Here is a 115,343-nt window from a genome sequence, read left to right as displayed (position 1 = left end):
ACATTTTAGCAGAAATTAGATTCTATGGACGAGAAGCTCAGTCGGTATAAGCTGCAAATAAGCATTTTCTTAAAACAACAACCTGCTTGGTGGATGCAGTATCTCAATCGTTGTATTGACGATCAAATCACAGTCAATGCGGGTTATTTGGCTTATGTAACCTTATTATCAATCGTGCCTTTAGTGGCGGTTGGTGTGGCTATTTTTTCTGCTTTCCCAGGATTTGAAAGCACGTTAGTAACTATAGAAAACTTCTTGTTTACTAACCTTGTGCCGACCTCTACAGATGTAATTAAAGAGCATATCAGCGCTTTTGCCGGTAATGCGAATAAAATGACTGCCGTTGGTGTGGGTTTTTTAGCGGCGGTATCTTTGTTACTTATTCGCAATGTCGATGCTACATTAAATCGAATTTGGCGTATTAAGAAAAAGCGTCCAATGATGATTTCGTTTGCCGTTTATTGGATGGTGCTTAGTCTAGGCCCTGTATTATTAGGGGCTAGCATTGGTGTTACTTCATACATCGTGTCGTTAGTGTCGTTTGCCGATCAAGGTATCCCCGGCTTTAGCGGCTTTTTATTGAAATTATTACCTTACATAATTTCAATGATTGGCTTCATTATGCTCTATACTTTAGTTCCTAACACACGAGTTCCATTTAGAGCGGCAATTCCGGGCGCTTTGTTTGCAGCTATGTTGTTTGAGCTGACAAAAAAAGGCTTTGCTTTGTACATCAGCCACTTCCCATCATACGAAGTTATTTATGGGGCGTTGGCGACAATCCCTATTTTATTTGTATGGGTGTATTTGTCGTGGATTGTCGTATTACTCGGTGCAGAATTTACTGTATGTATCAGCCCTGAGAATATCGAGGACACGCCAGATATAGAGGTTTAAATTCACTGCACCTAAGGAGAGCGAGGTGCAGTTACATCCACAATATGTTGCCAACCGCGATTACCATTTGAGTGTTGGCGATGGTCATCAAATCCATGTGCAAGAATATGGTGCGTCTACAGGGATTACTGTGGTGTTATGCCATGGCGGTCCTGGTGCGGGTCTATGCCCTGAAAATTGCCGCTTTTTCGACTTAGAACGTTTTCGAGTGATCATGTTCAGTCAGCGCGGTTGCGGTCACTCAACACCCCATGATAGTTCAACCAATACCACCTCAGAATTAGTTGCCGATCTCGAGTATTTACGCCAACAACTGGGTATTGAAAAGTGGCTGGTGTGTGGTGAGTCATGGGGTGCGACTTTGGCACTTGTCTATGCTATTCATCACCAAAAGCATGTTGCAGGGCTTATTTTACGGGCTAGCTTTTTAGCTTGTAACAGTGACTTCGAGTGGCTTTACACAACAAAAGGAGCCGGCGCGCATTTTTACCCTGAGTGCTTTAATGAGTTTGCACATGATTACACTGATTGGCGTGCCTTACTCGACTTTTATCAGCAGCAACTAAACAGTGACGATCAAATTAAAGCCAGTAAATTTGCCAAGTTATGGTGTCATTGGGAGCAGGTGCTATGTCATGGCGAGCCTTTGACAAACTGGAGTTTACAGGAGCCCCATGTCGGGTTAAATCAAGCAAAGTTAATGGTGCATTACTTTCGTCATCGCTGTTTCATTGAAGAAGGCTTTATCGCAGAAAATGCACATTTACTGACTCATTTACCGATTTGGTTTATTCATGGCCGCGCCGATTTGATCTGTCGATATAGTGCCGTACAGCAGCTTGCTGAACAGTTAAATGCACAATTATTGATTTTAGATGGCATTGGGCACAGCAGCGATAATCAGGTATATTTGGCGGCAATGCGACGTGCCGCAGATTTAATGTATATCAAGTTATCGAGGGATCAATGCAAGGCTTAATTCAAAGAGTAAAACAAGCAAAAGTAGAAGTGGCAGGCGAAGTAGTTGGTGAAATTTCACAAGGTATTTTGCTGCTATTAGGTGTTGAAAAACAGGACACCGAGCAAAGCGCCCAGAAGCTTTTACACAAAGTCAGCAATTACCGCATTTTTACCGATGAACAAGGAAAGATGAACTTAAGTTTGAACGATATCAAAGGTGAGCTTTTAGTGGTTTCGCAGTTTACCTTAGCAGCCGACACCAAAAAGGGCATGCGCCCAAGCTTTTCAAGTGCTGGCACGCCAGAACAAGCCAATACGCTCTATGAGTATTTTATTGCAGAGGCTAAAAAAGCAGGCTTAACAGTGGCTACAGGGCAATTTGGTGCTGATATGCAAGTAAGCCTATGTAACGATGGTCCCGTTACTTTTAATTTATCTGTGTAATAGACAGCTACTTTTTGATCATCACGATATGATTCACGTAGTCGGGGATTTTTACAATGCTTGGGCGCTTGCCAAACTCGGTGATTAGCAGGTGCTCAAGTTGCTTTAGTTGCGATGGGTGATTGGACAAAAAATTAATGAACAACAAGCCATCTTTTGCCATCGCTGCTCTTAGTTTGGTGTAAAACAGGTGCTTGTATAAAAATAATGGTGCATCTACCTCACTGAATAAATCTAAGATGATCCAATTGTATTCGTTGTTTTGCTCTAATACTTGCTGCGCATCAAAACAGTGCAGGTTACTGGCATGGTCGCCACCAAAGTAACGTTTATAGCAGTGAATTATGTCGGGGTTTTTATCAACCGATGTCAGTTGGCTATCAGGGTAGGTGTGCTGTAAGTAGTTACGAATAGCACCACCACCTAGGCCTAATTCTAAAATCTTTTTCGGTTCCTCTAAGTCTTGCCAAAGCTTTGCAAGGTATTGTAAATGAGGGAAAAGTAATCTGGCAGGTCGGCGTTTTTCAATGACCGATTGCAGGGTTTCGTTGATCAGTAACCAGCGTAATTGGTTAAGTTGCCTAACTTGAATACTGTAATTGCCTTGTTTATGCCAATAAATGAGCTGCCCTAATCGGTGACAGTCCTCAATAAAACTATGTTTTACTGCGCCACTGGGTTCAAGAAAATGTTCCATATTTCGGGCCTTTAGCGTGTTATTATAATAATTAGACAATTATTTCAGCATAGACCAGTAAGCATAAAGTGCAATTGTGCATTAGTTTTTACAGCCATGAATAATAATTTAGGCTGGGTCACCAAAGTATTATTCCAACTTGATAGAAGATCGCGTATCGTAATTCGCATTGCAAAGGCCACGACAGAAAAACAACAGACCCGTGGCTGAATTATCACAGGAGTTTTTATGTTTAAAGTGACCACCCCGCAAAGCAGCGAAGATTGGCAAGCATACTATTCATTACGTTGGCAGGTTTTAAGAGCACCCTGGGGCGAGCCGCGCGGTTCTGAACAAGATGACTTAGAGCAAGACGCAGAGCACCGCTTTATCAAAAATAATGATGGCGAAGTATTAGGCGTAGCTCGCCTGCATTTTAATAATCATCAGCAAGCGCAAGTTCGTTATATGGCGGTTGCTGAAGGTAATCGTAACCAGCATATTGGTAGCCGTTTATTACATGAATTAGAAAAAATCGCATGGACTCAAGATGCAGATGAACTGGTATTGTTTGCTCGTGAGCGAGCCCTTGATTTCTATAAGCGTCATGGCTACGAATTAAAAGAAAAAGCACACCTTGCCTATGACGATGTACAGCATTGGAAAATGGTAAAACAAAAACCCTCTGAGCCGGGTTGGTTCCGTCATCCAAACTGGACACAAGTACTACAAAACACGTGGCGTGAGTCGATCCCTATCAGCGATGCAATGGGAATTAAAGTAGAAAGCTATACCGATTGGCAGTTTACTACGCGCGCTGATCTAGATGCGAACTTAAATCTTCATAACACTATGTTTGCCGGCTCGATTTATAGTTTAGCGACCTTAACAGGCTGGGGCGCAACTTACCTAGCGCTTAAAGAAGCTGGCCTTGAAGGGAATATCGTGTTAGCAGATGCCAACATTAAATACCTTAAACCACTGAATAACGATCCTCGCGGGAGTGTTGAGTTGGCTGGCTGTAAAGGCAAGTTGGCGGAGCTAGAGGACAATGGCAAAGCAAGCTACCATGTGCCAGTGAATGTATACGATGGTGATGTGCTAGTAGCAGAATTTGAAGGTCACTTCATCGTTAAAAAATAACGAATATTCAGAGCGAGCTAACTAAAGCTCGCTCTTTAAGTTAAAGCAAGTCAGTTAACAGAATACCCACACCAAAACGTTCAATATCGGCGTTGTAATCAATTAAGCTCTCACCATAACCATTAAAGTATTGTGCATAACCACGTAATCTGCCCCAAAGAGGGAAAGACCAGTCTAGTTGGATTGCGCCGCGGTTATCTGAATTTAAGTTATTACGGGTCATAAAGCTAAACTCATGCTCGCTGTAACGGTATGCACCCGAGAATTCAAAGTAACCCATGTATTTGTAGATATCAGGGTTGTCATCACCTTTAGCTTCTAGTTCATCGTCTTTTTTGTCTTCAGGAATGCGGTACCAAGGCTTAAAGCTAAATACAAAGCCATCTTTTTCCCATAAGAAGTCAGCATAGATACGGTTCCACGAACGTGAATTAGGCTGGCTGCGGCCATTAGATTGATGTGAAGCACCAATTGCAATCGCCATTTCATCGCCCCAAAGCACATGCTCAGGATCAAGGTAGTTCACCCAGAAGATCTCTGGTTCGTAGTTTGTTTCACGAAACGGCGATGAAATATCTTTATTGTAAAATTGCCAAAACGATTGCATGGTAAATGCAAAAAATACGCCCTGATCTTTATCAGAGAAGTCTTCGAAGATTGGCACTTTAATTGATAGTTGATATTTTACTTCCAGGTTATCAAGTGGCTCGCCATCAGTTTGCTCAGCAAGGTCTTTTAGGCCGTCAAAAGGGCGCTCATTCGGATTAGATACGTAAGAAAGCGGTAAAATATAGTTACGCTTATGTGGGGTGATCACATTACGGTTTTTCTTGCTCACTTCTTCACGCGCTTTACGTTTGTCTAAAGCGGTGAGCTTTTTGCTTTCATCTAAATCAGAGCACTTTTTACGAAGTTCTTCGAGTGTTTGCTTGCCGTCACCGCCAATAGCTTCGTTCAAAATACACTGCTTTACGAGTTCTAGAGCATCATCTTGTTCGTTAGTTTGTGGTTGTTCAGTTTGAGCAAATACAGGTACAGAAAATAAGCCAGCGGCTGCCAGCCAAATGCGCCATCCCATTGCAGTTCCCTTTCAGTAGACTTGTAAGTAGGTATAATTATAACGATTTTTACATAAGTAACCGTGAACTTGTACTGAATTGTTGAAATTTTAGGTAAATAGAGAGCCCCAAGCTAAGCTTGGAGCCCTGCTGTAACGGCCTAAGAGCATAAGCCGTTGACTCTCACGCAATGAGAAGGGATGAGCTTATAGCTCAAATACGTTGGTAAAAAACTTATAAAGTTCGGTACCTTGATTCACGCTTGCTGAAGCAAAATGCAAAATAGCAATGGCGTCTTTATCAAAACTTAATGTTTGTAGCGGCTGCTCAGAAAGGTAGCGCTCCATTCTTAAAATATGGGCGATAGGCTCACCAGCTTTAATATGGCCGCCCAGTGGGGCAAGGTATTCAACCATGCCACCCATAGGGGCATAGTAAGCTACATAATCTTCAAGCATGCAGGCATAGCGTGTCATCGCTTTTGGATGATACGCAGCATCAACTAATACCTCTTTTTGATTGAGGTAACTTAAAATGCTATTTGCATCTTCAAGTGCCGCACTTAAATCGATTTTTTCTTGGCTACCTAGCTCAACGGTGAATGCTTCTACTTGAACAGCAAATTCACGGCCTTGTTTGCCAAGCTCTTCAGACAGTGACCACCATGGACAGAAACTCGCTTCATCCATCGCGCCATCAAAATCACTTGGGATCAATAACACATGTTCGATGTTGAAGTAGCTCGCGCTGTCTTTGGCGTATTCAGGGCAATATAAGTGCTGACTTGAGATAGGCCCAGTGTGAAGGTCTAAAACAATATCTGCCTGATGGGCAAGCTTTTGCAAGTTAAGGGCAATACGCTTACCCGTTGTTAGGCTGTAATCAGGGCCCGTTAATTGACTATCGATGTCAGCAACGAGTGCCTGTTTAAACGCCGCTTTAAGGGTCGCATCATCACAGTCTTTATGCTGTTCAGCAACCTGTGACGGTAATGCTTTATTAAAGCGGTACATGCGGTTCCAGTTGGTGCCCGTAATTGGATCGAAGCGACCTAAAGTAAACTCACCTGATTTTTGATTGCAACCAATAGGGTTGGCATAAGGCACTAGGGTAATATCGCCACGCAGCTTGAGTGATTTTAGCTGCTCAAGCAATTGATAAATTACTGCATTACCTTGTACTTCAGCGCCGTGCATATTGGCTTGTATATACACGTTTGGGCCTGTGCCATCCCCTTTTAAGCGATACACTGGGATTGTCAGAGGTAGGCCGTTGGCAATCTCGCCAACCACAATATTCTCTTGGCTGATTAATTCTTTACTCATGGCGATTACCTTAAATAATAGCTGGCATCTTCAGCGCTACGAATGCACTCAATATTGCCTTGTTCAAGGATGTATTCAGCGGCTAATTCGTGGCATAAAAAGTACGGCATACTTTCGGTAAAGCCATACGCGCCACATTGGCTGAATACCAACCAGTCTTGCTCATTTAAATCGCTCGCTAATTGGTGCTCACCTAAGCAATCAAGGGCGGTGCAAAGCGGGCCGTATAAAGTCATTGCCGCAGGCTCAGCCGTCGATTCGCGAAGTAAGGCCGCAGGGAAATCTTGGCTTGTCACAGCTGGGCGAAGTAAATGGTTAATACCGCCTGATAAAATCACCTGCTGTTGATTGTAATTTACTTTACGCTCAACCACTGGCGTTGCGTAATGGCCGCATTCGCCCACCGCATAGCGGCCAAGTTCCATCCAAAGCTCTTTGACACCGGCATCTGCTTTAATGCTAGCCAAAGTCTCAATAAGTGCAGACCAATCGAGTCGGTTAGCATCTTGAGTATAAGGAATGCCTAAGCCACCCCCTAAGTCGAGAATATTAAGGTTAATGTTTAATGAGCGTGCTAGCTGTTGCAGTGGCGCAATCATCGCGCGCCATAGCTCGGCGAGCTTGTCAGTGCTCAGCATATTGCCCCATTGGAAAATATGCAGACCATCAAAGCTAAGAGCAGGGTAATCACTTGCAGTGAGTGCTTGCCACTCATCGCAGCCCAAACCAAAAGGAGTAAGACTATCGCCGCCAAGTGGATTCTTTTCGCTGTCTGGCCAACGAAGTTGAACACGCAATAGAACTTGCAGCTGACAATTTGCTTTTGTTGCTTGTTCGTTTAACCAGCGCACTTGGTTAATGCTCTCGGCGACAAAAGTACGTACGCCGCGAGCAATAAAATGTGAAATTTGTTTAGGGCTCTTTGCAGGCCCAGTGTTGAGCACGCGCTCGCTATCGATGCCTTGGGCAAGTACTTGCTCAAGTTCACCTTTACTTGCAACATCAAAGTTAAATCCTGCGCTGTCTAAACATTGAATAATGCGAGACAACGGGTTGGCCTTAACGGCATACCAAAGTTTCACATCGGTTTGCGCAGTCAGTTGATTTAAATGTGCAGTTAATTTATCTAAATCATAGATAAAAAATGGCGTATCAAGATGCGCTGAAACTTGCTCAACCGCTTGCTTGATATGCGTGCTCAAAAAGCTCATTAACGTAAAACCTCTTCTAACAGTAATGATGCATCGCTTTGTTCATCACGGTATTTCACGATCAATGCACACGACATGCTAAGACCTTGTTCACGAGCCCATGCATTTGAAGCTGGGCGAGAGCCTGGGATCACAATCGCGTTTTCTGGGATGGCTTCACCTTTGTCTAGCTGGCGCTCATTAACGCAATCGTAAACAGGAATGGTTGCCGATAAACGTACACCCGGCGCAAGTACAGCACCTTTTTTCACAACCACACCTTCAACAATAACGCAGCCTGCACCGATGAATGCGTCATCTTCAATAACCACAGGGCTGGCACCAATTGGCTCAAGCACACCACCTAATTGTACTGCTGCACTTAGATGAACATTTTTACCCACTTGTGCGCATGAACCGACTAATGCGTGGCTGTCGACCATCGTGCCTTCGTCGATGAACGCGCCAATATTTACATATGCTGGTGGCATGATAATGGTGCCTTTAGCAACGTGTGCGCCACGACGAACACTGCTACCACCTGGTACCATACGCACGCCAGCATCGGCTGCAAAGCCTTGTGGAGCTAAGTTGTGCTTATCAACAAAACCACCCGGGAACTCAGTGTTTGTGCCATTTTTAAAGGCTTCTAAAATGCCTTGTTTAACTTCAACATTGGCGTGCCAGTTGCCGTTCTCGTCTTGTGTTGCCGCGCGAACTGCGCCTGTTTCTAAGTTGTTTAATAATTCTAACCAGCTCATGATAAAACCTGTTTTTAGTTCCAAGATAAAATTGTGTTGTTTGCGTGGGTGATGCTGTCTGTTTGCTCAAGCTCTAAATGCGTAAGCGGCGGACGTAAATGCGGGGTATTTATTTTACCTTGCAGGTGCATCAGTACTTTTACGGGGATTGGATTTGCCACAGCGAATAAACTTTGAATCGCTTGCGACCAATCGGTGAATAGATTTGGGTATTGACCACTTAAACTGCGTTTAACAAACTCATGGGTTTGACTCGGCCAAGCATTCGCGGCAACCGAAACTAAACCTTTTGCTCCAGCTTGAGCAAAATACGGCATAAGAGCATCATCGCCACTAAATATGGCCAGTGTTGGCGATGCCGTTCTAAAGCCTTCAAATTTGCTAATGTCGCCACTGGCTTCTTTTAAAGCCCAAAGATTTTTGTGGTCAGCAAGGTTTTTGATCACCTGCGGTGAAATCTCAACTGCACTGCGTCCAGGTACGTTATACAGCATACAAGGGTGGTTACTTGCGTTTAGTAGGCTTTCAAACCAATGCGTTTGGCCAACAACCCCAGGTTTTGCATACAGAGGTGAACCCAATAGATAGCCATGAATAGGTAGTTGGTTGCAGTATTCAACCCAAGCAACTTGTTGTTTGAGGTTCATGCCGCCCACAGCAACCATGAGTGGTACACTCGGTGCTAATTGGCAAACATGCTCAACGATGGCTTGTTGCTCTTTGAGTGAAAGCGCCAGTCCTTCACCGGTACTGCCAAGCAATAAAATGCCGTTATTTGCATCTTGTTGCTCTGCGACCAGTTGTTCAAGGGCCGTGTAATCGACCTCGCCAGATTCAGAAAATGGCGTGACAAGCGCTGTCCATAATGGATAGTCGTTTAAATCAAAATTGTTGATCATCTCTCACGAACTTATAAGGTATTCGAAGAGTTTATGCGGGAACATTTGAATGGAGCCGCATGTCGTCGTTCGAACAAGGTATAATTCGAAGAGCGAATGGGCTTAAAATAATAAAGACGCGACGGCCTTATTATACTAAGACCAGAAGCTCTCCACCAAACTAATCAATAGCACTTTGCTATTGTTGGTGACAGTCGCTGGGATTCAGCCCAGTCGCCCGAAATAAGCACCTCACAAACGGTGTTACTTCTCGGCGTTAATTCCCCTCACGTATGATCAACAGAGTCTGTGCTCTTCCCATACGCTACCTGAATAACGCACCTCTTCCAGCCCTTTATGCTCGCTTTAAAGGTTAAAGCCAACATACTTAAATAGGGTATTTGCAGCGATTAAAGCATTTTAGCCGTCTAGGTGTCAAGGCGAGGAATTTGTTTTTTAGTGACCGAATTTGCAACATGGTTACGTATAACCGTGTTTTTACGTACACTTAGCGCTAACCAAATCAATTGGAAAAATGATGGAAAAATTTAACGATATTTATCAACGAGCCGTATCTCGAAAGGGCAGTGAAGAAATGCTGCAAGCACTGTTATCAAACCCGCTCGACGATGCTGATATTGCTAAAATGCATGACGATTTATGGTTAGAAGAGTTCACGCGTAAAGTCTTTCAAAGCGGTTTTTATTGGTCTGTTATCAATAATAAATGGGCTGGTTTTCGTGATGTGTTTTGGGATTTCAGTGTAGAAAAATTGTTGATGATGCCGCCAGATATGCTCGAGCAAAAAGCCAGTGATGAGCGAATTGTTCGTAATTTTAAAAAAGTACAAACGATCCCAGAAAATGCGTACATGATCCACGAAGTTGCTGAGAAGCATGGCAGCTTTAGCCAATTTATTGCAGATTGGCCTACTGACAATATTATTGGTTTGTGGGCTTATCTTAAAAAGCATGGTGCGCGTTTAGGGGGAAATACTGGCCCATACGCTTTACGAGCGCTTGGTAAAGATACTTTTTTACTTTCTCGGGATGTAGAAGCCTATTTGCGTGCCCATGAGTTGATAGATGGCGGCTTACAAACTAAAAAGTCACTGCAAGCAGCGCAAGATTTTTTCAACGAATTACAACAGCAAAGCGGTTACAGCCTGCAGGCACTAAGCCAACTAGTGGCCTATGGTGTAGGCGATAATCGTGTGGGTGTCGCAACACGTTAAGGACAGTTATGAAACTGCAAACTCGATACACAGATATTAGTGAACTACTTGCTATCAAGGATATGCCGAGCGCCGTTGCCGAGCCGCAATTACTGCTATTTAATGACAAGCTAGCTGATAATTTCGCAATTAAACACGACAGCGAATTTTTAGCTAAATTGCTATCTGGTTCAACGATAGATAACGACGTTGCGCCGGTTGCTCTTGGTTACTCAGGTCATCAATTTGGTCATTTTTCACCGAGTCTTGGTGATGGTAGAGCGCATTTACTTGGTGCTATTGCAGATAAAGATGGCACATTGTGGGACTTGCAGCTAAAAGGCGCTGGAGCAACAGTGTTCTCGCGCGGTGGTGATGGTCGCTGTGCCATTGGTCCAGCTGTTCGAGAGTACATTATGAGTGAGGCACTTCATGCGCTTGGCATCGCAACTACGCGCTGTTTAGCTGTGGTTACAACTGGCGAAACGGTATATCGTCAGCCACCACGCCCGGGGGCAGTTGTTACTCGCCTAGCTAAAAGTCACATCCGTGTTGGTTCATTTCAATACTTAGCTACACAAGGTGATATAGAAGGGCTAGAGAAGCTCGTTGATTACGCAATTAATTGTCATTTTCCAGACATTAGCAGTACGGGTGAGCAGCGTTATATTGAGTTTTTAACTGCTGTACTCGATAAGCAAATAGAGCTGGTTATCAGTTGGATGCGAATTGGCTTTATACACGGTGTGATGAACACAGATAATACCTTGATTAGTGGTGAAACCATTGACTATGGCCCTTGTGCGATGATGAATCAGTTTGACCTAGACACGGTATTTAGTTCGATTGACCATCAAGGGCGTTATGCATTTGGAAATCAACCGAATATTGCTAATTGGAATATTGCACGCTTGGCTGAAAGCTTAATTCCGTTATTTGCTGATCAAGAGAGTGCCGTCGAACAACTCTCACCGGTTGTAAATGGCTTTGCAGCTAAATTTAATGATGCATTTAATACTATGTGGCAGCAGAAATTAGGATTAGCAGGTCAGCACGAAGGCGATCATGCTTTAGTTTCAGAGTTGCTAGGTTTAATGAAGCAACATCAGCTCGATTATACTAATACTTTCAATGCTCTGACTGAATCTTTACTTGCGGATTTTGCAATTCCAACTAGTTTAAAAGAGTGGCATAAAAAGTGGAACGTGAGGACTTCGTCTAAAAGTTATGAAACTATGCGCGCTGTTAATCCTGCAGTCATTCCACGTAATCATACTATTGAAATGATCCTAGCGGAATACGAAGCATCGGGAGAAAGTTCATTAAAAGACGCCTTTTTAGAAGCATTTAACGATCCATATGTTTACGATGAGCGTCAATTTGAATGGCTTCAGGCCCCAAAAGATTATGATAAAAATTATCAAACTTTTTGTGGGACCTAGTCATTTAAATTAACTAGGAAAATTCCTATTTATTGAATTTAACTGTATGCTGATTGAGCGCTCTAATAGGCGGTGGTATTATAGATTTTAGGCTAATCTATTGCTTTAAAAGATGATCTCATACGGTATTCGAAGCTGGTTTGGTCATACATTTAATCGCTTATCTACGAAATTAGGCTAGGCTATTATTAGTACCTTAATAGTTATGGATTAATTAATAAGTTGAATGTCAATGCAAAGTAACTAATCGTTTTTTGTGTTGTTAAAGTTTTGATTACTCAAAAAATACGAGCTCTTACGAGCTTTATTATGAAAATGGGAAGGAAACAATGAAACTGAAATCACTGACTATAGCTTTGGCACTTGCTGCAACTAGTGCTTCAACATTTGCTGCTGAGAAACAAGGTTTTTATATCGGCGCATTTGGCGATTACTATGATAATTCATGGGAAAATGTTCGCGATTACGCACCAGGCGGCCTTGATGTTGATGATTCAACAGGCTGGGGTTTAGAGCTGGGTTATCGCTTTAGCGATTACTGGAGTGCTCGCTTAGAATATGCTGATATGGATTTTGACTGGACCGCTGAACTAAACGATGGCACATCGATGAGCGGTTCTGAAAGTGGTAAGCGTTACGGTATTGATGGTTTATATCACTTCGGTGGTGGCCCATTTTACGGTATTTTTGGTTTGAAAAACCTTGATGCTGTTGATGAGGATTTAATGTTTGCAAACGTTGGTGCTGGCTACCAACACTACTTCACAGATAACTTTGCTTTCAATGCCGAAACTTCTTTGTACCAAGGCCTTGATCGTGGTTACACCGATGTGGGTGCTAAGTTAGGTTTAAGCTATATCTTTGGTAATCAAAGCAGCTCTGCGGCTCCTGTTGAGCCAGCTCCTGTAGTAAGTGGACCTACAGATAGCGATAACGATGGTGTAATGGACGCTGATGACCAATGCGCAAATACACCAATGACTGATGCGGTAGATAGCAAGGGCTGTACTCTTTATGAAGAAAAAGAGGCAACAATCACTTTACTAGTTACTTTCCCGCATGATGTTGCAGAAGTACCAAATAAATACTTCAGCGATATTGCTGATGTTGCAGCATTTATGAAAGAAAACGAAGGCACATCAGTTGTTCTTGAAGGTCATGCATCAGCAGTTGGTGATGCGGATTACAACATGAAGCTTTCTGAAAAACGTGCTAAAGATGTAGCTGAAGAGTTAGTTAAAGACGGTATCTCATCAGATAGAATCTCTACGGTTGGTTATGGTGAAGAACGCCTGAAGAACAAAGCATATACGCTTGAAGCGCATGCAGAAAATCGTCGTGTTGAAGCACAAATTAGTACGGTTGAACGTGTAAAGGTTATGCGTAAGTAATAGATTACTATTAGCTTATTGTAATTTATTAATAATCTTGAGATTAAAGCTGAACTATTTTTATGGTTCAGCTTTTTTTATACCTTAAAAACGCATTTACTTTTTTAATAAACGCGATACTCTTAAAGGTATACGGCATGGTATAAAAATAAGGTACACTTATATTGATTTGAATCATCGCAGCAAATGGGTGATTATTGTACTATGTTCTTATTGTTATCTCGTGTAATTATCACTAGGTAAATTAGAGTTTTTTTGAGCACTGTTAATTTGGTATGGCATTCTATGGCATTTCGACGGTGCTAAACGTCACTTTTTTAGGTGGTGTTTTGAAATTAACAAATTTATTGTAGTTTTAGTTTATTAAGTTTGGATTAATTACTCATCATCTATCTTGACAGAGTTTAGGCTACACAGCCTTTAGTTACTTAAATGGAAGGGAAGGAAACATGAAACTAAAATCACTAACTATAGCTTTAGCTCTTGCTGCAACAAGTGCTTCTAGCTTCGCTGCTGAAAAGCAAGGTTTTTATATTGGTGCGTTTGGCGATTACTATGATAATTCATGGGAAAATGTTCGTGACTACGCACCAGGCGGTCTTGATGTTGATGATTCAACAGGCTGGGGTCTAGAGTTAGGTTACCGCTTCAGTGATTACTGGAGTGCGCGTCTAGAATACGCTGATATGGATTTTGACTGGAAAGCTGAATTAAACGACGGTACGTCGATGAGTGGTTCAGAAAGTGGTAAGCGTTACGGTATTGATGGTCTTTACCACTTTGGTGGTGGTCCTTTCTACGGTATTTTTGGTTTAAAAAATCTTGATGCGGTTGATGAAGATTTAATGTTTGCTAATGTGGGTGCAGGTTATCAACACTACTTTACAGAGCATTTCGCATTTAATGCAGAAACGTCTTTATACCAAGGTCTAGACCGTGGTTATACAGATGTGGGTGCTAAATTAGGTCTTAGCTACATCTTCGGTGCTCAAAGCGCGCCAGCTGAGCCTGTAGAGCCTGCTCCTACGGTTGTTCCTGTTGCTGTAGAACCAGTAGATAGCGATGGCGATAATATCCCTGATGCAGACGATCAATGTGCAAATACACCAATGACTGACGCTGTTGATGGCACTGGTTGTACGCTATATGAAGATCGTGAAGTAACTAAGAGCTTACTAATCACGTTCCCTAACAACACATCTAAAGTATCTCAACAATACCTAGATGATATTGATGCTGCAGCAGCATTCTTAAAAGAGCACCCAGGTACTGACGTAGTGCTTGAAGGTCATTCTTCATCAGTAGGTAAAGCTGACTACAATAAGTGGTTATCTAAGAAACGTGCTGATGCGGTTGCTAAGAAACTAATCGAAGATGGCATTGATCCAATGCGTCTAACTACTGTTGGTATGGGTGAAGAGCGTCTTAAAAACCCAGCAAACACACCAGAAGCTCACGCCGAAAACCGTCGTGTTGAAGCGAAAGTAACTGTTATTGAACGTGTTAAAGTAGAGCGTTAATCTAACTCTTTACGCAAATTTTAAAAACCCAGCCTAGTGCTGGGTTTTTTCTTTTCTAAGTACTAGGAATTGGTTAGATAGGAATGATTCTTAATAAATATTCATTTGAATAGCGTTTTTTTCTAGTACTATTCATGGTATTTATAGTGACTATTAAACTCCTTACTTACCGCATGGATTTTCATCTATACTTAAAAGCTTTATAATTAACTGTCAGAATACTATAAGTACTGGGTCTTAATTGGTATTTAGCTTAATACTACCGAGTACTTTCACGTCACCAAGAGGGCAATATTGTGCTACAAGAATATCGTAAACACGTAGAAGAACGTGCCGCGTTAGGTATCGTACCAGCGCCATTAGATGCTCAGCAAACGGCTGATCTTATTGAATTAATCAAAAATCCACCGGCAGGTGAAGAAGAGTTTATCGTTGATCTTCTAGTTAACCGTGTACCACCAGGTGTTGATGATGCTGCTTACATCAAAGCAGGTTTCTTGGCTGCAGTTGCAAAAGGTGAAGCGAGCTCTCCACTTGTATCAAAAGAAAAAGCAGCTGAGCTACTTGGTACTATGCTAGGTGGTTACAACATCGCGCCTATGATTGACCTTTTAGATGACGAAGCGTTAGCGCCAATCGTTGTTAAAGGTTTATCAAACACATTATTAATGTTTGATGCTTTTTATGATGTAGAAGAAAAAGCGAAAGCGGGTAACGAATTTGCTAAGCAAGTAATCGAATCTTGGGCAAATGCTGAGTGGTTTGTGAACAAGCCTGCAGTTGCTGAAAAAATCTCAGTTACCGTATTCAAAGTAACTGGCGAAACAAATACTGATGATCTTTCACCTGCTCCAGATGCATGGTCTCGCCCTGATATTCCACTACACGCTTTAGCAATGCTGAAGAACGAACGTGATGGTATCAATCCTGAAAAGCCAGGTGAAGTTGGTCCAATCTCACAACTAGAAGAGCTTAAAACGAAAGGTTTACCTCTTGCATACGTTGGTGATGTAGTTGGTACGGGTTCATCTCGTAAATCTGCAACTAACTCTGTACTTTGGTTCATGGGTGATGATATTCCTCACGTACCGAACAAACGCGTTGGTGGTGTATGTTTAGGCGGTAAAATCGCTCCTATCTTCTTCAACACAATGGAAGACTCTGGTGCATTACCAATCGAACTACCTGTTGATGAGCTAAACATGGGTGACCAAATCGATATCTTCCCATACGAAGGTGTTGTTAAGCGTCACGGTACTGATGAAGTAATCTCGACTTTCTCTCTTAAATCAGACGTAATTCTTGATGAAGTGCGTGCTGGTGGTCGTATTCCACTGATCATTGGTCGTGGTTTAACTGATAAAGCGCGTGCATCACTAGGTATGGAAGCAGAAGATATCTTCCGTAAGCCAGCGCTTGTAACTGACTCTGGTAAAGGCTTCACATTAGCTCAGAAGATGGTTGGTAAAGCATGTAACATGCCTGGCGTACGTCCTGGTCAATACTGTGAGCCGAAAATGACAACTGTTGGTTCGCAAGATACAACAGGTCCTATGACACGTGACGAACTTAAAGACCTTGCGTGTTTAGGTTTCTCTGCAGACTTAACAATGCAGTCTTTCTGTCATACATCAGCTTATCCTAAGCCAATCGACGTAAACACTCACCACACACTTCCTGATTTCATCATGAACCGTGGCGGTGTATCACTACGTCCTGGTGACGGTGTAATCCACTCATGGTTAAACCGTATGTTATTACCAGATACAGTAGGTACTGGTGGTGACTCACATACTCGTTTCCCTCTAGGTATTTCATTCCCAGCGGGTTCAGGTGCGGTAGCATTCGCAGCAGCAACAGGTGTAATGCCTCTTGATATGCCTGAGTCAATCTTAGTACGTTTCAAAGGTGAAATGCAGCCAGGTATCACACTACGTGACCTAGTTCATGCTATCCCTTACTACGGTATCAAAGAAGGTCTTCTTACAGTTGAGAAGAAAGGTAAGATCAACGAATTCTCTGGTCGCGTACTAGAAATCGAAGGTGTTGAGCACCTAACAGTTGAGCAAGCTTTCGAACTTTCTGATGCATCAGCTGAGCGTTCAGCGGCAGGTTGTACTGTTAAACTTTCTAAAGAGTCTATCGCTGAATACCTTGAGTCAAACATCGTAATGCTTAAGTGGATGATCTCTGAAGGTTACGGCGATGTTCGTACTATTGAGCGTCGTATCACAGCAATGCAAGAGTGGTTAGCTAACCCAGAACTTATGGAAGCTGATGCAGATGCAGAGTACAAGCACGTACTTGAAATCGATCTTGCAGACATCAAAGAGCCAATCCTTTGTGCTCCAAATGACCCAGATGATGCGCGTCTTCTTTCAGACGTAACAGGCGAGAAAATCGACGAAGTATTCATCGGTTCTTGTATGACTAACATCGGTCACTTCCGTGCTGCAGGTAAACTACTAGATGGTTTCAGTGGCCGTATCCCAACTCAACTTTGGGTTGCACCACCAACGAAGATGGATAAAGACCAGCTTACTGACGAAGGTTACTACGGTATCTTTGGTCGCGTAGGTGCACGTATCGAAACGCCAGGGTGTTCACTATGTATGGGTAACCAAGCACGTGTTGCTGATAAAGCAACAGTTGTTTCTACCTCTACGCGTAACTTCCCTAACCGTCTTGGTACTGGCGCTAACGTATTCTTAGCATCAGCTGAGCTTGCAGCAGTAGCGGCAATCTTAGGTAAACTACCTACACCTGCTGAGTACCAAGAGTATGCAGATAAGATCAATGCAACTGCAGCTGATACTTATCGTTACCTGAACTTCCACCGTATGCCTCAATACACTAAAAAGGCAGACAAAGTAATCGTTCAGCAAGCTGTTTAATTTTAGCTAAATTAAATGACAAGAAAGCCCGCTTTTAGCGGGCTTTTTATTTTAGATAAAATTTCTAAAATATTTATAAATACGATCTTAAAGCTACATAAATCATCATCAGCGTTTACATAATAACGCAAAAATTTCCTACCAATTGCATTAAAATCCTCGCCAATATTCTCAACGTATTAAGGCGAGATCGAAATGACTACATTAAACAACCAGAACCTTTTACAGCTTCGTTTTGTAAGCCAAGCACATATTGACGCAGTTAAGCCTTCTTTTGCTAACCTACCTGCTAACCCATACGCAGATGGTGAATTTCGTAAGCGTCGTTATTCAGTAATTAAAGTTGTTGATGGTGAATTAAAACTACAACCAACAAAAGCATTCGTGCAAGATGACTCAATCAATACATTCCAAGGTAATGTTGAGCGTACTTATGAAAATCTAGAAGATAGCTTATTAGCGACTGATGGCATGAAGCAAATCGTTAATCAGTTCCGTGATATGACGGGTATCAGCGATGATCGCGATATTGAAATTCACCAATTCAGAATGCTTGCGATCGACAGCGACACTCCAGCTGCACCTGAAGGTGTTCATCAAGATGGTTTTGATCACGTATGCGTATGTGGCGTATCACACGAAAACCTAGAGGGTGGTGAGCTACTTGTTTATGAACACCAACAAGCTGAACCATGTTTCAAAATGGAAATCAAAGACGGCATGTTCGCACTGATTAATGACCGTGAAGTATGGCACAACGCTACACCAATGAATAAATTAGACGCAAGCAAAGAAGGTTACCTTGATTGCTTCGTACTAACTGCGTAAGGGTAAACTATGAACTTAACGCAATTACGTCGCCAGTTCCCTGCACTTATGCAACAAGTTGCAGGTCAGTCACCTATTTTCCTTGATGGCCCAGGTGGCTCGCAAGTACCACAGTCAGTTCTAAGCGCTATGAGTGCATATTTGGGTTACTTCAACTCAAACTTAGGCGGCGCATTTTTCTCAAGTGATAAAACGGTAGAGTTAATGGCAAATGCTCGCCAAGCTGCAGCCGATTTATTAAATGCGCCATCTAAAGAGCAAATCGTGTTTGGTGCAAACATGACAAGCTTAACGTTTAGCTTTAGCCGTGCCATCTCGCGTGATTGGACTGCTGATGATGAAATTATCGTCACCAATGCCGATCACTTCTCAAACGTATCATCTTGGCATCAAGCCGCTGAAGATAAAGGCGCGACAGTAAAAACTACCCTTATCAACGAAGCTGATTGCAGCCTAGATATGGCACATTTTGAAAGCCTTTTATCTAGTAAAACAAAGCTTGTTGCTGTGACATATGCGTCGAACACGACAGGCTCAATTAATGACATTAAACGCATCGTTGAGCTTGCACATGCTATTGGTGCGCTAGTTTATGTTGATGCCGTACATTATGCACCTCATGAGCTTGTAGACGTACAAGCACTTGATTGTGACTTCTTAGCCTGCTCTGCATATAAGTTCTTTGGTCCTCACCTTGGTATTGTCTATGGCAAACGTGAGCACCTTGAAGGTTTCACACCATATAAAGTTGAACCTGCAAAAGATGTTGCGCCAGGTCGCTGGGAAACGGGTACACAAAGCTTTGAAGCGCTAGCTGGCTTAATTGCTGCTGTTGATTACATTGCTGCAATTAGTGAGCTTGATGATACTCATTCACGCCGAGATAAATTAGCTGCTGCATTTGCTATGACTAAACAGCACGAAATGACATTAAGTAAGCATTTCTTAACGCGTTTAGCTGATTACCCGCGCATCAAGTTGTTCGGTATTGATGATCTAGAGCGCGTAGCTTCACGCACACCGACTTTTGCTTTAACGTTTGAAGGCATCGAGCCACGTGTTGTGTCTGAATTTTTAGGTAAGCAACATATTTGTGTGTGGGATGGTAACTTCTACGCTCAAGGCTTATGTAAGCAGCTAGGTGTATTAGAATCAGGCGGTGTAGTACGCATTGGTTGTATGCATTACAACACAATTGAAGAGCTTGATAAGGTTTTTGATTTATTTGATCAATTACTGGCAGATTAAAGCTGAGTTGTTGGTTTTAAGCAGCCCGAGTGGGCTGCTTTTTGTTAGCATAAAAAGCGTGATATCAAACGTTGCATTCTTTCTACTAACAGCTTGCCGCTAAGATTGTGGTTGGCCATATATTTGTTCCGCGCGGTTGAATAAGACCCACGAGGTTAAAATATACTTATCATTTGAAATTGGCTTATTACCACGGTGTGTGTGGGTAAAATAGCCCGGTGCTACGACCATAGAACCCTGTTTAGGCGATATTTTTCGTTGTTGATAGTAAAACTCAGTTTCACCACCTTCTTCTACATCATTTAAATAAAACATAAATAACAGCACACGATGCAGAGCTTCGTTGTGGCCTGCTTGCGGATATACCTCGCTATGCCAATAAGGGTAACCACCTTTATTGATATCGTATTTTTGTGCTTGAATTGGACCCATACGAAAAATCTGCTGCACGAGTAATGGCAATTGTGGTTTGCCGACTTCTTCAAAGTTATCTTGTGTTAGGTCAACAGGTTTGCCTGTTTGCGGATGGTAAACCTTTAAACCAAAGGCGCCAATCATCATAAAAATATGCTCTTCAAGGTATTTGAAGACGTAACCCGCAGTCGTTTGTTGAATATGCTTAAGTTGCTCAGCGTATTCAGAGTGATTATTAAGGTATAAATCGCGGCTGTCTTTTTTCGCTAAATCTACTCCGCCTGAGGTAGTGCCTTGTTTTAAATGAGGGCTTTGTTCAAATACCGTGATAAAGTTGTCGCAAAATTCTTTGCTGAGGGCGTTTTCGTATACGCGAATAAAGTCCGTCATGAGCTACCTTTAGTTTATATTTTTTATAGGGTTACTATGTTTACTGAAACTATCACACCACGCTTTAGCGAAACAGATGTGCTAGGGCACATCAACAATACCGTACTCCCTGTATGGTTTGAAGCCGCCCGAGCGCCTATTTTCAGGTTTTTTACGCCTGATTTAAACCCTTATGAATGGAAACTGATCATTGCTAAGGTTGAAGTAAGCTTTGTGGGTGAGTTGTTTTATGGTCACGATGTCACAGTGAAAACCAGTGTTGAGCATGTCGGCTCTAGTTCATTCGTACTGCGCCAAGAGGCTTGGCAGCAGGATAACTGCTGTGCCGTTGGTAAAACCGTACTAGTACGTTACGACTTTGCAAATAAATGCTCGCAAAAACTTAATGAGCAAGAAAGGGCTGACCTCACAGCGCATCTAATCGCTGATGAATAAGCCATTTTTTGCCGACATTTATGTGTGCTTGGGGTAAAATGCGCCTTCATTATTTTGACTGAGTAATTTTGGGTTACACGCAATGCTGTTAATGATCGACAATTATGATTCGTTTACATACAACCTAGTGCAATATTTTCAGCGCTTGGATCAAGATGTATTAGTTAAACGAAACGATGAGATCAGTATCGCTGAGATTAAACAACTTAACCCAGAGCACGTCGTACTGTCACCTGGGCCCTGTTCGCCAAACGAAGCGGGTATTTCTTTACAAGTGGTGGAACAACTAAAAGGGCAGTTGCCAATTCTCGGTATTTGCTTAGGGCACCAAACCATTGCTCAGGCTCTGGGTGCTGATGTTATTCGCGCTAAGCAAGTGATGCATGGTAAAACATCATTAGTTAAGCATAGCAACCAAGGTGTGTTTAATGGTTTAGCTAACCCGCTGACGGTGTGTCGTTATCACTCACTTGTGGTTGATAAACAAAGCTTACCTAGTGACTTCACTATTACTGCATGGACAGAACAAAATTCTGATTTTGATGAAATTATGGGGATCATGCATAATGATTTAGCACTTGAAGGCGTGCAATTTCACCCCGAAGCAATTTTGACCCAACAAGGGCTTGAATTACTTGCTAACTTTTTAACTCGCTTCTAATCTTAGGCTAGTGAATTAACAAATATGACCGACAATACGCCTGTGCAAATGACTGAAGAAACCCGACAACAAAGGACTGCGATGGTGCTTAATGAGCGCGCGCACGATCTTTTGCTTGGTCATAGTTTTGCGCAGCGCCAAATTGGCTTTATTCATACCTTAGAAATCGATTATGGCGAGTCAATGGAGCAACGTACTTTATTAGAAGTAGAAGTTGCTGCTGAAAAAAAACGTCAGAAGGTAAGTACGGCGCATCATAAATATCGTGCTCAAGCGAGTAAGCAGTTACATCAAGTTATTGAAACAGCGATGAATAAGCAGCTTGAAGATATTGATACTGTAATTCACGAAACGATTGGGATTCAAGACAGTGTACCTGCTATTTTAGATATTTTAGCTGTACGTTCAGCTTCAGTGGGTCGACTTGAGCCTTTGGTTAAAGATTTAAGCTGGCTGGGGCGCGAGCTAGTCGCGTTTGTGAACTTGCCTTTTTACCGTCAACAACGTAATAAGCATACTTCCGTTAAAGTTGATAACCCGCTTTTAGCACTTCGTTACATTGGTTTAGATAACTTGAAGTTTGTCGTGCCGACATTTGCTGTACGCCACTGGATGCCCCATAGTACTGAGCCATTCCCGCTTTTAAAGCGTCGACTAAGAGATAATTCAATGGCGTGTGCCATTGCAGCGCAAGAAATAGCAAAGCTAAATGGCGTAAATGAAGAACATGCATTTACGCTTGGAATGCTGCTTGATGTTGGGAAGATTGCCTTAGTACGTTTGTATTTACGCACTTTTGAGCGAGTTTGGCAGCGTAAAGTAACTATGGCTCGTGATGAACAAAAGAAAGACTTGCATACTGCATTATTAGAGCTCAAGCCTGATCCTTTGTTTTTAAGTAGTTTGCTTAGCAAGTTGTCATTAAAAGTAACCGCAACAGTAATTGAACAAATGGCCTTTAGGTATTTACCATTTAATGCGGTGATGCAGCAGTTAACGACTCCATTAGCTAAAAACGATGAATATTTGCCGCTTACCAAGGTGATTTTAAAAGCACGTTGTTACGCTCAGTTTTTAAGTTTAAATGAGCATCAATTGGTCGAAAGTGACGAAACTGAGCGTTGGTTTGCACACTTCGATTTCACTAAGGAGGAGCTTGAACAGTTAGCTAAATGCAATTTTGAGCACTTTCATATCCAAATTAATTAAAAAAATTGTTAATTTTTTTGCGACTATTCATTCATTGTTTATCAATCCACAGCGACAAAGTTTTTGTCATTAGCCAGTGCTTGGCTCACTAGCCTTACGCCTTTTTGTAGTATTTCGAGCAAAAAAAGGCCTTCAAATAGTTATTCACTATCCATGAAAAAATATCTCAAGCCCTTTGTTTTCAAGGCCTGCATGAAAGTTTTCTAAGAGACATAACGAAAATTTTCTGAAATAATGGATGAATGAAAATTGAACCAAAGAGTAATTTTGGTGATTTTGCGCTAAGCTCAATCGGCTAAGTAAAATGGCTTAGTTTTGCTTTAAAGCGCCACCAAACTCTGTGTGTGCTTACAATTATGAGGATATAAAATGACAGTCAATCGCGAATTATTTGATCAAGTAATGGTTCCAAACTATGCACCATCAAGTGTTATTCCTGTTCGAGGCGAAGGTTCTCGCGTATGGGACCAAGAAGGTCGCGAATTTATCGATTTTGCGGGTGGTATTGCTGTTAACTGTCTTGGCCATTGTCACCCAGCTCTTGTAAGTGCATTAAAAGAGCAAGGCGAAAAGATTTGGCACTTATCAAATGTAATGACTAATGAGCCAGCGCTTCGCTTAGCTAAAAAGCTAACTGATGCAACGTTCGCTGAAAAAGTATATTTTGCTAATTCAGGTGCAGAGGCAAATGAAGCGGCACTTAAACTTGCACGCCGTTTTGCACTTGATAACTTTGGTGAGCAAAAGTCACAAATTATCTCATTCAACAAAGGTTTCCACGGCCGTACTTTCTTCACTGTAACAGTAGGCGGTCAAGCTGCATACTCTGATGGTTTTGGTCCAAAACCTGGTGATATCGTTCACTGTGACTACAACGATTTAGCGGCATTTGAAGCGCTTATCTCAGACAATACTTGTGCGGTAATGATGGAACCTCTACAAGGTGAAGGTGGCATTATTTCGCCAACTGCTGAGTTTGTTGAGGGTGTTCGTGAACTGTGTACTAAACACAATGCACTACTAATCTTTGATGAAGTACAAACCGGTGTTGGCCGTACGGGTGAGCTTTATGCTTATCAAGGTCTAAATGTAACTCCAGATATCTTAACGACTGCAAAAGCATTAGGTGGTGGTTTCCCTATCGGTGCGATGATCACCACAACTGATATTGCTAAGCACTTAAAAGTGGGTACTCATGGTTCTACTTACGGTGGTAACCCACTTGCGTGTGCAGTAGCTGAAGCTGCATTCGACACAGTAAATACACCAGAAGTACTTAACGGCGTTAAAGAAAAGTCAGCGTTATTCCGTGAGTTACTAACTGCGATTAACGAAAAGTACAATGTATTCACTGAAATCCGTGGCGAAGGTCTATTAATTGGTGCTGTAGTAACAGAGCAATTCAAAGGTCGTGCAAAAGAGTTTTTAGTGGCTGGTACTGCAGAAGGCGTTATGTCTTTAGTAGCTGGCGCTGATGTTGTTCGTTTCACTCCGTCACTTGTAATTCCAGAAGCTGATATCCGCGAAGGTATGGCTCGTTTCGAAAAAGCAGTTGCAAAAGTCGTTAACGGCTAAACGAAACTGTCATTTCAGGGCAAGTTAAGCTTGCCCACATTTCTTAATTTACCGTTATTTATAAGGGAGCAAGCGGACTTATGATGATCCTTCGCCCAATCCAGCAAAGCGATTACCAAGCGTTAGTAAAGATTGCTGATGAGTCAGGCCATGGCTTTACGTCTTTGCCTAATAATGAAGAGTTATTACAAAAGAAAATTGATCATTCTGTCAGCTCATTTGCAAAAGCTGCGCAACAGCCAGGTGATGAAGGTTACTTGTTTGTTCTTGAAGATAGCGAAACGGGTGAAGTTGTAGGGACTTCGGGGATTGAAGCTGCAGTTGGTTTAGATGATGCTTTTTATCATTATCATCTAAGCAAAGTGATTCATTCTTCTCGTACGCTAGACGTGTATAAAGCCGTTGATATATTAACCCTGTGTAACGATTACACCGGCGCAACTGAGCTGTGCACATTATTCTTAAAAGATGGCTACCGTAAAAATAATAACGGTAAATTGCTTTCAAAAGCGCGTTTTATGTTTATTAATCAACATAAAGAGCGTTTTGCTGACACCGTAATTGCTGAGATGCGTGGTGTTTCTGATGACAATGGCGAAAGCCCATTCTGGCAATGGCTAGAAGAGCACTTTTTCTCGATGGACTTTCCAACGGCAGATTACTTAACGGGTATTGGCCAAAAAGTATTTATTGCCGAGTTAATGCCTAAATATCCAATTTACGTCAACTTACTGAGCAAAGATGCGCAAGCTGTGATTGGTCAAGTGCATGATAATACACGCCCTGCGATTGAACTTTTAAAGAGCGAAGGTTTTACCTTCAATGGTTATGTAGACATTTTTGATGCAGGCCCAACTGTTGAAGCAAAAGTTGATAACATTGCTACAGTGAGAAATGCCCAAACGGTTAAAGTAGAAATAGGTGAAAGCCAAGGCGACACTACGGTCTTGTTAGCAAATGATAAAATTGCTGATTTTAGAGCAACCGTGACTCAAGTTAGCCTATCATGTGATGCCGATAGCATTACAATCTCAAGTGAATTAGCAAAAGCACTTCACTTAGAAGCGGGTGATTCAGTATCACTTGCAAAACTATAGAATTCAGGAGACATATTAATGACTCATGCAGCGCAATTTATTAATGGTCAATGGCAAGCAGGCCTTGGTCATACTTTTCAATCTGTAAACCCAGCAAATAATGATGTAATTTGGCAAGCAAACACTGCCACTGCTGAACAAGTAGACGGCGCAGTCGCTGCTGCACGTGAAGCATTTTACAGCTGGGCTGATAAAACATTTGCAGAGCGTTTAGCGATTGTAAAAACATTCGCAGAAACACTGAAAGAGCACAGCGAAGAATTAGCGATTGCTATCGCACAAGAAACAGGTAAACCACTTTGGGAAACACGCACTGAAGCAGGTGCGATGGTGGGTAAAATTGCTATCTCTGAAAAAGCATTTTTAGAGCGTACAGGCGATGTTGAAAACCCAATGCCACAAGGTCGCGCGATGATCCGCCACAAGCCTCATGGTGTTGTAGCGGTGTTTGGCCCTTATAACTTCCCTGGTCACTTACCAAATGGTCACATTGTACCTGCACTATTAGCAGGCAATACCGTGGTATTTAAGCCGTCTGAGCTAACGCCAGCAGTTGCTGAGTTAACGTTAAAGTTATGGCAAAAGGCTGGCCTGCCTGCAGGTGTTATCAACCTTGTGCAAGGTGAAGTAGAAACGGGTAAAGCGCTGGCATCTCATAAAGGGATTGACGGTTTATTCTTTACGGGCTCTTCGCGCACTGGTCATATTTTACATGAACAGTTTGCTGGTCAACCGGGTAAAATCTTAGCCTTAGAAATGGGTGGTAATAACCCGCTTATCGTTACTGATGTTGCTGATACTAAAGCGGCTATCCACGATATTATTCAATCTGCGTTTATCTCTACAGGTCAGCGTTGTACGTGTGCGCGTAAGTTATTCTTACCAGCAGACGAGCAGGGTGACGCCATCCTAGCGGGTCTTATTAAAGCAACGAAAGCAATTAAAGTCGGTGACTACGACGCAGAAGATCAACCTTTCATCGGGTCAATGATTTCTTCAGCGGCAGCAGCTGGTATGGTCAAAGCGCAACAGCAGCTTGTTGAGCTTGGCGCAGAAGTGCTTGTTGAGCTTACACATAAAGAAAATACCGGTTTTGTAACTCCGGGTATTTTAGAGTGTACAAATGTCGCTAACTTCCCAGACGAAGAGCACTTTGGACCACTGCTTAAAGTATTCCGTTTCACTGATTTTGATGCTGCTATTGATAAAGCGAATGACACAAGCTTTGGTTTATCAGCTGGCTTATTAAGCGACAGTGCAGCAGATTACGACCATTTCCTACGTCGTATTCGTGCGGGTATCGTAAACTGGAACCGTCCTATCACGGGTGCATCAAGTGCTGCACCATTTGGTGGTATTGGTGCATCAGGTAACCACAGAGCAAGCGCGTATTATGCTGCTGACTATTGTGCATACCCGGTTGCTTCGGTAGAACTTGAAAAAGTAGCAATGCCAGCGACATTAAGCCCAGGCTTAAAAATTGATTAATAATCGTAAATCATTACAAAAAGCAGCTTTGGCTGCTTTTTTTGTATGAGATGCTTGGCAAAGGTAGCAATTAAAAGCGCTTTCTGCTTAAATCTAAAGAGATAGTTTTTTATTAGGTGTGTAGTCGTATGGTTTTAGATAGGCAAGGGTACGATGATCTTGTCATGTATCTCACTCAAAATTTAGCGCTTTTTGAGAAGCCGGGTCAAATTAAACCAGGAGCTCCAACAGTGTTAGAGCTGATTGAAGATGTGATAGCAGAAAATGTCATGTTACTTTGCGAGCAACACACTGAGCTTAGTACTGAACAACGCAGCCAAATTGTTCGCGAAGTCGACGGTATCGTATATGACTTACAAGAAGTGCTAAGCAGCGTCACCAATCATACAGTAACCGTTGAACAGCACGCGTTTATAGATGAGTTTGCTGGATTAGTGAAAAACTTATTTGATAGTGCTGTTGTAGAAAGTGCCTAATGTGTAAAGCACAACACAATTTCTAGTCTTTAAGCGAGCAGCTCAACGTTAGGCAACTCGCTTTCCTTTAAAGCTCACCTCTTATCCCTTGCATCTGTGTGTGACTTGCTTACAATCAAGCAAAATAACTTTAAGAGATAAAGCACATGCAAGCGAATGTAAAATGGGTAGAAGGCGATACGTTTATTGGCCTTTCAAATTCAGGTCATAATGTAGTTTTTGATGCAGGTAGCGATAGTGCTGCGCCAAGCCCAATGGAAATGGTTTTAATGTCAGCAGGTTGTTGTTCATCTGTTGATGTTGTTAGTATTTTAAAAAAAGCCAAGCAGTCATTTTCTGATGTGCAAGTTAAGCTAACAGCTGAGCGTGCTGAATCAGCGCCTCGCGTGTTTACTAAGATTAACCTACACTTTGTGGTTACCGGTGATAATGTCTCTGAAAAGCACCTTGCAAGAGCGGTACAACTGTCTGCTGAAAAGTATTGTTCTGTAGCCTTAATGCTTGATAAGACAGTAGAAATTACGCATAGTCATGAAGTTGTGCAAGAACAGGTAAAATAACGCTTTTTCCGAGCAGAAAATTCGTATAAAATCCGCGAACTTTTATTTCTGCTGGTGCAGGTTTCACTCGTTTTAAGGTTGGTTTAGCATGAATAAACCCTTCGATAAAATTAAGCTTCATGGCTTTAATAACTTAACTAAGAGCTTAAGCTTTAGTATTTACGATATTTGTTACGCAAAGACGGAACAACAGCGTAAAGAATATATTGAATATATCGACGAACAGTACAGTGCTGATCGCCTTACCGATATTTTAGGTGAAGTTGTGGATATTATTGGCGCAAACATTCTAAATGTTTCTCGCCAAGATTATGATCCGCAAGGTGCCAGCGTGACAATCTTGATCTCTGAAGAGCCAATTGAGCAACAAACAACGTATGACGTTGATGAGGCGCCGGGCCCTCTTCCTGAAACAGTAGTAGCGCACTTAGACAAGAGCCACATCTGTGTTCACACATACCCAGAAGCACACCCTGATGATGGTATTTGTACGTTCCGTGCTGATATCGAAGTATCAACGTGTGGCATTATTTCGCCATTAAAAGCGTTAAACTTCTTAATTCACAGCCTTGAGTCTGATGTTGTAACAATTGACTACCGCGTACGTGGTTTTACTCGTGACGTAGATGGTGTTAAACACTATATCGATCACGCAATTAACTCAATTCAGAACTACATGACTGAAGATACCAAAGAAGCGTACCAAATGATGGACGTGAACGTGTATCAAGAGAACTTGTTCCACACGAAGATGATGTTAAAAGAAACTGACTTGAATACTTACCTATTCGGTGTTTCTACAGCAGATCTTTCTGAAGAAGAAGAAGAAGTTATCTACTCTAAGCTGACCCGCGAGATGCAAGAAATCTTCTACGGTCGCAACTTACCAGACACAGAGTAAGTCACTAAAGCTTTAAAAAAACGGCGCGTAATGTAAGTTACGCGCCGTTTTTTATGCCTCATTGACTGCACTTATCTGTGCTTATATGCTGATTAAAAGGCCAATTTAAGGATAGATATGTCAGTTATTCTCTCGCAGTCAGTGTTTTTAGCAGAGCAAGTGCGTGACCATGAAGGACCCGCAGCTAAGCGTTCTGGTATCACCTTGTATGAGCTTATGGAGCGAGCAGGGCTGGCAACTTATCAGCAAGCTATCAGCTATTTTCCTAAAGCAAGAACATTCGTTGTGTTAGCGGGCGTTGGTAATAATGCCGGCGATGGTTATGTTGTTGCTCGTTTAGCTAAACAAGCGGGCAAACAGGTTACGGTTATTGCAGCAATACCTGATAAACCGCTCAAAGGTGATGCGCTCAGTGCTCAGCAAGCTTGGCTCGACGCAGGAGGGGAAATAACCGCTGATGCCAGTGCTATTGAGCGTGCAGATATCATTATTGATGGCCTGCTTGGCACGGGAATTCAAAGCGCGGTGCGCGAGCCATTTTCACAACTGATTAAAGCTGCCAACGAAAGCCAAGTGCCGATAGTTGCTATTGATCTACCTTCAGGCATTCATGCAGACACAGGTGTCGTACAAGGAGTGGCAATCAAAGCCGCGCTCACTGTGACTTTTGTGGGGATTAAACAAGGTTTAGTGACAGGGCAAGGTAGAGCGCATACAGGGACGCTAGAGTTTAATGATTTAGGTATTGAAGATGCCTTTTTAAAACTGACATCACCCACGGCAGAGCTTATCAATTATCAGACACAGCCGAGGCTTTCTGATCGCGATAACAACAGCCATAAAACCAGCCATGGTAAATTGCTGTGTATTGGTGGTAATTCAGGGACTGCAGGCGCTATTCGTTTAACCGCAGAGGCAGCGCTTCGCACCGGTGCGGGTATGGTCAAAGTGTATACCCATAGTAGCTCTATTCTACCAGTGAGTATTGGCCGGCCAGAACTAATGGTGACAGATACAAACCTGATTAGCGCCCTAGAGTGGGCAACTTGTGTGGCTATTGGCCCAGGGCTTGGTCAAGACACTTGGTCGGAAACAACCTTTGAAACCGTCATGCAGTATTGCTTTACTAATAACAAGCCTCTGGTTATTGATGCTGATGCACTTAATTTAATAGCTCAACATGCTTCGTCATTTCCATTGGCGAATACCGTAATCACACCACACCCCGGTGAGGCTGCAAGGTTACTTAATTGTCGCGCTCGCGATATTGAAGAAAATCGCTTTCATGCGGTAAAGCAGCTCGCACGTAGCTATACCACTACTTGTGTACTCAAAGGCGCTGGTAGTTTAATTGCTGATAATAACCAAACATGGGTGTGTACCGACGGTAACCCTGCACTTGCTGTTGGCGGCAGTGGCGATGTATTAACAGGTATCATAGCGGCACTAATCGCACAGGGGCTTACTCTTCAGCAAGCAGCTTGCTTAGGCGTAATCTTACATGCAAAAGCTGGTGACATTGCCGCAGAACGTGAAGGCGAAAGAGGCATGTTAGCGAGTGACTTGTTTGCGATAGTGAGGGAGTTGGTTAACTGAGCCGTCAGCCGTCAGCCGTCAGCCGTCAGCCGTCAGCCGTCAGTTTCTGATAGCTGACAGCTTAAAACTGATAGCTAAAAGAAAACCCAGCCGGGGCTGGGTTTTTAAAGCGAGGTGCTTAGGAGGTGATGTTTATCACATCATGCCGCCCATACCACCCATGCCGCCCATGCCGCCCATATCTGGAGCAGCTGGCTCATCTTTCGGGATTTCAGCAACCATTGCTTCAGTTGTGATCATAAGACCCGCGATTGAAGCTGCGTATTGTAGTGCAGAACGCGTTACTTTAGTTGGGTCTAAGATACCCATTTCGATCATGTCGTTGTACTCGCCTGATGCTGCGTTGTAACCGTAGTTACCTTCACCGCCTTTTACTGAGTTAACAACAACAGATGCTTCGTCACCTGCGTTAGTTACGATTTGACGAAGTGGTGCTTCCATCGCACGTAGTGCAACTTTGATACCGTGGCTTTGGTCTTCGTTGTCGCCAGCAAGTTCAACAAGTTTGCTTGCTACGCGAACTAGTGCAACACCACCACCTGGTACAACACCTTCTTCAACCGCTGCGCGAGTTGCGTGAAGTGCATCTTCAACGCGGTCTTTCTTCTCTTTCATTTCGATTTCAGTTGCTGCGCCAACTTTGATTACTGCAACACCGCCAGCTAGTTTAGCCATACGCTCTTGTAGTTTCTCTTTATCGTAGTCAGACGTCGCTTCTTCGATTTGTGCTTTGATTTGTGCAACACGACCATTGATGCCGTCTTCTTCGCCTGCACCGTCGATGATTGTTGTATCATCTTTAGTGATCACAACGCGCTTCGCTGTACCTAGGTCTTCGATTGTCGCTTTCTCTAGCTCTAAACCGATTTCTTCAGAAATAACAGTACCACCTGTTAATACTGCGATGTCTTGTAGCATTGCTTTACGACGGTCGCCAAAACCAGGTGCTTTAACCGCAGATACTTTAACGATACCGCGCATGTTGTTTACAACAAGTGTTGCAAGTGCTTCACCTTCAAGGTCTTCAGCAATGATAAGTAGTGGCTTGCTAGCTTTAGCTACTGCTTCTAATGTAGGTAGTAGCTCACGGATGTTAGATACTTTTTTGTCTACAAGTAGAATGAATGGGTTGTCTAGCTCTACAGCGCCTTTTTCAGCGTTGTTGATGAAATAAGGAGAAAGGTAACCGCGGTCAAACTGCATACCTTCAACTACGTCTAGTTCGTTTTCTAACGACTGACCTTCTTCAACAGTGATAACGCCTGAATCACGGCCTACTTTTTCCATTGCTTCTGCAATGATGTCACCGATTTCTTTATCAGAGTTAGCAGAAATAGTACCTACTTGTGCAATTGCTTTAGTGTCTGCACATGGAACTGACAGTGCTTTAAGCTCTTCAACTGCTGCAGTAACTGCTTTGTCGATACCACGCTTAAGGTCCATTGGGTTCATACCCGCTGCAACTGCTTTTAAGCCTTCGTTTACGATAGCTTGCGCTAATACTGTTGCAGTTGTTGTACCGTCACCTGCAGCGTCATTCGCTTTAGACGCTACTTCTTTAACCATTTGAGCGCCCATGTTTTCGAACTTGTCTTCAAGTTCGATTTCTTTTGCAACAGATACACCATCTTTAGTGATCACTGGAGCGCCGAATGATTTGTCTAATACAACGTTACGGCCTTTAGGACCTAAAGTTACTTTTACTGCGTTTGCTAAAATGTTTACGCCAGTTAGCATTTTGCCACGTGCGTCACCTGCAAAAAGTACTTCTTTTGCTGCCATGATTAAATTCCTCTTAAATTCTGTAAACGGGTTGCTAAACGAAAAGTAGGATTAGCCTACAATGCCTAGAATGTTATCTTCACGCATGATCAGGTACTCTTGACCTTCGATCTTTTCAGCTTTTTCAACATAAGAGCCGAACAGCACAGTGTCACCGGCTTTAACTTCTAATGCTCTTATTTCACCGTTGTCTAAAACACGGCCATTACCAACAGCGATAACTTCTCCGCGAGTTGATTTTTCAGCTGCAGAGCCAGTTAATACAATACCGCCAGCAGACTTAGTTTCTTCTTCTAGACGCTTAACGATGACGCGATCATGTAAAGGACGAATGTTCATTTATTTAGTTCTCCTAACAGTTTCTGAACAGTACAGAAAAAATCTTGTGTTATTGCAGGGGAGTGCTAAGCCACCCGTTGCGTTTCATTGCATTCATTAATGGGGGTGGCTTAAAAAAATCCAAGTACAAAAATTAAAAAATTTTAATCTTTTCGCTCAAATTCACCATCAATAGTTGTAGGTTGATGGTTTGGCTCTTCATGAGTGGTTGTTTTACTATGGTATTGGAAGTGTGCAGAGCCTTGATTTGCCTGTGAACTCATACGCACGGTCGCTTGACTAGCAAGGCCTGCAGCCAGTTTGTTGCGGATTGCTGGCGTAAGTAGTAAAAAGCCAAAAAAGTCAGTCATGATGCCTGGTGTCATTAATAAAACACCGGCGATAATCACACATAATCCAGTAAATAATTCTTTTGCAGGCATTTGCCCTTGTGCCATTTGTAATTGCACGTTTTGAATCGCGCCCATACCTTGCTGCTTCACTAATTTCGCACCGACAATCGCGGTCACAATTACAAGCGCTATGGTGGCAAAGCCGCCGATCACTTCACTCACTTGGATGAGTAACGCGATCTCCACAATCGGCACTAAAATAAATAACAAAAACAAAAATCTAAACATAACGCTCTCTAAAAAATGTCATTCTCTTTCGAGTCAGTGAAATATAAATTGGGGTGAGCAGGTCATTTTTCAAGACGGAACCTAGGATCACCTTGCTCGCTACACATTATAGTTACTATCGGCTACTATGGTGCGACTCACGTAATCAAATAAAGGTTCCTTATGACTACGCATTTTCGACTTATTTTTACGACTTGTGCAAATGAGGCTGAAGCCCGTCAGTTGGCGCAACATCTAGTTAAAGAAAAGCTAGCTGCTTGTGTGAACATTTTGCCTACTATTGAATCTATTTACATGTGGGAAGGCGAGGTAACTCAAGCTATTGAGAGTAAGTTACTGATCAAAACTAAGTCAGAAAAAATGAATGAGGTGATCCAAACTATCAAGAAATTGCATAGTTATCAGGTGCCTGAAATTCAGGTCGTTGATGTGGCTACGGGCAATTTAGCCTATTTTAATTGGATGGATGAGGTACTTAATTAATGCGATCGTTCCTTTTATTACTTTGTGCATTGTGGCTTATGCCAGCAAGTGCAAGTAATAACAATTTACTTGGAAATCTACTACAACCTGCGGAGCAAACATTTCTCCGGGTTGATCAGGCGTTTGTTTTCGATTTTGACCAGCAAGGCAAAACCTTATTTATTGGCTGGGATATTGCGCCTGATTATTACCTTTACAAAAAGAAAGTCGAAATTATTGCCAAAGGCGCTGATATTGAAGTTCCTGATCTTGGCAAGGGCGTGATTATTGAAGATGAATTTTTTGGTAAGACCGAGGTATTCTTTGATTCGTTAAGTGTGGTTTCTAAGCTCAGCAACGTCACAGAAGGTGCAGTTGTTAAAGTGCGTTTTCAAGGCTGCGCCGAAGCAGGGTTATGTTATCCGCCAGAAGTTAGAACCATTCCTTTATCTGTGATTGCAGGTGAGCAAGTATCACAGACTGCAGATGCGGGGAACGCATTAGCGGCATTAACACAAGCAGCTGATACAAATGAAGCATCATCAGCGCCCTCTCAAGAAGCATCAAAACCAGCAGGTGAGCAGTCGTATACTGATAAATTGGCATCGCAAGGTTTACTAACGAACCTAGTAATCTTCTTTTTAGTGGGTATTGGTCTGGCTTTTACGCCTTGCGTATTTCCAATGTTTCCGATTTTGTCGAGCCTTATTGCGGGTCAGCAGAATTTGTCGACTAAAAAAGCGTTCTCGCTGTCTTTTGTGTATGTACAAGGTATGGCCGTTACTTACGCAGCACTGGGCTTAGTGGTTGCATCATTAGGTGGGCAAGTACAAGGGTATTTACAGCATCCTACTGTACTAATTAGCTTTAGTATCTTATTTGTATTGCTGGCAATGTCGATGTTTGGCTGGTACGAAATCAAATTACCTAGCGGCATGATGAATAAACTCACTCAGGTTAGTAACCAGCAAAAAGGCGGCAACTATGTTGGCGTATTTATGATGGGTGTACTGTCTGGTTTGATTGCTTCACCGTGTACAACAGCACCTTTATCTGCTGCTTTACTTTATGTGGCGCAAAGTGGTGACTATCTAGTTGGTGGTTTAACACTTTATGTGCTCAGTTTAGGCATGGGCTTACCATTATTATTGCTGGGGACTTCTGGTGGTAAATTACTACCAAAAGCCGGTGGTTGGATGGAGCAAGTGAAAACCCTATTTGGTTTCATTATGCTAGTTGTACCACTCATTCTGCTTGAGCGTATTGTTGATATTGAAATCATTTGGTTAATGGCGGGTTTATTAGCACTTGCTACAGCGCTTTATTTACACCATTGGCAAAGTGGCCAATCACAGGGCAAGCTAAAAACAGCATTGTGGTTTACTGCTACCTTATTGGTTGTAACTGGGGCGAGTTTAACGAAAAGTTATTTCTGGCCAAGTAAAGCGGTGGTTGGAGAAGCTGCTGTACAAACACATGGTTTTAGACAAGTTGCTAATCTAAGTGAATTAAAAGAAGAAATTGCACAGGCAAGTAGCGAAGGGCGCTTAGTAATGGTCGACTTATATGCCGACTGGTGCGTTGCCTGTAAAGAGTTTGAGCACTACACGTTTCCTGACGCTAAAGTACAAGAGCAATTTGCTCACTTTGAATTAATTCAAATCGATTTAACCGAAAGTGATGCAAAAACAATTGAGCTAATGGAAGAATACACGGTATTTGGGTTGCCGAGCATTTTGTTCTTTGATAGCCAAGGTAATGAGCTTTTAGAGCAACGTGTAACAGGCTTTTTAAATGCCAAAGACTTTGCAGAACATTTAGCAACAGTACGAAATAGCGCTAAATAAACGCAAACGTGCAAGAAAATAGCAAAACGCCACTCATCTGAGTGGCGTTTTTGTATCTGCATCGTAAAAAATACTTATTTTAAGTGAAAAATAGCAAATTCACTGATTGAAGTTCAATTAATCAGCAGGAAAACAGCTGGAATGACACTGTTGTGTGCCTTGCTATGCTTGACTTTACCACGAATGGGGAGTGATTAGACCAGTATTTTGCTGCTATTTACGTCGAAATATCTATAATAGGTGGTTAACGTGAGAAATAGTTGCTATTTTACATCAGCACGCTTAGGTTAAGCGTGGGTTTATGATGAATATGGTTAAACTGCTTACTTATAGGATATATCGCGTATTATGGCTGCAAAATTCAAACTTTTAGTTCTAAATGGGCCAAATTTAAACATGCTTGGCAAGCGTGAACCAGAAAAGTACGGTACTCAATCTCTTGATGAGATTATAGCTGAACTTAGCCTGGTTGCTGCCGGTCTCAATGTTGATTTAACGCATTTCCAAAGTAACAGTGAAGCTGCATTAATAGAACGCATTCACGATGCATGGCAAGCGGTTGATGCAATAATTATCAATCCTGCTGCATTTACGCACACAAGCGTAGCCTTACGGGATGCATTACTCAGTGTAAACATTCCCTTTTACGAGGTGCATTTAAGTAATGTGCATGCTCGAGAAGCATTCCGTCATCATTCGTATTTTTCGGATGTTGCACAAGGCGTCATTATTGGATTAGGAGCAATGGGTTATAAGGTGGCACTTGAAGCTGCTGTTAGCCGGTTGCAAAACACACATTAATTTTTAAATAACTAACAGGCGGGTCGTTCAATGGATATTCGCAAGATCAAAAAACTTATCGAACTAGTAGAAGAATCTGGTATTGCTGAATTAGAAATCACTGAAGGTGAAGAGTCAGTACGCATCAATCGTAACAATATGTCTGCAGCACCTGCAATGCAGTATGCACCACAACAGTTTGCAGCACCTGCGCCAGCAGCGGCACCAGCTCCAGTAGCAGAGGCTCCAGCAGCAGAAGCGGCTGCTCCAGCTGCACCGACTGGCCATCAAGTTAAATCTCCTATGGTTGGTTCATTCTACTCAGCGGCTTCTCCAGAAGCAGCACCATACGTAGAAGTAGGTTCTAAAGTAAATGTTGGCGATACGTTATGTATCGTTGAAGCAATGAAGATGATGAACCAAATCGAATCTGATAAAGCAGGCACAGTAAAAGCTATCTTAGTTGAAAATGGCGAGCCAGTAGAATTCGATCAACCTTTATTCATCATTGAATAATAGCGCAACAAAAGGCCAACTCTATGTTAGATAAAGTAGTCATTGCAAACCGAGGTGAAATTGCACTTCGCGTACTGCGCGCCTGCAAAGAGCTTGGGATCAAAACTGTTGCTGTGCATTCAACGGCAGACCGTGATCTTAAGCACGTGTTACTGGCAGACGAAACAATTTGTATTGGTAAACCAGCAGCCACTGAAAGTTACTTAGATATTCCGCGCATTATTGCAGCGGCAGAAGTAACAGATGCAGTTGCTATCCACCCAGGTTATGGTTTCCTTTCTGAAAATGCAGACTTTGCTGATCAAGTTGAGCAAAGCGGCTTTGTATTTATCGGTCCTAAAGGCGACACAATTCGTTTAATGGGTGACAAAGTTTCTGCAATCGAAGCGATGCGTAAAGCCGGTGTACCTTGTGTACCAGGTTCTGATGGCCCATTAACGGCAGACAGTGAGCGCAACATTCAAATTGCTAAGCGTATTGGTTACCCTGTAATCATTAAAGCAGCAGGCGGCGGCGGTGGTCGTGGTATGCGTGTTGTTCGCAGCGAAAAAGAACTGATTGATTCAATCGCTCTTACTCAGCAAGAAGCTAAGCAGTTCTTTGGTAATGGCATGGTTTACATGGAAAAATTCCTTGAAAACCCACGTCACATCGAAGTTCAAGTACTTGCAGACGGTCAAGGCAATGCAGTTCACTTAGGTGAGCGTGATTGTTCAATGCAACGTCGTCACCAAAAAGTTGTTGAAGAAGCGCCAGCGCCAGGTATCACAGCTGAAATGCGTAAGTTCATCGGTGACCGTTGTACTCGTGCATGTATCGAAATCGGTTATCGCGGTGCAGGTACGTTCGAATTCTTATACGAAAACGGCGAGTTCTATTTCATCGAAATGAATACCCGTATTCAGGTTGAGCACCCAGTAACAGAAATGGTCACTGGCGTTGACTTAATCAAAGAACAGCTAAAAATTGCAGCGGGTCAGCCATTATCATTCACACAAGAAGATGTGGTTATTCGTGGTCATGCAATTGAGTGCCGTATTAATGCGGAAGACCCAGACACCTTTATTCCATCACCAGGTAAAATCACGCGATTCCACCCTGCTGGCGGTCTAGGTATTCGTTGGGACAGCCACATCTACGCAGATTACACAGTACCACCTCATTACGATTCAATGATTGGTAAGCTGATCTGTTACGGAGAAAACCGTGATGTAGCTATTGCTCGTTCACGCAATGCGTTAAACGAATTAGTGATCGATGGCATCAAGACCAACACACCACTGCACAAGAAAATCTTGGCAGATGAGAACTTCCAAAACGGTGGTACAAACATCCACTACCTTGAGAAGAAACTAGGTCTGTAAACAAAATTCTGTTTAAGCTAAAAAGCCGGCAACTTTGCCGGCTTTTTTTTGTCAAACTAGGCATAAGAGCGGCTCTCGCCTTACAAAATTATTCTGGTATGATTAACAAAGTAATGTGTTTTTAGTTTTTCATGAGGTAATAATGACCGACAGTGTTGGTTTTCCACTCGCTGATGAAGCAGCAACGGTTAATATGGGTAAGCAACTTGCAACCTTAATGGAGCAAGGAGCAGTCATCTATTTACATGGTGATTTAGGTGCCGGTAAAACGACATTAACCCGTGGTATCGTGCAAGGTTTCGGTCATCAAGGTAAGGTTAAGAGTCCAACTTATACACTGGTTGAGCCTTACCAATTAGCTAAAGCTGATGTCTATCACTTTGATTTATATCGCTTAGGTGATCCTGAAGAACTTGAATATATGGGAATTCGTGACTATTTTTCACCACAGGCCATTTGTGTTGTGGAATGGCCTGAAAAAGGCGGCGAATTTATTCCAACACCAGATCTTGATATCACCCTACGCTATGAAGGCGAGGCGCGTGCTATTACAATTAATAGCTTAACCGAGCGTGGTAAGGCTATTGTTCAGCAACTTACGAGCGCGCAAGAATAAACATATAAAAATAAAGGTGTATTAGTAAAAATGGGTCGTTGTACGTTTAAACTATTAACTACTTTGATGTTATTGGTTGTTAGCCAGATTGCGCTTGCACAAAATACCATTAATAGCGTACGAGTGTGGCCCTCACCTGACAGCACTCGAGTGGTCTTTGATTTAAACGATAAGCCTGATTTCAGCTATTTCATGCTGAAAAACCCAGCTCGTTTAGTCATTGATTTAAAAAATACCGACAAACTAGATAGCTTGCCTGCTATTCCTAAAAAGCATCAGATTGTTTCCAAACTGCGTTACTCAAAACCAAAAGACAGCAAAAGTGTGCGTTTTGTCTTTGAGCTAGCCCGTGCCAGTAAACCTGTTGTATTTGCTTTACTACCAACCGATCCCTACAAGCATCGTTTAGTGGTTGACCTTGTTGATAAAACACCGAAGGCAGAACCTGTTGCTTCGACCAATACCAGTGTGAAAAAACGCGAACTTAATCAAGAGCGCGATATTGTTATTGCCATTGATGCAGGTCATGGTGGTGAAGACCCCGGTTCAATTGGTCCATCAGGCACTTATGAAAAAGATATTACGCTACAAATAGCGAAGCGCTTAGAGCGAATGATAGATGCTGAAAAAGGCATGATTTCGCGTATGGTGCGCCGCAGTGATTACTTTGTAAATCTAAACACCCGTACCAGCATAGCTCGTAAGAAAAAAGCTGACTTCTTTGTGTCGATTCATGCGGATGCCTTTACTAGTCCACAACCAAACGGTGCCTCAGTGTGGGTGCTATCACTACGCCGCGCTAATTCAGAAATTGGTAAATGGATTGAGGATAAAGAAAAGCACTCAGAGCTTTTAGGTGGTGCAGCTGGGGTATTAAAAGATACTGCAAGCGAAAAATATTTAGCACAAGCACTGCTAGATATGTCGATGGATCACTCGATGAAAACAGGTTTTAGTGTCGCAGAAGAAGTGGTTAGCGAATTACGAAAAGTGGCTAAAATGCATAAAAAACGCCCGCAAGCGGCGAGCCTTGCGGTATTGAAATCACCCGATATTCCGTCTATTTTGGTCGAAACAGGGTTTATTTCGAATCCGCGTGAAGAGCGAATGCTAAAAACGGCGCAGCATCAGGAGCGCTTAGCTAAAGCAATTTTCACCTCGATTAAAAATTACTACATGAAGAATCCACCAGATGACTCACTATTTGCTAAGTTAAAGTCGCAGTTTCCGACTAAACACAAAGTTCGCCCTGGTGAATCGTTAAGTATTTTAGCAAGCAGATACAACACCTCTGTGAGTAAGCTAAAAACGGCCAACAACTTAAAATCGAATACCTTATTTATTGGTCAAGAGCTTGATATTCCTCAAAGCTAGTCAATTTTCGTGTTAGGAACACTATGAGTATAGAAATACTACCCGCGCGATTGGCTAACCAAATTGCTGCGGGTGAAGTGGTTGAACGCCCAGCATCCGTTGTTAAAGAGCTGGTAGAAAACAGTTTAGATGCTGGCGCAACGCGCATTCAAATAGATATTGAGCGTGGTGGGCATAAGCTAATTCGTATCCGCGATAATGGCTCTGGCATTAATAAAGATGAGCTAACATTAGCCTTGTCGCGCCATGCTACGAGTAAGCTTAAGTCACTCGATGATCTTGAGAACATTTGCTCACTGGGTTTTCGTGGTGAAGCGTTAGCATCAATTAGTTCTGTTTCTCGCTTAACCTTAAGCTCAAAGCCAAAGCAGCAAGAGGCTGCATGGCAAGCGTTTGCTGAAGGTCGCGATATGGCGGTGCAGATTAAGCCAACCGCACACCCTGATGGTACCACCATTGAGGTGAAAGACTTATTCTTTAATACCCCTGCGCGCCGTAAATTTCTTCGCACCGAGAAAACCGAGTTTTCACATATTGATGAGCTCATAAAGCGTATTGCGCTGAGTCGTTTTGATGTCTCTATCACCCTGACTCATAATGGCAAGGTCGTGCGTCAATACCGTGCTAAACCAAACCCTGAGCAAGCGATAAGCCGTGTTGCACAAGTGGCGGGTAAGGCATTTAGTGAACAGGGGCTGCATATTCAGTCAGGTGAAGCAGGTTTGATGTTACGAGGTTGGGTATTGCCCGTGGGCTCAACGAATAGCACGCAATATACCTATGTGAATAATCGCATGATGCGCGATAAACTCATTTTGCATGCAATCCGCCAAGCCTTTGAAGAAGTCGCAGGCTCTGAAGAGCTGCCAGGTTTTGTCATTTATATTGATATTGACCCACGTCAGGTCGATGTAAATGTGCACCCAGCTAAACATGAAGTGCGTTTTCATCAAGGCCGTTTAGTGCATGACTTTATTCTACAGGCAATAAAACAAGTGGTGGTACCGCTTCAGCATGAAGCTGGTTTTACAGAGCATAATGACACTGCTTTTCAGCATGCTTCGTTTGATGAGGCGCACTCAAGCAGCATGCAGCCAAGTTTTACTCAATCAGCGCCAACAGAGCAATATGATTACCCTAAATCTGAATTACAGCCGACACGTTCAGCGAGTTATTCAGGGGCAACAGGAGCAGGGCGCTCTGGTGGTGGCTTTAGTAGCGACAGCCAAGGCCGCAGTAAAACATCGCATCAAGATGTCAATGCATTTTATCAAGGGATCAGTGAGCAACATGCTGCGCATTTTGACCAAGTACGCCCAGAGCCAAGCTTTACAGCACCGGTTGTTGAGCAAGCTAAGCTTGCCAAACTCATCCACGTACGCGAGGGCGAATGCGTATTTAGTGAAGACAACCAACTCTTTGCTGCGCACTTTAAGCATGCTTTAGCACTCGACTGGCAAGCGCACGTAGAGCAAGCAGGTAGCCTTGATGGCAAAGCCTTGTTGTTACCTGTGCGAGTAAATGTAAGTGCTGATGATATTAGTGCGTTAAATGCTCAGCAGTCGTGGTTTACCTTACTTGGTTTTGATTTAGTAATAGAAAAACAGTTTGTGATGGTTAAAAAGCTTCCGCCTTGCGTGTATTTACTTGATGTAAGTGATGCTATTGAGCGGCTTATTGCTGGCTGTAAAGCCTCACCAAGTTCACTCGATGAATGGTTAGCTTGGTTAACTCAACAAATACCAACACGTTATTACGCAAGCCAAGCCTTTATGGAGCAAGTGGCTCGGTTAGAAAATAATCCACAAACTATGCAACTTTTACGTCAAAAAGCAGTTAAAATAGAACTATCTCAGTTTTTAAACTAAGCAAGGTATTTAGGCTTGAATAACTTACCCGTCATTTTTTTAATGGGACCAACCGCTGCAGGGAAAACAGATTTAGCAATTTCGCTGTGTGAGCATTTAAACACAGAAATAATCAGTGTTGATTCAGCATTAGTCTATAAAGATATGGACATCGGCACGGCAAAGCCAAATGCCGAAGAGCTTGCTCGTGCGCCGCATCACTTAATTGATATTATTGACCCAGCAGATAGTTATTCAGTGGCAGATTTTCGCCGTGATGCAATTGAAAAGATTGATCTATTTCATCAGCAAGGTAAAGTACCTGTATTGGTTGGCGGTACAATGATGTATTTTAAGTCGCTTATTGATGGCTTATCACCGCTACCAGAGGCATCACCTGAAGTACGTGCTGAACTCGAAAAAGAAGCAGCGCAGTTTGGTTGGCCACATTTGCATAAAGAACTTGTGAAAATCGATCCTGATGCAGCGAAAAAAATGAGCGAAAATGATTCGCAAAGAATTAATCGTGCATTAGAAGTGTATCGTATAACAGGTAAAACAATGACTGAGCTGCAAAAACAAAAGCAGCCTGAGCTTCCTTATACTTTCTATCAATTTGCCATTGCACCTGATGATCGCAGTGAATTACATCAGCGAATTGAGAAAAGGTTTAAAATAATGCTCGATCAGGGGTTTGAAAATGAAGTTTCATCCCTATATAAACGTAAGGATTTACACCCAGACCTACCTTCGATTCGTTGTGTGGGTTATAGACAAATGTGGGATTACATTGCTGGCGAAATTGACTATGATGAAATGGTCTTTCGTGGTATTGCAGCCACACGGCAGTTAGCCAAGCGACAACTGACTTGGTTAAGAGGTTGGCCTGAAGTAATTTGGTTGACTACGGGTGATGAAGAAAACTTGCAACGTGTAGTAAGTTCGCTAAGCTAGTAGTAGCTGAAAGTTTTTTAGCTTTGTTAAATTAGTTCAGCTACTTAATTATAATAACACCTAGAACGAAGGAAAATAACATGGCAAAAGGCCAGTCGTTACAAGACCCATTTTTAAATGCGTTACGTCGTGAGCGCATTCCAGTATCAATCTTTTTGGTTAATGGCATTAAATTGCAGGGTAAAATCCAGTCATTTGACCAATTTGTTATTTTACTTGAAAACACCGTAAATCAAATGGTGTATAAACACGCTATTTCAACTGTTGTTCCAGCGCGTTCTGTTAACTTCCAAGGCGTTCAAGGAAGTGATGATTCAGAAGAGCAAGAATCTGGAAATTTTTAAACTTAGGAGCGTAATGCTTGTTTGACCGTTATGAAGCCGGCGAACAGGCAGTTTTAGTTCATATCGACTTACCCAAAGAGGGAGATCGCGAAGATCTTCACGAATTAGAGTTGTTGGTATCTTCTGCTGGTGTTAGTAGTTTGGCGATTGTGCAAGGCAGTCGTCAAGCACCGCATCCGAAACTTTTCGTCGGGACCGGAAAAGCAGAAGAAATCGCTGAAACTGTCAAAATCCACAATGCAGATGTCATTATTTTCAACCATCAACTTAGCCCGTCACAGGAACGCAATTTAGAGCGCGTTTGCCAGTGCCGCGTTCTTGATCGTACGAGTTTGATCTTAGATATTTTTGCGCAGCGAGCGCGAACTCACGAAGGTAAACTTCAGGTTGAGTTAGCTCAGTTACGCCATATTTCTACTCGCTTGATCCGTGGTTGGACCCACCTTGAAAGACAAAAAGGCGGGATAGGGTTACGTGGTCCGGGTGAAACCCAGCTCGAAACCGATAGACGATTACTGCGCGCAAGAATTAAAAATATTCGTGCCCGTTTAGATAAAGTTGCTGTTCAACGTGAGCAGGGGCGACGTGCGCGTACGCGAAATGAAATTCCAACTGTGTCACTAGTAGGTTATACCAATGCGGGTAAATCAACGTTATTTAACCGTATTACTGACTCAGATGTGTATGCTGCTGATCAGCTATTCGCAACCCTAGATCCAACCTTACGTAAGTTAGATATCGGCGATATAGGTCCAATTATTTTAGCGGATACGGTAGGTTTCATTCGTCACTTACCTCATGACCTTGTTGCAGCATTTAAAGCGACCTTAACAGAAACCCGTGAAGCTGATTTACAGTTGCATGTTATCGATGTGGCAGACCCTCGTCGAAAAGAAAATATTGAGCAAGTACAGTCTGTTTTAAAAGAAATCGAAGCAGATGAAGTGCCGCAATTATTGGTTTATAACAAAATTGATGCGCTAGATGACGTTGCGCCACGTATAGATAGAAACGACGAAGGTCAACCGGTACGAGTCTGGTTGTCGGCGCGCACTGGTGTTGGCTGTGAACTGCTAAGTGAGGCAATTAATGAGTTACTTGCCAAGAAGATGTTTGCTGATGAGCTAAAATTACCACCACAACATGGTCGTATTCGTGCAGCATTATTCAACTTAAACGCAGTTCATCAAGAACGTTTTGATGAGCAAGGAAACTGGTTATTATCGGTACGCTTGCCAATGGCAGAATGGAATCGCTTAAAAAAAGAGATGGGACAAGACCTCGACTCTTTTGTAGTGACTGATTAAAAATCGCCAGCATTTGTCTTTTTTAGTATGAGAAATGCTGTAGATTTGATAGATTTAACCTAATTCATTTAGATAACAATGGAGTATAGCTATGGCCTGGAATGAACCGGGTAATAATGGCAATGATAAAGATCCGTGGAATAATAAAGGCGGAAAAGATCAAGGCCCACCTGATTTAGACGAGGTAATGCGTAAATTCGGCAACAAGTTTGGCGGTTTATTTGGTGGTAATAAGCCAGGTAAAAACGGCGGCGGACTTGGTGGCGCAGGCATTTCTTTCATCCTTATTATTGCCGTCATTGTATGGGCATTAAGTGGTATTTACACGGTAAAAGAAGCCGAGCGCGGTATTGTTTTACAATTTGGACAATACAATCGCATTGCAGAACCTGGCTTACGTTGGAAAATGACCTTCATTGAACGCGTGATCCCTGTAGATATTGAAGCGGTTCGCTCGTTATCTGCAAAAGGTTTCATGCTGACAGAAGACGAGAACGTGGTAAATGTAGAGTTTGAAGTACAATACCGTGTTATCGATCCACACCTATACAAGTTTAGCGTAACCGACGCAGATGGCAGCTTGAAACAAGCGCTTGATAGTGCTCTTCGTTATGTGATTGGTCATGTAAAAATGGACCAAGTGCTAACAACTGGTCGTGAGTTAGTGCGCCAACAAACGTGGGATGAACTAAACAAAATCATTGAGCCTTACAACTTGGGTATTATCGTAAGCGATGTGAACTTTAAAGATTCACGTCCGCCGGGTGAAGTAAAAGACGCGTTTGATGATGCTATTGCTGCACAAGAAGATGAAGAACGCTTTATCCGTGAAGCTGAAGCTTACGCTCGTGAAATTGAGCCTCGTGCCCGTGGTCAAGTTACGCGTATGACACAAGAAGCAGAAGCGTACCGTGAGCGTATTACTTTAGAAGCGCAAGGTGAAGTAGCACGTTTTGAAAAACTGTTACCTGAGTACCAAGCTGCGAAAGAAGTAACCCGTAAGCGCTTATATATCGATGCGATGGAAGAAGTGCTAGGTAACAGCTCTAAAGTGTTAGTTGATGTAGAGGGCGGTAATAATATGATGTATCTACCGCTTGATAAAATCATGGAAAAGCAAGGTACAGCAACGCGTGTTGCGCTACCAAGCTCAAGTGATATTCAAGATCTTCGCAATAAGTTAAATCCATCACGTAACAGCACGGTTAATTCAAGTAATGATCGTTTCGCAACTGACCGTTTTAATGAGGGGAGATAAGTAAGATGAAAAATTTTAGTTTAGTAATACTTGCCCTTGCAGTTGTGCTGTCTTTTTCTGCGATTTTTGTTGTACAAGAAGGCGAAAAAGCAATTGTCTTATTATTCAGCAAAGTTGAAAAAGACAGTGACGATAACGCTGTAGTATATGGCCCAGGTTTACACTTAAAAGTGCCTTTCTTTAGCCAAGTACGTCGCTTAGATGCACGAATTCAAACGCTAGATGGTGAAGCTGACCGCTTTGTTACTAGTGAGAAAAAAGACTTAATCGTTGATTCTTATGTGAAGTGGCGCATTAATGACTTTAGTGCATTTTACCTACGTGCCCGTGGTGATAAGCAATATGCTGAAACACTGCTTAAGCAAAAGGTGAACAATGGACTTCGTACTAATTTCGGTTCTCGTACAATCAAAGAGATTGTCTCTGGCGAGCGTAGTGAATTGATGGAAGAAGCGTTAGTTCAAGCGTCTGAAAGTGCGCAAGAGCTAGGTATTGAAGTACTTGACGTACGTGTTAAGCAAATTAACTTACCACAAGAAGTGAGTAGCTCAATCTTCCAGCGTATGCGTGCTGAGCGTACTGCAGTAGCTAAAGAGCACCGTTCAGAAGGTCAAGAAAAAGCTGAGACAATTCGCGCAGAAGTAGACCGCCGTGTAACCGTAATGCTTGCAGATGCTGAACGTAATGCTCGTACAGTACGTGGTCAAGGTGATGCTGATGCTGCTGCTATCTATGCTAATGCATATAACAAAGACGCTGAATTCTTTGGTTTTATGCGCAGCCTAGAAGCATACAAAAATACCTTTAAAGATAAACAAGACGTGATGGTAATTTCACCTGATAGCGACTTCTTTAATTATATGAAAGGTACAAAAGTACAGTAAGTAATACTCGTATGATCAAAAGCCCCGCAATTTGTGGGGCTTTTTTGTCTCTGTAAGTGATTAATTTTTATTCTTAACAATTTTATAAACCTCTGTTCTGCATGTAGTTGTTTAAGTAATTGAGAAGATAAAAATTCAGGCGCAGAAAAAATAAGCTAAACGGGGTGATCTTTCACCTCGTTTTCTGATAAAATCTCGTCCTAATTTTTTCTAAGTGAATTTGCAATGGGTAAAAACGTTGTTGTACTAGGCACCCAATGGGGTGACGAAGGTAAGGGTAAGGTAGTTGACCTCCTTACAGACAAAGCATCTTTAGTAGTTCGTTATCAAGGTGGTCATAACGCAGGCCATACTCTGGTAATCAACGGTGAAAAGACGGTTTTACACCTTATTCCATCGGGTGTATTACGTGACAATGTTAAGTGTGTGATCGGTAATGGTGTTGTTTTATCACCAGAAGCATTAATGAAAGAAATTGGCATGCTAGAAGAGCGTGGCGTACCAGTACGTGAGCGCTTATTAATCAGCGAAGCATGTCCATTAATTTTACCTTTCCACATTGCATTAGATTTAGCCCGTGAAAAAGCACGTGGCGATAAGCCAATTGGCACTACAGGTCGTGGTATCGGTCCAGCTTATGAAGATAAAGTAGCACGTCGTGGTTTACGTGTAGGTGACTTATTCAATCCTGAACAGTTTGCTAGCAAGCTTAAAGAAGTATTGGAATACCATAACTTCACTTTAGAGCATTACTACAAAGCTGAACCAGTTGACTTCCAAAAGACATTTGACGATGCAATGGCTATCGCAGATATCTTAAAAGCAATGGTTGTTGATGTTACTGAGCTTCTTGACCAAACGCGTTTAGCGGGCGACAACATCTTATTTGAAGGTGCGCAAGGTACATTACTTGATATCGACCACGGTACTTACCCGTACGTAACATCATCAAACACAACAGCTGGTGGTGTAGCGACTGGTGCTGGTTTTGGTCCATTACACCTTGATTACGTGTTAGGTATTATCAAAGCTTACACTACACGTGTAGGTTCTGGTCCATTCCCTACAGAGCTTTACGACGGTCTTGATAAGCAAGATCCAGTTGGTAAGCACCTAGGTGATAAAGGTCATGAGTTCGGTGCGACGACAGGTCGTTTACGCCGTACAGGTTGGTTAGATGCAGTGGCAATGCGCCGTGCAGTGCAAATCAACAGCATCTCAGGTTTCTGTTTAACTAAACTAGACGTTTTAGACGGTTTAGAAATATTAAAAATCTGTACTGGTTACCAGTTAGAAGATGGCACAGTAACGAACGTTACACCATTAGCAGCTGAAGGTTACGAGAAAGTAACACCAGTATACGAAGAGATGCCAGGCTGGTCAGAAAACACAGTAGGTGCTACGTCAGTTGATCAATTACCGCAAGCGGCACTTGATTACATCAAACGTATTGAAGAAATCACTGGTGTTCCAGTTGATATCATCTCTACTGGCCCAGACCGTGTAGAAACTATGGTATTACGCAGTCCATTTGCATAATCGTCATAGTGACTGAAAAAGCTGCTTCGGCAGCTTTTTTTGTGCCTAAAATTCACTTGGTATAATATTTGTATATTATTTGCTAAGACTGACTTTATTTAAGTGATTTAGATGCGTGTTTTTTTGCCTTTAACATTACTCTTCTCAAGCCTGAGTATGGCTGAAGAGCCTATCACAGCTGTGCCTCTTTACACAGAGAGCGAGTTAATAGGCTTGATCAATAAAAATACACACCTAGCACGCGTAAAGGCAGATGATTGCCAGTTAGTGCAAGATATCGAAGCGCGAGCCAATAAAATGGCACTGCCATCATATCAGTTCCTGTATGGCGATATGCTAGCTTATGCGGTGTGTGTAGACCGTAATGTAGAGTTAGGGGTTTATTACATGCGTCAAGCTGCCCAGCAAGGGCTTGGTGCGGCATTAGAGCAACTAGGTCGCTACTATGATGTAGGTCAGTTAGTGCAGCAAGATAAAGCAATGGCGGTGACCTATTTACGAGAAGCATCAGCTCAAGGTAACCTAAAGGCACAAATGCGTTTGGTTAATCTATTTAATCAAGGTTATGGCAGCCCACGAGATTATGAAGACGCCTACCGTTGGTTATTTCATTCAATGGTTGCCGATAAAGCAACTCACAAGAAAGTCGAAAATTTACTCGCTAAGCTTGCCGAAAAAATGCCAGACAGCGTCGTTGCACGCGCCCGTTTACCTATGTAGGCAAATACATATAAAAAAGGCCAGCTAATGCTGGCCTTACTGTTATTTCTCTTCTTTACTTTCTTTTAGTTTGCCGTTATTCGGGTCTTTTAGCACCGATAGTTTAGGCGGTTGAAGTGCCACAATACGTTCACCTACTTGTGGAGGTTTTTCCATATTTGTAGTGAACGGGCGAATTTTAATAGGCGTATCGTCATCATCGCTTTTTTCACCATTTAAAATAAATAATGGGATTGCTTCGCTATTAACTTCTTTATATTGATCCCAACTAAACTCTTCAGAAATACGCGTCGCACTAACTTTACCGCCTTTGGCAATTAAGCTGCTTAAACGGGCATAAGCGCCATTGTCGCCAAACAGAATTTGTCGTGACAAGAAGGTCGCACTGTCTTTATTCGCTTTTGCATGGTTAGTCGAAGAGCGCAAAGAAAATACATTCTTTTCGTCGAACAAATGCGAGAAGTATTGTACGCCTAATGCATTGTGATGGCGGTTAGGTGAAAGCGCGAGTACGCTACGAATTGTTGTTAATGGTAAATAACGCTCCGCATGCTCTGACTGCGGATTACCATAGTAACAAGGTAAGCCATCCATGCGTGCCATTTTACAGTTTTCCCATGCAGGATCAGATAAGTGCACCGGAATATTTTGATCTTTTAAGCCGCAAGCAATAGCACGGGCTACATGGTTTGCGCCAATAATTAAAATAGTATTTGGCGCAGGCTGGCGTACTTTTAATAACTTTGCCAACGGTGTTGCTGTAAGGCTTTGCAGTACTACAGTAATAATAATTACAGTAAATATAAGTGGCACTATTTTTTCAGCATCGGCAATGCCAGCTTCGACCATACTTAGAGCAAATACAGAGCCCACCGCAGCGGCAACGATACCCCGTGGTGCAATCCACGACAGAACTAAACGAGACTTAAGTGGTAAATCAGTTTTAAAGGTCGATATTGCAATACAGGCTGGGCGAGCCACAAAAAGCACGATGGCTAAGAAAATAAACACATCGCTATGTAACATCATTAAATCTGATAGCTGTAGTCGGGCTGCAAGTAAGATGAACAGTGATGAAATTAAGATCATCGAAAGGTCTTCTTTAAATTCAAGCACAGAGTCAATTTCGAGATCATCTTGGTTAGCAAGCCAAATACCAAACACGGTAACAGCGAGGAGGCCAGATTCATGGCTTAGGTGGTTCGAAACCGTAAAGCTAATCAGTACTAAGGCTAAAATGCCAAACTTGTGTAACTCAAATGGTAGCCATTCTCGGCGTATCAGCAATGTGGTAAGCCAACCGGCAACGACACCAATGGTTAAACCAACTCCCAGGGTTTTAAAGAGCGCGATAATGGTATGACTCAGTACTTCGCCTTGACCTACAAGCATGACAGCTTCAAATACTAGTACTGCGAATAATGCACCTATAGGGTCTATAACAATACCTTCCCAACGCAAGATGCGGTCAATATCTTGAGTAGGTCTCATAGAGTTTAACAGCGGCGCAATAACTGTAGGTCCAGTTACAACAAGCACCGCCCCAAGTACTGCAGCAACTCGCCAGTTCAGCTCTAAAATCCAATAAGCGCTGAAGCTGATTACTAAGCAAGTCGTGAGCATTCCAATAGAGCAGAGGTTACGAACTACCTTACCAATCCCTTTTAACTCTCTGAAGTGTAAGGTTAGTGAACCCTCAAATAAGATCACCGCCACACTTAAAGAAACTACAGGGAAGAGTAAATCACCCAGTAGAGCGTCAGGTTCTAGTACGCCACTAAATGGCCCTAAAACTAAACCTGTTAGTAGTAAAAATAAAATAGCGGGTACGCGAAACGCCCATGCGACCCACTGTGCTAATACTGAGCACAATGCGATCCCTGCTATATAAATTGCTGACATAGAATAAATTATCCTTTTGTTACTACTGTTCAAAAAAGGTCGAATCACATTATTTATGATGTAATGCAATCCTCAATTAGACCTTTGAAATAAAATTGCCTGCTTATTAAAGCTTACTCATCACTATAGACACAAGCAAACTTGATGCTTCAAATACGATTTTAGTCGTTATTACTACTTTTTGGGGTTATATCTAAAACAAAAGTCAGGTTTGCAGAGAAAAAATCATTAGGGCTAACATATGGTGATCTAACTTATTGTTAAAAAGTATTTATTTTTCCTATTTATGGCAAGTATAAAAGCTGTGATTACTTTTCGCCCTTGATCTTTACCCCTAATTTCCCGTATTATATTTCGTGTTCAAACAATTTGATATCTAAATGTTTATCGGTGTTGCTACAGTTTTCTAGAGCTTTACCTCTAAATAATCAATTGTTTGTAACAATTTTAGTGTTTTATACACTTTGTTTTCTAATTAAATAGAAATGAGCTTACCCGTGTTCAGTGTGTATTTATTACGTGTTGAATAGAATATAAGTTCATTATCTGGTCAATGTTTAGTTCCCATCGTGGCAGCTAAATCTCGGTCATACAATCTACACCCTATCTGTCGGTGTACCAGATTGTATAGGCTCTATGTATGTTGTTATTAATAAAAGCCTCACACAGCTTTTTACAGCGATACATAAACAACACTTATCTCTTTTTATCAACTTATGGTTTATAACCGTTTGGTCTACTGACTGAATAAAAGTTGTGCTATATCTAATCGCAGTACTTGCGTGGCGTAGTCGTGTGCATAGATAAGTTGTTTGGCAAAGTGATAATAGTCAGTGCGTTTAGTAAAGCTAAACGCGAGTCTTTTAATCAGTGGCAAATTGGCACTGAATAGATAGTAAAATGGAAAGTTGAACAGTTATGCAAAAGTTAAATTGGCGACGTATAGTACTAAAAGTAGGTAGCGCATTAATCGCACCCGAACAAGACGGGTGTCGCTCACGTTATTTACTGACCATTGCACAGTTCATCGTTCGCTGTCGAGCGCAAGGTATCGAAGTTATTTTAGTATCATCGGGTTCGGTAGCTGCTGGTTCGCATTTATTCCCTGAACAAGAAAAGCGTTCAGTGACGATGAAAAAAGCAATGGCTGCTGCCGGTCAGACAGAAATGATGGCGATGTGGGATCGTTTCTTTGATTTCCCATCGGCACAGATTTTATTAACTCATGGTGACTTACGTGACCGTGAGCGTTATACCAGTATTCGTGAAACAGTTTTCACCTTACTGGAACATGGTGTATTACCTATCATTAATGAGAATGACACGGTAACAACTGATGATTTAAAAGTTGGCGACAATGATAACTTGTCGGCAATGGTAGCCGCAGCGGCGGACGCAGACGCATTGATGATTTTTTCGGATGTTGATGGTCTATATGACAAAAATCCGAATTTACATGAAGATGCAGTGCTATTACCAGAAATTGATAGCATCGATGAATCAATTTACGCAATGGCCGGTTGTGCAACCAGTGCCGTTGGTACAGGTGGTATGAAAACGAAAATCGAAGCGGCTGAAAAAGCCACTTCACATGGTATTACAACCTTTATTTTAAATGGTTTTAAAGAAGAGACATTTAACCGACTGCTTGCGGGTGACAACCCAGGTACTATCTTCACACCATATGAAAAACCAATGCAAGAAGCAGTGCATTGGATGACTCACACAGCTAACGAGCAGGGTGAGGTTGTCGTTGAAGGTTCATTCGATGAATCATTAAAAGATGAAGACGGTTGTATTCGTAGCGATGAAATCGTTGCAGTACACGGAGAATTTGGCGTAGGCGATACCATTTTAGTTCGTAGTGATGATGGTACGCGTCTAGCAAAAGCAACAGCGAACTACAGTAGCTGTTTATTGAATTTTATTGCTGACAACGAGCAAAGTGAATTTAGCGAAAAAATGCAAGATTCAATCGGCCCAGTTGTTTCAGAGAAAGATATCGCATTATTGGAGAAGTCATGAGTTTAATTACGGATATTTCGAGTCAAGCTGCAAAAGCTGCAACCCAGTTAGCTTTACTTGATGCTGCTACTAAGAATCAAGTGTTAACTGAGATGGCAGAGGCGTTACGCGAAAGCAAAGCGTTTATCATCAAAGAGAACGAAAGCGATTTAGCGGCAGCACGTGATAATAACCTTGCTGCGTCTATGATTGACCGTTTAACGCTTAACGATGAACGCATTGAAGCAATGGCTGAAGGCATTGAAGTAATTGTTAGCCTTGATGATCCTGTTGGTCAATTACGTGAAATTTCAGAGCGTCCAAACGGTATTAAGATTAGCAAGATGCGCGTACCACTGGGTGTTGTGTGTATGATTTATGAAGCACGTCCAAATGTGACGGCTGATGCCGGTGCGTTATGCTTTAAATCGGGTAATGGTGTTATTTTACGTGGTGGTAAAGAAGCACTTCGCAGCTCGCAAGCAATCGCAAGTGTAATGCACAAAGTACTTGAAAAGCATGGTTTACCTGCTGCGTTGATTTCAGTGATCCCAGATCCAGACCGTGGTCTGCTCATGGAGCTGATGCAACAGCGTGACACTATTGATTTAATCATTCCGCGTGGTGGTGAAGGTTTAATTAATTTTGTAACAGAAAACAGTACTATTCCAGTGATCCAACACTTTAAAGGTGTATGTCACCTTTATGTAGATAAAGACGCTGATCTGAACGTAGCAATCAATTTACTATTAAATGGTAAAACCCAGCGTACAGGTGTGTGTAATGCCCTAGAAGGTTTAGTGGTTCATCAAGATATCGCTGATGAGTTTTTAAACCTATGTGCAGTTGTTCTTCGTCAAGAAGGCGTTAAAGTAAATGCAGATGCGAAAGCTGCCGAGTACTTTGATAATGCAACAGTACTTGCTGACGACGAGTTTGGTGAAGAGTACTTAGATTTAGAAATCGCAATTAAAGTTGTACCTGACTTTGCCGGTGCCATTGATCATATTGCTAAGTTTGGTTCAAACCACACTGAAGTGATTTGTACTAAAGACCAAGCTGCGGCGCAGTTATTCCAACGCAGTGTGGATGCATCTGTGGTAATGGTTAATGCATCATCGCGTTTTTCTGATGGTTCACAGTTAGGTTTAGGTGCCGAGATTGGCATTGCGACAACTAAGCTACATGCTTACGGTCCAATGGGTCTTGAGTCACTTACAACTGAAAAATACTTAGTGAATGGCGAAGGCCAAATTCGTGAGTAATCACTAAAAAGCAATTGCTTTAAAAAGCCGGGCTTTGCTCGGTTTTTTTGTGTCTAAAACAAATAAAATGAATCGAAATATGAATATGAGTTTGTTTAGATATTTAATTTGGCAGATTGCCTAAAGAGAGGTAGGAAAGTGGTGGAGCTAAGCAGGATCGAACTGCTGACCTCCTGCGTGCAAGGCAGGCGCTCTCCCAGCTGAGCTATAGCCCCACATTCCTAAATACAGGATGCTTAAGTCTTGCGTCTCAAGCGGGGTGAACTTTAAATATTTTTGCATTTGTGGTCAAGTATTTTTTTTAAAATGTTCGAATTTTTACTCTGTAGTTTTATTTTTGGTAGACTAAAGCGCATTCACTGTTTAAGGCTTATCCAATAATGAAAAAAATAGCATGGCTTTTGGTTGTTTTACTTGCCGGTTGCGCAAGCCAAGAAGAAGCGCCTCCTTTTGAAATCAATAATAAACAGTTTTACGAAAAGAATGACGAGCAAGGCAATAAAATCTTTGCCTATGTGGTGTCAGTTAAAGCACAGGGCAGACGCCCGATTAATCTCGATAAGCCAATGACACGCCGGCAGTTTAAAGATTTTGCCGAGCAAGAAGTATTTGAAGAGTCGAGCAACTTAAAACTTATGCTCGAAGACCAAGCGGTTGAATTATTAAATGAAGAGCTTAAAGAGCGACAATACTGCGACGATAAACACGTTATTGACGAAGTATTATGGCGTGATTTAAGTGTGCAATTACGAGGACGTTGTTTGTAAATGTATGCAGATAAAAGCAAGTTAGCTGCTACGCTAGCTCAATTAGATATTAATTATGATGTGATTGAGCATCCACCATTACACGGCAGCTTAGATGCCGATAAGTTTATGCTCGATAGACCGGGCACTCGATTAAAAAACCTGTTTTTACGAGATAACGAAGGTAAGCGCCACTTTTTAGTGATCACTGCTCACGATAAGCAGCTCGACTTAAAAGCCATTGCTCAGCAGCAGGGGTTATCTCGCTTAGGGTTTGCATCTGATGAGCGGTTAGCGCGTTATCTTAAAGTGCCACCGGGCTGTGTTTCTATGTTGGCACTGTTAAACGATAAGCAAAATAATGTCACTTTTTGGCTAGACCAAGAAATTTGGTTTAACGAGCTTTTTCATTGTCACCCTTTTGAAAATACTGCCACTTGGCTAATGAAAAAAGAGGACTTAGAGCTGTTTTTTGAAAGTACTGGGCATCAACCACGTATTGTATTTCTACCTGCCAAATAAACTAAGCTTAAACCTACTAAGCAGACTAAAAGTAGCACGGTCATAAAGGCAACTTGGCCGTGTTGCTGATATACCAGCCCTGGCAATAATGAACCTAATGCGCCACCGCTATAATAAAACGATACATAACCGCCATTGGTGACACTTGCAGGTGCACTGCTGATTTTATTTACCAATGGAGCGGCACTTGAGTGGATCACAAACATTGCACCGCAAAAGCCAGTAAAAGCAACCACAAATAATAGTATCTGTTGGCTCATCAATAACACCATCGTCAGGCTATAGAATACAAAAACCCAGGTTAGTAAACGCCAAGGTGTTGATGACTTTCGTAACAGCCAAGGTGTGGCTATGGAAGCCAGCGCGCCCAGCAAGTAGCCGCTGTAAACCAGTCCGATGTCTCGGGTGTTAGTGATAGCAAAACTGTCTTGCAGAATGAAAGGTAAATAATTTAACAGTGCCGCAAAACAAAAGAACATACAAAACACTGCTCCGTAGAGCTTTAATACCAACGGATCTTTTAATTGCTTCAGATACAACAGCGGCGACTTTGCAGCATGAATACTCGCGCCTTTACCTGATTTAGGAATGGCGAGTGCAAATAGTACTAACCCAAGCGCAATCACATAATAAAAACTTTGCCAGCTTAAAAAGTCAGTAAACAAGGCGGCGAGCATACGTCCGAAGTAGCCACCAACAATGGTACTGCCAATGTAAAGTGTCATATTACGTTGTAATTGGTCGGCCTGAAAAGTCACACCAATATAACTGGTCATAGCGGTGAGCGCCGCGGGTAGGGTGATCCCTTGTATAAAACGAACCAGCAATAGCAGCTCAAAGCTTGGTGCTAAAGTAAAAGCGATACAGCTGATTGCTAACACAAACATGGCAATCTTTAAAATTGTGAGTGGGTTTCGTTTAGCTAAAAATAAGCCATACACTAAAGGAGCAATGGCTAGTGGCAACATAGTTGCGGTCATTAAGCTACCAGCAGTGGCTGGCGATACAGAAAAATGACTGGCAAATAATCCAAGTAAGGGTTGTGGGGCGTATAAAACAAAGAAAATAAACACAGAGCAAAGTAACAAATGTCGCAGCTGCATTTTTAGCTCCCAAGAGGAAAAGCCCTAGCTTATCGGGTACAGGTTTTTTTACAAGTTCAAAGGCGACTAAAATGATAAATCTTGCGTTAAATCAATATGTCATGATTTCATCGCGTGTTAATCTCACATCAATATACTCGATTGCTGTGAATCAAGTGGGCTCAGTACTGTTATTTGTTGGCAGAGCTGATTAAAATAACCCTAATACGCATTAATAAATTGGAATTTCGTCATGGGTTCATTACAAGATCAATTACTTAAGGCTGGTCTTACTACGGCACATAAAGCTAAAGTAGCCAAAACAGAAAAGCGCAAACAGCAAAAGAAGAAAAAGAAAGGCGCCACGAGTAATCCTAGCGATCTGCAAAAACATATTGAACAAACTAAGCTTGAGCAGCAGAAAAAAGCCGACGAGCTTAATAAAGCGCGTTTAGAAGAGCAAAAGCAACGTGAGCAAGTAGCGCGCATTAAACAGATTTTAGAGCATCACAACCAAGATGAAATCCGTGGTGATCGCACATTTAACTTCACTTATCAAAATAAAGTGAAAGAGCTCGAAGTAAATGAAAAAACACAAAAGGCCCTAGCTGGTGGCCGATTAGCAATTTGTGTTTTAGAAGGCCAATTTTTTGTACTGGAAGACGAACCAGCACGAAAAGTCGCTGAAGTCAGCGAAGACTACATAGTGTTCCATGTTGAGCCTGAAGATAAGCAAAAGGATGAAGATGATCCGTATGCTGATTTTGAAGTACCTGATGATTTAATTTGGTAGTGACTGTTTCTATTGCCGTTACAATTTTCGGGTGCAATATTGTTAAATCATGGTCTACACTAAAGAAAATGTTTAATAACCCGTCAAAAAAGAGAAAATAGATATGAGCAAGATCACGAAAATTTTATGTGGGGCTGGCATTGCAATGGCTGCAAGCCTATCTTTCAACACTATGGCTGCGGATGGTGCAACACTATACACAGCTAAGCTTTGCCAAACTTGCCACGGTGCAGAAGGTAAAGCGCCTATCATGCCTCAGTACCCTAAATTAAATGGTCAAAATAAAGAGTACTTACTAGCACAAATGAAAGACATTAAGTCAGGTGCGCGTAGCAACGGTATGGCTGCTGCGATGAAAGCAATGGTTGCAAACGTATCTGAAGAAGAAATGGCTGCCATTGCTGATTACTTATCACAAGTAAAATAAACACCATTTTAGCGTGAAAAGGCCACATCAATTGATGTGGCCTTTTTGTATCACCTATTGATCATCTATTAATAGTAATTTAGACTTCTATACATCTATTTGTGCAGTGTCACATATACAAGGTTTTCCATGTTTGACTTACCAAAACTCGATTTAAAAAATAAAGTATCTGAACAAGAATGGCAGCTTCGTGTTGATTTAGCAGCATGTTACCGTTTAGTTGAGCACTTTAGATGGGGGGATTTAATTTATACCCACCTATCGGCACGTTTACCGGGCACAGATCACTATTTAGTTAATGCATTTGGTCTTAGTTTTGATGAAGTGACGGCATCAAACCTTGTAAAGGTGGATTTAGCTGGCAATATTCTTGATGACACGCCATTTAAAATTAATCCGGCTGGTTTCACTATTCACAGCGCTATTCATGAAGTTCGTGATGACGCTCACTGTGTTATTCATTTACACACAAAAGAAACCATTGCCGTTGCAACGCAAGAAAAAGGCCTATTGCCACTTAGCCAATACTCAATGTTCTCATTGCCATCATTGTCTTATCATGGCTACGAAGGGTTAGCGGTAAACAGTGATGAGAAAAAGCGTCTACAAGATGATTTAGGCACCACTAATCACATGTTATTGGTTAATCACGGTGGCTTAACTGTTGGCCCAACGGTGGGGGATGCCTTTATGCGCTTTTATGATTTGCAGCGCGCCTGTGAAATTCAATTGGCTATTCAAGCCAGTGGTCAAACGGCAATCCCGGTACCACAACCTATTATCGATAATATTTATAATCAAGCGAATGTCGTGCATAGCGGCAGCACCGGTGGTCAGTTAGCTTGGCCAGCCATGTTGCGTAAAGCTTATCGTCTTGATCCTAGTTTTGCTCAGTAAGGAGTAACCATGAAAGTTAATCGCGTCGAAGTGTTCGATATTCATTGTCCAGACAGACCTGCTTGGACACCTGTTTTTGTGCGTATTCACACCGATGAAGGTATTAGCGGTGTGGGTGAAGCGGGTCTGGCTTATGATTTAGGTCATAGTGCAGCTGCGGCAATGATCAAAGAAATGGCTGATGCCTTTTTAATTGGTCATGACCCATTTCAAACAGAAAAACTGTGGTCACGAATGCTGCGCGAAAGCTTTTGGGGTTTAGGTGGCGGTCCTGTTGTGTATGCAGCAATGAGCGCCATTGATACTGCACTTTGGGATATTAAAGGTAAAGCATTAGGCTTGCCTGTTTACCAACTATTAGGTGGTAAAGTTAACGATAAGCTACGTACTTATGCATCACAATTACAGTTTGACTGGGACAGCGAATTTAAAGCGCTTGTTCACCCAGAAGAATACGCAGAAGCAGCGCTTAAGGCGATGGCTGAAGGGTATGATGCGGTAAAAGTTGACCCAATCCAGTACGATAAAAACGGCAATACTTATTACGATCGCACTAACATTATTTCTCGTGCAGAAATGAAATTATATCGTGCGCGTATGCAGGCTATTCGTGAAGCAGTCGGTGACGAAGTTGACATTATTTTTGAGTGTCACAGTTTACCAGGCGCAACATCAGCAATTCAAATTGGTGAAATTGCTGAAGAGTTCGATTGTATGTATTACGAAGAGCCTGTGAATTACTTAAATCATTCATTACACGCAAAAGTTGCTGACAAAGTAGCGGTGCCAATTGCAGGTGGTGAACGTTTGTATAACCGCTGGGGGGTGCGTCCATACTTAGAAGATCAAAGTATTGATGTGCTACAGCCAGACTTAGGCTTGTGTGGTGGTTTCACTGAAACTAAGAAAGTGTGTGATTATGCTGATATCTTTGATGTGCGTATTCAAGCTCACGTGTGTGGCGGCCCTGTAGCAACTGCAGCTTCGTTACACTTAGAAACTGCGATTCCTAACTTCTTAATTCACGAACATCACACCTACGCGATTAAGAAATGGAACCGTGAATTGTGTATTCAAGATCCACAACCTAAAAATGGTTTCTTCCAAGTATCAGAAGAGCCAGGTATCGGTATTGAATTAAATGATGAAGTCGTTATGCGATCTCAACGTGTTGAGATTAAGTAATATTCACCAACATATTATAAAAAAAAGCCCGCAAGGGCTTTTTTTATATCTACTTTTTAGCTTTGAATTAATCAACTGGTTTGCATTTCACCAAAGGAAGAGGCTCGGTCGCTTTACTATCTAAATGGCGCACAAAGCATATTTGGTTTTTAATAAGTAGCTCAAAGCGTTCTGGCATTGACAGTTGCTTGCCCATTATAAGGTTACCTTGCCCATCCATTACATTCATACTGTCAGTGACAAGCACACTGGTATTCATAAAAGCATCATCAGCAACAGCAATTGGCTTGCTGTGCATCAACCTTGCGATGCCTTGCGCTATTAGTTCACTTTGCGGCTCAGTAAGCCGTGCATGTTGCAATTTAGGTGTAGGCTCTTGGCTTTGAGCACTACAGCCTAGTAAGGTCAAAAGCATTAATAAGCTAGCTAATTGAACTCTCATGATTCGCTCCTATTGCTTCAATATTTTACTTTGTTGAAGCAAGGTTGAAGTTCGTATATCACGTACTTGCGGCGTATCGTTATAAGTAGCAGGTGCAAAGCCTTGCTCACTGACTGTTGAAGTAGCTACTGGACAGCGTCCATTCTCTCGATAGCTAAGTGCAGCACTGAGCATTGCTTCATTTTCATCGCCTAGTTGGTGAGTGAAATCATCAGCAATTGCACAGCCTGGGATTTTTACAGGTTGAAATTCACTATCGTTGCTGTTTTGTGGTGAGAAACCATCAGCATACTCACCAAACCCTTTATTATTGACGCCAGTAAATTGAATACTGAAGTATGTGGTATCGCAATTATCAGTTGGATAAAAACCATAGGGTTTACCGCAAGTTGTTTCGCCTATTTGAATTACTTCTATATTAGCGCCCCTAAGGCCATTGATCACAGCTTCACTTGCTGAGCAGGTACTGTCTGTTGTCAGCACAAAGACTCGCTCTAAATTTAGAGAAGGTAACGAAGTACCAGGCGTAATCGCAGGATTGTCTGCAAAACCTAAAAACTCATTAGTAAACTGAACAGGCTCTAAGCGCTCCCCAGTAATAGGGTTAAAAGTTGGGTGTTGATCATTAAAAATAGTCTGTTCAAATATTTTGCCACTGGTATTACTCTCGCCTGCCACCATATAAGCAACCTGACTTGCCATTTGAAGGAATCCGCCTGGGTTGTAACGCATATCAATAATTAAATCTTTAACATTACTTGCTGCTAAGCTGTTAAATGCGTCGTACAGAGGTTTTTCTGCAACTGCATTATGGCGATTAAACTGGAAATAACCCACTTCACCATCCGCAAATGTTTTAACGTTACTAACCGCTTGGCCAGTAATAGTTTGTGCAGTCATGCTCACTTCACGAATTTCACTGGTATTTATATCTCGAAATACAAATGAAGTAACTTTGCCGGACTCAGATGGAAATAGGCCTGCATTCAATATATCAACCTCTGCTTGGGTCGTTGCATTTACAAAGTCGACACCATCCACTTCGATTACTTCTAATCCTCGGCCAAGATTCAAGTTTGATGCAGGAGAGTTTGGCTCAGTATAGGAAATAATGCCTTGGCGGGGGGCGCCCGCACTTATCAATCTAAGTTTGAAACCATAACCAAAAGATTGCCCTGATTGGCTTTGAGCTTGCCATTCAGCTGTGGGTAAACTACTGTGGAAATTATCTTTTTTAGCACCTGAATCTGTAGTGTTTTCAGTTTTTAATAAAGCGAAATAATTTAATACCCCTTCAGTTAGTGCGGGGTCTCGATCAACTATTTCGTCATACCACAGATAAGTTTCATGACTCCAAGCTCGTAACCAATGCTTCTCATTGAGTGCTTGGCATTGTTGATCAAATTTGCTTGATGGCTCAAATACACCTTGAGTCCAAGTGATGTCTTCACTAGCAATTACGTCTGAATCTGAACTGCCGGAACCACCGCAACCAACTAAAATCAGTGAGCAAATAAGGGCACTACTTGCCATCGGTTTTTTTAAAGCATTAAACATAAAACAGAGTTCCAGATAAATTAACTTATTTGAATATAGCTAGTTTTTAAGCAATTAGATAGATTTCGTAGGCGTTTTTATAGCTAAGTTGATGCCATAAACTCGGCAGCGAGCATAGTGAGTGATAGTGTTGCCAGCAGTTTTCGTAACTAGTATTTATTTGGCATACAGGAAAGTTACTGGCAAACATAACGCGATGCTCACCAAAGTACTTAACTAAATTATCAACCAGCCATAGGTGTTTGTTTGTGGCAATTTGTGTGAACTCCAACCCTGAGAACTTTATCGCGATATTATCGCAGCGGCTGAGTTTAATGATTGCTTCAAGCCATCTTTGCTCATCACTAATAAAGCCTAAATGATTAATCACCACTCGTAGTGATGGTAGTGCTGTGCAATACTTAATAAGCTGCTCAGTTATCTGTATGTTTTCAATTTCAAACTGTGCTTCAAAGTGTAAGTTTTCGGCTGCGATAAAAGCTAGATTATCTAGGCAGTGGGGAGTTAATAAGCGCCTAGCTTCATCACCTTCTGTTATATCGCGAATACCAACTAAAGATGGATGTTCTAACTTATTGAGTGACGCTTCAAATTGCTTGGGAGATGCGTCAATCGGGCTGTAGCTGATTGCGCGATACGGAATGTCGTCTAAATGCGTTGCAAGCCAATTGAGCTCATTAATTGGTGCTTGATTATCAAAGCCAGCTTCAATATGCACCAAGGCTTCTAGTTGAAATGGACAAGCAGCTTTAAGTTCAGAAGCGACAATTTGCTTTTTAATTTTATCTAGATTTGGCCAAGCGGGGGGATTACTACCTTGTAGCCAAGTGTATTGACCCTCAGTGAGGTTAAAAAAGTGCACATGAGGGTCAATAATTTTGTCGCTCATTGCGTGGTGTATCCACCATCAATACTTTGTAAGCTGCCAGTAATAAAGCTCGCTTCTGGGCTTATTAAAAAATTAACCAAAGCAGCAATTTCTTCGGGTTGCCCTAAACGGCCTAACGGCTGCAGCGCGGCTTCTTCAGCAACAATCTCTGCTTTATCTGCACCACTGCGCTGACAGTAGGCATCAATCGCATTATGAAACAGTGGTGTTTCTATTGTACCTGGGCACACAGCGTTAGCACGAATGTTAAACGCGGCATAATCCAGCGCTGTCGTTTTTGCCATTGAAGCCAGTGCATGCTTGGTCAGGTTATAAGCAAACGAGTTTGGTTTGCCGATAATTGCCTGATCAGAGGCAACCACTACAATACTGCCGCCTTGCTGACTTTTCATGCTAGGTAATACAGCTTGAATTGCGGCATAGGCACCTTTCACATTGAGCGCAAATAGGGCATCAAACGTTGCTTCGTCGGTATTTTCAATGTTGGCACTTAAATGACGACCCGCATTAGAAATTAAAGCATCGACACGACCCTCTTCTGCAACAATATCGGCGATAGCCGACTTCACTTGCTGAGTATCACTGACATCACAGTGGCGATAATTGCCTTCTGATGGGGTAATATCTAAGTTATAAACTGTGTAGGCTTCACGTTCTAAACGCTCGACTATCGCTTTGCCAATACCTTTACTGCCACCGGTGACAATTGCAACGTTTGTCATTATTTACCCTTAGTGGCTGTGGCCACAACCGCCTTCACCGTGCACGTGGCCGTGAGATAATTCTTCCGCTGTCGCTTGGCGAACATTAATTACTTCAACGTCAAATGTCAGCGTTTTACCTGCAAATGGATGGTTTAAGTCACAATCTGCGTTGAAACGACCTACTTTAACGATAGTTACTTGGTGACGACCTTGATTTGAATGAACGATAGCAGTCATACCTGGCTTCCACACTTTTGTGTTGCCTTGTAAGTGCTTAAGTGGAATACGTTGAATTAGGTTATCAACGCGTTCGCCGTAAGATTCGCTAGGCTCAAGTGTTACGCTAAAATTATCGCCAGCCGCTTTACCTTCAAGGGCTTTCTCAAGACCAGGAAGCATGCCTTCAGTACCATGGATATATGAAAGTGGCTCGCCATCTTTACTTGATTCGATTTGCTCGCCTGCTTCACTAAGTGTGTAGTGAAACTCAACTGCTGCGTCTTTACTGATCTGCATGTTATTTCTCTTTAGAATTTAAATATAGGCACTGATTTTACGCTAACCACAAGTGCTGAGCAATCAAGGCTTTTTCAATGAGCTTTCAATCCCTGACAGCATGGTTTCACTTGCTGGCACTTGTGGCTCAGTTGGCTTAGCTTGAGGTAAGTGCAATGTTAAAATAGTACCGGGTTTTAAAATGCTGGTAGCGCTGAGCTTATTCCACGTTGCAATATCTTTATGCGGTACATCATAAAGTTGACTAATACTCCAAATTGAGTCTCCAGGTTTAACCTGATAGTCGATAGCGATTGTAGAAATGACTTCTTCATGTTGCTCAAGGTAGGGACTGATATTGTAATCAACCAATAATGATTCCGGCATGGTTTGTGGTTGTGATAAGCGCAATTGTTCACCTACCTTAATCAAATTTGTTGTTTTATCGTTGAGAGTTTTTAGATCTTTTACAGACATTTTAAAACGCCTTGAAATACTGTAGAGGGTATCGTCTTTTTGTACTGTGTATTCTCCAGCAAAATTGTTGCGAAACAGTTTGCTTTGTAACAGCGTACGGCGCTCTATTGGCAGAAGTAAAGTATGTGGGCCATTCGGGGAACTTTGGTTTTTTAAATACCCTGGATTTAATTTATGGAGCTGATTATGGCCGATGCCAGATAAATTAGCGATCACTGAAAAATCAAATTGTTGGCCTACATCAAACTCTGTGGTGAGTGCTTTATTCGCTAATTTCGGGCGTTTTAAACCTTTTTCTGGGTGCTTTAGTAAATAGCTAAGCGCCAAAAGTTTAGGAATATATTCAGCGGTTTCTTTTGGTAACGATAACGACCAATAATCAGTTTTCTTGCCAAGCTTTTTATTTTTTTCGATCGCTTTTTTAACGCGTCCTTCACCACTGTTATAGGCGGCAAGGGCATGCAGCCAATCACCATCAAAGCGTTTATGTAAGTAACTTAAATAAGCTAATGCGGCATCGGTTGAAGCAAGTATGTCTTGGCGGCCGTCATACCATTGGTCGCTTTGCACACCAAAATGATAAGCTGTCGCGCCGACTAGCTGCCAAACACCTACCGCTTGCTCTGATGATCGTATTGTTGGTCTAAAATCACTTTCAACAAAGGGTAATAAGGCCAATTCCATCGGTAGCTTTTGTTGTTCGATACGTGTGACGATATGGTACAAATAGGGTGCAGCACGTTTATTCACTTTAATTAGGTAATTGGGTTGTTTTAAATACCATTTTACTCGTGCAGATGTATGTTTATTGGTTTGAAATACCAGCGTTAAATTGTTGGCGATATGCTGCCATAGATCTTTCGCGCGAGGCTTTGCTAGTGGAATATTATTGACTGCTATGGGCGCAGCAATAGGGCGAGGTTCGACAGCTGTTGAATCGACAAACTCACTAGGTGCTTGTTGGGTTGTTAAATCGGGCTCGTAATGGCTAAAAATCTCCGGCCTTGCCCGTTGCTGTTCTGTTTCTTGCTGAGTTAGTTGGCATCCTTGTAAGCCAATAAACAAGCTCAGCAAAAGTAAATATTTCAAACTTACTTGAGCCATATAATAAAATCCTTTTACTATTTTAGCCCTATTTTGACAACTTGCCCTGTTTAAGTCCAGCTTCTAAAAACATAGAAAACGCTCTTTCACCCACTTCATCTAGCTGGTATTGCTGTTTTATCTCAGTAGGAAAAAGCGGAATTAATTCACTAACGGGCTTATCTGGTGAGGAGTTTGTCATCTCTTGAATGGTTTTTAAAAACCTTAAAGGGAGTGCAAGTTCAGCAGGTGTCAGTGGCTTACCGTGACCCGGTAAAATAGTTGTCAGTGTGGTATTTTTTTGAATATCTTGCAGCGCACTTATCCAGCTAGAAAACGAGCCATGTCCTGGGTAGGGTAAGCTGTCGACTATATCGCCACCCAATAGCACGCGACCTTGATCGGCACTAAGGGTCAGATCACCCTTAGTATGCGCTTGGTAGGGTGTAATAACGATGGGGTAGTTACCAAGGTCTAGCTGTGTTGATTCAGTAATGTTAATAGCTGGTGGGTTCAGGGTGAGCTCTCGCCAGCGAAATAAGCGTTTTTTAGCAAGTTCTAGTTTGTCGCGCCAAACTGCTTGCTGATCTTCAGGTTGATTGGCAAGGCGTTGATAGCTCAGTTCTATGCTTTTTTCATAACCATCTAATTTATCAGTCAATGCTTGCTGCATTGCAACAAACTCAGTCGCTACTTGCTGATGTACGATGAGCTTAGCTTCAGGGAACTCAGCCTGTAGAACGGCCAAGCCTAGTAGATGATCATCATGATAATGACTCGCCACTAAATAACATAATGGTGTTTTTAAGCGTTTTTTTAGCTGCTCTGCGAGCTTTTCTACTTCGGCAAAGTTACCACTGGCATCAAACATTAAGGAACATTCTTTACCCTCTATCAGCACTTGATTCGAATCGTAAAAACGCAGCTTATTTTGTTGTTGTAGAAATTGGATTTCGGGAGTGATGCTATGCCAGCTAACGCTTGCTTTGGCGCTATAGCTTACGAAAAGACAGATTAAAAAAGCACAAAATCGCATGGTGTTTCGCTCGAATAGGTGTCAGTGCTGTTGATTGTAAACAAAAAAAGCGCCAGATGCGCTTTTTTCTAAATACTAAGGTGTTGGCTGAGCTTATCTATTAAGCTGTCATGTTGTTGCTCTTGTTCTGCTTGTTGCGATTTTACTTCAAGCAATTCATGACTTAGATGCAATGCTGCCATCAGCAACGCTTTTTGGTCATTGCGAACCGATGAGCGTTGTTTCATTTGCTCCACTAAGTCATTCAAATTTTGTGCAGCAGCAACTAGGGCATGCTCTTGCCCAGGAGGGCAAGAAAACTCATGTTCTTTACCTAGTAGCTCTACGGTGACCCGCTGACTTTGTGGGCTGCTCATTAGCTAGCCTGTTGAACGCTTTGTAATTTCTCAAGCAGGCCAGTCAATGTGCTACTTGTATCTTTTTGTTTTTCTTCGTTTTCGAGTACTTCTAGTTGCAGAGTTTCGTTCTCATCTAAAAGCTTCGCGGTTTGTTCTTGTAAGCTTTTAACTTCACTTTCAAGTTCGCTGTTGCGAAGGATTAATTTGTCGATCAGTTGTTCGAGTTGGGAAAGAGTTTCGTTATTCATAAATGCGCTCATAAAACTGTGATTATTGTCATGCAAATGTAAAGGAAAGTGTCTTGATATGCCAGCATTTACGGCCGTTTTAGGGGATTTTTATTTATTATTAAGGTGTAATTCAGCGTAGCGGCTTTTTTATTCATTTATGATTCACCAAAGCGCCAGATGCTAGGATCATTTTCTGTTTATCATGTACAATATGGCAATTCATTTTTAATGCAGTTTTGCATTTGGCGATTTATAAATATGCTTAGTTATCGACACTCCTTTCATGCAGGTAACCCTGCTGATGTACTAAAACATCTTGTTCTAGCTGAAGTTCTTAAGTACCAAACAATTAAGGACAAACCACTTGATTATGTGGACACCCACTCAGGTGCTGGCTTTTTTGAACTTGCTGGCAGTGATGCACAAAAAACACAAGAGTATTTAGATGGGATTGCTAAGCTTTGGCAGCACAACAGTGAGCATGATGCACTTAATGAGTATATTGAGCTGGTTAAATCATTTAATTCAAATGGTAATTTAGATTTTTACCCAGGTTCGCCAAAAATTGCAGAGCACTTTTTACGTCGCCAAGATAACGGTTGGTTCTTTGAGTTGCATCCACGTGACTTACAGTTACTGCAAGACAACATGAAAGGTAAGCGCTCTATCCGCGTACGTGGTGAAAACGGCTTTCAAGGCTTAATTGGTTTATTACCACCAGCATCACGTCGAGCTTGCGTGCTTATTGACCCTCCTTACGAAATAAAAAGCGATTACGATACGGTTGTTAATACTCTTGTTAAGGCGCATAAACGCTTTGCTACGGGGACGTATATGATTTGGTATCCGGTTGTAGACCGTGAACGAATTGACAGAATGGAGGCGGGTTTAATCGCATCGGGTATGCGTAACATTCAGCTTTTCGAGCTTGCAACAGAGGCCGATACCGACGTTCATGGTATGACTGCATCGGGTATGATAGTGATCAACCCGCCATGGAAATTAAAGCAAACGATGGATGCTGTATTACCAGAACTTGTTTCCATACTAAGCGATAGCAGTGGTTTTTATCGCAGTGAACAATTAGTTGAAGAGTAATATCTTCAATACAAAAACGCCCAGCAATTGCTGGGCGTTGTTAATTTAACTGTTGTTAATTCATATAAGTCGCTGCGAAGGTCGCAAGTGGCTCATCACTATCATCTAACAAGGTTAACTGCTCACCATTGATTGAGTACTTAGCCGTGGCTGCAAGTGCTGCCGACATGGCCGCTTCAATATCCATTTGTGATACACACATTTTTTTGGTGCTTGCTAATGGCTTGAATGTGAGCGCCTGCTCATTAACCTCGTAACTACCTGAGAAGTTATTACAACCTAAGTGACCATTGGTTGAACCATCGTCTTTAAACTGTACGAAAGGTTCTTTATTTTCAACGGTGATAGCCTCACCGCTGATGGTAACTGCTTTCCAATAGGTATTGGTCAAAGTCACGTCTGGCTTTTTCGCTGATACTTTAGTCACCGTTACCTTGTACAGATCGCCAGCGGCATCTTCGGCAAATGGATTATTGTGAGTGGTGCTGATGTAAAGTAATTTACCTTGATTCTCAATGCGTGCACTTACACTGTAGCGGTGACGGTCAGCAATTTTGCTTTCGTCATATTCAAGTGCTACATCATATGGTGGTGCACCATCTAATTGGATTTCTTGTTCGCTAATTACTTCAGCCTTGACATCCATTTTAGAAACATCAGCGAGCTGTACTTTTAATACTGAACCCGGAGGTAGCATACTACGATCTAAATAGGTGATTTGAGTATTTAGGGTCTTCATTGATGATTGCTCAGCTTGTGGTGCACTAGAGTCTTCACCACAGCCTGTTAAAACCAAGCTGCTCCCTAAGATTATTAAACTGCATAGAGAAGCGCGTTTGAAAGATGAAAAGGTATCCGAAGCCATGATTATTTTCCTTGCGTTTAGGGTTATGCATCATATTTAATTGCCTAGCATAAAGTTCGCTGTCTTAATCATAGCTTAATTAACAAAAAATGGGCACTAAGCCCATTTTCGTAATAACGAATCGCTTTAAGAACATAAAGCGCATAAGAATGAACGTTATTTTTTCACGTATTTGGTAAGAATAACAATACGTTGACCATCAACACGGCCTTCAATGTGTTCTGGGTTGCTCGTTAAGCCAATGTTTCTTACTGCTGTGCCACGCTTAGCAACAAGGCTGCTGCCTTTCACATCAAGATCTTTAATAAGTGTCACTGTATCACCCGCCTGCAGCACAACACCATTACTGTCGATGTGTTTAATGTCGTCATCTTCAGCTAGCGCTGTTTGCGCCCATTTTAATGTGTCTTCTTCAAGATAAATCATATCGAGTGCATCTTGTGCCCAGCCGTTATCAGTAGCTAAGCGTTTCAGCATGCGGTAAGCGACAACTTGTACCGCTGGAGTTTGACTCCACATACTGTCATTCAAACAGTGCCAATGGTTTGCAGTTAAATCAGCATTGTTTTCGATTTGATCTTTACAAGTTTGGCAGACATAAATGCATTTATCAGAATGAGCCTCTGTAACAGGCGGCACTTCGTATACAGATAGGTTATCTGTAGCGGCACAAAGTTCACATTGGTTATTACTGCGTTCGATTAGGGCTTGTTCAATGCTCATAGGAGGCTCTTTTAAGTTTACAAGGTAAGAAAAACAGCGCGCATTATAGCAAAAGAGGGACTGAAGCGGAATATCCCTAGTTATTATAGGGGTATAGTTTTTGTGTATTTATTGATTATGGCATCTAAGCTGCCAGAATTTTTAAGTTCTTTGATTGCTGCATTTATTTTTGGTAACAATGATTGATGTTCACTGCGCAGGCGAATTTTTAGGTTGCCTAGCGAGTGTAATGCGCCAAAACTGATATCAGCATCAAATTGCTCAGCCCAATATAATGCTGGCAGTTTATCTATTATGACGACCTCAATTCGGTGTATTTTTAGTGCCTGAATGAGTTGTTGTTCAGAGTGAAAATCAACCCGTTTAAAGCGGTTATCGTCATAATAGTAATAGCCTAAAACAGTCCCTACGGGTTGATTACGAATACTGTTGAGTTGCTGCCATTGAGCCACCGAGCTTTTTAAACTCACGAGATACTCCTCAACTGCAAACAGGGTGTCTGAGTAACTAAATTGTCGGTTTTGTTTTTCTGTCTGGCTCAGCCACTCGGGGCTTATGACATCAAAATCAATATTCCCTTGGTGAAGGTATTTGACGGTTCGTTTTGCAGGAAGCTCGACATGCTTTACTTGAACATCAGCAAGCTGCATAACTTGCTTGATCAGTTCGGGGAGGATCCCTGGATTGCTTTTGTCATCAATATAATAAGGATAGTAGTTCCCAGAGCCGGTTACATTATATTTCAGTACAGGCTGCTGCTCAGCCAAAACTGCTTGAGTAAGAAAAAGTAACAGTAAGAAAATCGAGTTAGAGAAGCGCAATGGTCTGATTGAATTCGTTTTCATGTACCTAGTTTGGTTGGGTTTTTGTTTTTTAGCAAGGCAAACATCTTTCACTATACTTATAACAATAGTAATGTGGAGTTAGCCACATTTAAGTGAGAAGTTGAATGTCAGAATTAAGTATGGAAGGTAATAAAAGTCAGAGCATGACTCAGTATATAGCCCGGCAGCCAATATTTAATGCTGATAGAAGTTTATATGCTTACGAATTATTGTATAGAGAATCGAGCGATAATGTCTTTCCGGTAGGAACGAGTGATGGCCAAGCAACGGGGCGGCTGTTTTTTAACGCGTTAATGTTGATGGGACTCGAGAAGCTAACAGGTTTTCAACCTGCGTTTATCAATCTATCGACTGACGCTATTTTGGATGACTTTCCTAAGCTGTTGCAGCCACGCAGTGCGGTTATCGAAATAGTGGAGCGGGCTACTAGCATTCCAAAAGTAGTGAACCGCGTTAAACAATTAAAACAAGAAGGCTATTTGTTCGCGCTTGATGATTATGATGGCACAGAGAAATGGCAAGATATTTTGCCTTTGATGGATTTTATTAAGCTTGAAGTTACGCAGCCGATTATCAAAACCAACATGATGATCAAAAAGCTTAAACGCAGCTTCCCAGAAACCACTATCATAGTGGAACGCATTGAAAATTATGAAGACTTTCAACAACTAAAAGCAGCAGGTTGCGACCTGTTTCAGGGCTACTTTTTTGCTAAGCCGGAGCTTTTGAGTTTTGGTAATGTTGAACCATCAAAAATTGCTGTGCTTGAATTACTTAACTGTACTGCGCAAACAGATTTAAATTTTGATGCAATTCAACAACGTGTTGCTAAAGATATTGGCCTTACTGCACGCATTTTAAAATTAGTTAATGCGCGTATAAGTAATAGCCGGCAAACAATTCGTTCGATTTCACAAGCGGTTATTTACCTTGGTGAAGATGCGATTAGACAATTTGTGCGGGTATTAGCGCTAAGCGAATTAGGCAATGACAAACCGCAAGAGCTAACTAAACTTGGTTTAACAAGAGCTAAATTTATTGCTTTGATGCTTGAACCCGGCGGTAAAGACCTAGCTGAACAAGGCTATTTAGTCGGCTTACTCTCTGTTTTAGACGCTATTTTAGATATGGAGCTTAATATCATTGCCAAAGAGTTTTCATTGGGTAGTGAGCTTTCGAGTGCACTGTTAAACTTTAATGGCATGCAAGGGGCGAGCTTACAACTTGCTAAAGCAATGGAAGAAGAGCAGTGGCACACAGCCCTTGAACTACTCAAGATGATCCGCCCAGCCTCAAAAATGGATGTGGTTTTTCAAGCTATGTATGATGCCCGCGCATACGCAGATGAAGTATTCGCAAGCTTATCATCGGTTACAGACTAGGAGCGCAGAGTTCGTTATGATGCAGACTCTGAGTATTAAAAAGGTTTGTAACTAATGCGTGTTGTTTTTCCTATACTGGCTATTTTAATTGCCTTAGTGTTACTTATTCCCGGTGTAACCCAGCCAGTGCTCACCCTTGAAGGAAAAATTGATAAATCTAAGCTTGCCAAAACAGGTATTGAAATGATTGCCGATGAAGGCGATCGCAATACCCGTAGCGTGTTAATGATGGCATCAAGCATGCTGGGGCTTGATAAGCTTGAAGGAGAAATCGATGCCTACAAAAAAACACGCAGCATTTGGGGCACCGTGAATGAGCTTGCTAATAACAAAAACTACCTTGTTGCCGCGCTTGTAGCAGTGTTCTCGATTGTCATTCCCACCTTAAAACTCCTGATGCAATTGCTTTATTGTTTCTTACCAGTGAATAGGTTTAAGTATTTGCTCGGTCAACTCATACAAGGCCTAAGTAAATGGAGCATGGTCGATGTGTTTGTGATTGCATTGATCGTGTCTTATTTAGCAGGTAATGCCGATGGGCAAATGGGCGAGTTGATAAAAATGCATGCTGAATTGGGTGATGGATTTTGGTATTTTACAGGTTATTGCTTGTTTGCTATTGCTGCCAGCAGTAGCATAAAAATAGATAAACCCTTGTCGAGTTCGTAAATTTCGGGCTACAATTTGGGCACTTAATTTTTAAGGTATGATGATGACGCGACTTTCAAGCTACTTATTGATAGCTATGATGCTGCTCACTTTTGTGGGTCAGTCAGTTGCGTCTGTTGCTATGGTATGTGATATGCCACATGCCAGCATGCAAATGGATCATCATGCTAATATGAATGCTGACAGCGACATGAGTGATATGGATTGTTGCCATGAAGACGTATTGGATAACAGCGATTGTGCGTGTCCGTTCAATGCCTGTACAGCTCACTCACTCCTGCCGTTAAATGATTTAGTTGTTAAATCAATAAAGCAATCAGAAAAAGTCACCATGTTAGGCGCCAGCCAGCTTAGTTTTCACGTCAGTTCTTTATATCGTCCACCTATTACTGCTTAAGCAGGATAGGTCTGTCTAAAATTCAGTAAAACGCTGAAATACACCTCATTCTGCACCCAAAATCTATTGTTTTTAACCATTTTTAAGATTTTTGGAGCATGTGATGATTCACAGCAAATTGATTAAGGCGCTTTCTCTAGGCGCAGTATTGATAACCTCAAGTTTAGTGAAAGCAGAGCCGTTGGCACTCAATCAGGTGATTGATTATGCATTGACTCACGAGCCTTGGTTACAGGCAAATAAATACCAGCAGCAGGCGATAGAAGCGCAAAGCATTGCGGCAGGTACCTTGCCAGATCCAGTGTTAACCGTTGGACTTATGAACTTACCAACCGATGGCTTTGCCTTTGATCAAGAGGGTATGACGCAATTCAAAGTGGGCTTGTCACAACAATTTAGCCGAGGTGATAGTCTTGCCTTACAGCAACAAGCTTTAAAACAATCGGCTGAGCAATACCCTTGGCTTAGAGCAGACCGCCAAGCACAGGTTAAAGCTATTGTTAGCGAAGCATGGCTAAATGCCTATCGCGCACAAAAAAGCATTCAACTGATCAACCAAGATAAAGCCTTATTTAATCAACTTATTGATATTACAGAAGCAAGCTATGCCAATACACTTGGCGCAACTCGCCAGCAGGATATTATTCGCGCCCAGCTAGAGCTGACTCGGCTTGAAGATAAGCTGGTGATGTTAGAGCAACAGTTTGATAGTGCCAAAAAGCGACTAGCACAATGGCTACCTATTGAAATGCTAAACGGTGCAGTGAGCGATGAAAACACCAAGGTGGCCGCAGTAATGCCTTATCAAGAGCTTGCATCATCGGGGGTGACTGAAGTGCTGATGAGCCACCCGGCAATTATCGCTATTGATCATGCTATGCGTGCCAAAAACACCCAAGTGCAAGTGGCTAAAGAGGCGTATAAGCCGCAATTTGGTATGAACCTAGGCTATGGCTATCGTGATGATACCCCGATGGGTGACTCTCGCGCTGACTTATTCTCTATAGGGGTGAGTATTGATTTACCGCTGTTTACTGATAACCTTCAAGATCAACAAGTTAATGCCGCAATAGCTAATGCCGAGGCGGTAAAAACCAACAAGCTTATTACTCTACAGAAACTGCAAGGTCAGTATTTTAAAGAGCTTAGCCAACTAAGCCGACTTGCTCAGCGCAAAGCACTGTATCAACAGCAGCTATTACCGCAAATGGCAGAGCAAGCGGAGGCGACGTTAAATGCTTACACCAATGATGATGGTGACTTTTCAGAAGTGATGCGTGCTCGCATTAGCGAACTTAACGCAAAAATTGATGCGTTGAATATCGAAATTGATAAACAAATAACCCTCGCTCGCCTTAATTATTACGCAGCAGCAAAAGATAACCAAATAAATGCAGCACAAAGCCAAGGAGCTAGCAATGAATAACACAGTGAAATTAGTTATCGCTTTGGCGGTGGGTGCAGCATTGGCAACGGCTGTAAATAAATTGGCTGAGCCAGAGCATGCACAAATGCCAAGCGCTGAGAAAAAGCCGCTATATTGGGTGGCGCCCATGGACAGTAATTACCGCCGTGATGAACCGGGTTTATCACCAATGGGTATGGAATTAGTGCCCGTTTATGAGGAGCAAAGTAGCGCTGAAGACAGCCCAGGAACTGTGAGAGTTTCACCGGCGGTCGTTAATAACTTAGGAGTAAGAACAGCGCCCGTAAGGTTTAAATCATTACAAACGACGGTTGATACGGTTGGTTATGTGCAATACGACCAAGACCAACTCGTGCATATTCACCCTCGTGTCGAAGGTTGGATAGAAACCTTATATGTAAAAGCCGCAGGTGACCAAGTTAAGCAAGGCGAGCCACTTTATACCTTGTATTCTCCACAGCTAGTGAATGCGCAAGAAGAGCTACTGCTTGCCCTAAAACGTAACAATGCGGTGCTTATACGTGCGGCAAAAGCACGCTTAGCCTCACTGAATGTTTCTGACGATTTTATTGTGCGATTAGAGCAAAGCCAAAAGGTCAGACAGAACATTACCTTTTATGCCAAGCAAAGTGGCGTATTGGATGAGCTAAATATCCGCGAAGGTTTCTTTGTGAAACCAGGCACAACCATGATGAGTATTGCTCACCTAGAAGAAGTATGGGTTGAGGCTGAAGTTTTTGAGCGCCAAGCAGGGCTTATTCATAAAGGCTTGCCAGTGACGATGAGCTTAGACTACTTACCGGGCAAACGCTGGCAAGGCAAGGTCGATTATATTTATCCAACCCTTGATGAGAAAAACCGTACCCTGCGCGTGCGTTTACGCTTTGCTAACCAAGATGGCTTATTAAAACCGAATATGTTTGCTGAAGTGAGCATTACTACTAAGCCAACTGAGCCGCAATTAGTGATAGCCAAAGAAGCGGTGATCCGCACAGGTAGCCAAGACCGTGTCGTGATTGATTTAGGTGAAGGGCGCTTTAAGTCAGTCGCAGTGACGCTAGGCCGTAGTGATAATCATGATGTCGAAATTTTATCAGGCTTACTGAAAGACGATAACGTAGTGGTTTCAGCGCAGTTCTTAATAGATTCCGAATCAAGTAAGAGTTCTGACTTTATGCGTATGCAAGAACCGGATAGCGAGAGCGCAATGGTAAATGGCGTGATCAACAGCATTGATCGCGAAGCCCGTACTGCCGTGATTAGTCGCGAAGCCATCCCTAAGTGGGGGCGCGGGGCTGCAACTATGGAGTTTCACTTTTCGCCGCGCATCGATATGTCTAGTTTACAAAGCGATGATGAAGTGCATTTTACCTTTAAATTGGTGGACGGTGAGTTTGTGATTTTTGACATCATGACCATGAGCCACCCTATGCAAGGAGAAATGCAATGATAGCTGCCGTGATCCGTTGGTCAGTCGGTAATCGCTTCTTTGTATTACTGCTGTCTTTAATGTTGGCAGGCTTTGGGATTTTTTCTTTAAAGAATACCCCAGTTGATGCCTTGCCTGACTTATCTGATATACAGGTTATTGTAAAAACGTCTTATCCAGGACAAGCGCCACAAGTGGTGCAAGACCAAGTAACGTTTCCTATCACCACAGCCATGTTGTCGGTGCCGGGTGCTGAAACGGTAAGGGGCTTTTCGTTTTTTGGTGACTCTTATGTATACGTTATTTTTAATGAAGACACCGACCTTTACTGGGCCCGTAGTCGGGTGCAAGAATATTTGAGTCAAGTAAGTGCTCGCTTACCGGATTCAGCGAGGCCTGAACTTGGCCCTGATGCAACAGGGGTAGGCTGGATTTACTTGTATGCGCTGGTGGATAAAACCGGTAAGCATGATATTAGCCAGCTACGAAGCCTGCAAGATTGGTTTTTAAAGTTTGAGCTGCAAACGGTGCCGGGCGTATCAGAAGTAGCGTCTGTTGGCGGTATGGTTAAGCAGTATCAGGTGAATGTCGACCCCGATAAATTGCGTGCTTATGGTATTCCGCTAAGTTTAATTCAAACAGCAATTAAGCAAGGTAACCAAGAGCGTGGTGCTTCTGTGGTCGAAATGGCAGAAGCCGAATACATGGTATCGAGCACAGGCTACATCAAAAGTGTTGCCGATTTAGAGGCCATTCCGCTGGGTACTAATGCCAATGGCACGCCACTGCAATTACGTGATGTGGCTGATATAAAACTTGGGCCGCAAATGCGCCGTGGTATTGCCGAACTAAACGGTGAGGGCGAAGTAACTGGTGGTGTAGTGGTGATGCGTTTTGGAGAAAACGCCGAAGCAACCATCAAGTTAGTAAAGGAAAAGCTAGAGTCGCTCAAAAAAGGCCTGCCTGAGGGAGTTGAAATCATCCCTGTGTACGACCGCTCAAACCTAATTACCCAAGCACTTGATAACTTAAGCTCAAAGTTAATTGAAGAATTAATCGTGGTGGCCTTAGTGTGTGTGGTGTTTTTATTCCATATACGCTCATCGATTGTAGCCATTATCACGTTGCCAATGGGTATTTTAACGGCTTTTGTGGTTATGTATTGGCAAGGTATAAACGCCAATATCATGTCGCTTGGCGGGATAGCGATTGCTATTGGTGCAATGACAGATGGTGCTATCGTGATGATAGAAAATATGCATAAGCATATGGAGAAAACCCCACTGACCGATGAGAACCGCTGGCAAGTGGTGATGGACTCAGCCGCAGAAGTCGGGCCCGCGTTATTCTTTAGTTTATTGATTATCACTGTTAGCTTTATGCCTGTGTTTATTCTTGAAGCACAAGAAGGGCGAATGTTCTCGCCACTGGCTTATACAAAAACCTATGCGATGGCAGCTTCGGCTGGTTTAGCGATTACACTGGTGCCGGTATTAATGGGCTACTTTATTCGCGGTAGGGTTATTTCTGAGCAGAAAAACCCTGTAAACCGCTTATTGGTGGCAGCCTATAAACCTTTATTAAGTGCGGTGTTAAAAGCGCCGAAAACAACATTGGTACTGGCCTTGGTGTTGGCTGCTATCGGCTTTTATCCGGTTAATAAAATTGGCAGTGAGTTTATTCCTCCCCTTGATGAGGGCGACTTAATGTACATGCCAACGACTTATCCAGGTATTTCCATTGGTAAGGCCCGTGAAATCTTACAACAGACCGATAAGTTAATTGCCAGTGTGCCAGAGGTCGAGTCGGTGTTTGGTAAGGTAGGTCGCGCAGACACTGCCACAGATCCTGCGCCGCTTACCATGATCGAAACCTTTATTCAGTTAAAGCCAAAGTCACAGTGGCGCGAGGGCATGACAACCGAGAAACTGAAGAAAGAACTCGATAATCTGGTTAAGTTCCCAGGGCTTACCAATGCGTGGGTTATGCCAATCAAAACACGAATTGACATGCTTGCCACTGGTATTAAAACGCCAGTGGGGATCAAAGTTGCAGGTCCAAAGCTAAGTGAAATTCAAAAAATCGGTGAGCAAATTGAAGTCATCCTAAAAGATTTACCGGGCACAGCGTCGGTTTACTCAGAGCGTGTTGCCGGTGGTCGCTACATCAAAGTTGATATCAACCGTGAAAAAGCAGCGCGCTATGGTTTGAACATTGCTGATGTACAACAGGTAGTTGCCACCGCTATCGGTGGTATGAATGTGACAGAAACGGTTGAAGGGCAAGAGCGTTACCCAGTTAACTTGCGCTACCCGCAAGATTATCGCGACTCGCCAGAAGAGCTTAAGTTGTTACCGATAGTGACACCAAACGGACAGCGTATCGCATTGGCCGATGTAGCTCATGTCTTTATCGAAGATGGCCCGCCGGGTATTAAAAGTGAAAATGCCCGCATTAATGGCTGGAGCTTAATCGACATTGAAGGCAGTGATATCGGCAGTTATGTTGAGCGTGCGCAACAAGCGCTGCATGAGCAACTCGAGCTACCTGCTGGTTACTCAATTACGTGGGCGGGGCAATATGAATACATGGAGCGCGCAAAAGCTAAACTCAGTTATGTATTGCCACTCACCTTGGCAATTATAGTGGTGCTGTTATACCTCAATTTTAGAAGCTTTATTGAGGTGGCAATGATCATGCTGACCTTACCGCTTGCTATGATAGGCGGTATTTGGCTGATGTACCTTGAAGGCTTTAACTTCTCGGTTGCTGTTGGGGTTGGTTTTATTGCCCTGGCTGGGGTTGCTGTGGAAATTGGCGTGATCATGCTGGTTTATCTCAACCAAGCTTATCAAGATACCAAAGCGCAATCAGCACAGTTCACGGTTACAGAGCTGCGCCAAGCAATCATCAATGGTGCAGGCCTTCGGGTTAGACCAGTGATGATGACAGTTGCCACTATTATCATAGGGTTACTGCCAGTGCTTTATGGCACTGGAACGGGCAGTGAGGTGATGAGCAGAATAGCCGCGCCTATGGTCGGTGGGATGCTCAGTGCCATAGTTTTAACACTACTTGTGTTACCTGCGCTTTACTTTATATGGCGTAAACGCCACCTATAAATTTTACAGTCAGTGTGTAACTTGTACGCTTTTACTGGCTGCAAGTTACACATTTTATTTTTAACTTATTGATAATTGGTTTGTTTATTGCTGGTGTGATTTATGCAAAGTCATATTAAATTGATTTTAATAAGGAATGCACATGCAAGTTAAAACAATACAACAAGTTTATGATTGGACCGTGTTATTTCATACTCAAATGGCAGCCAATTTCCACAGTGTTAAAGACTTACTGGACGAGCATAATCAAATGCTGGTGGACTATTATCTGCAATATGAGAAGAAACTGGCAGAAGATCTCGTTGGCTTTAAAGCCATTACAGAAATAAACACGCTTGATACCTATTGCTATGAGTATTTTGCTGAAAACCCAGAGCTAATTACTTTTAACGATATCAGCACAGATCAGCAAATTGATGAAAAGGCGATTCAGGTTTACTTAACCACGCAACACCAAAAAGTAATCGACTTATACGAATACTTGGTATCGCGAGCTGATACAGAGCAAAGTAAAGAAAAGCTCGAACGTTTACTTGAGCTTGAACATCAAGGCCTTAAGCAAATGATGCAAAGCTCTAACCGCCATATGGATATGTAATCGATTAATCTATTAATCTATTAATCTATTAATCTATTAATCTATTAATCTATTAATCTATTAATCTATTAATCTATTAATCAGCTTAATGAAAATCGAGTAAGAAGCCGACTTTTTTAAGGTATTTTTGCTCTTGCTGTAAGTCAGCTAAAAGCAAGGTATGTTCTTTAAGCCACTTATTGTGAAACTTTAAGAACATACTATTTTGCTTGGCTGTTACCTCAAGTTTAAAACCTTGATCGGTAATACGCTTTTGATTCAGTAGTACCGCTAAGCGCAAAATCACAATAAGCTGCAATATTTCATAATGCTGCATGGTATGCAGTGCCGGAAACTCTTCTAAGCGGATCTTTTTCCGATAAAAACGGATCATGCAACTAAGCAAGGTTTGTTGTTGCTGCGTAAAGCCAGGTAATTGGCTATTCGCCACGATATACGCGCTGTGCTTATGTATCCCTGATGAATTAACCCCTAAGCCAATTTCATGCAGCTGCGCAGCCCAATCCAATAAATTTATGTAATCTGAGTCGGTCAGATGCCATGTTTCTCTTACTTGTTCAAACAGCCACTTTGCAGTTGTCGAGACACGATTAGCATGCTCTTTATCTATGGCATTACGCTCAGATAGGTTCGCGATGGTATTTGTGCGAATATCCTTATGGGCGAGCTTTTGCTGCATTTCATGAAGCAGGCCTTCACGCAGTGAAAAGTCGCTGTACTGCATCGCTTCGATTTTAAACAGCCTAAATACCGCAATTAAAATAGCTAAACCACCACAAATACTCACTTGCCGCTCAGGCGTAAGACCTTCAATTTGCAGCGCTTGTATTTGTTTAGATGCAATAAACTGGGTTTTTAGTTCTAATAACCGCTCTAAAGTAATTAGCTCTTGCTCTGCATCATTGGCATTGATCATGGCAAGGATAGATTTAATAGTGCCAGATGTTCCCACCACAGATTGCCAGCCAGCCGATAAGTAATTAGCAAAAATTACTTCGAGTTCTTGTTCTGCGCGAACTTCTGCTTTAGCAAAGCGCTTAGCAGTGATTTGTCCATCTGCAAAAAACTGCTTGGTATAGCTAACACAGCCCATGTTGCGACTAGCAAGTAGCTTGTGCTTAAAGTGTTTACCAATGATGAGTTCAGTACTGCCGCCACCGATATCAATAACTAAGCGGTTTTCATCGTGATGAATATAATGGGCAACACCTTGGTAAATTAAACGTGCTTCTTCTTGCCCTGATATTACTTCAACTGGGTAAGGAAACACCTTACTTGCTTGCGTTAAGAACGAATGAATATTTTTCGCACGGCGCAATGTGTAAGTGGCGGCCACTTTAACATTCTCAAGGGGGAAGTCCTGTAAGGTAGTAGCAAACTGCTTAAGAATCGCCAGTGCGCGCTCTATAGCTTCTTGGCTTAAGTGATTTTTTTCATCTAAACCATCAGCTAAATAAACGCGCTGCTTTTCTTTGTGTAAGATTTGCAAAGAGCCATCGACCTCTCTTGCCACCACTAAATGAAAACTGTTTGAGCCTAAATCAACGGCAGCAATTGAGGGATAATCATTCATTATTATAGTTACTTTCCCATTTCTTAAGGTGGTCATAAATGGCAATTTGCGAGCGAATTTTCTTACGATTTCCACGGCGCACATAGCTGTTTTTTTGTTCGCTATCGATTATGCGTGCTTTTGATCTATCTTTAAACTGTAGCTCAAGAATATCAATAATAAGCTGTTTTAATTTTTCATCATAAATCGGAGTGGCGACTTCAACACGGTGATCAAGATTTCGAGTCATCCAATCCGCTGATGAAATATACACTTTTTCTTCGCCATTATTATGAAACACCATCACCCGAGGGTGCTCTAAAAAGCGGTCAACGATACTGATGATACGAATATTATCGTTAACGGCAGAGGGCACTAACGAACACATGCCACGCACAATAATGCGAATTTTTACGCCGCGTCTTGCGGCAAAGTAGAGGTGATCAACCAGCTCTTTATCAACAAGGTTGTTTATTTTTAGCGTAATTTTGCCAGCCTTACCATGCTCTACATTGGTTATTTCAGCATCAATTAGCGACATAATAGTTTGTCGTGCGTTGACTGGTGATATCATCAAGTGATCAAACTGAAATGGTTTATAGCTACTTTCGATGAATCTAAAAACGCTATCGCACTCTTCGCTAATACCTTCATGTCTGGTAAATAAACTAAAGTCAGTATAAATTTTGGCAGTTTTCTCATGGAAGTTACCCGTGCCTATATGGGCGTACTTCACGATGTTGTTCTTTTCTTTACGATGAATAACGCATAACTTGCTGTGCACTTTCAATGCAGGAATACCAAAGATTACTTTAACACCGGCATTACTCAGAGTTTTTGCCCATTCAATATTGTTTTGTTCATCAAAGCGCGCTTTCAGTTCAACCATTACGGTGACATGTTTGCCATTTTTTGCTGCATTAATAAGTGTAGAGATAAGACGAGATTGACTCGCAACGCGATAAATATTGACCTTAATTTGGGTAACATCAGGGTCAAAAGCGGCTTGGCGTACAAACTCAAGTAAATGGTTAAAGGTGTGATAAGGGTAATACAGTAAAATATCTTGCTCTGAAATGGCATCAAACACACTTGAGTGATTGTTAAAAGCCGTGCTTTGTAATGCAGGCAGTGGTTTGTTTTCTAAATACTGACGACCAACATTCGGAAACGCAATAAAATCGCGGAAATTACGGTAACGACCGCCGGGGATCAACGCATCATGTTGACTAATATTAAGACGCTTTTTCATCACTTTAAGCATTTCAGCTGGCATGCTCTCGTCATAAACAAGGCGCACAGGCTCAGCAGAAATACGTTGCTTAAGACCCTTTGACATTTTATCGAGCAAGCCTTCTTCTAGCTCATCATCCAAATTGTACTCGGCATCACGGGTGAGTTTGATGGCGTAGCATTGAATATCATCAAAGCTAAAAAAGCTGCTAAACACATCGCGAATAAAGTAGGCGATGATGTCATCTAGCATCACGATGGTTTTGTGACGGCGTGTTTTCTCTGGTGGCAAAATAACAAAGCGAGATACGCGGTCAGTGGGCACTTCCATCATGGCATAATGACTTTTTTGATTGGTCATCTCGACGAACAAATAGGTCATGGTGTCGTTGATTTGATCTGAGTAGTCTTTCTTTTCAGAGAGTAAAATCGGCAATATGTGTTGTAGCACATTGTCGTGGAAGAATTTTTTCAGCCAACTCAAATGAAATTCAGACAACTCTTCTGGTTGTTCAACATGAATATTATGCTCGTTTAAGTCATTTAAAATGTCTTTATGAATTTGGTTAAACTTTTTACCAAGCTGGAGCACTTTACTTTGGATCTGATGAAGTAATATTTCGTCTTCTTCAAAGTTCGCATCAGGAATTTTATTAAGTAATATGCGGCGTTTTACATCGGCAACACGAACACGAAAAAACTCATCCATGTTGTTTGAGTAAATACCTAAAAAGCGCATGCGCTCAATAATCGGGTTCGATTTGTCTTTGGCTTCTTGCAGCACGCGTTCATTAAAAGACAGCCAACTTAGCTCTTTGGCAAAGTAATTAACGGCTTGAGAAGAAGAATGTGATGCGTTCATCTGGTTTTCCAACGTTTATAGCTAGTTAGAATATAGAGGATGCAGATGACACAAGTATGACAAGCGTGTCAGTTTTGTGACACGCTTAATCTAACTTTAGTTGTAGAAGTGGTACTTGGTTTAAGCATCCTCAATATCAACAATTAGATCTGTGGTAATAGACTCAAGTGCGCTGATCACTTCGTCTTTGTTCATGCCTATTGGCAAAGCAACGGTCGCAACAGCACTAAAAATTGGCACGCCCCAGTTAGGTGCACTTTGTTGTTTTGAATTTAGGTGAGTGATATTCGCCCCTTTGTGACGTATAACGCTGGCTAGCTCTTGTACAATGCCTGGTCTGTCGTTACCAGTAATCACGAAGTTAATTTCCTCAGATGGAACATCAGGCAAGGTATCAGTTCCACGTTCAATTCGAACTTCAAGATAAGGTAAGCTGTGAAGAGCATCTTGTAATTCTTGCAAATGCTCTTCAGGTACTGCGGCTTCGATAATTCCGGCAAAATGACCTGCAAGGTGGCTCAAATTACTTGTCAGCCAGTTACCATGATGGTTTAAAATTGTGGCAGAAATATCTTCAACTAGGCCGGGTTTGTCTGGCCCTAAAATAGTAATTACTAACTGCTTCATACTTAAATCTCTATAAAAAAGCCTCAGAAAAATGCAATAAAAGGGAGGAGGCGTTGGTTAAAAATGATTCTTATTGTTGAAAAAATAAGTCTCATTGAGTATTGATGCTGTTTTAATGTTTGTCCAATTTTTTCACTGTAGTTATAAAAAATTAGTTATAACAATTTGTTAGCTTGATTGTGGTACTGTAATAAAAGTGCTCCACAATGACTTATTTTGGTCATTTTTTAACTTCAAAATACGTCCCTGAAATACTCGCTTTATTACACTGAATTATGACGTTTGTAACATTACTGTCATCTTGGTGAAATATAATTCGCGCAACGTTAAGTTTTAAGGGTGTTTTGATGACTTCCAATCCGAATAAACCTACCTTTCATACGGATAGAAGCCGTCTATTTAAAGACAGGTTTGCCAAGTGGGGTATTTCCGCGGGTGGCGTAATGGTGCTTGTAGCACTGCTACTCATATTCTTTTACCTTCTTTATGTTGTTCAACCTATTTTTGAATCAGCAAAAGTAGAAACACGTAATAGTGTAAAACTACAAAATGCGTCAGAAGTTGTTGGACTTGGCATTGAAGAGCAAACAGAAGTTGCCTTTTTACTCGGTGAAAAAGGTAATGTGGACTTTTACAATGTTGAAAAAGAGCAATTTGGTAAAAAGATCACCACTCTTAATACAGAATTACCAAGCGATGTAAGCAGCTTTGCAAGCTCTGCACCGTTTCAGGGGCAATACGCATACGGCCTAGAGAATGGCTCTGTTGTTGTGGTTGCGCCAAAATTCTTAGTGACATTCCCGAACAACCAACGCCAATTAACACCGCGTTTAGATTACCCGTTGGGTGATATGGCGCTTGAGGTTGACGATCAAGGTGCGGCAATCACTAAATTTGCATTTAGCCACTACGAAGATAAAACAGCTGTTGTTGCTTTAACCGCTGACAAGCGCGTTTTATTTAGCAGCTTTGTGGGTGAAGAAAACATGTTCACCGGCGAAGTAGAGTGGGTTGTTGAGCGTACTGAGCTTGATATCGAAGGTCGTGTTGATGAGCTATTAATTTCACCTGATACAACACGTACATTCGTGCGTTCAGCAAATCAAATTTACGTATATGATACCCGTTACCCTTCTGAAGTTGAGCAAATCCAACTGCTTGCAGCTAACGAAGAAAACGCGAACCTAGTTTCAACTCAGCTATTAGCGGGTGCCAACTCACTGATGCTTGCTAACGATAATGGCGAAGTATCACAGTGGTTTGAAGTAAACACTGAAAATGGCCGTGAGTTCCAAAAGATTCGTGCATTTGAAACCAGCAAGCAATCGAAACTAAATATTTTTACTGAGTTCTATCGTCGTACCTTCTTCACAGCGGGTGCTAACGGTGAGCTTGGTATTTATTACACAACCAGTGATGCAAAACTGTGGCAAGGTAAAGTAAGCGAAGGTCCAATTCAAAACTTTGCTATTTCACCACGTTCAAATGCGGCACTGATTCTTGCTGATGACGCGTTAAAAGTGATTGAAATCCATAACGAGCACCCAGAAGTAACCTGGTCTGCATTATGGCAAGAAGTGTGGTACGAAGGCTATCCAGAGCCGGGTTATATCTGGCAGTCAACGTCTGCGAGTGATGACTTTGAATCTAAGTTCTCGTTAGTGCCAATTTCATTCGGTACGATTAAAGCTGCAATGTACGCAATGTTATTTGCGGTCCCCATTGCGCTTTCAGCGGCAATTTACACGGCGTACTTTATGTCGAGTGAATTACGTAAAGTGGTTAAGCCGACTGTAGAAATTATGGAAGCATTACCAACGGTAATCTTAGGTTTCTTAGCAGGTCTTTGGTTAGCACCATTAATTGAAGAACATTTACCAGCGATTGTCGGATTATTGGTGTTGCTGCCAATTGGTATCTTATTAACTGCATTCGGCTGGAACAAACTACCGGCGTCAATTCGTCACCGTATTCCTGAAGGTTCGCATTCAATTTTACTTATCCCAGTGGTTATCTTTATTGGCTGGTTATCGTTTGCGATGAGTAACTCAATTGAGCTTTGGATGTTTGACGGTAATGTGCGTCAGTACCTAACCAATGAATTAGGTATGACATTCGACCAACGTAACTCACTAGTTGTTGGTATTGCGATGGGCTTTGCTGTTATCCCAACTATCTTCTCAATTGCTGAAGATGCGGTATTCAGTGTTCCTAAGCACTTATCAAACGGTTCATTAGCACTTGGTGCAACGCAATGGCAAACATTGGTTCGCGTAGTACTACTAACAGCAAGCCCGGGTATCTTCTCAGCAGTAATGATGGGCCTAGGTCGTGCGGTCGGTGAAACAATGATTGTACTAATGGCAACAGGTAATACACCTATTATGGACTGGAGTATCTTCCAGGGTATGAGAACACTTGCAGCGAATATCGCGGTAGAAATGCCAGAGTCTGAGGTAGGTAGCTCGCATTATCGCATCCTATTCTTAGCAGCATTTGTATTATTCATATTCACATTCGTTTTCAACACAGTGGCTGAGTTTGTTCGTCAGCAACTGCGTGAAAAATACAGTTCAATGTAGGTGGAGAGACACGACATGGTAAAGCAGTGGTTTAAGTCTGGTTCTCCTTGGATTTGGATGACCGGCGGTGCGGTAAGCATCAGTTTAATCTCGGTTCTTGGCTTACTAGCCATGATTGCTTGGAAAGGTTTAAGCTTTTTCTGGCCATCAGAAGTAGTGCAATTTGAGCTGCAAGGCTCTGTTGCAAAACAAACAGTGATCGGTGAAATTTATGACCGTGAACTAGTTGCAAAATCACGTATTGAGGCGACGGGCGTTGATTTATCTCATTACGACAAAGAGCAGCTAGAGCGCTTACTGATCAAAACCGGTAACCGTGAGTATGTTGATCTCGATTTCCGCTGGGTACTAGAGACAGACATTACATCGCGTACTGCGCCAGCAGAGCTTGCAGTATTCGAACGTAGCAAAAACGGTAACTTTTACGGTTATGTTGAGCAGGTTATTAAAGACGGTGAAGTTATCACAGGTAACAAAATCGATGTGCTTTATGATCTTGTAGAGCGTGCTGTTGACCTAAATGACCAAGCGTTAGACTTACAAAATGGTGATATTGGTCATATTAACTATGAACTTGAGCGTTTACGCTTAAAAGAAAAAGCATACCAGCTTGATAACGAACTAACCGATGAGCGTGTTGCTGAGCTTGCACAAACTCGTGCTGAGTTACGTGCTGAATACACAGTGTTAGAAAAGCAGTTATTTGCACTTCGTAAAGAAGCAAAGCGTGACCAAGTAACTGTGAGAGACATGCGCGGTGAAGTGGTTACTTTACCTCTGTATCAAGTTCTTGATGTGTGGTTCCCTAATGACATGGGCTTCTTTGCTAAGCTTGGTCACTATTTTGTACAACTTGGTAAGTTTGTAGCGGATGACCCACGTGAAGCAAACACTGAAGGTGGTGTATTCCCGGCAATTTTCGGTACTGTATTCATGGTATTACTAATGGCAGTGATTGTGACGCCATTTGGTGTGGTTGCAGCGATTTACTTGCATGAATACGCAGCAAAAAATGCCGTGACTAAGATGATCCGTATCGCGGTAATCAACCTTGCGGGTGTACCTTCGATTGTATACGGTGTATTTGGTCTAGGTTTCTTTGTATACATGCTCGGTGGCAGCATTGACCAATTATTCTACCCTGAGTCGTCGCCAAGCCCAGTATTTGGTACGCCAGGTGTGATTTGGTCTGCATTAACGCTCGCAATTTTAACGCTGCCTGTTGTTATTGTTTCGACAGAAGAAGGTTTATCACGTATACCAAGTACGGTTCGTCATGGTTCATTAGCACTTGGCGCAACAAAAGCAGAAACGCTATGGCGCATCATCATTCCGATGGCAAGCCCTGCGATTATGACAGGTTTAATCCTAGCGGTTGCACGTGCAGCCGGTGAAGTAGCACCACTCATGCTTGTTGGTGTTGTTAAGATGGCACCAACACTGCCTCTTGACGGTAACTTCCCATACATACATTTAGATAGAAAATTTATGCACTTAGGTTTCCATATTTACGATGTTGGTTTCCAAAGCCCTAACGTAGAAGCGGCTCGTCCGCTGGTATATGCCACGGCATTCTTACTGGTATCAGTAATTATCGCCCTGAATATCACCGCGATTGGTATTCGTAACCACTTACGCGAAAAGTTTAGAGCTCTTGAGCATTAATACAGAATTTTTATAGGTAGACAGAGATGATTACAGTTGCACCACAAGTAAACCAAGCGAAAAGCGCGGCAAAGCTAGATTTAGATAACCTAACTGCAGAGCAAACAGCGTTAGAGATTAAAAACTTAGATCTATACTACGGTGATAAACAAGCGCTTAGCGGCGTAAATATGAACATCCCGAAAGGTCAGGTAACAGCATTTATCGGTCCATCGGGTTGTGGTAAATCAACACTTTTACGTTGTATCAACCGTATGAACGACCTTGTTGATAGCTGTCGTATTGATGGTGAGATCTTACTACATGGTCACAATATCTATGATAAGAATGTAGATGTTGCTGCACTACGAAGAAATGTCGGGATGGTATTCCAACGTCCTAATCCATTTCCAAAATCAATCTACGAAAATGTCGTTTATGGCCTACGCTTACAAGGTATTAAAGAAAAGCGTAAACTAGACGAAGTGGTTGAACAATCTTTACGTGGCGCGGCGTTATGGGATGAAGTTAAAGACCGTTTACACGATAGTGCATTTGGCCTATCGGGTGGTCAGCAACAGCGTCTTGTAATTGCTCGCTCAATTGCTATCGAGCCTGAAGTACTACTTCTGGATGAGCCTACATCGGCACTAGATCCAATTTCTACTTTAGTTATCGAAGAGCTAATTAACGACTTAAAGAATAAGTTTACCGTGGTAATCGTTACTCACAACATGCAACAGGCTGCTCGTGTATCAGACCAAACTGCGTTTATGTACATGGGTGAGTTGATTGAGTATTCAGATACCAATACGTTATTTACAACACCAAGCAAGAAGAAAACAGAAGACTACATTACAGGCCGTTACGGTTAGTTAATAAAGTTACTTGGTACCGTAAACGAAATTTATAGAGGTAGACAATGGAACATAATATCAATAAACACATTTCGGGCCGCTTTAATGAAGAGCTTGAAAATGTGCGTAACCATGTATTAAACATGGGTGGTTTAGTTGAACAACAACTAAACAGTGCACTGGATGCTGTTAGCAATGGTGATGCCGATCTTGCACAGAAAGTTCGTGAAAACGACTATAAAGTAAATGCAATGGAAGTGAACATCGACGAAGAATGTACACGCATTATTGCTCGTCGTCAGCCGGCAGCGAGTGACTTACGTCTTGTCATTGCCATTGCAAAAACAATTGCCGACTTAGAGCGTATTGGCGATGAAGCTGAGCGTATTGCTAAAGTCGCACTAGACTCATTCACTAAAGATCAGCAAGACTTACTGGTAAACATTGAAAACATGGGTCGCCAAGTATCGAAAATGCTTCATGATGTACTCGATGCATTTGCACGTATGGATGTGCAATGTGCGTTTGAAGTACATAAAGAAGACGCCAAAGTTGACCGTGAATACGAAGCAATTACTCGTCAAATCATGACATATATGATGGAAGATCCACGCTCAATCCCGAAAATTATGGATTTAGTGTGGTCAGTACGTTCATTAGAGCGTATTGGCGACCGTTGCCAGAATATTGCTGAATACATCATCTATTTTGTTAACGGTAAAGATATTCGTCATACATCTCAAGCAGATATAGAAAAGTCGCTGTAATTAAGCCGCTACTTTTCATTATTAAATCGAGCGGCCCTAGGGCCGCTTTGTGTTTTATTGCTGATGTAAGGCAGAAAAAGCGTTCACAATCGAACACAATGCTGTAAAATTCGCAGCTGCCAAAGCATACTAATTTATAAAGGGTCAGTTATGCCTACAAATGCATTTTTAGGGGTTTTTGCTAAATCACCTATTAAGCCTATGGAAGATCACATTAAGAAAGTACATCAAGCAAGTAAAGCATTGATCCCTTTCTTTAATCACGTGTTTAAAGAAGAATGGCAAGAAGCGGAAGAAATCCGTTTAAACATTCGTAATTTAGAGCGTGAAGCTGATGAAATGAAACGTAACATCCGCCTTCAACTACCTCGTGGCTTATTTATGCCAGTTGAGCGTACCGATTTGCTAGAGCTTGTTACTCAACAAGACAAAATTGCTAACAAAGCAAAAGATATCGCAGGTCGTGTAGTTGGTCGTGAGATGATCATACCTACCGAAATCCAAACAGATTTCCTTGCTTATGTAACTCGTTGTGTTGATGCGACTAAACAAGCGTCAAAAGCAATCAATGAGCTAGATGAGCTGCTTGAAACGGGCTTCAAAGGTCGCGAAGTGACTTTAGTTGAAAAAATGCTCGTTGAATTGGACGCTATTGAACAAGACACGGATGACATGCAGATCAAAATTCGCCGTCAATTGCGCGCCATCGAAAATGAACTTAACCCAGTCGACGTGATGTTCTTATACAAGATCATTGAGTGGGTGGGCGAGCTTGCAGATATTGCAGAGCGCGTAGGTTCTCGTCTTGAGCTGATGTTAGCTCGTTAATTAAAAATCAGTTCAAACACGAAAAAAATTAAAGGTTCACACAATGGATATCATTGCAAATTACGGCACGTTATTGGTTTTAACTGCCGCCGCAGTCGGTTTCTTTATGGCTTATGGTATTGGTGCAAATGACGTTGCCAATGCCATGGGTACATCAGTAGGCTCAAAAGCACTTACAATTAAACAAGCAATCATCATCGCGATGGTGTTTGAATTCGCTGGCGCATACCTTGCCGGTGGTGAGGTTACATCTACAATCCGTAAAGGGATTATCGATGCTACGCCATTTATGGACATACCTGAGTTAATGATACTCGGTATGATTGCCGCGTTATTCGCTGCAGGTAGCTGGTTATTAATTGCCTCTTTCTTAGGCTGGCCAGTATCTACGACTCACTCAATCATTGGTGCCATCATTGGTTTCGCATTGGTTGCAGTAGGTAGTGAAGCAATCCAATGGAACAAGGTAATGGGTATCGTAGGTAGCTGGATTGTTACCCCTGCTATCTCTGGTTTTATTGCTTATTTGATTTTCATGAGTGCGCAAAAGCTAATTTTTGACACTGATGCACCACTTAAAAATGCTAAGCGTTACGTGCCTATCTATATGGGTCTAGCGGGCTTCATCATGTCACTTGTAACAATCAAGAAAGGCTTGAAGCATATCGGTATTAACTTAGGTGCTGTTGAAGGTTATGCGCTTTCTATCGCGATTGCTGTTGTAGTTGCTATCATCGGTAAGATTGCGATTGCTCGCCTTAAAATCGATCCTAAAGCTGATAAGAAAATGCAGTTCAACAACGTTGAGAAAGTGTTCGCAGTACTTATGGTACTAACAGCATGTTGTATGGCATTCGCACACGGTTCAAACGACGTTGCTAACGCGATTGGTCCATTAGCTGCTGTTGTAAACATTGTTGAGCACAACGGTGAAATCGCTAAGAAAGCGGCTATCGCATGGTGGATTTTACCACTAGGTGGTTTAGGTATTGTTGCTGGTCTTGCTATCTTAGGTAAGAAGGTAATTAAGACCATCGGTGAAGGCATCACGCACTTAACACCAAGCCGTGGTTTTGCTGCCGAGCTTGCTGCTGCTTCTACAGTTGTTATCGCATCAGGTACTGGTTTACCAATTTCTACTACACAAACACTTGTAGGTGCGGTACTAGGTGTTGGTATGGCACGCGGTATTGCGGCTCTTAACATGGGTGTTGTAAGAAACATTGTAGTTTCTTGGGTAATTACATTGCCAGTTGGCGCAGCCCTTGCTATTGTTATTTTCTATGTACTGAGAACTGCCTTCGGGGTATAAAAAGTACTAAAAGACTTTTAGCTTGAAAAGATCTCAATGCCTTAGGTATTGGGGTCTTTTTATTTGCAGGTAGAGAATGAATAACTTACCAAGTATTAAACAACTACAGTATTTATTAGCAGTCCACCAACATCAACACTTTGGCCGCGCAGCAAGCGCCTGTTTTATTGGTCAATCAACCTTAAGTAGTGCAATTCAAAACTTAGAAGAAACCTTAGGTTGCCAGCTTATAGAGCGCGAAAACCGCAGTTTAATGTTTACCGCAATTGGTGAAGAGGTTGTCGAAAAAGCACGTAAGATTATTGACGACACCCTTAGCCTTAAAGAGCTGACAAAGAGCTTTTTAACGCCATTAAGTGGCACTCTCACGCTTGGTGTGATCCCGACGATTGCCAGCTTTATTGCTGCACCTTTATATCATTTCTGCAAACAGACCTTTACCGAGTTAGAGCTAGTGCTCGTTGAAGACACCAGTGAAAAACTGCTCGACAAACTTGAACATGGGCAAATTGATATGGCATTGCTGGCTTTACCGTATGACACTGAAAAGTTTCATACACAAGTACTTGCTAAAGACCACTTCAGCCTAGTGCATCATAAAGATTATACTCCAGCAGATGGTGTGGAAGATTTTAATCTTTTACCGGATGCGAGTGTGTTCTTACTAGAACGTGAGCATTGCATGACTGGCCATGCACTAAGTGCTTGCCACTTGAATCGCTCAAGTTGTATTAACCCATTTGAAGCGGCAAGCTTACATACGCTATTAAGTATGGTTGAACACCAGCTTGGTGTTACTTTTTTACCACAAATGGCTATCAATGCAGGCATTTTAGATAAAAAAGAGATGGTCGCAACACCATCGCAAAATGATGCATATCGAGATATTGGTATCGTGTGGCGTAAAACCACGGGCCGGATCAGAGACTTTAGGCTATTTAGCCAGCAGCTAGAGCTGTTTCTTAATAAGCAGTGTAGCTTAGACGGTCAATGAACAAAAAACCCCAAATAAAAAATATTTGGGGTTTTTTATTATTTAAGCAAACTATTTTTTTCCTTCCCTCGACTAACATAATAACAAAACCATTAAAGGCAGATCAGATGACGAGGCTAGTTTGTTTTTTCAATCACTTGAAACACTAATTGCTAAAGCGCAACAGGGTAATAAACGGGCGTGGTTGAAATTAGTCAAGCAGCACGAAACACAGGTATATAACTATTGCCTAAGGATGTTAAGTCACCCTGATGATGCAATGGATTTAATGCAAGAAGTGTTTATTTCTGTTTATAAAAGCTTACCGAGCTTTCGTGGTGAATCGAGTTTCAATACTTGGCTCTATCAAATTGTGCATAGGCGTAGTGTTGAATATTACCGCCGCCGTAAGCTGCATCAAGGTTTAGACGATATACCAGAAGAAAGCTGCGAGCATAGTGAGTTAGAAACCAATCAACTGCAATCTGAGCAGCATCATGAACTCAAAGCAATGATGAACAATTTACCCTGGGAGCAACGCTTGGTGGTGGAGTTAAAGTTTTTTCAGCACTGTACATTTGAAGAAATAGCTGAGCAATTGGGTATTTCAACCAATACAGCTAAATCAAGACTATACAGTGCTCTAGGCAAGTTAAAAGTGCATTTGGAGGCCGTAGATGGCTAATTTAGATTCATTATTTACCGCATGGTTAGAAGGCGAAAGCCTCACTGAAGAGCAAATTGCGTTGCTACAAGCCAATGCTGAGTATGCATCAATGATGAACAATGCAATACAGTGGCAACAACAAAGTCAACATTATGAAACGGTACCCGTACCAAATTGGGATCGAGAGTCTACGATGCCCAAAGTGCAAAAACAAAGTCTGTTTTTTGGTGCTGGAATGTGGGCAGTGGCTGCGTCAATAGTATTTTGCGCATGGGTTTTTGTTAGTAATCCACAGCAAGGAAATCAGCAGTTACTTGAGCAAGTGGCCAAGCAAACCAATTTATTAGAGTCACAACAAAAGCAAATTGATCAGTTACAAAATATCATTACTGCGCAAAACGAAGTGCAGCAACAACAGATGTACCAACTGACCAAAGAAGCGATTAAAACCGGGCGAGTAGAGCGCCAAGAAGATATTGCCAGCGTGCTGGCTTATATCAAAACACAGCGTGCCCAAGACCAAGCGTACTTACGTATGCAGTTAAATGATTTAGCAGAGCAAGTGGAAGGCGGACCATTGCCAACCGTTGCAAACAATTTGGAGTATTAAGATGTCAAAATACAAATCAACTACGGCAGCATTATTGCTTTGCGCAGCAGTAAGTGTGCAAGCACAAGCAAATGATGAATTGGATAAAATTCAGCGTGAAGTCGGGATTATGGAAAAGATTCTCTCAGCGGCGTTAAAACAAGACACTGATAACAAGGTAAGGAATGTCTCTTCGAGTTATTTGCAGCATCAAGGCGTGGTGTTTAGTTTTGATGTACGAGGCAGTTCACGCTGGTCTACAGTGTTTGCCTCTGTGCCCGATGCGCCGTTGCCACCAATGCCTGATATTGATTTTGAAGAACTCACTGAAATAGATGTACTAGGCGAGCATGTGCAAGTGATCAGCGATGCGGTGGTAGTGAAAACGCAAGAAGCCTACCAACAAGCTATGGAAGTGATGCGCGAAAGTGCAGAGCGAGTACGTGAAGTGGCTGAGCAAGAGCGCGATGTCAGCCGTGAAATTCGTGATCTTGAACGTGAAAAGCGCGACCTTGAATTTGATCGTCGTCACGATAAAGATGCCAAAGAGCAAGAGCTCGAAAAACGTAAACAAGCATTACAAGCATCGATTAAAGAGCTTGAAAAGCAACAGCTAAAGTTATCACAAAAGCAGCAGCAAATGCGCAAAGAGTTAGCTGAGAAAAAACAAGCCCGCGTAAAAGAGCAAAAGCAACAGCTAGCAGCCCTAGCACAGCAAGTAGATAAAAGCTTATCTCTTACTCTATGTGATTATGGTAGCGGTTTAAGAAGTTTACCTAACGATGAACATGTGAGCTTTATCATCCGTGGTGTTAGCGAAGGTAAAACTGAACAAGTAAAAGTGTTTAAAAAGTCTGACATTAAAAAGTGTGTGGTTGGCGATATAAAAGCCGCGCAATTACTCGAAAAAGCATCAAGTTATAGTTTTTAAATTCTCCCAACTAAAAAAGCAGCCTAAAGTGGCTGCTTTTCATTCATTGAAAATGGTTTTAAGTCGGGTAAAAACAACAAGTAAACCCACACGACTAAGTTAAAGTAAGGTACTAAACCTAACCCTGTAAAGGTTTTTACCGGATACCCTTTTAAGCTCGCATTACGGTAACATTGATACGCTATCCCTAGATTTACAATCAGCAACAAAACGATTAGTTGTGTCATCACTTTTCTCCATTATACCGCCAATACATGGACTTAACGATGTTAAGTTATGCTTAGTATGTTTAATATAATAAGTAATGTCATGTTTATTATAGATAATCACCATAAAAACACGATATTTAACCTTGCTGTGGATTTAAGTATAGATGAGTATTGTCAGTATGGAAGCAAAATTACTTAGAAAAAATGTTTAAAGATGTATCAAGCTTTGCACTAAATAGGCTAGATAATTGTTAGTTAAACAGATTATTTTCAGATATTTTTTTTAGTTCAGCCGTTATTTTTTCAACAGGCATCGGGCGAGCAATGAAGTAACCTTGCCCATAATCTACGCCGATATCTTTTAGCGCTAAAAATATCTCTTGATTTTCAACATATTCAGCAACAGAGCGTTTATCAAGGGAGCGGCTAATATCATTAATTGCTTTTACCAGCGCTAAATCGATTGGGTCGTTCAGCATGTCGCGAACAAATGAACCATCAATTTTTACATGTTGAGCCGGTAATTGTTTAAGGTAGTTGAAGGTACTAAAGCCTGTACCAAAGTCATCAATTGAGAAGTGACACCCTAAGCCGTTCAAACGCTCGATCATGGCGCGGGTTGCAACGAGGTTATTAATACTCGCAGACTCTGTGATCTCAAAAATGATACGTGTTGGTTCAACAGCATATTCTTTTAAGCTCGACTCAATATGAGGCAGTAAGCGTTCATCTAAAAACGACTGTGCTGATAAGTTAATTGCTATTTGATTGAGCTCCGGGTACTCGGCAACACTCTTAATTGCATTACGAATAACACATTGATCCATTAAAAATGTATCGTTTAGAAGTTCAAGAGCTGGGATAAATTGATTTGGGTAAACAATTTCATCGTTTAATTTTAAGCGTAATAGCGCTTCAAAATAGGCAACATGGCCGCGCTTAAAGTCCCAAATAGGCTGATAGTGAAGCTCGATAGCATCGTGCTGTAATGCCTGACGAATACTGTGCCCCCACTCTAAACCCGCTTGTAAGCTATTGTGGCTGGAGTCTTCTTTAGAGTAGCAATGAACGAGGTTACGTCCTAAGCTTTTTGCTACATAAAGAGCGATATCAGCTTGTTTTAAGCATTCACTTGGATCGTTATTTTGCTCAGTGATTTGTGTTAAACCAATTGAACAGCTAATTGAGTACTCTTGGCCTTCTGAATGAAAACGGTGTTTTTCAATCGCCATGCAAATGCTTTCTGCAACCAAGTGTGCATCGAGTAGGTTCGTATTTTTTAAGATCACGGCGAATTCATCACCACCGATGCGGCACACTAAGTGCTCATCACTGATATTCGCTGTAAATAACTGAGCAACTTCTTTTAGAACGATGTCGCCTTGTTGGTGACCTTTACTGTCGTTGATGATTTTAAAGTGATCTAAGTCGATATAAATCAGCGCATGCTCGGTATCGTTACTGGTGTACTTGGCCTTACAAATACGTTGTAATTGTTGGTCAAAGTAATAACGGTTATGCAGCTCTGTGAGCGTATCGTGCAAGGCTAAATGACGAAGTTGTAGCTCTGCCTGTTTACGCTCATGAATGTTATCGATAGTGGCGGTAATAGTCGCTGAGTTTTGGCTATTTTTTATTAGTTGTAAGCGACATTCAACCCAAATGGCATTACCATTTTTATGTTTTAGCTGGATCTCTACCTGTTGCTGTTGCTCACCACCAAGCAAAATACGCTGAATGGTATCTTGTAGCTTTGTTTTGCACTCAGGTAAGCAAAAGTCTGTTAGTGACTTTGCTAAACTAGATTTAATGCCATAGCCCGTTAAATGCTCCCAAGCAGGGTTAATAAAGCGAATATTACCCTCTTGGTTAAACTCAAGTACCACCGTATTTAGGTGTAATAAAATACGTTGGTGGGCAGAAAACAGCTCTTTATAACGGCTTTGACTTTGGCTTAGTTGTTCTACTTTTTGTGCAAACTCTGCGTAGCTCACCATGAAATCTTCACGACGAGCAGCGTGGTCACACACTTTGCTTAATAACGAGTGATCGTAAGGGGCGCGAATAAAATCAGTAACGCCAGAAAGTAACAACTGCTCCGCGTAATCTGCATCATTGTTATCAATGATGGTTACAATCGCCTGTTTTGGGTTGTGTTGTAATATTTCGCTAATTAACCCAGCTGCGGTATCAGAATGAGACTCGGTGGCGTCAATCAATACAATGGCAAATTTTTGTTGTAAAAAAGTAGCTAGCGTCGCTTTTGTAGACGTGGTGTGAGTAATAGCAAAACTGAGTTTAAGCTGCTCGCTAATATCTTTTGCTTTGCGACTATCGGTTTCAAGTAGCAATAAATTGAGGCGGCTACTTTTTTCAAGATGGGTTGATAACACGTTGGCTAACATTTGCGGCAGCATATCTTGGCGTTCAAATGGCAATACGGCATCAATGCCATAGCTGCGAGCCGTGGTTTCGGCTATACGTTCACAATAAATTGGTGGAGTAAGTAAAATAGGTGTGTTTTTTGGTGTTTTTAATAACCCTGAACGGATCATGCGCGAAAAACGCCAACCATCAATCTTACCAACCTCAAGACCGGTAATGATAATATCCACTGGGTGGCTTTTAAGAATTTTTAGCGCATCTTGAGAGTCACTGGCTTCGATAAACGTGAAGACATTAAGTTTGTTTAATGTGGTCTTAATTGTTTCACGCTCAGCAACGCTTGCGTTTAAAATTAGCAGTTTCAACTGCTTTGCCATGGCGCTACTACCTCTTACCTAACCCATGTTTATTGAATAGGCTAGAATAATGACATTTTGCCTAATCTACAAGCAAACTTTACCTAAAAGCGGTTAATAAGCACTTAAGTGTGTAAACCTGTAAACGGCCATTCACTTGGTCTAGGGCTTTGCTTGAGGTAGTAGGCGTATCAGAGTAAACTTGGCGCGTTTTTATTAATGAGAGATATGCTCTATGCGCGTAGCTGATTTTAGCTTTGACCTTCCTGATGAATTAATTGCTCGTTTTCCGAAAGCAGATCGAACTAGCAGTCGTTTACTGACGCTTGATGGCCCATCAGGGCAAGTTGAGCATAAAGTATTTAGTGATATTTTATCGCTCGTTAATGAAAATGACTTATTAGTTTTCAATAACACCAAAGTGATCCCTGCTCGCATGTTTGGGCAAAAAGAATCAGGCGGTAAGCTTGAGGTGTTAGTAGAGCGTGTACTTGACGAACACCGTGTGCTTGCGCATGTACGAGCTAGTAAATCGCCAAAACCAGGCTCAAAAATCATTCTAGAAGGTAAAGCAGAAGCAACCATGGTTGCGCGTCATGGCGAGCTTTTTGAGCTTGAATTTGCCAAAGACGAAAATGTACTCGATATCCTAAACGACATCGGTCATATGCCATTACCACCTTATATTGACCGCCCTGATAATGAGTCAGATCGTGAGCGTTATCAAACTGTTTATGGTGAAAAGCCAGGTGCCGTAGCCGCGCCAACAGCTGGCCTGCATTTTGATGATAAATTAATGGCAGCCTTAAAAGACAAGGGCATTAACATGGCCTTTGTGACCTTGCACGTGGGCGCTGGTACATTCCAGCCTGTGCGCGTTGACTCAGTTGATGAGCATGTTATGCACTCAGAGTACATCGAAGTACCAGATGAAGTGGTTAAAGCGGTAGCCGAAACGAAAGCAAAAGGTGGGCGTGTAATTGCTGTAGGGACTACATCAGTCCGCTCATTAGAGTCAGCAGCTAAAGTGCACGGCGGCAAACTAGATACTTACTTTGGCGATACCGATATCTTTATTTATCCGGGTTATCAGTTCAATGTGGTTGATGCCATGGTGACAAACTTCCATTTACCTGAATCAACGTTAATCATGTTAGTCAGTGCCTTTGCAGGCCAAGAGAACATAATGGGTGCTTACCATACGGCTATTGAGCAGAAGTATCGCTTCTTTAGTTATGGTGATGCGATGTTCTTAACGCGCAAATAACGTTAAAAAGCCCAGTTTTTGAACTGGGCTTTTTATTTTCGAATTTAGCTCAATTAATAGTAATAAACCTGCAAACAGGGTAGAATCGAGCGGTTAAATTATAGCTTGTTGGACTGTTTTTCCGACACTGAGGATAATATGAAATTTGAATTAGACCGCACTGACGGTAAAGCGCGCCGCGGCCGCTTGATTTTTGAACGTGGTGTTGTAGAAACGCCAGCATTTATGCCGGTAGGTACTTACGGTACTGTAAAAGGTATGACGCCTGACGAAGTGAAAGATACTGGTGCACAAATTTGCCTAGGTAACACTTTCCACTTAATGCTGCGTCCTGGTACAGAAATCATTAAGCAGCACGGTGACTTACACGACTTTATGAATTGGGATCGTCCAATCCTAACTGATTCAGGCGGTTTCCAAGTATTCAGCTTAGGCGCAATGCGTAAAATCACAGAAGAAGGCGTGATGTTCAGCTCACCCGTTAATGGTGAAAAAATCATGCTTTCGCCAGAAAAAGCGATGCAAGTTCAGCGTGATCTAGGCTCTGACATCGTGATGATCTTTGACGAATGTACGCCATACCCTGCGACTGAAAAAGAAGCGAAAGATTCTATGGAGTTGTCACTTCGTTGGGCTAAACGCTCAAAAGAAGGTCATGGTGATAACCCAGCTGCGCTGTTTGGTATTATCCAAGGTGGTATGTACCCTGAGCTTCGTGCACAATCGCAAAAAGGCCTAGAAGAAATCGGCTTTGATGGTTATGCATTAGGTGGTTTATCGGTTGGTGAGCCGAAAAACGAGATGATCAACATTCTTGACCACTGTGCTTACAAAATGCCTGAAGACAAGCCTCGTTACTTAATGGGCGTTGGTAAACCAGAAGACTTAGTTGAAGCAGTTCGCCGTGGTATCGATATGTTTGACTGTGTGATGCCTACGCGTAACGCACGTAATGGTCATTTATTCGTAACTGGCGGCATTGTTAAAATTCGTAATGCAGTACATAAAACAGACACCGGTCCATTGGATCCTGAGTGTGATTGTCATACGTGTAAAAACTATTCACGTGCATACTTGCATCATCTTGATAAATGTAATGAAATCTTAGGCGCACGTCTAAACACGATTCACAACTTACGTTATTATCAACGCGTGATGGAAGGCTTACGTAATGCCATCAGTAATGGCAAACTAGACGAATTTGTTGCAGATTTTTATGCACGCCGCGGCCAAGAAGTGCCAGAGCTTGCAGATACATCAGATTAAATTTTTAGAAAAATTAAAGAGGAAGTGAAATGAGTTTATTCATCTCAAACGCCCACGCAAGTGCGGCAGGTGCAGCACCAGCAGGTGGTGGCATGGAAATGCTAATCATGTTGGGTATTTTCGGTCTGGTATTTTATTTCTTAATCTACCGTCCACAAGCTAAGCGTGTAAAAGAGCATAAAGCCCTAATGAGCGCAATGGCGAAAGGCGACGAAGTACTAACGCAAGGTGGTTTAGTAGGTAAGATTGCTAAAATCGCTGATGACAAAGACTTCATCGTGATTTCATTAAACGACCAAGCAGAAGTAACAGTACAAAAATCAGCTGTTTCTGCAGTATTGCCAAAAGGCACTATGAAGTCGCTATAACAATAAAAATAAGGACTCACACGTGTTAAACAAGTTTCCATTATGGAAGTATTTACTTGTTCTTGTAGTGTTAGTCGTTGGTATTTTATATGCCTCTCCTAACTTGTATGGCCGAGACCCGGCCATACAAGTATCGGGCACTAAAGGTACTGATGCTGACCTCAGCGTACTCGATAAAGTAAATGCGACTCTCAAAGAACATAACGTTACTGTTAAATCAAGCAAACTTGAAGATGGACAAATCCTCGTTCGTTTTAAGAATGTTGAAGACCAACTAAAAGCGCAAGATCTACTGCGTGATTCCCTTAGTGAAGATTATATCTCTGCAATCAATATGGCACCTGCTCAACCAGAGTGGTTAAAGTCACTGGGTGGTAACCCAATGAAACTAGGCCTAGATTTAAGCGGTGGTGTTCACTTTACTATGGAAATCGACATGGCGACGGCGGTTGATACTCAGCTTGAGCAAATGGAACAAGATTTCAAAAGTGACTTACGTGAAGAAAAACTACGTTATCGCACTATTCGCCGTGTAGCGAACAGCGAGCGATTACGTGTTGAAATGCGTAACGAAGAAGATAAAGACGCAGCAGAGCGTTTCTTATCAACTCGTTACCCATTAAACGTTTACGTTGATGATAGCAGCAGCGACAATGCTTTTTATGCCAGCATGAGCGAGCAAAAGCTAAAAGAAATTCGTGACTACGCTATCAAGCAAAACGAAACGATTATCCGTAACCGTATTAACCAAATCGGTGTTGCAGAGCCTAACGTACAGCGCCAAGGTGCTGAGCGTATCATCGTGCAACTTCCGGGTGTACAAGATACAGCGCGTGCTAAAGAGATTCTTGGTGCAACAGCAACTCTAGAGTTCCGTGAAGTTGACGAAAACGCAGATGCAAGTGCAGCCCTGCAAGGCCGTTTACCGCCTGGTACAGAAATGATCATGGCGCGTGAAGGTTACCCAGTGGTTCTTAAGCAGCGCATCATTCTTGAAGGTAGCCACATCACTGGCGCGCAATCAGGTATGGATGAGTATCAACGTCCACAAGTTAGTATTACGCTAGATAGCAAAGGTGGCGCAAAAATGAATGCGTTCACTAAGCGTGCTATCGGTAAACGCATGGCTACAGTATTTATCGAATACAAGCCATCAGGTAAAACAGATGAAAACGGTAAAGCACTTCCGCCAATTAAAGTTGAAGAAGTGATTAACGTGGCGACCATTCAAGCGCGTCTTGACCGTTCATTCCGTATTACAGGTATCGATAACCCAGCTGAAGCACACAACCTTAGCCTATTACTTCGTGCTGGTGCACTGGTTGCGCCAATTCAAATCGTTGAAGAACGTACGGTAGGTCCAAGCCTAGGTCAAGAGAACATCGAAGCGGGTATGACTGCCGTTGTGCTTGGTTTCGTGTTTGTACTGGTATTTATGCTTATTTACTACAAAGGTTTCGGCATGGTGGCGAATATCGCTCTGGGTGCCAACCTAGTATTAATTGTTGGTGTGATGTCGCTTATTCCGGGTGCTGCGTTAACGTTACCGGGTATTGCAGGTATCGTATTAACCGTAGGTATGGCGGTTGATGCCAATGTACTTATCTTCGAACGTATTCGTGAAGAACTTGCTGATGGCCGTAGTCCACAACAAGCCGTTCATTTTGGTTACGACAGCGCGTTTAGCACCATTTTAGATGCTAACATCACAACGCTTATCGCAGCAGTGATTCTATTTGCAGTGGGTACAGGTCCTATTGCTGGTTTCGCAGTAACGCTAGCGATTGGTATTATCACCTCTATGTTTACAGCCATTGTTGGTACCCGTGCGGTAATCAACTTGTTCATTGGCGGTAAGCGTATTGATAAGTTGTCGATTTAGGAGTCAGCATGCAAATTTTAAAACTCGGTGGTAAAACACTCCCGTTTATGAAGTTAAGAAAGTTTGCCATGACATTATCAACTTTGTTGATTTTGGCTTCTTTCGTGTCGTTTTTTACTAAAGGCTTAAATTTTGGTCTCGACTTCACTGGCGGTACCGCTGTTGAGGTAGGCTTTACACAAGCACCTGATCTTAAAGAAGTACGTGATGCAATCACTGAAAGTGGCTTTGAAGATTTCTCAGTGCAACTGTTTGGCTCAAGTAAAGAAATTTTAGTGCGTCTAGCTCCGCAAGGTGCTGGCGTAAAAGCAGAAGTAATTGGCAACCAAATCATTACGGCATTACAAAAAGTTGAGTCGACAGTAGAAATGCGTCGTATCGAATTTGTTGGCCCAAGTGTTGGTGAAGATCTAAAAGAGCAGGGTGGCCTTGCCATGTTAACTGCGCTTATCTGTATCTTAATTTACGTTGCGTTTCGTTTTGAATGGCGTTTTGCGGTAGGTGCTGTATCAGCACTATTACACGACGTTATCATCACACTAGGCTTATTCTCTGTACTTGGCCTAGAGTTTGACTTAACGATTCTTGCGGCGATTTTGGCGGTAATAGGTTACTCACTCAACGATACCATCGTTGTATCTGACCGTATCCGTGAAAACTTCCGTAAAGTGCGCATTGATGACACGATTGAAATTATCGATATTTCATTAACGCAAACGTTAAACCGTACCCTAGTAACATCAATCACCACTATCCTAGTATTGATTGCGTTATTTGGCTGGGGTGGTCAAACGATCCACGGTTTCGCAACTGCATTACTATTTGGTGTGTTCATCGGTACTTATTCATCTGTTTATGTTGCTTCAGCTGTAGCAATTGCAATGGGTGTAAGTAAAGAAGACTTAATTCCTGAAGTAATTGAAAAAGAAGGCGCGGATCTCGATCCTATGCCTTAATCAGTGATACAAAAAGAAACCGCCCTAGGGCGGTTTTTTTATTTTTAAACTTACTCTGCCTGATACTACTTGGCCTTATAACTACTTAACACCGCCTCCATAATCTGCTCAATTGCCACTCCCGCATAGAGTTGGCTGATGTAATATTTATATTCATTACAAAATGACTCGTTCTCAATAATTGAGCCGAAAATACTCGGTTGCTCAAGAAAAGCAAGTGGTGAAATGCGTGATGCATGAGCAGCCTGCTGTAATGTTTCAGCCATATCATCGATAACCTCTAAAGGCTGACCTTGTTGAGACGAATGCGTGTCGCTGTATAAGCACCAAGCTGCAATTACTAAATTAGCAATCGCACCATTCCCACCAATTTTAAGGTTCTCTACTATCGTAGGTACTAAAAAGGTGGAGACTTTACTTGCGCTTTGAGAGCAAATTCGTGCAAGGCTATCCTTGATGTTAGGGTTTGCAAATCGAGCTATCAGTGTTCGCTTATAATCACTTAGATCAATACCAGGTACGTCATCTAAAATCGGTGTTACTTCGTTATCCATGAAGTTGCTTACCACTGTAGCAAATAAGGGATCTGAAATTGTTTGCTCTATGGTTTGATAGCCACGCAAAGATCCGAGTATTCCCATAACAGTATGGCTTGCATTTAATAAGCGAATTTTCATGGTTTCATAAGGCGTTACATCATTGACTATTTGCGCACCTACTTTCTCCCAAGCTGGGCGTTGTTGACAAAATTTATCCTCGATGACCCATTGGTGAAAAGGCTCACACGTGACAGGCCATGAATCAATCACTCCCAGCTGTTCTGCTAGAGCAATATCTTTATCTGTGGTTGCAGGCGTAATACGGTCGACCATTGCATTAGGGAAGCTAACTTGATTTGCGACCCAATCAGCAAGCTCTGAGTCATATGAACTAATGTAAGTAACTAACATTTTTCGTATGACATCACCGTTGTGTTGAACATTATCACAAGACTGAACTGTAAACGGTTTTTGACCACTCTTTCTGCGGCGATCTAAAGCAGCAGCAAGGTAGCCAAAAATCAGCTTTGGCTTGTTTGGGTTTGCTAAGTCATGTTGTATATCGGGGTTTGAAAAATCGAACTCGCCGGTTGATGGATCATAGTTATAACCCCCTTCGGTTATTGTTAATGAAACAATCTGAGTTTCCTCAGCGGCCATTTTATTTATAACAGCTTCTGGATCATCTGGCGCTAAGAGAAAATCGGTTAAACAGCCAATTATTTGCGTATCAGTTTTGCCATTTGGGTGCTTTACCAATAGTGAGTACAGATAATCTTGTGCTTCTAAAGATTGCTTAATAGCCCGATCAGCCTCGCGTAAGCCTATACCGCAAATGCCCCAACTTAGATCGCCAGTATGGTTGATGTAGTTATCAGTATAGAAAGCTTGATGAGAGCGGTGAAACCCGCCCACACCAACATGGACAATCCCAGCTTTTAGTGATTGTCGGTTATAACGCGGCACTGATATAGATGTAGGAAAAGAGCTCAGTGTTGAGTTATTTAAAGAAAGTGCGCTCATGTTTTGCCCCCGAGCAGTTAAACGGCTGAAAATTGTTTTTTACGCTGCATAGCCCAATACGCACTCGCGAAGTAAATGATGGTACAAGCGAATCCACTATTGAAAAATAACGTTCTATTGTGTTCATAGGAAGCAACATCTGGTGAGTTGAACATGGCATTTGCTGCTAGCACCACAGTAACACCTAGACTTAACCAAGCAACCGCAGTGAGTACTTTGGTTAACAGGCGCTGATCAAGAATAAATGCTGGCTCATTGGCTGCTTGTTCGGCGTGAAATCTTTCTACTTTTTTATCAAAATTAGCTAGCTCTGCTTCTTCTTCAGGATACTTCTGCGCAGCGCCATTTCGTTTTGCTAATAAAATATATACGACAATACTGAATACCCAAGTTGGTAAGAAAAGGTAGTAGAATGGGATTATATTGATCGCGTTTAGTGTAAATCCGAACACTAGGCCAAGTGCCCACGCAATAACAGCCGCAGAGCTATGCTCAAGCTTTTTGTAGGTGACCCAATAACGAGTTAGACCTATCTTTGGAAATAAAAAATGTTCAGCAAAAACGATAGCGCCAACAGGTACGACTAAAAGTCCTGCGTATGTAAGAAGTGGCAGTAGCTTAGTAAATACAAATGGAAAGCAAGCAATTAAAACAGTAACAATGCCCACTAAAAATGTCGTTCTGGTACGCGAAAGGTTACTAAATATAGCTTGTGCAGCAAGACCAGCTCGGTATAAGTTTGCATTTGCTGTGGTCCAACCTGCAACAATAACAATAACTAACCCAGATAACCCAAGTGCATGGAACGCAACATCGCCAGGATCTAGCTCAGTAATCGACTTTTTCACCAAAACTGCTGTACCCGCACCCATAATGCCTGCAGAGATCCAAGCGATATAGTGACCAAATAACATACCGGCTGATGTGCATAAGCCATAGCTTTTTTTCTTCGCGTAACGCAGTAGAGCCATGTCTATTAAACCAAAGTGAGTGATGGTGTTTGCTGCCCAAGAGAAACCAATGACTTCTAATAGCCCTATGCCTGGCTCACCATTGGCATCTAACCCAGTCCATACAGAGACACTGCCAATGTGCATGAAGTCTCCCCAACTCGAGACAGAGGTTTCACCAATGACCGAATTGGCAAGTTCAGGCATGAGTACTAATGGACCGCTGATGAACATAACAAATAACCACGGAGCACAAATACCTGAGAATTGCGATACAGCGTTAAAACCATACATAGCAACCAATACAACGATAATGCCTACGGCAAGAACGACCATGACAAACCATGCGTTTGTTGGATACCAATTTAATTGCGCGGGAATATCAAGTGCAAAGCGAACAGCCGTTGCAGAAACGGTGATCATAGCAGCAGAAATAACCGTAAAGATTATGACGTTCGCCCAGTTATATAACCGGGTCATTGAGTTTCCTGCTATTTTTTGAAGGTAAGTATATAGACTCAGGCGTGTTTCAACAGCAATTGGGGTGGTGATTAGTGTCCAGCTTAGCACGGCGAGAATATTACCAATTAGCAAGCCAAGCAAAATATCCGTCATGGTTGCGCCAAGTGCGACAAAGGTTGCGCCAAATACAAATTCAGTAGCAGCAACATGCTCTCCTGCGTATAAACCTAAAAAATGTCTCCATCCTTTGAGCTTATGTTTTGCAATAGGTAATTGCTCTTCTTCTATATGGTTTAGGTCTTTATGATTAGTATTCATAAGTAACGATCCCAGTACTTTTTAGGCATGCTGATTTGTAAGCAAATAGCTTAACTGCATCTTTATTTATGTGTTCATTGTTTAACACTAAAACTTTTTATTAGATAAATAGAAAATTTCAAAAATCAACACGCCCATGATTGTTGTCATTGAGTATTTACATAAAGTAAATCTTCCTGTTTGGGCAAATGGGTTGCACGTGGGCATAATCCTATTTTGATTGCTGTTTGTCAATGTTAATGAATCAGTCTATTTAATCGGCTGATTGTCATTAATAAGTCGAAGTAATTGCTCTTGTTCTGGAATTAAAGCTTCATCAAATCAATCTTGATAAAGTTGTTATTTTTTAGTTGTTTATGCGGGTGTTTAATTTTTCCTGAAATGGTGTTCATATGAAAGAGGATTAGTTTTATCCATTTTAATTTCTCTTTCACAGATTCTAATTTCTTTTAATTAGAATTTGAGCTCTATTTTTTGATGTTGACAAATATATTCTGTATTAGGAATATGCTCATGTTTATGTCATTTGCTCTTTCCTGGGCGTTGAATACTAAGATGTTGATCAGCTAGGGCAAATTAAAATGGAGAACACGCATATGAACACAAATCAACAACCAAAGTTTTGTCGTACATGGAAAGGGGAAAGTGAACGCTATTTAAACGTCGCTCGGCTTAAATCTATCGCAGCCATTATGTTGCTGTATTCTCAGTCAGGTTATGCAGATGATAGTTTTGATGTTCACAGCCATCTAAGTGGCGAATGGCTAGGGGCAAGAGATAAGCTAGCAGAGCAAGGTGTGGATGTTCGCTTAGGCTACTTCAGTCAAACAGCTCACAACTTAAAAGGGGGAGAAAGTACAGAAACGGCTTATGCCGATCAGTTTTTTGCCGGTGGCTACTTTAATTTAGAAAAATTGCTTAATTGGTCGGGTGCCGAATTTAAGGTGGAGCTTACCAACCGTAATGGCGAGCTTATTAATGAAAAAGCAAACCTGCCAGTTTTGCTGCAGTCGCAACAAATTTATGGTCGTGGCAATGTAACGCGTTTAACTCAATTCTCTCTAACTCAGCATTTATTTGAAGATCAACTTAGCATTAAAGTGGGTCGAATTTACCCAAGTGCTGATTTTTTTGCCATGAGTTGTGCCTTTCAGCACCTAACATTTTGCAGTGGTGGCTCATCCAATTATTTGAGTAGTAGTTGGTATGGTGACCCCCTTAGTGCACTAGGCGTGCAACTAACATACAAAGTCACTGATAATTTGCTTTTTAAACTAGGCAGTTATGATGCAAACCCTGCAACCATGTCATTAAATCAAGGGTTAAAATTAACAACATCAGGAGAGGTTAACGGCACGACCTTGGTAGGTGAGTTGGAATATAAACGCCAATACAAGAATGGGTTAGATGGAGATTATCGATTTGGCGTTGTCCGCAGCAGTTTAGATAAAACTAAATTAGTCAATAATGCGGGTTACCCTGCTGGCACGACAAGTGATATGGTCGCTATAGAAGATACTGATAATGCATTTTATTTTAATATTGAACAACAGCTAACTCGAAATAGTTCTGGAGGTGGCTTACGTATCTTTGCGAGTATGATTCACGCAGATCAAAGTGTCAGCGCTATAGGCGAAGTTTTGGCTATTGGCGGATATATTGATGCACCTTTTGTTAGTAGACCACACGACCGTATTGGTTTTGCTGTGGGCCGAAACAGTGTCAGTAATGAGCTTAGTGACGCTCAGCGCTTTTATAACGCGAATTTTTCAGATGATGAAGTACTCGTTAGGGATCATGAGTACCCGATTGAGTTAAATTATAACTATGTTGTTACCCCAGCAATACAGTTAATGCCTAGTATTCAGTATATCATCGACCCTAATGGTGATAATGATGCTGAGAATGCAATGATTGCAGGTTTGCAGCTAAGTTTAAATTTTTAGTTAAAGCTTAAACCGGCGTTATTTGGCAGCGAGTGCACGACTTTTGTTGTGCCGCTGAGAAGGGCTTGCGGTTATTGTCTCTTTGTGAAATACATAGGCACCTCACTAATATTTAACAAAATTTAGTAAGGTGTCTTGTTAGTTTAGAGTGTGAACCCTAAAATTGTTATTCATGACAGATTATGTATAGAATAGCCGCTGAATAGCTGATTTTTCTAATCATTTACCTCATTTATTGTTCAAACAGGCGTATAAAATGGCTTCAATTCCTAGCAATGATAATCAAAAATTAGAGGAAGCAGCAAGGGCTGGCTGGCTCTACTATGTTGCTGGTAAAACACAAGATGAAATAGCTAAGCAACTTAATACGTCTCGCCAATCTGCGCAACGGCTTGTTGCTTTAGCAGTATCTCAAGGGTTAATAAAAGTACGATTAGAACATCCAATTCGACGCTGTATGGAGCTTGCTGATGCGCTACAAAATCGATACGGTTTGCTTAGTTGTGAAGTGGTGCCTAGCGAGAGTAACGATATTAATTCTACCATTGGCTTGGCTCAAGCGGGTGCCGCAGAAATTGAAAGACAACTAAAGCAGCGCCATGCAAAAATCATTGCGTTTGGTACTGGAAGAGTGTTGCGCGCATGCGCAGAAGAGCTACCTACGATGCAATGCCCACACCATCGTATTGTATCTTTAGTTGGAAATATTGCTCAGGATGGCTCAGCAAGTCGCTATGAAGTAGCTATTCATGTTGCAGAAAGGGTTGGTGCGCAACATTTCCCTATGCCAGTTCCAGTTATAGCAGAATCTGAAGCTGATAAAGCAGGTTGGCAGCAATTAACGCATGTTAAAAATGTACATCAACTGGCATCACAAGCGGATGTTTCATTTGTTGGTGTTGGAGATTTAGGAATAAATTCTCCCCTTCATTTAGACGGCTTTGTTACTCGGCATGAACTAGCTGCGCTTGACGCTATTGGTGCAACAGGTGAAGTAATTAGCTGGATTTTCGATAGTGAAGGTCATCTCGTCGAATCAGAAATAAATAATCGCGTGACGAGTGCGGTACTTTCTCCATCAAATGATAAACGTGTTATTGGGATTGCTGCGGGTGACAGTAAAGTGCCAGCCATTGCAGGAGCGATCGAATCAGGAATGATCAATAGTCTCATTACAAATGAACTAACAGCAGAAGCACTGTTGCTGAGGTAAGTCTTGGTATGACTAAACTGACTAAATTGGTAACAAGTGACAGTTTTACAGCTGTTTATGACTTTTAAAAACGAGTCTAACTATACTCTCGGAGACATTATGAAACACCTGATGTTTAGCGTGTTTATACTTTTAATGCTCAGTGCTTGTGAAGATAAGCCAGAGCCAAAACAGACAGAAGTACAGCAAACACCTGAGGTAACACTTCAGCAGCAGTTCGACAGCTACCAAGGTTTAGCTTGGCAAGTTGTAGAGGCACTACAAAACCAATCAGCTGCTCAGCAATTACAAGACCTGACGTTCAAGTTAATTACTTCATCAACAGGTTTGTTTTTAAACCTAAAAGCACAATTGCCAGAGTGTGAGGCAAGTTTGCATGCGCTGGCAGACGCAACCGAGTTTCAACAACAAAGTGATGACGCAGATGCATTGCAGAATGAAATGACAATTAATGTAGAGCCAGAACTACCTGAGTTTGCGGCGCCAAGTTGTTATCACGCACAGCAGTTATTACTTAATCCACTTGCAGTTTATAAATTAGCGCAACAAGCTGATTTAGCTACGAGTGATTACCAAAATGCTAAATTAAAAATGACTGATAGTTTTGCCCGCATTAAGCAACTTGAGCTCATCACCGCTATTGAGTAGTCTGCACTCGTCATAGCCTTGCCATAAAATTGTCATACAAGGTTGATAATTTACCCACCTATTTGTATTACTAACGCTAGGTGTAAGGTGAACGCACAACTACAGCAGATCTTAGATAACAGTGCAATTGAGACCTTGTTTCAACCTATCTTTGATATTTCTAATCAACATATTTTGGGCTATGAGGCATTAAGCCGCGGCCCAAAAGGGTCTGAATTAGAAATGCCGAGTGCATTATTCAGCGCAGCAATTGCTTGCCATAAGATCTCTGAATTGGAGCTACTTTGCCGCAGTAGAGCAATTGAGAACTTTGTGAAACTCAATTTACAAGGCAAGTTATTCTTAAATGTAAGCCCTAAAACCTTACTCGACCCTTGCCATCCTAAAGGTGAAACATTACACCTAGTTGAACACTTTGGCCTTGCAACTAACCGGGTAGTAATTGAAGTTACAGAGCAAGAAAAAGTCGATGATGGCTTTTTATTGTTAAAAACCATTGCTCATTATCGTGAGTTAGGTTTTTCGATTGCCATTGATGACTTAGGGGCTGGCTATTCGGGCTTAAAGCAGTGGTCTGAGCTATGCCCTGAGTTTGTAAAAATAGACCGCTACTTTATCGACCACTGCGATCAGAGTGTGGTTAAAAAAGAGTTTTTAAAGTCAATTATAGAGCTTGCAAAAGCCACCAATACGCAAGTTATCGCAGAAGGCATAGAACGGGCAGAGGAGCTTCGTTTACTCGAAAGCTTAGGTGTGCAACATGCACAAGGCTTTTTACTTGAAAGGCCGAGCTTACAGCCAAGTTACGAAATAAATATTCACTGCTTAAAGCACTTAGAGTCATCAGATAATAGCAATACTTTTGAGCAGTCTATGGCGATTGGTTGGTTGGCGGTCGAGCACGCCAGCATAGAAGCAACAACCCGCTGTAAAGATGCCCACAGTATCTTTGAGCAAGATAAAACGCTAACTAGTCTTGCCGTATTAGAGCACAATATTCCTGTTGGTTTATTACACCGAGATCAACTCACTGAAGTGTTTGCTGCTCCCTATGGCCATGCACTTTATGATAAGCAGCCAGTTACTTCTTTAATGGATAAACAGCCGTTAATCGTTGACGAAAACGAGTTACTCGATACGGTGAGTCAGCAAATTACCGAGTTTGAGTTTGATATTCGACGCCATATTGTGATCACTCGAAATGGTGAATACTTAGGTTTGGCGCCATTGCGTAATATCTTAAAACACATTACCGAAGAAAAAATCCGCCATGCACAACATGCCAACCCGCTGACTATGCTGCCGGGTAATGTTGCGATTAACGAAGCAATTGAGCTGAGACTTCGTAATAACTATCCGTTCTCACTCGCATACGTTGATTTAAACCACTTCAAACAATTCAATGACCTGTACGGTTATGCCAGTGGTGACAGCGTTATAAAATTACTTGCTGAAGTCATCGTCGAGGCCTGTAGCACTAGCAAAGGGTTTGTCGGGCACATTGGCGGTGATGACTTTATGGTGGTGTTTGATAAAAATGATGCAGAGCAAGTTTGCCATAACATTATTAGTAAGTTTGAGCTGCAGTCTCGGGCCTTTTTCACACCAGAACATATTGAGCAAGGGGGTTATTGGGCAAGCAATCGAGAAGGTAAAAAGCAGTTTGTGCCACTGCTTACATTATCAATCGGTTTAGTTAAGCCTGATTTAGAGCTATGTATTAACAGCCACCAAGTCGCAGCGCTGGCAACTGATGCGAAAAAAGAGGCCAAACGTTATCAGAGTAGCCACTTGTTTGTATGTAAACGTAGCCGGCCAGCCCCCGCAGTGGTACGTTTAAGCAGCCATAAAGATGAAGCGATATCTGCCCGCTCATGAAGAAATTTTAAGTTTGCTTAATTTTACTTGTGTCCCTGTTTAACTGGGTGTAGCTTAAAAAAAACACAATAAACAAAATAACAATGAAGCGACTATGTAGTGCAATCCTAGTATTGCTAAGCCTAGGATACAGCCTTACCACAGAAGCTAAAAATGTGGTCAATTTAGCGATTGAACAACGCCCACTTTATAAACGCGATTATTACCTTCATGAATTGCTGGCAGCGGCTTTACGCGCCAGTAATTATCAAGCAGAAATCAACGAAGTTCTGGTTCACCCTCATCAACAGCGCACTTTGCTGATGCTCGATGAAAAGCAGGCCGATGTGTTTTGGAGTATGACAAGCCCCGAGCGAGAACACCTTGCAATAGCAGTCAAAGTACCTCTGTTTAAAGGCTACATTGGTAAACGCGCATTACTCACTAAACGAGCGTTTCTACCGCGTTTTAAAGATGTAAATACGAAACAAGATTTAGCGCAGTTTAGTGCCATTCAAGGCCATGATTGGCCTGATACAAAAATCCTTGCGCAAAACGGCTTAACAGTCAGGCCACTGGCAAATTATCAGGCGATGTTTAACCTAGTGATCAGAGGGCGAGTTGATTATTTTCCGCGTTCGTTCATTGAAGTCATTTCTGAAATGGAACAAGTGAAAAGTGACGAACTTGTCATTGTGCCTAATCTTTATATTAGTTATCCAACGGCATTTTACTTTTTTGTCAGTAACCACAAGCCTGAATTGGCCGAAGCCCTGTTAAAAGGACTCAAGGTGATGAAAAGCACGGGCGAGTTTGAGCAATTATTTGCCAGTTACTTTGCTGAAGACTTGGCTAAGTTGCCATTTAAAGAAGGTGAAGTCATAGAGATAAAACTCGACAACGATTATTTTCAGCCACAAAAAAAGGAGCCGTAGCTCCTTTTTTGTATTACAACCGCTATTAGCGAAGTAGTGACTCAGTTAACACTGGGCGAATTTCACGAATGATCGCTTGAGTTAACTTAGGTGCACCACAGATAATGTTGCCGCTTTGGTTGTAGTTAATACCACCTGCGAAATCAACAACCATACCGCCCGCTTCTTTAACTAAAAGCTCACCTGCTGCTGTGTCCCATGGCTTAAGGCCAATTTCAAAGAAACCATCAACACGACCCGCAGCAACATATGCCATATCTAATGCCGCAGAACCTGCACGGCGGATATCAGCAGTGTGTACGAAAAGGGCTTTAAACGCTTCAGAGTATGCGTCTAAGTGGTGCTTTTGTTTGAATGGGAAACCAGTTGCAAGTACAGAACCTGCTAACTCGTTAGTTTTAGTTACGCGTAAACGCTTGCTGTTAAGCTGTGCGCCTTGACCACGTGATGCTGTGAATAATTCACCGCGAATTGGATCATAGATAACAGCTTGGTCTAAACGACCTTTAACTTTAAGTGCAATAGATACTGCGAAATGAGGGATACCCTTGATGAAGTTAGTTGTGCCATCAAGAGGGTCTACAATCCATTGGTAATCTGCATCTTTACCTTTATGCTCACCAAGTTCTTCACCTACGATAGTGTGATCTGGGTAAGATTTTAAAATAGTGTCACGAATTGCGGCTTCAGCTTCTTTGTCGATGTTAGTCACTAAGTCGTTAGTGCCTTTTTGTTGTACATCAACTTTTGATAAGTCTTCACTTGCGCGAAGTAAAATTTTGCCTGCGTTACGCGCAGCGCGAACCGCAATGTTTAACATTGGATGCATAGCATTACCTTTGGGTTGTAAAAGAACGAATATATTTAAGCCGGCGTATTCTAGCGATTTCTAGCGTAAAGTAAACAATAAACTCGAATAAATTAGGTTGTTTTTTATACGATTCTGATTTTGTTATTGATTTAATTTCAGAAGAAGGGGTTAGTGGTCAGCCGTCAGCCGTCAGCCGTCAGTTTGAAATTTGCATTCTGAAAAATTCGTGCCTATATAAAGTTTTTATACTTAAAAGGATGCAAGTATGAATTTTGAAAAATTAGAGGTATGGAAGCGATCAGCAAGATTAAGTGCTGAAATCTACAAAGAAACGACAGATCTAAATGATTTTGGTTTTCGCAATCAACTCACACGTTCTGGTTTATCAATACCGAGTAACATCGCAGAAGGTATGGTGAGAATCAGCAAAAAAGAACGGGTGCGTTTTTTAGATATATCAAGATCGTCCATAGCAGAAACACGAACGCAAATTTATATCGGAATTGAGATTAAATATATTGATGCTGCCATCGGTAGAGCTTGGGTGAGTGAAACGGAAGAGCTATCAAAAATGTTGACATCTCTTATGCATAAGATCGAAGCTGATAGCTGATAGCTGATAGCTGATAGCTGATAGCTGATAGCTGATAGCTGATAGCTGATAGCTGATAGCTGAT

The 115,343-nt window shown here is 42.0% G+C and carries 106 protein-coding genes, 1 tRNA gene and 1 riboswitch; of the genes, 74 read left to right on the top strand and 33 right to left on the bottom strand.

What is annotated here, in order from left to right:
• Window positions 1-24: 24 nt before the first annotated feature.
• The 3 genes from NO991_RS14260 to dtd are packed head-to-tail and all read left to right on the top strand — an operon-like array spanning window position 25 to window position 2,301.
• Complete coding sequence (locus NO991_RS14260) at window positions 25-897, top strand: virulence factor BrkB family protein (RefSeq protein WP_054552397.1); 873 nt, start codon at window positions 25-27, stop codon at window positions 895-897.
• A 25-nt stretch (window positions 898-922) separates the two neighbouring features.
• Entirely contained in the window at window positions 923-1,876 is a 954-nt protein-coding gene (locus tag NO991_RS14255) for an alpha/beta fold hydrolase (protein WP_138618026.1), read from the top strand.
• Window positions 1,864-2,301 (top strand): D-aminoacyl-tRNA deacylase, encoded by a 438-nt coding sequence (gene dtd, locus NO991_RS14250; RefSeq protein ID WP_130167197.1) that lies wholly within the window; start codon window positions 1,864-1,866, stop codon window positions 2,299-2,301. Before NO991_RS14255 ends, dtd begins: the two co-directional genes overlap by 13 nt.
• A 7-nt stretch (window positions 2,302-2,308) precedes the next feature.
• On the opposite strand, the gene NO991_RS14245 is transcribed toward dtd, so the two are convergent.
• Window positions 2,309-2,998, bottom strand: coding sequence for a spermidine synthase (locus NO991_RS14245; RefSeq protein ID WP_138618022.1), 690 nt, complete (start codon window positions 2,996-2,998; stop codon window positions 2,309-2,311).
• A 228-nt stretch (window positions 2,999-3,226) separates the two neighbouring features.
• Here NO991_RS14245 and NO991_RS14240 point away from each other — a divergent pair, with 228 nt between their 5' ends.
• A complete protein-coding gene (locus NO991_RS14240; protein WP_054552401.1) occupies window positions 3,227-4,120 on the top strand; it encodes a bifunctional GNAT family N-acetyltransferase/hotdog fold thioesterase in 894 nt (297 codons plus the stop codon).
• A gap of 40 nt (window positions 4,121-4,160) precedes the next feature.
• Here NO991_RS14240 and NO991_RS14235 read toward each other — a convergent pair whose 3' ends face one another.
• The 5 genes from NO991_RS14235 to dapA form a co-directional block, all read right to left on the bottom strand.
• Window positions 4,161-5,198, bottom strand: coding sequence for a phospholipase A (locus NO991_RS14235; protein WP_371352139.1), 1,038 nt, complete (start codon window positions 5,196-5,198; stop codon window positions 4,161-4,163).
• 186 nt (window positions 5,199-5,384) lie between these two features.
• Window positions 5,385-6,503, bottom strand: a complete 1,119-nt coding sequence (locus tag NO991_RS14230; RefSeq protein WP_054552403.1) for a succinylglutamate desuccinylase/aspartoacylase family protein — start codon at window positions 6,501-6,503, stop codon at window positions 5,385-5,387.
• A 5-nt stretch (window positions 6,504-6,508) separates the two neighbouring features.
• Entirely contained in the window at window positions 6,509-7,714 is a 1,206-nt protein-coding gene (locus tag NO991_RS14225) for a PLP-dependent decarboxylase (RefSeq protein ID WP_054552404.1), read from the bottom strand.
• Entirely contained in the window at window positions 7,714-8,454 is a 741-nt protein-coding gene (locus tag NO991_RS14220) for a 2,3,4,5-tetrahydropyridine-2,6-dicarboxylate N-succinyltransferase (RefSeq protein ID WP_300545497.1), read from the bottom strand. The genes NO991_RS14225 and NO991_RS14220 overlap by 1 nt, the downstream gene beginning before the upstream one ends.
• Window positions 8,455-8,468: 14 nt before the next feature.
• Window positions 8,469-9,353, bottom strand: a complete 885-nt coding sequence (dapA, locus tag NO991_RS14215) for a 4-hydroxy-tetrahydrodipicolinate synthase (RefSeq protein ID WP_054552406.1) — start codon at window positions 9,351-9,353, stop codon at window positions 8,469-8,471.
• A gap of 137 nt (window positions 9,354-9,490) precedes the next feature.
• Window positions 9,491-9,687: riboswitch (Lysine riboswitch) on the bottom strand.
• 183 nt (window positions 9,688-9,870) lie between these two features.
• Here dapA and NO991_RS14210 point away from each other — a divergent pair.
• From NO991_RS14210 to NO991_RS14180, 7 genes are all read left to right on the top strand, one after another.
• Window positions 9,871-10,566: a DNA-3-methyladenine glycosylase I gene (locus tag NO991_RS14210; RefSeq protein ID WP_054552407.1), complete on the top strand. Its 696-nt coding sequence runs from the start codon at window positions 9,871-9,873 to the stop codon at window positions 10,564-10,566.
• An 8-nt stretch (window positions 10,567-10,574) separates the two neighbouring features.
• Window positions 10,575-11,987, top strand: coding sequence for a YdiU family protein (locus tag NO991_RS14205; protein ID WP_371352138.1), 1,413 nt, complete (start codon window positions 10,575-10,577; stop codon window positions 11,985-11,987).
• Between the two features lie 329 nt (window positions 11,988-12,316).
• Entirely contained in the window at window positions 12,317-13,378 is a 1,062-nt protein-coding gene (locus NO991_RS14200; protein ID WP_199529774.1) for an OmpA family protein, read from the top strand.
• A gap of 449 nt (window positions 13,379-13,827) precedes the next feature.
• The gene (locus NO991_RS14195) at window positions 13,828-14,898 is read left to right on the top strand and encodes an OmpA family protein (RefSeq protein ID WP_054552410.1); all 1,071 of its coding nucleotides are present in this window, start codon (window positions 13,828-13,830) and stop codon (window positions 14,896-14,898) included.
• Window positions 14,899-15,194: 296 nt separating this feature from the next.
• Window positions 15,195-17,792: a bifunctional aconitate hydratase 2/2-methylisocitrate dehydratase gene (acnB, locus tag NO991_RS14190; RefSeq protein ID WP_054552411.1), complete on the top strand. Its 2,598-nt coding sequence runs from the start codon at window positions 15,195-15,197 to the stop codon at window positions 17,790-17,792.
• Window positions 17,793-17,987: 195 nt separating this feature from the next.
• Window positions 17,988-18,620 (top strand): 2OG-Fe dioxygenase family protein, encoded by a 633-nt coding sequence (locus NO991_RS14185; RefSeq protein ID WP_054563473.1) that lies wholly within the window; start codon window positions 17,988-17,990, stop codon window positions 18,618-18,620.
• Between the two features lie 9 nt (window positions 18,621-18,629).
• Window positions 18,630-19,868 carry a cysteine desulfurase-like protein gene (locus NO991_RS14180; protein ID WP_300546091.1) on the top strand — a complete coding sequence of 413 codons (1,239 nt, stop codon included), beginning with the start codon at window positions 18,630-18,632 and terminating at the stop codon, window positions 19,866-19,868.
• 99 nt (window positions 19,869-19,967) lie between these two features.
• Here NO991_RS14180 and NO991_RS14175 read toward each other — a convergent pair whose 3' ends face one another.
• The gene (locus NO991_RS14175; RefSeq protein WP_235377664.1) at window positions 19,968-20,672 is read right to left on the bottom strand and encodes a 2OG-Fe(II) oxygenase; all 705 of its coding nucleotides are present in this window, start codon (window positions 20,670-20,672) and stop codon (window positions 19,968-19,970) included.
• Between the two features lie 36 nt (window positions 20,673-20,708).
• On the opposite strand from NO991_RS14175, the gene NO991_RS14170 reads away from it, so the two are divergent.
• From NO991_RS14170 to NO991_RS14125, 10 genes are all read left to right on the top strand, one after another.
• Window positions 20,709-21,107: a thioesterase family protein gene (locus NO991_RS14170; protein WP_187489512.1), complete on the top strand. Its 399-nt coding sequence runs from the start codon at window positions 20,709-20,711 to the stop codon at window positions 21,105-21,107.
• 82 nt (window positions 21,108-21,189) lie between these two features.
• A complete protein-coding gene (locus tag NO991_RS14165; protein WP_138602457.1) occupies window positions 21,190-21,768 on the top strand; it encodes an aminodeoxychorismate/anthranilate synthase component II in 579 nt (192 codons plus the stop codon).
• Between the two features lie 48 nt (window positions 21,769-21,816).
• The gene (locus NO991_RS14160; protein ID WP_138602479.1) at window positions 21,817-22,977 is read left to right on the top strand and encodes an HDOD domain-containing protein; all 1,161 of its coding nucleotides are present in this window, start codon (window positions 21,817-21,819) and stop codon (window positions 22,975-22,977) included.
• A gap of 369 nt (window positions 22,978-23,346) precedes the next feature.
• Window positions 23,347-24,552, top strand: a complete 1,206-nt coding sequence (locus NO991_RS14155) for an aspartate aminotransferase family protein (protein WP_054552417.1) — start codon at window positions 23,347-23,349, stop codon at window positions 24,550-24,552.
• An 80-nt stretch (window positions 24,553-24,632) separates the two neighbouring features.
• The gene (gene astA / locus NO991_RS14150; RefSeq protein ID WP_054552418.1) at window positions 24,633-25,649 is read left to right on the top strand and encodes an arginine N-succinyltransferase; all 1,017 of its coding nucleotides are present in this window, start codon (window positions 24,633-24,635) and stop codon (window positions 25,647-25,649) included.
• An 18-nt stretch (window positions 25,650-25,667) separates the two neighbouring features.
• On the top strand, window positions 25,668-27,137 hold the full coding sequence (gene astD / locus NO991_RS14145; RefSeq protein WP_054552419.1) for a succinylglutamate-semialdehyde dehydrogenase: 1,470 nt from the start codon (window positions 25,668-25,670) through the stop codon (window positions 27,135-27,137).
• A gap of 128 nt (window positions 27,138-27,265) precedes the next feature.
• Window positions 27,266-27,613, top strand: a complete 348-nt coding sequence (locus tag NO991_RS14140) for a DUF3802 family protein (protein ID WP_054552420.1) — start codon at window positions 27,266-27,268, stop codon at window positions 27,611-27,613.
• A 146-nt stretch (window positions 27,614-27,759) separates the two neighbouring features.
• Window positions 27,760-28,173: an OsmC family protein gene (locus tag NO991_RS14135; RefSeq protein ID WP_054552421.1), complete on the top strand. Its 414-nt coding sequence runs from the start codon at window positions 27,760-27,762 to the stop codon at window positions 28,171-28,173.
• A gap of 88 nt (window positions 28,174-28,261) precedes the next feature.
• A complete protein-coding gene (gene speD / locus NO991_RS14130) occupies window positions 28,262-29,074 on the top strand; it encodes an adenosylmethionine decarboxylase (protein ID WP_054552422.1) in 813 nt (270 codons plus the stop codon).
• A gap of 117 nt (window positions 29,075-29,191) precedes the next feature.
• Window positions 29,192-30,670, top strand: coding sequence for an NAD(P)H-hydrate dehydratase (locus NO991_RS14125; protein ID WP_371352137.1), 1,479 nt, complete (start codon window positions 29,192-29,194; stop codon window positions 30,668-30,670).
• Between the two features lie 135 nt (window positions 30,671-30,805).
• On the opposite strand, the gene groL is transcribed toward NO991_RS14125, so the two are convergent.
• The 3 genes from groL to NO991_RS14110 all read right to left on the bottom strand — a co-directional run bounded on the left by groL (window position 30,806) and on the right by NO991_RS14110 (window position 33,411).
• Window positions 30,806-32,452: a chaperonin GroEL gene (gene groL / locus NO991_RS14120; RefSeq protein ID WP_054552424.1), complete on the bottom strand. Its 1,647-nt coding sequence runs from the start codon at window positions 32,450-32,452 to the stop codon at window positions 30,806-30,808.
• A 51-nt stretch (window positions 32,453-32,503) separates the two neighbouring features.
• Window positions 32,504-32,791: a co-chaperone GroES gene (locus NO991_RS14115; protein WP_300419609.1), complete on the bottom strand. Its 288-nt coding sequence runs from the start codon at window positions 32,789-32,791 to the stop codon at window positions 32,504-32,506.
• Between the two features lie 143 nt (window positions 32,792-32,934).
• The gene (locus NO991_RS14110) at window positions 32,935-33,411 is read right to left on the bottom strand and encodes an FxsA family protein (protein WP_054552425.1); all 477 of its coding nucleotides are present in this window, start codon (window positions 33,409-33,411) and stop codon (window positions 32,935-32,937) included.
• Window positions 33,412-33,573: 162 nt separating this feature from the next.
• On the opposite strand from NO991_RS14110, the gene cutA reads away from it, so the two are divergent.
• The 15 genes from cutA to NO991_RS14035 all read left to right on the top strand — a co-directional run bounded on the left by cutA (window position 33,574) and on the right by NO991_RS14035 (window position 49,223).
• The gene (gene cutA / locus NO991_RS14105) at window positions 33,574-33,894 is read left to right on the top strand and encodes a divalent-cation tolerance protein CutA (protein WP_300419612.1); all 321 of its coding nucleotides are present in this window, start codon (window positions 33,574-33,576) and stop codon (window positions 33,892-33,894) included.
• Window positions 33,894-35,720: a protein-disulfide reductase DsbD gene (locus NO991_RS14100; protein WP_300545082.1), complete on the top strand. Its 1,827-nt coding sequence runs from the start codon at window positions 33,894-33,896 to the stop codon at window positions 35,718-35,720. The genes cutA and NO991_RS14100 overlap by 1 nt, the downstream gene beginning before the upstream one ends.
• Before the next feature lie 348 nt (window positions 35,721-36,068).
• Entirely contained in the window at window positions 36,069-36,521 is a 453-nt protein-coding gene (gene aroQ, locus NO991_RS14095) for a type II 3-dehydroquinate dehydratase (protein WP_054552428.1), read from the top strand.
• A 30-nt stretch (window positions 36,522-36,551) separates the two neighbouring features.
• Window positions 36,552-37,016 carry an acetyl-CoA carboxylase biotin carboxyl carrier protein gene (gene accB, locus NO991_RS14090; RefSeq protein WP_054552429.1) on the top strand — a complete coding sequence of 155 codons (465 nt, stop codon included), beginning with the start codon at window positions 36,552-36,554 and terminating at the stop codon, window positions 37,014-37,016.
• Window positions 37,017-37,039: 23 nt separating this feature from the next.
• On the top strand, window positions 37,040-38,380 hold the full coding sequence (accC, locus tag NO991_RS14085; protein ID WP_054552430.1) for an acetyl-CoA carboxylase biotin carboxylase subunit: 1,341 nt from the start codon (window positions 37,040-37,042) through the stop codon (window positions 38,378-38,380).
• Between the two features lie 142 nt (window positions 38,381-38,522).
• Entirely contained in the window at window positions 38,523-38,996 is a 474-nt protein-coding gene (gene tsaE, locus NO991_RS14080; protein WP_054552431.1) for a tRNA (adenosine(37)-N6)-threonylcarbamoyltransferase complex ATPase subunit type 1 TsaE, read from the top strand.
• Window positions 38,997-39,062: 66 nt separating this feature from the next.
• Window positions 39,063-40,370, top strand: coding sequence for an N-acetylmuramoyl-L-alanine amidase (locus NO991_RS14075; protein WP_235523684.1), 1,308 nt, complete (start codon window positions 39,063-39,065; stop codon window positions 40,368-40,370).
• Window positions 40,371-40,393: 23 nt separating this feature from the next.
• Window positions 40,394-42,238, top strand: a complete 1,845-nt coding sequence (gene mutL / locus NO991_RS14070; protein ID WP_054552433.1) for a DNA mismatch repair endonuclease MutL — start codon at window positions 40,394-40,396, stop codon at window positions 42,236-42,238.
• A 15-nt stretch (window positions 42,239-42,253) separates the two neighbouring features.
• A complete protein-coding gene (gene miaA / locus NO991_RS14065; protein ID WP_082389227.1) occupies window positions 42,254-43,171 on the top strand; it encodes a tRNA (adenosine(37)-N6)-dimethylallyltransferase MiaA in 918 nt (305 codons plus the stop codon).
• An 80-nt stretch (window positions 43,172-43,251) separates the two neighbouring features.
• The gene (hfq, locus tag NO991_RS14060) at window positions 43,252-43,515 is read left to right on the top strand and encodes an RNA chaperone Hfq (protein WP_054552435.1); all 264 of its coding nucleotides are present in this window, start codon (window positions 43,252-43,254) and stop codon (window positions 43,513-43,515) included.
• Window positions 43,516-43,532: 17 nt separating this feature from the next.
• A complete protein-coding gene (hflX, locus tag NO991_RS14055) occupies window positions 43,533-44,822 on the top strand; it encodes a ribosome rescue GTPase HflX (RefSeq protein WP_054552436.1) in 1,290 nt (429 codons plus the stop codon).
• 91 nt (window positions 44,823-44,913) lie between these two features.
• Window positions 44,914-46,080, top strand: coding sequence for an FtsH protease activity modulator HflK (gene hflK, locus NO991_RS14050; protein WP_054552437.1), 1,167 nt, complete (start codon window positions 44,914-44,916; stop codon window positions 46,078-46,080).
• Window positions 46,081-46,085: 5 nt separating this feature from the next.
• A complete protein-coding gene (hflC, locus tag NO991_RS14045) occupies window positions 46,086-46,964 on the top strand; it encodes a protease modulator HflC (protein ID WP_054552438.1) in 879 nt (292 codons plus the stop codon).
• A gap of 225 nt (window positions 46,965-47,189) precedes the next feature.
• A complete protein-coding gene (locus tag NO991_RS14040) occupies window positions 47,190-48,503 on the top strand; it encodes an adenylosuccinate synthase (protein ID WP_371352136.1) in 1,314 nt (437 codons plus the stop codon).
• A gap of 111 nt (window positions 48,504-48,614) precedes the next feature.
• Window positions 48,615-49,223 (top strand): tetratricopeptide repeat protein, encoded by a 609-nt coding sequence (locus NO991_RS14035; protein WP_054552440.1) that lies wholly within the window; start codon window positions 48,615-48,617, stop codon window positions 49,221-49,223.
• A 42-nt stretch (window positions 49,224-49,265) separates the two neighbouring features.
• On the opposite strand, the gene NO991_RS14030 is transcribed toward NO991_RS14035, so the two are convergent.
• Window positions 49,266-51,125, bottom strand: coding sequence for a sodium:proton antiporter (locus tag NO991_RS14030; protein WP_054552441.1), 1,860 nt, complete (start codon window positions 51,123-51,125; stop codon window positions 49,266-49,268).
• Between the two features lie 918 nt (window positions 51,126-52,043).
• Here NO991_RS14030 and proB point away from each other — a divergent pair.
• Window positions 52,044-53,150: a glutamate 5-kinase gene (gene proB / locus NO991_RS14025; RefSeq protein ID WP_054552442.1), complete on the top strand. Its 1,107-nt coding sequence runs from the start codon at window positions 52,044-52,046 to the stop codon at window positions 53,148-53,150.
• Entirely contained in the window at window positions 53,147-54,394 is a 1,248-nt protein-coding gene (locus NO991_RS14020; RefSeq protein ID WP_054552443.1) for a glutamate-5-semialdehyde dehydrogenase, read from the top strand. Before proB ends, NO991_RS14020 begins: the two co-directional genes overlap by 4 nt.
• 139 nt (window positions 54,395-54,533) lie before the next feature.
• Here NO991_RS14020 and NO991_RS14015 read toward each other — a convergent pair.
• Window positions 54,534-54,609: transfer RNA gene (locus tag NO991_RS14015), tRNA-Ala, on the bottom strand.
• A gap of 165 nt (window positions 54,610-54,774) precedes the next feature.
• On the opposite strand from NO991_RS14015, the gene NO991_RS14010 reads away from it, so the two are divergent.
• Complete coding sequence (locus NO991_RS14010; protein ID WP_054552444.1) at window positions 54,775-55,161, top strand: hypothetical protein; 387 nt, start codon at window positions 54,775-54,777, stop codon at window positions 55,159-55,161.
• Window positions 55,162-55,662, top strand: coding sequence for a prolyl-tRNA synthetase associated domain-containing protein (locus NO991_RS14005; RefSeq protein WP_054552445.1), 501 nt, complete (start codon window positions 55,162-55,164; stop codon window positions 55,660-55,662).
• Here the strand turns inward: NO991_RS14005 and NO991_RS14000 are convergent.
• Complete coding sequence (locus NO991_RS14000) at window positions 55,629-56,765, bottom strand: MFS transporter (RefSeq protein ID WP_054552446.1); 1,137 nt, start codon at window positions 56,763-56,765, stop codon at window positions 55,629-55,631. The two genes, NO991_RS14005 and NO991_RS14000, sit on opposite strands and share 34 nt — an antisense overlap.
• Before the next feature lie 71 nt (window positions 56,766-56,836).
• Here NO991_RS14000 and NO991_RS13995 point away from each other — a divergent pair, with 71 nt between their 5' ends.
• The 5 genes from NO991_RS13995 to NO991_RS13975 all read left to right on the top strand — a co-directional run bounded on the left by NO991_RS13995 (window position 56,837) and on the right by NO991_RS13975 (window position 60,046).
• The gene (locus NO991_RS13995) at window positions 56,837-56,959 is read left to right on the top strand and encodes a hypothetical protein (RefSeq protein WP_267237900.1); all 123 of its coding nucleotides are present in this window, start codon (window positions 56,837-56,839) and stop codon (window positions 56,957-56,959) included.
• 38 nt (window positions 56,960-56,997) lie between these two features.
• Window positions 56,998-57,537 carry a DUF2058 domain-containing protein gene (locus NO991_RS13990; protein ID WP_054552447.1) on the top strand — a complete coding sequence of 180 codons (540 nt, stop codon included), beginning with the start codon at window positions 56,998-57,000 and terminating at the stop codon, window positions 57,535-57,537.
• Between the two features lie 103 nt (window positions 57,538-57,640).
• The gene (locus tag NO991_RS13985) at window positions 57,641-57,964 is read left to right on the top strand and encodes a c-type cytochrome (protein ID WP_054552448.1); all 324 of its coding nucleotides are present in this window, start codon (window positions 57,641-57,643) and stop codon (window positions 57,962-57,964) included.
• Window positions 57,965-58,093: 129 nt separating this feature from the next.
• Window positions 58,094-58,861 carry a class II aldolase/adducin family protein gene (locus NO991_RS13980; RefSeq protein WP_054552449.1) on the top strand — a complete coding sequence of 256 codons (768 nt, stop codon included), beginning with the start codon at window positions 58,094-58,096 and terminating at the stop codon, window positions 58,859-58,861.
• A 9-nt stretch (window positions 58,862-58,870) separates the two neighbouring features.
• Window positions 58,871-60,046 carry a mandelate racemase/muconate lactonizing enzyme family protein gene (locus tag NO991_RS13975; protein WP_054552450.1) on the top strand — a complete coding sequence of 392 codons (1,176 nt, stop codon included), beginning with the start codon at window positions 58,871-58,873 and terminating at the stop codon, window positions 60,044-60,046.
• 67 nt (window positions 60,047-60,113) lie between these two features.
• Here NO991_RS13975 and NO991_RS13970 read toward each other — a convergent pair whose 3' ends face one another.
• From NO991_RS13970 to NO991_RS13930, 9 genes are all read right to left on the bottom strand, one after another.
• Window positions 60,114-60,488 carry a hypothetical protein gene (locus NO991_RS13970; RefSeq protein ID WP_054552451.1) on the bottom strand — a complete coding sequence of 125 codons (375 nt, stop codon included), beginning with the start codon at window positions 60,486-60,488 and terminating at the stop codon, window positions 60,114-60,116.
• A 9-nt stretch (window positions 60,489-60,497) separates the two neighbouring features.
• Entirely contained in the window at window positions 60,498-62,045 is a 1,548-nt protein-coding gene (locus NO991_RS13965) for a S41 family peptidase (RefSeq protein ID WP_371352134.1), read from the bottom strand.
• 46 nt (window positions 62,046-62,091) lie between these two features.
• Complete coding sequence (locus tag NO991_RS13960) at window positions 62,092-62,934, bottom strand: amidohydrolase (protein WP_300362941.1); 843 nt, start codon at window positions 62,932-62,934, stop codon at window positions 62,092-62,094.
• Window positions 62,931-63,656, bottom strand: a complete 726-nt coding sequence (locus tag NO991_RS13955) for an SDR family NAD(P)-dependent oxidoreductase (RefSeq protein ID WP_300362939.1) — start codon at window positions 63,654-63,656, stop codon at window positions 62,931-62,933. The genes NO991_RS13960 and NO991_RS13955 overlap by 4 nt, the downstream gene beginning before the upstream one ends.
• Window positions 63,657-63,665: 9 nt before the next feature.
• Entirely contained in the window at window positions 63,666-64,154 is a 489-nt protein-coding gene (locus NO991_RS13950) for a peptidylprolyl isomerase (protein ID WP_054552455.1), read from the bottom strand.
• 63 nt (window positions 64,155-64,217) lie between these two features.
• Window positions 64,218-65,714, bottom strand: a complete 1,497-nt coding sequence (locus NO991_RS13945) for a LysM peptidoglycan-binding domain-containing protein (RefSeq protein WP_235373521.1) — start codon at window positions 65,712-65,714, stop codon at window positions 64,218-64,220.
• A gap of 28 nt (window positions 65,715-65,742) precedes the next feature.
• Entirely contained in the window at window positions 65,743-66,729 is a 987-nt protein-coding gene (locus NO991_RS13940; RefSeq protein ID WP_300363128.1) for an MBL fold metallo-hydrolase, read from the bottom strand.
• Window positions 66,730-66,797: 68 nt separating this feature from the next.
• Window positions 66,798-67,085, bottom strand: coding sequence for a cell division protein ZapA (locus tag NO991_RS13935; RefSeq protein WP_054552457.1), 288 nt, complete (start codon window positions 67,083-67,085; stop codon window positions 66,798-66,800).
• Window positions 67,085-67,315, bottom strand: coding sequence for a hypothetical protein (locus tag NO991_RS13930; RefSeq protein ID WP_054552458.1), 231 nt, complete (start codon window positions 67,313-67,315; stop codon window positions 67,085-67,087). The genes NO991_RS13935 and NO991_RS13930 overlap by 1 nt, the downstream gene beginning before the upstream one ends.
• A 240-nt stretch (window positions 67,316-67,555) precedes the next feature.
• On the opposite strand from NO991_RS13930, the gene NO991_RS13925 reads away from it, so the two are divergent.
• Complete coding sequence (locus tag NO991_RS13925; protein ID WP_300545869.1) at window positions 67,556-68,395, top strand: 23S rRNA (adenine(2030)-N(6))-methyltransferase RlmJ; 840 nt, start codon at window positions 67,556-67,558, stop codon at window positions 68,393-68,395.
• Window positions 68,396-68,450: 55 nt separating this feature from the next.
• Here the strand turns inward: NO991_RS13925 and NO991_RS13920 are convergent, their stop codons facing one another.
• From NO991_RS13920 to NO991_RS13910, 3 genes are all read right to left on the bottom strand, one after another.
• Window positions 68,451-69,260, bottom strand: coding sequence for an META domain-containing protein (locus NO991_RS13920; RefSeq protein WP_300421347.1), 810 nt, complete (start codon window positions 69,258-69,260; stop codon window positions 68,451-68,453).
• A gap of 156 nt (window positions 69,261-69,416) precedes the next feature.
• Window positions 69,417-69,983, bottom strand: coding sequence for an alkylphosphonate utilization protein (locus NO991_RS13915; protein ID WP_054552461.1), 567 nt, complete (start codon window positions 69,981-69,983; stop codon window positions 69,417-69,419).
• An 83-nt stretch (window positions 69,984-70,066) separates the two neighbouring features.
• Window positions 70,067-70,828, bottom strand: coding sequence for an ABC transporter substrate-binding protein (locus tag NO991_RS13910; RefSeq protein WP_054552462.1), 762 nt, complete (start codon window positions 70,826-70,828; stop codon window positions 70,067-70,069).
• Window positions 70,829-70,932: 104 nt separating this feature from the next.
• Between NO991_RS13910 and NO991_RS13905 the strand changes: the two genes are divergently transcribed.
• The 7 genes from NO991_RS13905 (at window position 70,933) to NO991_RS13875 (ending at window position 79,851) form a co-directional block, all read left to right on the top strand.
• Window positions 70,933-72,210, top strand: a complete 1,278-nt coding sequence (locus tag NO991_RS13905; RefSeq protein ID WP_228290600.1) for an EAL and HDOD domain-containing protein — start codon at window positions 70,933-70,935, stop codon at window positions 72,208-72,210.
• A gap of 54 nt (window positions 72,211-72,264) precedes the next feature.
• Window positions 72,265-72,879, top strand: a complete 615-nt coding sequence (locus NO991_RS13900) for a paraquat-inducible protein A (protein ID WP_138600179.1) — start codon at window positions 72,265-72,267, stop codon at window positions 72,877-72,879.
• A 43-nt stretch (window positions 72,880-72,922) separates the two neighbouring features.
• Window positions 72,923-73,276 (top strand): hypothetical protein, encoded by a 354-nt coding sequence (locus NO991_RS13895; protein WP_138600180.1) that lies wholly within the window; start codon window positions 72,923-72,925, stop codon window positions 73,274-73,276.
• A 103-nt stretch (window positions 73,277-73,379) separates the two neighbouring features.
• A complete protein-coding gene (locus NO991_RS13890; RefSeq protein ID WP_300357945.1) occupies window positions 73,380-74,702 on the top strand; it encodes a TolC family protein in 1,323 nt (440 codons plus the stop codon).
• Entirely contained in the window at window positions 74,695-76,152 is a 1,458-nt protein-coding gene (locus NO991_RS13885) for an efflux RND transporter periplasmic adaptor subunit (RefSeq protein WP_371352133.1), read from the top strand. Before NO991_RS13890 ends, NO991_RS13885 begins: the two co-directional genes overlap by 8 nt.
• On the top strand, window positions 76,149-79,253 hold the full coding sequence (locus NO991_RS13880; protein WP_371352132.1) for an efflux RND transporter permease subunit: 3,105 nt from the start codon (window positions 76,149-76,151) through the stop codon (window positions 79,251-79,253). The genes NO991_RS13885 and NO991_RS13880 overlap by 4 nt, the downstream gene beginning before the upstream one ends.
• Window positions 79,254-79,395: 142 nt before the next feature.
• Complete coding sequence (locus NO991_RS13875) at window positions 79,396-79,851, top strand: hypothetical protein (protein ID WP_054563522.1); 456 nt, start codon at window positions 79,396-79,398, stop codon at window positions 79,849-79,851.
• 85 nt (window positions 79,852-79,936) lie between these two features.
• Here NO991_RS13875 and ppx read toward each other — a convergent pair whose 3' ends face one another.
• From ppx to NO991_RS13860, 3 genes are all read right to left on the bottom strand, one after another.
• Window positions 79,937-81,424, bottom strand: a complete 1,488-nt coding sequence (ppx, locus tag NO991_RS13870) for an exopolyphosphatase (protein WP_371352131.1) — start codon at window positions 81,422-81,424, stop codon at window positions 79,937-79,939.
• Window positions 81,417-83,498, bottom strand: coding sequence for a polyphosphate kinase 1 (ppk1, locus tag NO991_RS13865; RefSeq protein ID WP_371352130.1), 2,082 nt, complete (start codon window positions 83,496-83,498; stop codon window positions 81,417-81,419). The genes ppx and ppk1 overlap by 8 nt, the downstream gene beginning before the upstream one ends.
• 120 nt (window positions 83,499-83,618) lie before the next feature.
• Window positions 83,619-84,125, bottom strand: coding sequence for a glycine cleavage system protein R (locus NO991_RS13860; protein ID WP_187489490.1), 507 nt, complete (start codon window positions 84,123-84,125; stop codon window positions 83,619-83,621).
• Between the two features lie 347 nt (window positions 84,126-84,472).
• On the opposite strand from NO991_RS13860, the gene NO991_RS13855 reads away from it, so the two are divergent.
• The 10 genes from NO991_RS13855 (at window position 84,473) to NO991_RS13810 (ending at window position 95,275) form a co-directional block, all read left to right on the top strand.
• Complete coding sequence (locus NO991_RS13855) at window positions 84,473-86,707, top strand: ABC transporter permease subunit (RefSeq protein WP_194442158.1); 2,235 nt, start codon at window positions 84,473-84,475, stop codon at window positions 86,705-86,707.
• A gap of 15 nt (window positions 86,708-86,722) precedes the next feature.
• On the top strand, window positions 86,723-88,372 hold the full coding sequence (pstA, locus tag NO991_RS13850) for a phosphate ABC transporter permease PstA (protein ID WP_300357924.1): 1,650 nt from the start codon (window positions 86,723-86,725) through the stop codon (window positions 88,370-88,372).
• Between the two features lie 26 nt (window positions 88,373-88,398).
• On the top strand, window positions 88,399-89,226 hold the full coding sequence (gene pstB / locus NO991_RS13845; RefSeq protein WP_054552475.1) for a phosphate ABC transporter ATP-binding protein PstB: 828 nt from the start codon (window positions 88,399-88,401) through the stop codon (window positions 89,224-89,226).
• Between the two features lie 47 nt (window positions 89,227-89,273).
• On the top strand, window positions 89,274-89,975 hold the full coding sequence (gene phoU / locus NO991_RS13840) for a phosphate signaling complex protein PhoU (RefSeq protein WP_054552476.1): 702 nt from the start codon (window positions 89,274-89,276) through the stop codon (window positions 89,973-89,975).
• A 150-nt stretch (window positions 89,976-90,125) separates the two neighbouring features.
• Window positions 90,126-90,803 (top strand): TIGR00153 family protein, encoded by a 678-nt coding sequence (locus NO991_RS13835; RefSeq protein WP_054552477.1) that lies wholly within the window; start codon window positions 90,126-90,128, stop codon window positions 90,801-90,803.
• 43 nt (window positions 90,804-90,846) lie between these two features.
• On the top strand, window positions 90,847-92,115 hold the full coding sequence (locus NO991_RS13830) for an inorganic phosphate transporter (RefSeq protein WP_054552478.1): 1,269 nt from the start codon (window positions 90,847-90,849) through the stop codon (window positions 92,113-92,115).
• A 76-nt stretch (window positions 92,116-92,191) separates the two neighbouring features.
• On the top strand, window positions 92,192-93,109 hold the full coding sequence (locus NO991_RS13825) for a hydrogen peroxide-inducible genes activator (RefSeq protein ID WP_371352129.1): 918 nt from the start codon (window positions 92,192-92,194) through the stop codon (window positions 93,107-93,109).
• Between the two features lie 121 nt (window positions 93,110-93,230).
• Window positions 93,231-93,773, top strand: a complete 543-nt coding sequence (locus tag NO991_RS13820) for an RNA polymerase sigma factor (RefSeq protein WP_054552480.1) — start codon at window positions 93,231-93,233, stop codon at window positions 93,771-93,773.
• Window positions 93,766-94,365 (top strand): hypothetical protein, encoded by a 600-nt coding sequence (locus NO991_RS13815; protein ID WP_371352128.1) that lies wholly within the window; start codon window positions 93,766-93,768, stop codon window positions 94,363-94,365. The genes NO991_RS13820 and NO991_RS13815 overlap by 8 nt, the downstream gene beginning before the upstream one ends.
• 1 nt (window position 94,366) lies before the next feature.
• Window positions 94,367-95,275 carry a hypothetical protein gene (locus NO991_RS13810; protein ID WP_294411043.1) on the top strand — a complete coding sequence of 303 codons (909 nt, stop codon included), beginning with the start codon at window positions 94,367-94,369 and terminating at the stop codon, window positions 95,273-95,275.
• A gap of 23 nt (window positions 95,276-95,298) precedes the next feature.
• On the opposite strand, the gene NO991_RS13805 is transcribed toward NO991_RS13810, so the two are convergent.
• Window positions 95,299-95,502, bottom strand: coding sequence for a hypothetical protein (locus NO991_RS13805; protein ID WP_054552483.1), 204 nt, complete (start codon window positions 95,500-95,502; stop codon window positions 95,299-95,301).
• A 233-nt stretch (window positions 95,503-95,735) separates the two neighbouring features.
• The gene (locus tag NO991_RS13800) at window positions 95,736-98,246 is read right to left on the bottom strand and encodes an EAL domain-containing protein (RefSeq protein WP_054552484.1); all 2,511 of its coding nucleotides are present in this window, start codon (window positions 98,244-98,246) and stop codon (window positions 95,736-95,738) included.
• A gap of 214 nt (window positions 98,247-98,460) precedes the next feature.
• On the opposite strand from NO991_RS13800, the gene queA reads away from it, so the two are divergent.
• The 5 genes from queA (at window position 98,461) to secF (ending at window position 103,964) form a co-directional block, all read left to right on the top strand.
• Window positions 98,461-99,492, top strand: a complete 1,032-nt coding sequence (gene queA / locus NO991_RS13795) for a tRNA preQ1(34) S-adenosylmethionine ribosyltransferase-isomerase QueA (protein ID WP_054552485.1) — start codon at window positions 98,461-98,463, stop codon at window positions 99,490-99,492.
• Window positions 99,493-99,630: 138 nt separating this feature from the next.
• Complete coding sequence (gene tgt / locus NO991_RS13790) at window positions 99,631-100,758, top strand: tRNA guanosine(34) transglycosylase Tgt (RefSeq protein WP_058583935.1); 1,128 nt, start codon at window positions 99,631-99,633, stop codon at window positions 100,756-100,758.
• A 29-nt stretch (window positions 100,759-100,787) separates the two neighbouring features.
• Complete coding sequence (gene yajC / locus NO991_RS13785; protein WP_036973302.1) at window positions 100,788-101,126, top strand: preprotein translocase subunit YajC; 339 nt, start codon at window positions 100,788-100,790, stop codon at window positions 101,124-101,126.
• A 22-nt stretch (window positions 101,127-101,148) separates the two neighbouring features.
• Window positions 101,149-103,008, top strand: coding sequence for a protein translocase subunit SecD (gene secD / locus NO991_RS13780; protein ID WP_166339885.1), 1,860 nt, complete (start codon window positions 101,149-101,151; stop codon window positions 103,006-103,008).
• 8 nt (window positions 103,009-103,016) lie between these two features.
• Complete coding sequence (secF, locus tag NO991_RS13775; RefSeq protein ID WP_054552488.1) at window positions 103,017-103,964, top strand: protein translocase subunit SecF; 948 nt, start codon at window positions 103,017-103,019, stop codon at window positions 103,962-103,964.
• 65 nt (window positions 103,965-104,029) lie between these two features.
• Here the strand turns inward: secF and NO991_RS13770 are convergent, their stop codons facing one another.
• Both NO991_RS13770 and NO991_RS13765 read right to left on the bottom strand, forming a co-directional pair.
• Window positions 104,030-105,526, bottom strand: a complete 1,497-nt coding sequence (locus NO991_RS13770) for a mannitol dehydrogenase family protein (protein ID WP_235377776.1) — start codon at window positions 105,524-105,526, stop codon at window positions 104,030-104,032.
• A 17-nt stretch (window positions 105,527-105,543) separates the two neighbouring features.
• Entirely contained in the window at window positions 105,544-107,256 is a 1,713-nt protein-coding gene (locus tag NO991_RS13765) for a cytosine permease (protein ID WP_138600197.1), read from the bottom strand.
• 596 nt (window positions 107,257-107,852) lie between these two features.
• On the opposite strand from NO991_RS13765, the gene NO991_RS13760 reads away from it, so the two are divergent.
• From NO991_RS13760 to NO991_RS13740, 5 genes are all read left to right on the top strand, one after another.
• Complete coding sequence (locus NO991_RS13760) at window positions 107,853-109,202, top strand: carbohydrate porin (protein WP_371352127.1); 1,350 nt, start codon at window positions 107,853-107,855, stop codon at window positions 109,200-109,202.
• Between the two features lie 256 nt (window positions 109,203-109,458).
• Entirely contained in the window at window positions 109,459-110,415 is a 957-nt protein-coding gene (locus NO991_RS13755) for a sugar-binding transcriptional regulator (protein WP_138616872.1), read from the top strand.
• Between the two features lie 99 nt (window positions 110,416-110,514).
• On the top strand, window positions 110,515-111,063 hold the full coding sequence (locus tag NO991_RS13750; RefSeq protein ID WP_194442144.1) for a hypothetical protein: 549 nt from the start codon (window positions 110,515-110,517) through the stop codon (window positions 111,061-111,063).
• Window positions 111,064-111,150: 87 nt separating this feature from the next.
• On the top strand, window positions 111,151-112,941 hold the full coding sequence (locus tag NO991_RS13745; RefSeq protein WP_054552494.1) for a GGDEF domain-containing protein: 1,791 nt from the start codon (window positions 111,151-111,153) through the stop codon (window positions 112,939-112,941).
• A gap of 83 nt (window positions 112,942-113,024) precedes the next feature.
• The gene (locus tag NO991_RS13740; RefSeq protein ID WP_235377773.1) at window positions 113,025-113,855 is read left to right on the top strand and encodes an ABC transporter substrate-binding protein; all 831 of its coding nucleotides are present in this window, start codon (window positions 113,025-113,027) and stop codon (window positions 113,853-113,855) included.
• Between the two features lie 25 nt (window positions 113,856-113,880).
• Here NO991_RS13740 and suhB read toward each other — a convergent pair whose 3' ends face one another.
• Entirely contained in the window at window positions 113,881-114,684 is an 804-nt protein-coding gene (suhB, locus tag NO991_RS13735; protein WP_054552496.1) for an inositol-1-monophosphatase, read from the bottom strand.
• A gap of 247 nt (window positions 114,685-114,931) precedes the next feature.
• Between suhB and NO991_RS13730 the strand changes: the two genes are divergently transcribed.
• On the top strand, window positions 114,932-115,279 hold the full coding sequence (locus tag NO991_RS13730; RefSeq protein ID WP_054552497.1) for a four helix bundle protein: 348 nt from the start codon (window positions 114,932-114,934) through the stop codon (window positions 115,277-115,279).
• Window positions 115,280-115,343: the final 64 nt, after the last annotated feature.

It is taken from the genome of Pseudoalteromonas sp. DY56-GL22, assembly GCF_041414715.1.
Lineage (GTDB): Bacteria > Pseudomonadota > Gammaproteobacteria > Enterobacterales > Alteromonadaceae > Pseudoalteromonas > Pseudoalteromonas simplex.
This window is presented reverse-complemented; position numbering and strand designations above follow the sequence as displayed.

Coding starts and splice junctions, on each gene's coding strand:
- NO991_RS14260 (WP_054552397.1), top strand. CDS start 25: ATGGACGAGAAGCTCAGTCGGTATAAGCTGCAAATAAGCATTTTCTTA.
- dtd (WP_130167197.1), top strand. CDS start 1,864: ATGCAAGGCTTAATTCAAAGAGTAAAACAAGCAAAAGTAGAAGTGGCA.
- NO991_RS14245 (WP_138618022.1), bottom strand. CDS start 2,998: ATGGAACATTTTCTTGAACCCAGTGGCGCAGTAAAACATAGTTTTATT.
- NO991_RS14240 (WP_054552401.1), top strand. CDS start 3,227: ATGTTTAAAGTGACCACCCCGCAAAGCAGCGAAGATTGGCAAGCATAC.
- NO991_RS14235 (WP_371352139.1), bottom strand. CDS start 5,198: ATGGGATGGCGCATTTGGCTGGCAGCCGCTGGCTTATTTTCTGTACCT.
- NO991_RS14230 (WP_054552403.1), bottom strand. CDS start 6,503: ATGAGTAAAGAATTAATCAGCCAAGAGAATATTGTGGTTGGCGAGATT.
- NO991_RS14225 (WP_054552404.1), bottom strand. CDS start 7,714: ATGAGCTTTTTGAGCACGCATATCAAGCAAGCGGTTGAGCAAGTTTCA.
- NO991_RS14220 (WP_300545497.1), bottom strand. CDS start 8,454: ATGAGCTGGTTAGAATTATTAAACAACTTAGAAACAGGCGCAGTTCGC.
- dapA (WP_054552406.1), bottom strand. CDS start 9,353: ATGATCAACAATTTTGATTTAAACGACTATCCATTATGGACAGCGCTT.
- NO991_RS14210 (WP_054552407.1), top strand. CDS start 9,871: ATGGAAAAATTTAACGATATTTATCAACGAGCCGTATCTCGAAAGGGC.
- NO991_RS14205 (WP_371352138.1), top strand. CDS start 10,575: ATGAAACTGCAAACTCGATACACAGATATTAGTGAACTACTTGCTATC.
- NO991_RS14200 (WP_199529774.1), top strand. CDS start 12,317: ATGAAACTGAAATCACTGACTATAGCTTTGGCACTTGCTGCAACTAGT.
- NO991_RS14195 (WP_054552410.1), top strand. CDS start 13,828: ATGAAACTAAAATCACTAACTATAGCTTTAGCTCTTGCTGCAACAAGT.
- NO991_RS14185 (WP_054563473.1), top strand. CDS start 17,988: ATGACTACATTAAACAACCAGAACCTTTTACAGCTTCGTTTTGTAAGC.
- NO991_RS14180 (WP_300546091.1), top strand. CDS start 18,630: ATGAACTTAACGCAATTACGTCGCCAGTTCCCTGCACTTATGCAACAA.
- NO991_RS14175 (WP_235377664.1), bottom strand. CDS start 20,672: ATGACGGACTTTATTCGCGTATACGAAAACGCCCTCAGCAAAGAATTT.
- NO991_RS14170 (WP_187489512.1), top strand. CDS start 20,709: ATGTTTACTGAAACTATCACACCACGCTTTAGCGAAACAGATGTGCTA.
- NO991_RS14165 (WP_138602457.1), top strand. CDS start 21,190: ATGCTGTTAATGATCGACAATTATGATTCGTTTACATACAACCTAGTG.
- NO991_RS14160 (WP_138602479.1), top strand. CDS start 21,817: ATGACTGAAGAAACCCGACAACAAAGGACTGCGATGGTGCTTAATGAG.
- NO991_RS14155 (WP_054552417.1), top strand. CDS start 23,347: ATGACAGTCAATCGCGAATTATTTGATCAAGTAATGGTTCCAAACTAT.
- astA (WP_054552418.1), top strand. CDS start 24,633: ATGATGATCCTTCGCCCAATCCAGCAAAGCGATTACCAAGCGTTAGTA.
- astD (WP_054552419.1), top strand. CDS start 25,668: ATGACTCATGCAGCGCAATTTATTAATGGTCAATGGCAAGCAGGCCTT.
- NO991_RS14140 (WP_054552420.1), top strand. CDS start 27,266: ATGGTTTTAGATAGGCAAGGGTACGATGATCTTGTCATGTATCTCACT.
- NO991_RS14135 (WP_054552421.1), top strand. CDS start 27,760: ATGCAAGCGAATGTAAAATGGGTAGAAGGCGATACGTTTATTGGCCTT.
- speD (WP_054552422.1), top strand. CDS start 28,262: ATGAATAAACCCTTCGATAAAATTAAGCTTCATGGCTTTAATAACTTA.
- NO991_RS14125 (WP_371352137.1), top strand. CDS start 29,192: ATGTCAGTTATTCTCTCGCAGTCAGTGTTTTTAGCAGAGCAAGTGCGT.
- groL (WP_054552424.1), bottom strand. CDS start 32,452: ATGGCAGCAAAAGAAGTACTTTTTGCAGGTGACGCACGTGGCAAAATG.
- NO991_RS14115 (WP_300419609.1), bottom strand. CDS start 32,791: ATGAACATTCGTCCTTTACATGATCGCGTCATCGTTAAGCGTCTAGAA.
- NO991_RS14110 (WP_054552425.1), bottom strand. CDS start 33,411: ATGTTTAGATTTTTGTTTTTGTTATTTATTTTAGTGCCGATTGTGGAG.
- cutA (WP_300419612.1), top strand. CDS start 33,574: ATGACTACGCATTTTCGACTTATTTTTACGACTTGTGCAAATGAGGCT.
- NO991_RS14100 (WP_300545082.1), top strand. CDS start 33,894: ATGCGATCGTTCCTTTTATTACTTTGTGCATTGTGGCTTATGCCAGCA.
- aroQ (WP_054552428.1), top strand. CDS start 36,069: ATGGCTGCAAAATTCAAACTTTTAGTTCTAAATGGGCCAAATTTAAAC.
- accB (WP_054552429.1), top strand. CDS start 36,552: ATGGATATTCGCAAGATCAAAAAACTTATCGAACTAGTAGAAGAATCT.
- accC (WP_054552430.1), top strand. CDS start 37,040: ATGTTAGATAAAGTAGTCATTGCAAACCGAGGTGAAATTGCACTTCGC.
- tsaE (WP_054552431.1), top strand. CDS start 38,523: ATGACCGACAGTGTTGGTTTTCCACTCGCTGATGAAGCAGCAACGGTT.
- NO991_RS14075 (WP_235523684.1), top strand. CDS start 39,063: ATGTTATTGGTTGTTAGCCAGATTGCGCTTGCACAAAATACCATTAAT.
- mutL (WP_054552433.1), top strand. CDS start 40,394: ATGAGTATAGAAATACTACCCGCGCGATTGGCTAACCAAATTGCTGCG.
- hfq (WP_054552435.1), top strand. CDS start 43,252: ATGGCAAAAGGCCAGTCGTTACAAGACCCATTTTTAAATGCGTTACGT.
- hflK (WP_054552437.1), top strand. CDS start 44,914: ATGGCCTGGAATGAACCGGGTAATAATGGCAATGATAAAGATCCGTGG.
- hflC (WP_054552438.1), top strand. CDS start 46,086: ATGAAAAATTTTAGTTTAGTAATACTTGCCCTTGCAGTTGTGCTGTCT.
- NO991_RS14040 (WP_371352136.1), top strand. CDS start 47,190: ATGGGTAAAAACGTTGTTGTACTAGGCACCCAATGGGGTGACGAAGGT.
- NO991_RS14035 (WP_054552440.1), top strand. CDS start 48,615: ATGCGTGTTTTTTTGCCTTTAACATTACTCTTCTCAAGCCTGAGTATG.
- NO991_RS14030 (WP_054552441.1), bottom strand. CDS start 51,125: ATGTCAGCAATTTATATAGCAGGGATCGCATTGTGCTCAGTATTAGCA.
- proB (WP_054552442.1), top strand. CDS start 52,044: ATGCAAAAGTTAAATTGGCGACGTATAGTACTAAAAGTAGGTAGCGCA.
- NO991_RS14020 (WP_054552443.1), top strand. CDS start 53,147: ATGAGTTTAATTACGGATATTTCGAGTCAAGCTGCAAAAGCTGCAACC.
- NO991_RS14010 (WP_054552444.1), top strand. CDS start 54,775: ATGAAAAAAATAGCATGGCTTTTGGTTGTTTTACTTGCCGGTTGCGCA.
- NO991_RS14005 (WP_054552445.1), top strand. CDS start 55,162: ATGTATGCAGATAAAAGCAAGTTAGCTGCTACGCTAGCTCAATTAGAT.
- NO991_RS14000 (WP_054552446.1), bottom strand. CDS start 56,765: ATGCAGCTGCGACATTTGTTACTTTGCTCTGTGTTTATTTTCTTTGTT.
- NO991_RS13995 (WP_267237900.1), top strand. CDS start 56,837: ATGATAAATCTTGCGTTAAATCAATATGTCATGATTTCATCGCGTGTT.
- NO991_RS13990 (WP_054552447.1), top strand. CDS start 56,998: ATGGGTTCATTACAAGATCAATTACTTAAGGCTGGTCTTACTACGGCA.
- NO991_RS13985 (WP_054552448.1), top strand. CDS start 57,641: ATGAGCAAGATCACGAAAATTTTATGTGGGGCTGGCATTGCAATGGCT.
- NO991_RS13980 (WP_054552449.1), top strand. CDS start 58,094: ATGTTTGACTTACCAAAACTCGATTTAAAAAATAAAGTATCTGAACAA.
- NO991_RS13975 (WP_054552450.1), top strand. CDS start 58,871: ATGAAAGTTAATCGCGTCGAAGTGTTCGATATTCATTGTCCAGACAGA.
- NO991_RS13970 (WP_054552451.1), bottom strand. CDS start 60,488: ATGAGAGTTCAATTAGCTAGCTTATTAATGCTTTTGACCTTACTAGGC.
- NO991_RS13965 (WP_371352134.1), bottom strand. CDS start 62,045: ATGTTTAATGCTTTAAAAAAACCGATGGCAAGTAGTGCCCTTATTTGC.
- NO991_RS13960 (WP_300362941.1), bottom strand. CDS start 62,934: ATGAGCGACAAAATTATTGACCCTCATGTGCACTTTTTTAACCTCACT.
- NO991_RS13955 (WP_300362939.1), bottom strand. CDS start 63,656: ATGACAAACGTTGCAATTGTCACCGGTGGCAGTAAAGGTATTGGCAAA.
- NO991_RS13950 (WP_054552455.1), bottom strand. CDS start 64,154: ATGCAGATCAGTAAAGACGCAGCAGTTGAGTTTCACTACACACTTAGT.
- NO991_RS13945 (WP_235373521.1), bottom strand. CDS start 65,714: ATGGCTCAAGTAAGTTTGAAATATTTACTTTTGCTGAGCTTGTTTATT.
- NO991_RS13940 (WP_300363128.1), bottom strand. CDS start 66,729: ATGCGATTTTGTGCTTTTTTAATCTGTCTTTTCGTAAGCTATAGCGCC.
- NO991_RS13935 (WP_054552457.1), bottom strand. CDS start 67,085: ATGAGCAGCCCACAAAGTCAGCGGGTCACCGTAGAGCTACTAGGTAAA.
- NO991_RS13930 (WP_054552458.1), bottom strand. CDS start 67,315: ATGAATAACGAAACTCTTTCCCAACTCGAACAACTGATCGACAAATTA.
- NO991_RS13925 (WP_300545869.1), top strand. CDS start 67,556: ATGCTTAGTTATCGACACTCCTTTCATGCAGGTAACCCTGCTGATGTA.
- NO991_RS13920 (WP_300421347.1), bottom strand. CDS start 69,260: ATGGCTTCGGATACCTTTTCATCTTTCAAACGCGCTTCTCTATGCAGT.
- NO991_RS13915 (WP_054552461.1), bottom strand. CDS start 69,983: ATGAGCATTGAACAAGCCCTAATCGAACGCAGTAATAACCAATGTGAA.
- NO991_RS13910 (WP_054552462.1), bottom strand. CDS start 70,828: ATGAAAACGAATTCAATCAGACCATTGCGCTTCTCTAACTCGATTTTC.
- NO991_RS13905 (WP_228290600.1), top strand. CDS start 70,933: ATGTCAGAATTAAGTATGGAAGGTAATAAAAGTCAGAGCATGACTCAG.
- NO991_RS13900 (WP_138600179.1), top strand. CDS start 72,265: ATGCGTGTTGTTTTTCCTATACTGGCTATTTTAATTGCCTTAGTGTTA.
- NO991_RS13895 (WP_138600180.1), top strand. CDS start 72,923: ATGACGCGACTTTCAAGCTACTTATTGATAGCTATGATGCTGCTCACT.
- NO991_RS13890 (WP_300357945.1), top strand. CDS start 73,380: ATGATTCACAGCAAATTGATTAAGGCGCTTTCTCTAGGCGCAGTATTG.
- NO991_RS13885 (WP_371352133.1), top strand. CDS start 74,695: ATGAATAACACAGTGAAATTAGTTATCGCTTTGGCGGTGGGTGCAGCA.
- NO991_RS13880 (WP_371352132.1), top strand. CDS start 76,149: ATGATAGCTGCCGTGATCCGTTGGTCAGTCGGTAATCGCTTCTTTGTA.
- NO991_RS13875 (WP_054563522.1), top strand. CDS start 79,396: ATGCAAGTTAAAACAATACAACAAGTTTATGATTGGACCGTGTTATTT.
- ppx (WP_371352131.1), bottom strand. CDS start 81,424: ATGAATGATTATCCCTCAATTGCTGCCGTTGATTTAGGCTCAAACAGT.
- ppk1 (WP_371352130.1), bottom strand. CDS start 83,498: ATGAACGCATCACATTCTTCTTCTCAAGCCGTTAATTACTTTGCCAAA.
- NO991_RS13860 (WP_187489490.1), bottom strand. CDS start 84,125: ATGAAGCAGTTAGTAATTACTATTTTAGGGCCAGACAAACCCGGCCTA.
- NO991_RS13855 (WP_194442158.1), top strand. CDS start 84,473: ATGACTTCCAATCCGAATAAACCTACCTTTCATACGGATAGAAGCCGT.
- pstA (WP_300357924.1), top strand. CDS start 86,723: ATGGTAAAGCAGTGGTTTAAGTCTGGTTCTCCTTGGATTTGGATGACC.
- pstB (WP_054552475.1), top strand. CDS start 88,399: ATGATTACAGTTGCACCACAAGTAAACCAAGCGAAAAGCGCGGCAAAG.
- phoU (WP_054552476.1), top strand. CDS start 89,274: ATGGAACATAATATCAATAAACACATTTCGGGCCGCTTTAATGAAGAG.
- NO991_RS13835 (WP_054552477.1), top strand. CDS start 90,126: ATGCCTACAAATGCATTTTTAGGGGTTTTTGCTAAATCACCTATTAAG.
- NO991_RS13830 (WP_054552478.1), top strand. CDS start 90,847: ATGGATATCATTGCAAATTACGGCACGTTATTGGTTTTAACTGCCGCC.
- NO991_RS13825 (WP_371352129.1), top strand. CDS start 92,192: ATGAATAACTTACCAAGTATTAAACAACTACAGTATTTATTAGCAGTC.
- NO991_RS13815 (WP_371352128.1), top strand. CDS start 93,766: ATGGCTAATTTAGATTCATTATTTACCGCATGGTTAGAAGGCGAAAGC.
- NO991_RS13810 (WP_294411043.1), top strand. CDS start 94,367: ATGTCAAAATACAAATCAACTACGGCAGCATTATTGCTTTGCGCAGCA.
- NO991_RS13805 (WP_054552483.1), bottom strand. CDS start 95,502: ATGACACAACTAATCGTTTTGTTGCTGATTGTAAATCTAGGGATAGCG.
- NO991_RS13800 (WP_054552484.1), bottom strand. CDS start 98,246: ATGGCAAAGCAGTTGAAACTGCTAATTTTAAACGCAAGCGTTGCTGAG.
- queA (WP_054552485.1), top strand. CDS start 98,461: ATGCGCGTAGCTGATTTTAGCTTTGACCTTCCTGATGAATTAATTGCT.
- tgt (WP_058583935.1), top strand. CDS start 99,631: ATGAAATTTGAATTAGACCGCACTGACGGTAAAGCGCGCCGCGGCCGC.
- yajC (WP_036973302.1), top strand. CDS start 100,788: ATGAGTTTATTCATCTCAAACGCCCACGCAAGTGCGGCAGGTGCAGCA.
- secF (WP_054552488.1), top strand. CDS start 103,017: ATGCAAATTTTAAAACTCGGTGGTAAAACACTCCCGTTTATGAAGTTA.
- NO991_RS13770 (WP_235377776.1), bottom strand. CDS start 105,526: ATGAGCGCACTTTCTTTAAATAACTCAACACTGAGCTCTTTTCCTACA.
- NO991_RS13765 (WP_138600197.1), bottom strand. CDS start 107,256: ATGAATACTAATCATAAAGACCTAAACCATATAGAAGAAGAGCAATTA.
- NO991_RS13760 (WP_371352127.1), top strand. CDS start 107,853: ATGAACACAAATCAACAACCAAAGTTTTGTCGTACATGGAAAGGGGAA.
- NO991_RS13755 (WP_138616872.1), top strand. CDS start 109,459: ATGGCTTCAATTCCTAGCAATGATAATCAAAAATTAGAGGAAGCAGCA.
- NO991_RS13750 (WP_194442144.1), top strand. CDS start 110,515: ATGAAACACCTGATGTTTAGCGTGTTTATACTTTTAATGCTCAGTGCT.
- NO991_RS13740 (WP_235377773.1), top strand. CDS start 113,025: ATGAAGCGACTATGTAGTGCAATCCTAGTATTGCTAAGCCTAGGATAC.
- suhB (WP_054552496.1), bottom strand. CDS start 114,684: ATGCATCCAATGTTAAACATTGCGGTTCGCGCTGCGCGTAACGCAGGC.
- NO991_RS13730 (WP_054552497.1), top strand. CDS start 114,932: ATGAATTTTGAAAAATTAGAGGTATGGAAGCGATCAGCAAGATTAAGT.